This window comes from Nostoc sp. ChiVER01 (assembly GCF_034531155.1).
GTDB lineage: Bacteria > Cyanobacteriota > Cyanobacteriia > Cyanobacteriales > Nostocaceae > Nostoc.
The window spans coordinates 1-115,343 of the sequence record NZ_JAVRBS010000018.1; the positions used below are offsets into that span (position 1 = coordinate 1).

At 41.0% G+C, this 115,343-nt stretch carries 106 protein-coding genes and 4 pseudogenes (1 of these 110 running past the window's edge); 52 read left to right on the forward strand and 58 right to left on the reverse strand.

The window, feature by feature from the left end:
* Positions 1 to 438: 438 nt before the first annotated feature.
* On the reverse strand, positions 439 to 891 hold the full coding sequence (locus tag RMY00_RS22030; RefSeq protein ID WP_322649578.1) for a hypothetical protein: 453 nt from the start codon (positions 889 to 891) through the stop codon (positions 439 to 441).
* Between the two features lie 382 nt (positions 892 to 1,273).
* Between RMY00_RS22030 and RMY00_RS22035 the strand changes: the two genes are divergently transcribed.
* The gene (locus RMY00_RS22035) at positions 1,274 to 2,023 is read left to right on the forward strand and encodes an SDR family NAD(P)-dependent oxidoreductase (RefSeq protein ID WP_322649579.1); all 750 of its coding nucleotides are present in this window, start codon (positions 1,274 to 1,276) and stop codon (positions 2,021 to 2,023) included.
* Between the two features lie 13 nt (positions 2,024 to 2,036).
* On the opposite strand, the gene RMY00_RS22040 is transcribed toward RMY00_RS22035, so the two are convergent.
* Entirely contained in the window at positions 2,037 to 2,819 is a 783-nt protein-coding gene (locus RMY00_RS22040; RefSeq protein WP_322649580.1) for a hypothetical protein, read from the reverse strand.
* Positions 2,820 to 3,147: 328 nt separating this feature from the next.
* On the opposite strand from RMY00_RS22040, the gene RMY00_RS22045 reads away from it, so the two are divergent.
* Positions 3,148 to 3,822 carry a gamma-glutamylcyclotransferase gene (locus RMY00_RS22045; RefSeq protein ID WP_322649581.1) on the forward strand — a complete coding sequence of 225 codons (675 nt, stop codon included), beginning with the start codon at positions 3,148 to 3,150 and terminating at the stop codon, positions 3,820 to 3,822.
* Positions 3,823 to 3,849: 27 nt separating this feature from the next.
* On the opposite strand, the gene RMY00_RS22050 is transcribed toward RMY00_RS22045, so the two are convergent.
* Both RMY00_RS22050 and RMY00_RS22055 read right to left on the reverse strand, forming a co-directional pair.
* A complete protein-coding gene (locus RMY00_RS22050) occupies positions 3,850 to 4,689 on the reverse strand; it encodes a class I SAM-dependent methyltransferase (protein ID WP_322649582.1) in 840 nt (279 codons plus the stop codon).
* Positions 4,673 to 5,062: a CTP-dependent riboflavin kinase gene (locus tag RMY00_RS22055; protein ID WP_229494456.1), complete on the reverse strand. Its 390-nt coding sequence runs from the start codon at positions 5,060 to 5,062 to the stop codon at positions 4,673 to 4,675. The genes RMY00_RS22050 and RMY00_RS22055 overlap by 17 nt, the downstream gene beginning before the upstream one ends.
* Positions 5,063 to 5,112: 50 nt before the next feature.
* Between RMY00_RS22055 and RMY00_RS22060 the strand changes: the two are divergent.
* Positions 5,113 to 5,477: pseudogene (locus tag RMY00_RS22060) on the forward strand (four helix bundle protein).
* A gap of 157 nt (positions 5,478 to 5,634) precedes the next feature.
* On the opposite strand, the gene RMY00_RS22065 reads toward RMY00_RS22060, so the two are convergent.
* Positions 5,635 to 6,276, reverse strand: coding sequence for a TetR/AcrR family transcriptional regulator (locus RMY00_RS22065; RefSeq protein WP_322649584.1), 642 nt, complete (start codon positions 6,274 to 6,276; stop codon positions 5,635 to 5,637).
* 124 nt (positions 6,277 to 6,400) lie between these two features.
* On the reverse strand, positions 6,401 to 6,898 hold the full coding sequence (locus RMY00_RS22070; RefSeq protein WP_322649585.1) for a GNAT family N-acetyltransferase: 498 nt from the start codon (positions 6,896 to 6,898) through the stop codon (positions 6,401 to 6,403).
* 530 nt (positions 6,899 to 7,428) lie between these two features.
* Between RMY00_RS22070 and RMY00_RS22075 the strand changes: the two genes are divergently transcribed.
* Complete coding sequence (locus RMY00_RS22075) at positions 7,429 to 7,908, forward strand: beta-lactamase hydrolase domain-containing protein (protein ID WP_322649586.1); 480 nt, start codon at positions 7,429 to 7,431, stop codon at positions 7,906 to 7,908.
* A 115-nt stretch (positions 7,909 to 8,023) separates the two neighbouring features.
* Here the strand turns inward: RMY00_RS22075 and RMY00_RS22080 are convergent, their stop codons facing one another.
* Positions 8,024 to 9,238 (reverse strand): FAD-dependent oxidoreductase, encoded by a 1,215-nt coding sequence (locus RMY00_RS22080; protein ID WP_322649587.1) that lies wholly within the window; start codon positions 9,236 to 9,238, stop codon positions 8,024 to 8,026.
* Positions 9,239 to 9,462: 224 nt separating this feature from the next.
* Between RMY00_RS22080 and RMY00_RS22085 the strand changes: the two genes are divergently transcribed.
* A complete protein-coding gene (locus RMY00_RS22085; RefSeq protein ID WP_322649588.1) occupies positions 9,463 to 10,206 on the forward strand; it encodes a pentapeptide repeat-containing protein in 744 nt (247 codons plus the stop codon).
* Between the two features lie 28 nt (positions 10,207 to 10,234).
* On the opposite strand, the gene RMY00_RS22090 is transcribed toward RMY00_RS22085, so the two are convergent.
* The gene (locus tag RMY00_RS22090) at positions 10,235 to 10,474 is read right to left on the reverse strand and encodes a hypothetical protein (protein WP_322649589.1); all 240 of its coding nucleotides are present in this window, start codon (positions 10,472 to 10,474) and stop codon (positions 10,235 to 10,237) included.
* A 192-nt stretch (positions 10,475 to 10,666) separates the two neighbouring features.
* On the opposite strand from RMY00_RS22090, the gene RMY00_RS22095 reads away from it, so the two are divergent.
* From RMY00_RS22095 to RMY00_RS22145, 11 genes are all read left to right on the forward strand, one after another.
* A complete protein-coding gene (locus RMY00_RS22095) occupies positions 10,667 to 12,142 on the forward strand; it encodes a pentapeptide repeat-containing protein (RefSeq protein ID WP_322649590.1) in 1,476 nt (491 codons plus the stop codon).
* Between the two features lie 292 nt (positions 12,143 to 12,434).
* Positions 12,435 to 12,770, forward strand: coding sequence for a hypothetical protein (locus RMY00_RS22100; protein WP_322649591.1), 336 nt, complete (start codon positions 12,435 to 12,437; stop codon positions 12,768 to 12,770).
* A gap of 504 nt (positions 12,771 to 13,274) precedes the next feature.
* Positions 13,275 to 16,001 (forward strand): PAS domain S-box protein, encoded by a 2,727-nt coding sequence (locus RMY00_RS22105; RefSeq protein WP_322649592.1) that lies wholly within the window; start codon positions 13,275 to 13,277, stop codon positions 15,999 to 16,001.
* Complete coding sequence (locus tag RMY00_RS22110) at positions 15,998 to 16,474, forward strand: response regulator (RefSeq protein ID WP_322649593.1); 477 nt, start codon at positions 15,998 to 16,000, stop codon at positions 16,472 to 16,474. Before RMY00_RS22105 ends, RMY00_RS22110 begins: the two co-directional genes overlap by 4 nt.
* Entirely contained in the window at positions 16,474 to 18,456 is a 1,983-nt protein-coding gene (locus tag RMY00_RS22115; RefSeq protein ID WP_322649594.1) for a response regulator, read from the forward strand. Before RMY00_RS22110 ends, RMY00_RS22115 begins: the two co-directional genes overlap by 1 nt.
* Before the next feature lie 407 nt (positions 18,457 to 18,863).
* A complete protein-coding gene (locus RMY00_RS22120; protein WP_322649595.1) occupies positions 18,864 to 20,090 on the forward strand; it encodes a pentapeptide repeat-containing protein in 1,227 nt (408 codons plus the stop codon).
* Between the two features lie 707 nt (positions 20,091 to 20,797).
* Complete coding sequence (locus tag RMY00_RS22125; RefSeq protein ID WP_416212089.1) at positions 20,798 to 21,997, forward strand: ABC exporter membrane fusion protein; 1,200 nt, start codon at positions 20,798 to 20,800, stop codon at positions 21,995 to 21,997.
* 118 nt (positions 21,998 to 22,115) lie between these two features.
* A complete protein-coding gene (gene devC / locus RMY00_RS22130) occupies positions 22,116 to 23,288 on the forward strand; it encodes an ABC transporter permease DevC (protein WP_322649596.1) in 1,173 nt (390 codons plus the stop codon).
* 88 nt (positions 23,289 to 23,376) lie between these two features.
* Positions 23,377 to 24,075 (forward strand): DevA family ABC transporter ATP-binding protein, encoded by a 699-nt coding sequence (locus RMY00_RS22135; protein ID WP_322649597.1) that lies wholly within the window; start codon positions 23,377 to 23,379, stop codon positions 24,073 to 24,075.
* 854 nt (positions 24,076 to 24,929) lie between these two features.
* Positions 24,930 to 25,844, forward strand: coding sequence for a M23 family metallopeptidase (locus RMY00_RS22140; protein WP_322649598.1), 915 nt, complete (start codon positions 24,930 to 24,932; stop codon positions 25,842 to 25,844).
* A gap of 120 nt (positions 25,845 to 25,964) precedes the next feature.
* Positions 25,965 to 26,549, forward strand: coding sequence for a late competence development ComFB family protein (locus RMY00_RS22145; protein ID WP_322649599.1), 585 nt, complete (start codon positions 25,965 to 25,967; stop codon positions 26,547 to 26,549).
* 197 nt (positions 26,550 to 26,746) lie between these two features.
* Here RMY00_RS22145 and RMY00_RS22150 read toward each other — a convergent pair whose 3' ends face one another.
* Complete coding sequence (locus RMY00_RS22150; RefSeq protein WP_416212090.1) at positions 26,747 to 27,724, reverse strand: L,D-transpeptidase; 978 nt, start codon at positions 27,722 to 27,724, stop codon at positions 26,747 to 26,749.
* Between the two features lie 279 nt (positions 27,725 to 28,003).
* Between RMY00_RS22150 and RMY00_RS22155 the strand changes: the two genes are divergently transcribed.
* From RMY00_RS22155 to msrA (RMY00_RS22170), 4 genes are all read left to right on the forward strand, one after another.
* A complete protein-coding gene (locus RMY00_RS22155; RefSeq protein WP_322649600.1) occupies positions 28,004 to 28,144 on the forward strand; it encodes a hypothetical protein in 141 nt (46 codons plus the stop codon).
* Between the two features lie 488 nt (positions 28,145 to 28,632).
* Complete coding sequence (locus RMY00_RS22160; RefSeq protein WP_322649601.1) at positions 28,633 to 29,289, forward strand: sigma-70 family RNA polymerase sigma factor; 657 nt, start codon at positions 28,633 to 28,635, stop codon at positions 29,287 to 29,289.
* A 157-nt stretch (positions 29,290 to 29,446) separates the two neighbouring features.
* Entirely contained in the window at positions 29,447 to 30,061 is a 615-nt protein-coding gene (locus tag RMY00_RS22165; RefSeq protein ID WP_322649602.1) for a transcriptional regulator, read from the forward strand.
* Positions 30,062 to 30,576: 515 nt separating this feature from the next.
* A complete protein-coding gene (gene msrA / locus RMY00_RS22170; RefSeq protein ID WP_322649603.1) occupies positions 30,577 to 31,068 on the forward strand; it encodes a peptide-methionine (S)-S-oxide reductase MsrA in 492 nt (163 codons plus the stop codon).
* Between the two features lie 49 nt (positions 31,069 to 31,117).
* Here msrA (RMY00_RS22170) and msrA (RMY00_RS22175) read toward each other — a convergent pair whose 3' ends face one another.
* From msrA (RMY00_RS22175) to RMY00_RS22190, 4 genes are all read right to left on the reverse strand, one after another.
* The gene (msrA, locus tag RMY00_RS22175; RefSeq protein ID WP_322649604.1) at positions 31,118 to 31,795 is read right to left on the reverse strand and encodes a peptide-methionine (S)-S-oxide reductase MsrA; all 678 of its coding nucleotides are present in this window, start codon (positions 31,793 to 31,795) and stop codon (positions 31,118 to 31,120) included.
* Between the two features lie 122 nt (positions 31,796 to 31,917).
* Entirely contained in the window at positions 31,918 to 32,934 is a 1,017-nt protein-coding gene (egtD, locus tag RMY00_RS22180) for an L-histidine N(alpha)-methyltransferase (RefSeq protein ID WP_322649605.1), read from the reverse strand.
* A gap of 206 nt (positions 32,935 to 33,140) precedes the next feature.
* Complete coding sequence (locus tag RMY00_RS22185; protein WP_322649708.1) at positions 33,141 to 35,849, reverse strand: MGH1-like glycoside hydrolase domain-containing protein; 2,709 nt, start codon at positions 35,847 to 35,849, stop codon at positions 33,141 to 33,143.
* Positions 35,850 to 36,055: 206 nt separating this feature from the next.
* The gene (locus tag RMY00_RS22190) at positions 36,056 to 36,640 is read right to left on the reverse strand and encodes a TetR/AcrR family transcriptional regulator (RefSeq protein ID WP_322649606.1); all 585 of its coding nucleotides are present in this window, start codon (positions 36,638 to 36,640) and stop codon (positions 36,056 to 36,058) included.
* Positions 36,641 to 36,776: 136 nt separating this feature from the next.
* Between RMY00_RS22190 and RMY00_RS22195 the strand changes: the two genes are divergently transcribed.
* Positions 36,777 to 37,247: a GNAT family N-acetyltransferase gene (locus tag RMY00_RS22195; protein ID WP_322649607.1), complete on the forward strand. Its 471-nt coding sequence runs from the start codon at positions 36,777 to 36,779 to the stop codon at positions 37,245 to 37,247.
* Between the two features lie 159 nt (positions 37,248 to 37,406).
* Here RMY00_RS22195 and RMY00_RS22200 read toward each other — a convergent pair whose 3' ends face one another.
* From RMY00_RS22200 to RMY00_RS22225, 6 genes are all read right to left on the reverse strand, one after another.
* On the reverse strand, positions 37,407 to 38,414 hold the full coding sequence (locus RMY00_RS22200; RefSeq protein ID WP_322649709.1) for a 2Fe-2S iron-sulfur cluster-binding protein: 1,008 nt from the start codon (positions 38,412 to 38,414) through the stop codon (positions 37,407 to 37,409).
* Positions 38,415 to 38,417: 3 nt separating this feature from the next.
* Entirely contained in the window at positions 38,418 to 38,726 is a 309-nt protein-coding gene (locus RMY00_RS22205) for a hypothetical protein (RefSeq protein ID WP_322649608.1), read from the reverse strand.
* A 200-nt stretch (positions 38,727 to 38,926) separates the two neighbouring features.
* Positions 38,927 to 39,754 (reverse strand): MIP/aquaporin family protein, encoded by an 828-nt coding sequence (locus tag RMY00_RS22210; RefSeq protein ID WP_322649609.1) that lies wholly within the window; start codon positions 39,752 to 39,754, stop codon positions 38,927 to 38,929.
* A gap of 476 nt (positions 39,755 to 40,230) precedes the next feature.
* Positions 40,231 to 40,944 carry an NADPH-dependent FMN reductase gene (locus tag RMY00_RS22215; RefSeq protein WP_322649610.1) on the reverse strand — a complete coding sequence of 238 codons (714 nt, stop codon included), beginning with the start codon at positions 40,942 to 40,944 and terminating at the stop codon, positions 40,231 to 40,233.
* 12 nt (positions 40,945 to 40,956) lie between these two features.
* The gene (locus RMY00_RS22220) at positions 40,957 to 41,754 is read right to left on the reverse strand and encodes a glucose 1-dehydrogenase (protein ID WP_322649611.1); all 798 of its coding nucleotides are present in this window, start codon (positions 41,752 to 41,754) and stop codon (positions 40,957 to 40,959) included.
* A gap of 46 nt (positions 41,755 to 41,800) precedes the next feature.
* A complete protein-coding gene (locus RMY00_RS22225) occupies positions 41,801 to 42,328 on the reverse strand; it encodes a DM13 domain-containing protein (RefSeq protein ID WP_322649612.1) in 528 nt (175 codons plus the stop codon).
* Positions 42,329 to 42,746: 418 nt separating this feature from the next.
* On the opposite strand from RMY00_RS22225, the gene RMY00_RS22230 reads away from it, so the two are divergent.
* A complete protein-coding gene (locus tag RMY00_RS22230) occupies positions 42,747 to 44,024 on the forward strand; it encodes an ATP-binding protein (RefSeq protein ID WP_322649710.1) in 1,278 nt (425 codons plus the stop codon).
* A 42-nt stretch (positions 44,025 to 44,066) separates the two neighbouring features.
* Here RMY00_RS22230 and RMY00_RS22235 read toward each other — a convergent pair whose 3' ends face one another.
* The 3 genes from RMY00_RS22235 to rppA all read right to left on the reverse strand — a co-directional run bounded on the left by RMY00_RS22235 (position 44,067) and on the right by rppA (position 47,831).
* Positions 44,067 to 45,074, reverse strand: a complete 1,008-nt coding sequence (locus RMY00_RS22235) for a mechanosensitive ion channel family protein (protein ID WP_322649613.1) — start codon at positions 45,072 to 45,074, stop codon at positions 44,067 to 44,069.
* A gap of 460 nt (positions 45,075 to 45,534) precedes the next feature.
* Positions 45,535 to 46,869, reverse strand: a complete 1,335-nt coding sequence (rppB, locus tag RMY00_RS22240; RefSeq protein WP_322649614.1) for a two-component system sensor histidine kinase RppB — start codon at positions 46,867 to 46,869, stop codon at positions 45,535 to 45,537.
* A gap of 227 nt (positions 46,870 to 47,096) precedes the next feature.
* Positions 47,097 to 47,831 (reverse strand): two-component system response regulator RppA, encoded by a 735-nt coding sequence (gene rppA, locus RMY00_RS22245; RefSeq protein WP_322649615.1) that lies wholly within the window; start codon positions 47,829 to 47,831, stop codon positions 47,097 to 47,099.
* A gap of 365 nt (positions 47,832 to 48,196) precedes the next feature.
* Between rppA and RMY00_RS22250 the strand changes: the two are divergent.
* Positions 48,197 to 48,307 (forward strand): annotated as a pseudogene (locus RMY00_RS22250) (DnaJ domain-containing protein); the annotation flags it as partial.
* Here the strand turns inward: RMY00_RS22250 and RMY00_RS22255 are convergent.
* From RMY00_RS22255 to RMY00_RS22270, 4 genes are all read right to left on the reverse strand, one after another.
* Positions 48,270 to 48,443, reverse strand: coding sequence for a hypothetical protein (locus tag RMY00_RS22255; protein WP_322649712.1), 174 nt, complete (start codon positions 48,441 to 48,443; stop codon positions 48,270 to 48,272). The pseudogene RMY00_RS22250 and the gene RMY00_RS22255 overlap by 38 nt on opposite strands.
* 41 nt (positions 48,444 to 48,484) lie before the next feature.
* Positions 48,485 to 48,841, reverse strand: a complete 357-nt coding sequence (locus RMY00_RS22260) for a hypothetical protein (RefSeq protein ID WP_322649616.1) — start codon at positions 48,839 to 48,841, stop codon at positions 48,485 to 48,487.
* Between the two features lie 80 nt (positions 48,842 to 48,921).
* Complete coding sequence (locus tag RMY00_RS22265; RefSeq protein WP_322649617.1) at positions 48,922 to 49,053, reverse strand: DUF1622 domain-containing protein; 132 nt, start codon at positions 49,051 to 49,053, stop codon at positions 48,922 to 48,924.
* A gap of 14 nt (positions 49,054 to 49,067) precedes the next feature.
* Positions 49,068 to 50,642: a GMC family oxidoreductase gene (locus RMY00_RS22270; protein ID WP_322649618.1), complete on the reverse strand. Its 1,575-nt coding sequence runs from the start codon at positions 50,640 to 50,642 to the stop codon at positions 49,068 to 49,070.
* Positions 50,643 to 51,221: 579 nt separating this feature from the next.
* Between RMY00_RS22270 and RMY00_RS22275 the strand changes: the two genes are divergently transcribed.
* Together RMY00_RS22275 and RMY00_RS22280 are read left to right on the forward strand one after the other, a co-directional pair.
* The gene (locus RMY00_RS22275; RefSeq protein ID WP_322649619.1) at positions 51,222 to 52,127 is read left to right on the forward strand and encodes an SMP-30/gluconolactonase/LRE family protein; all 906 of its coding nucleotides are present in this window, start codon (positions 51,222 to 51,224) and stop codon (positions 52,125 to 52,127) included.
* Positions 52,124 to 52,687, forward strand: a complete 564-nt coding sequence (locus tag RMY00_RS22280; RefSeq protein WP_322649620.1) for a DoxX family protein — start codon at positions 52,124 to 52,126, stop codon at positions 52,685 to 52,687. The genes RMY00_RS22275 and RMY00_RS22280 overlap by 4 nt, the downstream gene beginning before the upstream one ends.
* Before the next feature lie 23 nt (positions 52,688 to 52,710).
* Here RMY00_RS22280 and RMY00_RS22285 read toward each other — a convergent pair whose 3' ends face one another.
* From RMY00_RS22285 to RMY00_RS22320, 8 genes are all read right to left on the reverse strand, one after another.
* Entirely contained in the window at positions 52,711 to 53,670 is a 960-nt protein-coding gene (locus RMY00_RS22285) for a VOC family protein (RefSeq protein ID WP_322649621.1), read from the reverse strand.
* Positions 53,671 to 53,997: 327 nt separating this feature from the next.
* Complete coding sequence (locus tag RMY00_RS22290; RefSeq protein WP_322649622.1) at positions 53,998 to 55,365, reverse strand: NAD(P)/FAD-dependent oxidoreductase; 1,368 nt, start codon at positions 55,363 to 55,365, stop codon at positions 53,998 to 54,000.
* A 53-nt stretch (positions 55,366 to 55,418) separates the two neighbouring features.
* Positions 55,419 to 55,661, reverse strand: a complete 243-nt coding sequence (locus RMY00_RS22295; protein ID WP_322649623.1) for a hypothetical protein — start codon at positions 55,659 to 55,661, stop codon at positions 55,419 to 55,421.
* A gap of 38 nt (positions 55,662 to 55,699) precedes the next feature.
* Positions 55,700 to 56,362, reverse strand: coding sequence for a cytochrome c oxidase subunit 3 (locus tag RMY00_RS22300; protein WP_416212092.1), 663 nt, complete (start codon positions 56,360 to 56,362; stop codon positions 55,700 to 55,702).
* A gap of 32 nt (positions 56,363 to 56,394) precedes the next feature.
* A complete protein-coding gene (locus RMY00_RS22305; protein WP_322649625.1) occupies positions 56,395 to 58,071 on the reverse strand; it encodes a cytochrome c oxidase subunit I in 1,677 nt (558 codons plus the stop codon).
* A complete protein-coding gene (locus RMY00_RS22310) occupies positions 58,061 to 58,975 on the reverse strand; it encodes a cytochrome c oxidase subunit II (protein WP_322649626.1) in 915 nt (304 codons plus the stop codon). The genes RMY00_RS22305 and RMY00_RS22310 overlap by 11 nt, the downstream gene beginning before the upstream one ends.
* 24 nt (positions 58,976 to 58,999) lie before the next feature.
* Positions 59,000 to 59,593, reverse strand: coding sequence for a DUF2231 domain-containing protein (locus RMY00_RS22315; RefSeq protein ID WP_322649627.1), 594 nt, complete (start codon positions 59,591 to 59,593; stop codon positions 59,000 to 59,002).
* Positions 59,590 to 60,084 carry a DUF2231 domain-containing protein gene (locus tag RMY00_RS22320; RefSeq protein WP_322649628.1) on the reverse strand — a complete coding sequence of 165 codons (495 nt, stop codon included), beginning with the start codon at positions 60,082 to 60,084 and terminating at the stop codon, positions 59,590 to 59,592. Before RMY00_RS22320 ends, RMY00_RS22315 begins: the two co-directional genes overlap by 4 nt.
* A gap of 527 nt (positions 60,085 to 60,611) precedes the next feature.
* Between RMY00_RS22320 and RMY00_RS22325 the strand changes: the two genes are divergently transcribed.
* The 5 genes from RMY00_RS22325 to RMY00_RS22345 all read left to right on the forward strand — a co-directional run bounded on the left by RMY00_RS22325 (position 60,612) and on the right by RMY00_RS22345 (position 65,585).
* On the forward strand, positions 60,612 to 61,424 hold the full coding sequence (locus RMY00_RS22325) for an SDR family oxidoreductase (RefSeq protein ID WP_322649629.1): 813 nt from the start codon (positions 60,612 to 60,614) through the stop codon (positions 61,422 to 61,424).
* A 38-nt stretch (positions 61,425 to 61,462) separates the two neighbouring features.
* The gene (locus RMY00_RS22330; RefSeq protein WP_322649630.1) at positions 61,463 to 61,600 is read left to right on the forward strand and encodes a hypothetical protein; all 138 of its coding nucleotides are present in this window, start codon (positions 61,463 to 61,465) and stop codon (positions 61,598 to 61,600) included.
* On the forward strand, positions 61,590 to 62,528 hold the full coding sequence (locus RMY00_RS22335; protein WP_322649631.1) for a cation diffusion facilitator family transporter: 939 nt from the start codon (positions 61,590 to 61,592) through the stop codon (positions 62,526 to 62,528). The genes RMY00_RS22330 and RMY00_RS22335 overlap by 11 nt, the downstream gene beginning before the upstream one ends.
* Positions 62,529 to 62,577: 49 nt before the next feature.
* Entirely contained in the window at positions 62,578 to 64,974 is a 2,397-nt protein-coding gene (locus RMY00_RS22340) for a glycoside hydrolase family 15 protein (protein ID WP_322649632.1), read from the forward strand.
* Positions 64,975 to 65,126: 152 nt separating this feature from the next.
* Positions 65,127 to 65,585: a cupin domain-containing protein gene (locus RMY00_RS22345; protein WP_322649633.1), complete on the forward strand. Its 459-nt coding sequence runs from the start codon at positions 65,127 to 65,129 to the stop codon at positions 65,583 to 65,585.
* A 201-nt stretch (positions 65,586 to 65,786) separates the two neighbouring features.
* Here the strand turns inward: RMY00_RS22345 and RMY00_RS22350 are convergent, their stop codons facing one another.
* From RMY00_RS22350 to RMY00_RS22360, 3 genes are all read right to left on the reverse strand, one after another.
* Positions 65,787 to 66,194 carry a VOC family protein gene (locus RMY00_RS22350; protein WP_322649634.1) on the reverse strand — a complete coding sequence of 136 codons (408 nt, stop codon included), beginning with the start codon at positions 66,192 to 66,194 and terminating at the stop codon, positions 65,787 to 65,789.
* Positions 66,195 to 66,267: 73 nt separating this feature from the next.
* Positions 66,268 to 66,849, reverse strand: a complete 582-nt coding sequence (locus tag RMY00_RS22355) for a VOC family protein (protein ID WP_322649635.1) — start codon at positions 66,847 to 66,849, stop codon at positions 66,268 to 66,270.
* An 18-nt stretch (positions 66,850 to 66,867) separates the two neighbouring features.
* Entirely contained in the window at positions 66,868 to 67,137 is a 270-nt protein-coding gene (locus RMY00_RS22360) for a hypothetical protein (protein WP_322649636.1), read from the reverse strand.
* Between the two features lie 187 nt (positions 67,138 to 67,324).
* On the opposite strand from RMY00_RS22360, the gene RMY00_RS22365 reads away from it, so the two are divergent.
* Positions 67,325 to 68,578, forward strand: coding sequence for an RNA polymerase sigma factor (locus RMY00_RS22365; RefSeq protein WP_322649637.1), 1,254 nt, complete (start codon positions 67,325 to 67,327; stop codon positions 68,576 to 68,578).
* A 210-nt stretch (positions 68,579 to 68,788) separates the two neighbouring features.
* Here the strand turns inward: RMY00_RS22365 and ppsA are convergent, their stop codons facing one another.
* Positions 68,789 to 71,407 (reverse strand): phosphoenolpyruvate synthase, encoded by a 2,619-nt coding sequence (gene ppsA, locus RMY00_RS22370; RefSeq protein WP_322649638.1) that lies wholly within the window; start codon positions 71,405 to 71,407, stop codon positions 68,789 to 68,791.
* A 139-nt stretch (positions 71,408 to 71,546) separates the two neighbouring features.
* Positions 71,547 to 72,110 (reverse strand): GNAT family N-acetyltransferase, encoded by a 564-nt coding sequence (locus tag RMY00_RS22375; RefSeq protein WP_322649639.1) that lies wholly within the window; start codon positions 72,108 to 72,110, stop codon positions 71,547 to 71,549.
* 362 nt (positions 72,111 to 72,472) lie between these two features.
* On the opposite strand from RMY00_RS22375, the gene RMY00_RS22380 reads away from it, so the two are divergent.
* Positions 72,473 to 74,446 carry a cytochrome-c peroxidase gene (locus RMY00_RS22380; protein ID WP_322649640.1) on the forward strand — a complete coding sequence of 658 codons (1,974 nt, stop codon included), beginning with the start codon at positions 72,473 to 72,475 and terminating at the stop codon, positions 74,444 to 74,446.
* 80 nt (positions 74,447 to 74,526) lie between these two features.
* Entirely contained in the window at positions 74,527 to 74,802 is a 276-nt protein-coding gene (locus RMY00_RS22385) for a hypothetical protein (RefSeq protein WP_322649641.1), read from the forward strand.
* On the opposite strand, the gene RMY00_RS22390 is transcribed toward RMY00_RS22385, so the two are convergent.
* Both RMY00_RS22390 and RMY00_RS22395 read right to left on the reverse strand, forming a co-directional pair.
* The gene (locus tag RMY00_RS22390) at positions 74,795 to 75,250 is read right to left on the reverse strand and encodes a VOC family protein (protein ID WP_322649642.1); all 456 of its coding nucleotides are present in this window, start codon (positions 75,248 to 75,250) and stop codon (positions 74,795 to 74,797) included. The two genes, RMY00_RS22385 and RMY00_RS22390, sit on opposite strands and share 8 nt — an antisense overlap.
* Positions 75,251 to 75,289: 39 nt before the next feature.
* Positions 75,290 to 76,309 carry a glutathione S-transferase family protein gene (locus tag RMY00_RS22395; protein ID WP_322649643.1) on the reverse strand — a complete coding sequence of 340 codons (1,020 nt, stop codon included), beginning with the start codon at positions 76,307 to 76,309 and terminating at the stop codon, positions 75,290 to 75,292.
* Positions 76,310 to 77,026: 717 nt separating this feature from the next.
* Here RMY00_RS22395 and RMY00_RS22400 point away from each other — a divergent pair.
* From RMY00_RS22400 to RMY00_RS22420, 5 genes are all read left to right on the forward strand, one after another.
* Positions 77,027 to 78,472 (forward strand): hypothetical protein, encoded by a 1,446-nt coding sequence (locus RMY00_RS22400; RefSeq protein WP_322649644.1) that lies wholly within the window; start codon positions 77,027 to 77,029, stop codon positions 78,470 to 78,472.
* A gap of 428 nt (positions 78,473 to 78,900) precedes the next feature.
* Positions 78,901 to 79,674, forward strand: coding sequence for a nucleoside phosphorylase (locus RMY00_RS22405; RefSeq protein ID WP_322649645.1), 774 nt, complete (start codon positions 78,901 to 78,903; stop codon positions 79,672 to 79,674).
* Positions 79,675 to 80,044: 370 nt separating this feature from the next.
* Complete coding sequence (locus tag RMY00_RS22410; RefSeq protein WP_322649646.1) at positions 80,045 to 80,626, forward strand: retropepsin-like aspartic protease; 582 nt, start codon at positions 80,045 to 80,047, stop codon at positions 80,624 to 80,626.
* 72 nt (positions 80,627 to 80,698) lie between these two features.
* Complete coding sequence (locus tag RMY00_RS22415) at positions 80,699 to 81,091, forward strand: carboxymuconolactone decarboxylase family protein (RefSeq protein WP_322649647.1); 393 nt, start codon at positions 80,699 to 80,701, stop codon at positions 81,089 to 81,091.
* A 167-nt stretch (positions 81,092 to 81,258) separates the two neighbouring features.
* Positions 81,259 to 82,071: an alpha/beta hydrolase gene (locus RMY00_RS22420; RefSeq protein WP_322649648.1), complete on the forward strand. Its 813-nt coding sequence runs from the start codon at positions 81,259 to 81,261 to the stop codon at positions 82,069 to 82,071.
* Positions 82,072 to 82,257: 186 nt separating this feature from the next.
* On the opposite strand, the gene RMY00_RS22425 is transcribed toward RMY00_RS22420, so the two are convergent.
* Together RMY00_RS22425 and RMY00_RS22430 are read right to left on the reverse strand one after the other, a co-directional pair.
* Positions 82,258 to 82,605 carry a hypothetical protein gene (locus tag RMY00_RS22425; protein ID WP_322649649.1) on the reverse strand — a complete coding sequence of 116 codons (348 nt, stop codon included), beginning with the start codon at positions 82,603 to 82,605 and terminating at the stop codon, positions 82,258 to 82,260.
* Between the two features lie 62 nt (positions 82,606 to 82,667).
* Positions 82,668 to 84,152 carry a CIA30 family protein gene (locus tag RMY00_RS22430; protein WP_322649650.1) on the reverse strand — a complete coding sequence of 495 codons (1,485 nt, stop codon included), beginning with the start codon at positions 84,150 to 84,152 and terminating at the stop codon, positions 82,668 to 82,670.
* Positions 84,153 to 84,403: 251 nt separating this feature from the next.
* On the opposite strand from RMY00_RS22430, the gene RMY00_RS22435 reads away from it, so the two are divergent.
* Together RMY00_RS22435 and RMY00_RS22440 are read left to right on the forward strand one after the other, a co-directional pair.
* On the forward strand, positions 84,404 to 84,913 hold the full coding sequence (locus RMY00_RS22435; RefSeq protein WP_322649651.1) for a HugZ family protein: 510 nt from the start codon (positions 84,404 to 84,406) through the stop codon (positions 84,911 to 84,913).
* A gap of 136 nt (positions 84,914 to 85,049) precedes the next feature.
* Complete coding sequence (locus RMY00_RS22440; protein ID WP_322649652.1) at positions 85,050 to 85,982, forward strand: alpha/beta hydrolase; 933 nt, start codon at positions 85,050 to 85,052, stop codon at positions 85,980 to 85,982.
* 14 nt (positions 85,983 to 85,996) lie between these two features.
* On the opposite strand, the gene RMY00_RS22445 is transcribed toward RMY00_RS22440, so the two are convergent.
* From RMY00_RS22445 to RMY00_RS22455, 3 genes are all read right to left on the reverse strand, one after another.
* On the reverse strand, positions 85,997 to 88,747 hold the full coding sequence (locus RMY00_RS22445) for a zinc-dependent metalloprotease (RefSeq protein WP_322649653.1): 2,751 nt from the start codon (positions 88,745 to 88,747) through the stop codon (positions 85,997 to 85,999).
* Between the two features lie 686 nt (positions 88,748 to 89,433).
* Positions 89,434 to 89,700 carry a hypothetical protein gene (locus RMY00_RS22450; protein ID WP_322649654.1) on the reverse strand — a complete coding sequence of 89 codons (267 nt, stop codon included), beginning with the start codon at positions 89,698 to 89,700 and terminating at the stop codon, positions 89,434 to 89,436.
* A 72-nt stretch (positions 89,701 to 89,772) separates the two neighbouring features.
* Positions 89,773 to 89,901 (reverse strand): hypothetical protein, encoded by a 129-nt coding sequence (locus RMY00_RS22455; protein WP_322649655.1) that lies wholly within the window; start codon positions 89,899 to 89,901, stop codon positions 89,773 to 89,775.
* Positions 89,902 to 90,035: 134 nt separating this feature from the next.
* On the opposite strand from RMY00_RS22455, the gene RMY00_RS22460 reads away from it, so the two are divergent.
* Positions 90,036 to 90,422 carry a hypothetical protein gene (locus RMY00_RS22460; protein WP_322649656.1) on the forward strand — a complete coding sequence of 129 codons (387 nt, stop codon included), beginning with the start codon at positions 90,036 to 90,038 and terminating at the stop codon, positions 90,420 to 90,422.
* A gap of 592 nt (positions 90,423 to 91,014) precedes the next feature.
* Here the strand turns inward: RMY00_RS22460 and RMY00_RS22465 are convergent.
* Positions 91,015 to 91,686 carry a LuxR C-terminal-related transcriptional regulator gene (locus RMY00_RS22465; protein WP_322649657.1) on the reverse strand — a complete coding sequence of 224 codons (672 nt, stop codon included), beginning with the start codon at positions 91,684 to 91,686 and terminating at the stop codon, positions 91,015 to 91,017.
* A gap of 100 nt (positions 91,687 to 91,786) precedes the next feature.
* On the opposite strand from RMY00_RS22465, the gene RMY00_RS22470 reads away from it, so the two are divergent.
* The 3 genes from RMY00_RS22470 to RMY00_RS22480 all read left to right on the forward strand — a co-directional run bounded on the left by RMY00_RS22470 (position 91,787) and on the right by RMY00_RS22480 (position 94,371).
* The gene (locus RMY00_RS22470; protein WP_109006890.1) at positions 91,787 to 92,443 is read left to right on the forward strand and encodes a DUF3386 domain-containing protein; all 657 of its coding nucleotides are present in this window, start codon (positions 91,787 to 91,789) and stop codon (positions 92,441 to 92,443) included.
* Between the two features lie 123 nt (positions 92,444 to 92,566).
* Complete coding sequence (locus RMY00_RS22475; RefSeq protein ID WP_322649658.1) at positions 92,567 to 92,728, forward strand: hypothetical protein; 162 nt, start codon at positions 92,567 to 92,569, stop codon at positions 92,726 to 92,728.
* Positions 92,729 to 93,714: 986 nt separating this feature from the next.
* Entirely contained in the window at positions 93,715 to 94,371 is a 657-nt protein-coding gene (locus tag RMY00_RS22480) for a pentapeptide repeat-containing protein (protein WP_322649659.1), read from the forward strand.
* 73 nt (positions 94,372 to 94,444) lie between these two features.
* Here the strand turns inward: RMY00_RS22480 and RMY00_RS22485 are convergent, their stop codons facing one another.
* The 3 genes from RMY00_RS22485 to fraC are packed head-to-tail and all read right to left on the reverse strand — an operon-like array spanning position 94,445 to position 96,881.
* The gene (locus RMY00_RS22485; protein WP_322649660.1) at positions 94,445 to 95,224 is read right to left on the reverse strand and encodes an ABC transporter permease; all 780 of its coding nucleotides are present in this window, start codon (positions 95,222 to 95,224) and stop codon (positions 94,445 to 94,447) included.
* Positions 95,225 to 95,259: 35 nt separating this feature from the next.
* Positions 95,260 to 96,285, reverse strand: coding sequence for a septal junction protein FraD (gene fraD, locus RMY00_RS22490; protein WP_322649661.1), 1,026 nt, complete (start codon positions 96,283 to 96,285; stop codon positions 95,260 to 95,262).
* A gap of 56 nt (positions 96,286 to 96,341) precedes the next feature.
* Complete coding sequence (gene fraC / locus RMY00_RS22495) at positions 96,342 to 96,881, reverse strand: filament integrity protein FraC (protein ID WP_322649662.1); 540 nt, start codon at positions 96,879 to 96,881, stop codon at positions 96,342 to 96,344.
* 210 nt (positions 96,882 to 97,091) lie between these two features.
* Here fraC and RMY00_RS22500 point away from each other — a divergent pair, with 210 nt between their 5' ends.
* Positions 97,092 to 98,228: a cob(I)yrinic acid a,c-diamide adenosyltransferase gene (locus RMY00_RS22500; protein WP_109006885.1), complete on the forward strand. Its 1,137-nt coding sequence runs from the start codon at positions 97,092 to 97,094 to the stop codon at positions 98,226 to 98,228.
* 44 nt (positions 98,229 to 98,272) lie between these two features.
* Here the strand turns inward: RMY00_RS22500 and RMY00_RS22505 are convergent, their stop codons facing one another.
* From RMY00_RS22505 to RMY00_RS22540, 8 genes are all read right to left on the reverse strand, one after another.
* Positions 98,273 to 99,241, reverse strand: coding sequence for a PleD family two-component system response regulator (locus RMY00_RS22505; RefSeq protein ID WP_322649663.1), 969 nt, complete (start codon positions 99,239 to 99,241; stop codon positions 98,273 to 98,275).
* Positions 99,238 to 102,603, reverse strand: a complete 3,366-nt coding sequence (locus RMY00_RS22510; protein WP_322649664.1) for a PAS domain S-box protein — start codon at positions 102,601 to 102,603, stop codon at positions 99,238 to 99,240. The genes RMY00_RS22505 and RMY00_RS22510 overlap by 4 nt, the downstream gene beginning before the upstream one ends.
* A gap of 902 nt (positions 102,604 to 103,505) precedes the next feature.
* Positions 103,506 to 103,742, reverse strand: coding sequence for a hypothetical protein (locus tag RMY00_RS22515; protein ID WP_322649665.1), 237 nt, complete (start codon positions 103,740 to 103,742; stop codon positions 103,506 to 103,508).
* Positions 103,743 to 104,202: 460 nt separating this feature from the next.
* Positions 104,203 to 104,553, reverse strand: a complete 351-nt coding sequence (locus tag RMY00_RS22520) for a hypothetical protein (RefSeq protein ID WP_322649666.1) — start codon at positions 104,551 to 104,553, stop codon at positions 104,203 to 104,205.
* 838 nt (positions 104,554 to 105,391) lie between these two features.
* A complete protein-coding gene (locus RMY00_RS22525; RefSeq protein ID WP_322649667.1) occupies positions 105,392 to 105,925 on the reverse strand; it encodes a hypothetical protein in 534 nt (177 codons plus the stop codon).
* A gap of 260 nt (positions 105,926 to 106,185) precedes the next feature.
* A complete protein-coding gene (locus RMY00_RS22530) occupies positions 106,186 to 106,389 on the reverse strand; it encodes a ChaB family protein (RefSeq protein WP_322649668.1) in 204 nt (67 codons plus the stop codon).
* 300 nt (positions 106,390 to 106,689) lie between these two features.
* Positions 106,690 to 107,853, reverse strand: coding sequence for an aldo/keto reductase (locus tag RMY00_RS22535; protein WP_322649669.1), 1,164 nt, complete (start codon positions 107,851 to 107,853; stop codon positions 106,690 to 106,692).
* Positions 107,854 to 107,921: 68 nt separating this feature from the next.
* Positions 107,922 to 108,383 carry a pyridoxamine 5'-phosphate oxidase family protein gene (locus RMY00_RS22540; RefSeq protein ID WP_322649670.1) on the reverse strand — a complete coding sequence of 154 codons (462 nt, stop codon included), beginning with the start codon at positions 108,381 to 108,383 and terminating at the stop codon, positions 107,922 to 107,924.
* A 744-nt stretch (positions 108,384 to 109,127) separates the two neighbouring features.
* Here RMY00_RS22540 and RMY00_RS22545 point away from each other — a divergent pair.
* The 7 genes and pseudogenes from RMY00_RS22545 to RMY00_RS22575 form a co-directional block, all read left to right on the forward strand.
* Positions 109,128 to 109,505 (forward strand): hypothetical protein, encoded by a 378-nt coding sequence (locus RMY00_RS22545; RefSeq protein WP_322649671.1) that lies wholly within the window; start codon positions 109,128 to 109,130, stop codon positions 109,503 to 109,505.
* 10 nt (positions 109,506 to 109,515) lie between these two features.
* Positions 109,516 to 110,205 (forward strand): annotated as a pseudogene (locus RMY00_RS22550) (caspase family protein); the annotation flags it as partial.
* 1,515 nt (positions 110,206 to 111,720) lie between these two features.
* A pseudogene (locus RMY00_RS22555) lies at positions 111,721 to 112,482 on the forward strand (hypothetical protein); the annotation flags it as partial.
* Between the two features lie 227 nt (positions 112,483 to 112,709).
* Positions 112,710 to 112,901: a bromodomain-containing protein gene (locus tag RMY00_RS22560; RefSeq protein WP_322649672.1), complete on the forward strand. Its 192-nt coding sequence runs from the start codon at positions 112,710 to 112,712 to the stop codon at positions 112,899 to 112,901.
* A 183-nt stretch (positions 112,902 to 113,084) separates the two neighbouring features.
* Complete coding sequence (locus RMY00_RS22565) at positions 113,085 to 113,636, forward strand: alpha/beta hydrolase (RefSeq protein ID WP_322649673.1); 552 nt, start codon at positions 113,085 to 113,087, stop codon at positions 113,634 to 113,636.
* 167 nt (positions 113,637 to 113,803) lie between these two features.
* The gene (locus tag RMY00_RS22570) at positions 113,804 to 114,376 is read left to right on the forward strand and encodes an HdeD family acid-resistance protein (protein ID WP_322649674.1); all 573 of its coding nucleotides are present in this window, start codon (positions 113,804 to 113,806) and stop codon (positions 114,374 to 114,376) included.
* Between the two features lie 244 nt (positions 114,377 to 114,620).
* Positions 114,621 to 115,343: the 5' end (the start) of a glycoside hydrolase family 10 protein gene (locus RMY00_RS22575; protein ID WP_322649675.1), read on the forward strand. 1,332 nt of this gene lie beyond the right edge of the window; the window shows 723 of its 2,055 coding nt (coding positions 1-723); its start codon is at positions 114,621 to 114,623; the stop codon falls past the right edge of the window.

The window sequence follows — 115,343 nt, forward strand, 5'->3', positions numbered from 1 at the left end:
ATTGGTGGTACTTGACCCATCTCTAATGTTGGCGATTGATGTTTTTCCTTGTGAATGGAAGGTTTTTGCACAAATGAATCTAATTGAACTGACCAACATACTTTGAGATTTGGCAGCTCGCGTTAATTTAGTTGTTTTTGCGTCCCACCCTCGCGCACCAAAAAAGACAAGAAGGATACTAAAACGTACTCGTCCTTCCAGACGACCCCATGTTTCTACAGCTAAAATTCTATCCCAAAAATAATACCTAAAAACAGACACCTTGAAAGGGCTAGTCGAGTGCCCCACTATTTAATAAGATGCTCACCTGCTTAGTTGATGGGAAATATCGTTTTGCCATAGCCAATGCATTTAGGCAAGGAACTTATGGAGGATCACCTGTGCATACTTGGTGTCAATTTACAAATTTAATGTGAGGTATACAGAACAGGGGTAAGTCTAGCTGTTGAACAACTGCTTTCTAGAAAATAATCTTAGCAACCCGGCAGTTCGAATACCCCAAGCACCATTAACGAATAAACCTGTTACTATTCCCGCAAGTTTCCAGCCTCCAGCAATGGGCTGACCCTTTAGTGGTGCGACCACAAACCAAGCCACTAGCGTCGGGACAATTGCACCACATACTAACGCATCTAACCAGTAGCTTTTATCATGGCGAAAACGAGGCGCGACCGCTACCCAAATCAGTCCCCAAATCCCTCCCCAGAATGCGCTTGACCAAATTTGCGGGATTCCGAATGGTTGTGTTGTCGGTGCAGTTGCATAGGGGGCACGAGGCGCGAAATTCACTGCATGTAGCAGCGCCAATACACCTTGGTAAAATAACAAAACGGACACAAAGCCTGCAATAAATGCTAATGCAAGTCGAGATAAGGCAGCTTTTTGAGCCATTGTTTATACGAAAACCTCTAGAGCTTGCTTCTTGGAGTTGTCTATGATAGTTTGCTAACTAGTATCAATACAATAAATCTATCGAATTACTGTATTTTAATCAACATTATCGTTAACGTAGTTGAACGAGTCTAGAGTTAAGAGTATCTAGGTACTCTACCAAATATATGACAAGTAGAAAAGCCAACCTTATCGATTTAGAAATCGATGCCTCTGAATTTTTCAATTCATCTAGAACATTTTTGATCAATAAAGCATTTGTTGCGATCGCTGTGAAGAGTTAGTAAGGATAGCACCCTACAAAAAGGCAGGGAAAGCAGAGGAGTCATAATTAATACCCAATACTCAATATTCTATTATCAATTACTAAGGAGTTAGATAAATGACAGGGAAATTAGAGGAAAAAGTAGCAATTATCACTGGGGCTTCAGCAGGAATTGGAGAAGCAACTGCGATCGCCTTGGCAGCTGAAGGAGCAACAGTAGTGCTGGCTGCTAGGCGTGGCGATCGCATTCAAGCATTAACACAACGTATCGAAGCTAGTGGTGGCAAGGCATTGCCCATTGTTACTGATGTGACTGACGAAACTCAGGTAAATAACTTAGTAGCAAAGGCAAATGCAAAATTGGGCAGGGTTGATATTCTTGTGAATAATGCAGGGATTGCCTTACTAGGAACCATTGAAGCAGGAAATAGCTCAGACTGGCGGCGATCCTTTGACCTCAACGTACTAGGACTGCTATATGCTACTCATGCTGTTTTGCCTCTTTTGAAGGCGCAAAAATCGGGGCATATAGTCAATATCTCCTCAGTGGCTGGTCGGACAGCGCGGGCGGGCGTTGGTGTTTATAATGCTACCAAATGGGGTGTCAATGCCCTCTCAGAAGCATTGCGCCAAGAAGTTCACAAAGACAACATCCGCGTCACTATCATCGAACCAGGTTTGGTGGATACGGAAATTGACAGCCAAATAACTGATCCTGTTGCCAAACAACGGATTGAAGAACGACGCAAGGCAATTACACCTCTGCAAAGCGAAGATGTTGCTGCTGCGATCGTTTACGCCGTTACTCAACCACCACGCGTTAATGTCAACGAAATTCTCATTCGACCAACGGGACAAGAACACTAAACAAGCATAATTATTACCTGCGTTGGCGTACTCTTAAAATTGCGCCTGAAACACCAAAAGCTAATATAGCCACGGTGTAATTTGGCTCAGGAACTCCAATAATGCTCACCCTGTTGATGGCCAAAGCCCTATTTAACTCAGAAGTGCTGAAAACGAGTCGCGAGATGTTAGCAGTTTCACTGCGAATCCCAAGAAACAATGCCGAATTATCCAATGTGACAGAAGAAGTCCCCGGTACAGAGAAAGTACCTAATAGGTTATTGGCATTATCAAAAGCTGAGACAAACGTGTTGAATTCTGGAATATCGTCTACAGCTATTTGAGTACCAGCACCGAAAACAGGCTGATCAAAGCTAATGGTCAAAGGGCCCGGATTGCCAATTGCAGGAAAACCACTTCTTGGGTTCAAGCCTGTGAAGAGTAGAAAATCACCATCAGTAAAGTTTGTCGGAATGCCTTTGGGTATAACAGAGGTTTGAAAAACAAAAGGTGGGGTAATAGCAGCATCGTCAGATTGAGGTATATTTACACCCAGAGATAGACCGCCTTCTGATACTGCTGAAAAAGAGTTAGGCAAAAAAGCCGAAGGATCGGGAGCAAAAGGATTGAACACTTTACCCAAACTCGACCAATCAATTCCGTCATTGCCTCCGAAAGCAGCACGACTAGTTACTAATGTAACTGCTTTAACTGGTAGTGGGAGAACTGCTATTAGAGTTGTAATTGCTAGTTTGGTGGCAATTGCTGGTAAATATTTGATTGAGAACTTTAATAATTGGTTTGTCATAAATGCCATCAAAGCTTACTCCTTATTTCGTAGATTGGCATTATCAAGATACTGCTGCCTATAGTTCAATACGCTTGGCTTTGTGGAAAATTGTAGATTGGGTTAAGCAAAGCGCAACCCAACAAAGTCTCGAAATGTTGGGTTACTCTGCGGGATCTTGCTACGTTCCTCAACCTAACCTACACATTTCAAGGTTTTTGGCGTTAACCCAAGCGTATTGGCCTATAGTTAGGCTTATCGTCAATCCTACGGTAAAGGGAGTTATATGTTAATTAATTTATCTTAAAGTTATAGTAAAATTACTGAAGATTTCCGAAAAAGGAAATAATCTAAAATTATGTCACTCAGTCGTAGCGACCTCGAAGCTGGAAATGAACAGACGAGGCTATTAGAAGCATCACACTCTGGAATAAAGCTAACTACCTTGAGCGAAGATGAGTTACAGCGATCGCTCGATGAAACACTACAACAGCAACCGCAAAATTCTGATATTTGGATATTTGCCTACGGTTCGCTGATTTGGAATCCTCTAATCACTTACGTCGAGCGCCGTGCTGGGATCATTTATGGTTGGCATCGGCGTTTTTGTACATGGATGATCCTGGCTCGTGGTACTCCAGAGAATCCCGGATTACTTTTAGGACTTGATCGGGGTGGTAGTTGTCGTGGCGTTATTTATCGCATTGGGGCTGCTGATGTACCATCCGAATTACTACTGATTTGGCGACGGGAGATGTTAGGTGGTGTCTACGTTGCTCGTTGGGTAAAAGTGTTTGATGGTATACAGGAATTTAAAGCGATCGCCTTTGTTGCTAATCGCCAACATCCCAGGTACGCTCATCAGATACCATTAGCAACCACTGTTAATAGTATTGCCACCGCATCTGGAAAATTGGGTTCCTGCGCTGATTATCTTATGAATACTGTTGAGGGATTGATGGCAGAAGGTATTAAAGATAGACAATTACTTTTGTTACGCAAACAAGTGTTGGCAAAACAACAAGCGCTTTAGTTAGTCGCGATCGCTTTAATTTACCGCCTATTTCCGGGCAACAGCCATGATGTGAGCGCTCATCCCCAATATAGAAGGTTCGGTTTCTAACCAACGAATCGCTTCTAAAAGGCGATCGCGCCGACCAAGCTCATTCCAGTGTTCCTCAAAGTTTTGTAGTAACCAGCCTGGCCCTTCAATCGCTAAAATCTTTTCAGAATGTAAACCCGCTTCTTTAACCTCTGCTCTGAGTTCTTCTGAATGATGAAAGAAGGTTTTTGTAAAGTAGCGAGGATGGTTGTTTGGGTTGCGGTGTTGACCATCAATCAAATCCTGTTTAACAATCTCTACAAACTCTGGATCATCTAAATGCCCCCGAAATAATCCATCTAAGGTTGAAGCAAAGCGAGAAACTCCCGCAGCAAAAACAAAACCTCCTGTTTTTAAGATGCGATGAGCTTCACGCAAAGCAATAATCCGATCTGTGCGCTCAGTCAGATGATACAAAGGCCCAAGTAACAGAACAGCATCAACGCTGTTATCCGCCCGATTCAGTTGCCGAGCGTCTCCAACTGCCAAACTAGCTAGAGGATATTCTGGTTGAGCTTGAGACAAATGTCGGGCTTGCTCTATGTGCAAAGGAACCGCATCAATAAGATGGACTTCATAGCCTTGTTGAGCAAGCCAAAAAGAATAAACACCAGCGCCACCGCCAACATCGAAAATCACTGCGGGTGGAGGTGGTAGATAGCGGCTTATAAGTTCTTGGCTTCTGACTAATTCCAGCAAACCTGCACCTTTTGATAACCGCTTTTGCTCCCGACCACTGGCATAATGGATTAACGCTTCATCTGCAAGCAAATTGTTTAATTCAGATAAATCTGACATCGTGAATCTCAACTTCAATTAAATCATTATCTTTCAGGTTATATAGCTCCCGAAGTTTAACGTCGCAAGCTATCTCAATAATTGTTTTCGGATGATCTCCGCTCTCAGTGTTATTTTTGTCTGTTCTTAAGATAAAAGCATCTCTGCCAAATATCTGACAGGGAACAATGCTAACAGAAACAGTCCCTCCATATTCTTCCTTTTCCAGGCGAATTACATTTTTCGGGAGATCGTAAGGTTGTTCTAGCTGAATATTTAAAGTTCCAGGAAAGAATTTCATTCCTGTTTTTCTTAAGTAATATTCTTGGAGTTTCTCAATCCAGTAAGAAAAGTTTCCTAAACCACTGACAACTTTACCTTTCAAGATTTTCATATAATATATTTCGTAAGGATTCAGGAGTCAGAATTCAGGAGACAGAATAAATGAGACAACCAGCCAAGACATCCAAGACTTGATAGTTTGGCAGAAAGCACATAAGTTTGTTTTATGTGTATATCAATTTACTGGTCAATTTCCTAAAACGGAAATCTATGGGCTTACCTCTCAGTTTAGACGAGCAACAATCTCTATTGCAGCAAATATAGCTGAGGGTTTTAAGAAAAAGGGAGCAGCAGATAAAGTTCGTTTTTTAAACATTGCACAAGGCTCTGTAGAGGAATGCCACTACTATCTAATTCTTTCAAAAGACCTTGACTACGGTGACACATCAGGATTAATGCTTCAACTTGAGGAGGTTAGTAAATTACTAACAGCTTATGCTAATTCCATTCTGAATTCTGACTCCTGACTCCTGACTCCTGACTCCTGAATTCTTACTATATTTCTATCTTTTTTGTAAATAAATTATTAAGTCTTAATTAATCTTAAATTGTATTCGGCGCGATCGCTAAAGTTATTGCCTCTTAAGTAGTTTTGGTCAGGAGTTACGCAGAAATAACTTACCTTCAAAAATCATGGCTTACAGCCGTATTGACAATTGAGAGCGGAGTGGCAATAATACCGCCTACAAAAATATCTACGCAGGTTTCGATATAATCCTCACAGCTATAGCTGCCTTGATTAAAATTTGCACTACGACATAGCATTCCAGCTAGTAGCATTCCTTTAAACATATCAACTGCTGGGAATAGATCAAGGTCTGCTCTAACAGTGCCTATTTTCTGACTCGATTGCAGGTAAGCTACCAGTTCTTCCCCTAAGGGCTTTGCAGCTTCTTGAATCACTTGTTTTGCTGCCTCAGGATGACGTTTTGCTTCTCCAATGAAGGTACGAATTAAGTCTTCCTGTGTCTCTAGCATAGTATTGTAAAGATGAGCATACTGTATTAAATCAATTTTTAAATCCTGCGTTAACGCTTGGGGATGTGCAAGGGCTTCTGTCTGGAGTGCCAAGGCGTTTTTGATGACTGCTCCCAAAAGTTGTTCTTTGCTAGCAAAGTGGCGAAATAAAGTCACTTCATTCACACCAGCAACACGAGCTATTTCACGGGTAGTTGCTCCTTGAACACCTAAACTAGCAAATACCTGCGAGGCGGCTTCTATCAAACGTGTACGGGTAAGAGCTGATGACCGGATGGTTTTATTCATTTATGCTAGCAAGTACTTACTTCCATAATATGTTATGTGGAAAAAGCTGTCGCAATTTGAAGAAAAATAATCTTGATACCAGCATTTTTAAAATTATTAAAAATCTTTTTATATCGGATCAAATTTATTTTGGTACAACAGCTAATACTTTACTCATTTTAGTAACTGGGACAACTATTCCACTTCTTAAATAATGAGGTGCTCTTTGGATGGCAGTAAATCCCAGCCGTAAATAAAAGCCTTCGGCATAGAGGCTAGCAGTTGTAATTACCTTATTTATACCTTGATTAGTTGCTTCATTGCAAAAATTTTGAACTAAAGCACGCCCGATCCCTTTACCTTGATATTTAGGATGGACATACAGTCCGATAAGTTCATCAACAATAAAACTAGCAAAACCTATTACAACATCTCCCTGGATCGCAACCCAAAAAGTTTCCACTTTCATCCTCTTCAAGATATTTGAACCATCAGGTTTGTCACGGTTATTGCGCCAAGCTAAAAGTTCTTTTCGGGTGTAGAAAGTTGCAGGTAGAGCTTTGATGGCAGCAATATGAATTGCACTCAGCACCCACGCATCTGTTTCTTGGGCAGGCCGAAGAGATATTTCGTTAGCGCTCATAGGTTTAGGGCTGGTATTCAGATTAGGGACTTCCAACTAAAAAAATATTCTATCGTGGTGTAGGCAGGGGGGCAGGGAGCAGTTATTGCTGGGGGAGAAAGAAAAATATGATCTGAGTAAATTGGATAATTTATTATCTGGAAGTCCCTTACATGCCTATTTTACTTTTACGTCTAAATTTTCAGAGCAAATAAATTTATTTATGGGGATTTCCCCCTGCTCCCTGCCCCTTTTCCTCTTTTTGACCGCACCCTGTAATTCAATCGATGACAACTCATAAACTATAAGTTACGGTAATTTGATACGCAAAACCTATAATAAGTTATAAACAACATTAAGTCTATCGGAAAACCGTATATTATGGATAAAGCAATAAAATAACCAGCTTCAAAATCTATATTTTGAAGTAATCAAGCAATATCTTTTGATATTTGGCTAATTTTGCGGTGCTTATTTGAATATCTTCTTAAAGCTTGCTGATTAGACTATTTACCAAGCTAGAAGCCATTAGAAATTGACAAGGAGTGAATGTGATCAACGCCATACATATTAACGAGAACTTGACAACAACAGGACAAGTTATACCAAAACAGCTTGAGCAAGCTATCCAAGAAGGTTTTAAGTCCGTTCTAAATCTGCGATCGCCAGATGAGCTAGGATTTTCTAAAGATGAGCAAAAAGTAGCGGAAGCATTGGGGCTACATTATACGAATGTTCCACTCAAGGTGGATTTAAAAAATTTAAATGAAGAGGCTATTACCAAAATCCTCAAGACACTCGAAGAAATTCCTAAACCAGCAGTGGTACATTGTGCAGCCGGGATGCGATCGACTGGAATTGCGCTCTTAAGTATCGCTATCCAGGAAGGATTAACCCCAGAAGAAACTTTGGAAAAAGCTAAGAATTTGGGTTTTGGATTCTTTGAACACGCTGGTATTAGTCCCCGGCTGAAGCAATTATTTGTGGACTACGTTAACAAACATGCAAAAGTAGCTGTGCCTACTTGCTGAAACAGCGAGTTTGATAAACCTCTCCCTACCTTGAACTGTCGTTAAAGTCTGTCCCTCTCGCCCGTCGGAGAGGGACGTTTTTGCGTAGTAAGACCTTTTTTTACTCAGGTACACGCTAACACACTTTACTCTGGCTACTTGGGAGGTTACGAAAGCGTTCCATGAAACGGCAGTCAATCCAATTTTTGTAATACCACAATAGTTTGTGAGGTGGTAAAGTAAAAGCGCCTTTAGTTGCAATAGCTCGTTCGTCTCCTGTACCAATTAAACTCAAATATTGTTTTTGGGGTCTATAGGGTTTGAGCGACTTACCTAATAAAATTCGCTGCAAATTCTCAAATAAAGGTTTACCTTGCCTAACAGCAAATACCCCAGCTTTCGGACGCGGATGATTTACCATTGTGGCAATATCACCAGCAGCAAATACTTGCGGGTGCGTTTGAGATTGTAATGTATCTTCTATCAAAATAAAACCTTTCTCATCAGTTCCTAGTCCAGCGCTTTTTAACCATTCGGGTGCGGATGCTTGTGTTACCCAGAAAATTTTATTGCACTCTACTATCAAACCAGATTCGCATTTAATCTCAAATATTTTCTTAGGTTCGCTGTAGAGTGTAGGTGCAACTTTACACACAGTTTCTCTAAGATGTAGCTTAATACCTTGCGCGGTTAAAATTTGCTGAACTTGATGGCGCACTGATGAATGGTAATTGGGCATCAGTTCTGTGCCACGCTGGAATAAATGAACTTCCAGATTTTGAATTGGTTGTTGAGTTTGACGTAAAATGCGATGTAAATGAGATTGCATCGACAGCGCCAATTCTACACCGCCAGCGCCACCACCCACGATCGCAATCCTAATTGGTTCTTGAGGATTTTTACCTACAGCTTCAACTAGTGTATACCAATGTTCCAATAGCTGCGATACTGGTTTAGCTGCGATCGCATATTCTGCTGCACCTGATACAGACAATGTGGCTGGAGTGCTGCCAATATCAATAGACAGCACATCAAAATCTACCACAAGTCCATTAGCACAAAGAATTTTGTGATTTTCTAAGTCTAGGGCAACTACTCTGTCAATATACAAATGTGCTTGAGCATAGTTCGCTAAAGGTCGCAAGTCAATATGACATTCATCATAGCTATAAAATCCGGCAATATGTCCTGGTAACATTCCAGAGTAAGCTGTATTTTTGGCTTCGGTAATCAATGTCAAACGGACACCAGGTAAAGGCTTTCTACCAAACATTTTCAGGGCAATTGTATGGCTGTGACCGCCACCAATCAGCACTAAGTCTTTAACTCTAGGCTGTAATTTTTGCTGCATTGAAGTAGTTCATAACAATACTATTTGAGTTATAAGATTTTTTTGTTGACTAGCGTATCTGGTAAAAGAAGGCTATCCTTTATAATTAGTAGTTTTTCATAAATAATTTATGGATGCTTTATGATAGGCATCAATCAAAATTATCATGTTCAGGTTGATTGATAGTGAAGAATGAAAAGTAGTGAGTACAAGTAATTTTTGAAACCTCATTTTATCACTTAGTAATGTTAACAGTAATTATTAATGCTTTTCAAAGCATAAAAAATATTTTACCAATAAATAACGGACAGCTATCGAAAATATGTCTGAGGATACATGCTTTGCAAGAAAAAGTTAACCAAACTCAACATCAGTCGCCAAAAGAAAGTTTAAGAATAGCAATTGAACAACTAGGGAATAAGACTATAGAAACCAGTCTTGCTGTAATTAATGATTTAGAGCAAATTGCCCAAAATCATGCACAGTACCACTGGATAATTATGGGCATTCTTACTACTTTTATACGAGAAAATGCTCCTTACATGCCCCAAGAGAAATTAACGAGCAACTTGTCAACAAAACTTCGTGTAGATATTCAAGCAGCTCTTACCGTTATTGCTAGAAGAGATGTAAACAAAGACCCAGAGAATGAGCAACTTGATTTGAGTCACACGGACATAAGAGGAGCAAATTTAAATAGGGCGAACTTAGAACAGACAAATCTTTATCAAGCTAATCTTGCTGGAGCTAACCTTACAGAAGCTAATCTTGCAGGAGCAATTCTCAGTGCAGCTAACCTAGAAGGTACTAACTTATATTTAGCTAATCTAGAAGGAGCAATCCTCAGTGCAGCTAGTCTAAAAGGAGCTAACCTTGAAGGGGCTAACCTTCATTGTGCAAGCTTATATCTAGCTGGACTGAATCGAGCGATTCTCAATAATGCCATACTCGATGGGGCAAACCTTAGAGAAGCTAAATTTTCTGAATAAAACCCTTTTATCAAACAGAATTCAGGAGTCAGGAGCCAGAATTCAGAATTGAATTCTGATAGCGCAGCGATAGCGAGTCTACGAGCGTCACGAAAAAGTGGATGAATAAGCGGCGTTTTTGCACCCCCTCCAAATCATAGATTTGGTGGTCAACTTTCGTAGTGGCGGGTCTGAATCCCCCACTTTCTTGTTCTGACTCCTGACTTCTGACTTCTGAATTCTTCTTCATTTCAACTAAGGCAGAAGTCAGCCCCTTTGGGGAAGTCAAAAGTTAAAAGTCAAAAGAATTGTATTCCAAGCTTCTTGCACCATTTAAAATGCTATGTACACTATGGTATATTTCATCTCATTAACTGGTTAATTGAGGGTCTTGACACCTATTATAATTTTCTGCTAAATGCTATACTATTTTTCCTCAACATCTAAGTAATAATTCTAGGTTGTAAGGAAAATCGTTACCATGTCTTCTAAAAAGACAGACACTCTTTTGAATTGGTTGATAACCATAACAGTTATATTTGGCTTCTCATTGACTGTAATTTTTTTGGCGTTGTCCAATATTAAAGAATTGTCAGTCCAGGAAAAAATTCAGTATAGAAATCAAGCATTAACAACTACTGCAATAGTTTTTTTGGCATCGGCAGTAATGTTTAATACTTATTATGCCGCAAAGCGGGCCCAAGCGATGCAGCAAAATGCGATCGCAGCTGAGAAAAACCTGGAAATTGGCATTCAAAATGCAAAAGTTAATCAAGACAGATTGATTTCAGAACGCTTTATGGGGGCAATTGCCCAGCTTGGTCATGAAAAAGTTGAAACTCGGACAGGCGCAATTTATGCATTAGAAAGAGTTGCTCAAGATTTTTCCAAAGAACACTGGACAATCATGGAAATTCTTACCGCCTTTGTGCGAGAGAATACACCTATCCAGCAAGTAAAGGTAGAGCAACAAAACCCGGAATATCAAGAAGCAGCTTACTCAGGTAAGCGTAGAGGTGGGTCGCCTCCGACACAGCAGTTGGAGCAAAATCTCCATGAAGAATTGCCAAAAATCCGCACTGATATTCAAGCAGCTTTAATTGTTATCGGCAGACGTAATTTACTCGAAGACCCAAAAGATCAAAAACTTGATTTACGGAATATTGACATTAGAAGGGCAGACCTGCTAGGAGTTAATCTGCAACAAGCAGACTTACGTGGCTCTGACCTAAGTGGCGCTGACCTGCGGGGAGCAGACTTGAGTGAGGCTGATCTAAACGGCGCTAAACTTGTGAGGTCTAATCTCTATGAAACCAAATTACTAAAAACTAGTTTTTGTGGAGCAAACCTCTGTTGGGCTAATCTCAACCGCGCTAATCTCAGTGGGGCAAACATGCGTTCAGCCAATCTCTCTGGAGCAAGTCTGCGTGTAACTAATCTGCAAGGAGCAAACCTTTATAAAGCTAACTTACAACAAGCTACCTTAAAAATGGCTGACCTCTCAGGGGCAAAGCTATTTTTAGCTAACTTGCAAGGAACAAAATTGGGTAAAGCCAATCTGTACATGACGGGTTTGATTGGCGCCAACCTATCTGGGGCTAACTTGAATGGAGCCAACCTATCTGAGGCTAACTTGAATGCAGCTAAACTCCACCAAACAGAAATCTATTTTGCTAACCTCTCAGAAGCCAGTTTAACGGAAGCTGACCTTTATCAAGCAAACCTCATCGGAGCTAACCTGTATAGGGCGACTTTTTATCAAGCTAACCTAACTCAGGCAAACCTGATGGGAGCTAACTTTTCAGAAGCTGACCTCAGTGATGTCAAACTGGAAGGGACAATTTTAACAGGGGCGAAAAACTTAGAGTTACAGCAGATTAAAAAAGCACTTGGCGATCGCACCACTCGTCTACCTGATTATATAGAAACACCGACAGATTGGCGACAATCAAGTTGATTTATCACAGCATCATTAGTTATTTGGGCGCATTCTACCGTTTTCACTTAATGCTATAGTTTTTACCAAAAGTCTCCCTAATAACTTTGGAGATGAAGAAGATGAAACCTATGTCTGATAATCAGACAGACCGAGAAATTCGTTTATAATTCTAATTTTATTTATTGGATTATTTCTTCATTAAGCGAAAAACAAGAAATAGATGAGAGTACTACCGCCCTCTATGGCTTGTAGAAGAATATAGAAGAGAACAATCTTGCCTATAGTATGAATAAATCTTGAGAGAAAAACTATGCAATCAGCTTTAAGTATCACAACCAAAGTTTTACCAGGAAACAAAATAGAAATTGAGATTCCAGAAGCTGAAATAGGCGACAGTGTTGATGTATTTGTGATATTACCAGAAAAAGCTGAAGCAAAACATCGCTCTGTACTGGACATTATAGAAGAAAGCCGTAAGAGACACCTTTCTCGAACTGCTGAAGATATAGACAGACAACTACAAGAAGAACGCTTATCATGGGGCAGCTCAACAGCAGATTCAATCGGCAAAAGGCGATCGCACAACAATCTTACCGAAGAATCTTCAACAACCGGAACATTGGAAAGCTTAAGTTTCACCCTTTGAACCTCAATGTCGAGCCTTTTTACCTCAATGTCGAGCCTTTTTACCTCAATGTTGAGCCTTTGAACCTCAACGTCGAGCCTTTGAACCTCAACGTCGAGCCTCTGAACCTCAAACGTAAGCTTTTTTAAGATAGAAGATTAGCTAGAGTGACAGCGAAATCTAGCTTACTGGTATAACCTGAGAAATATTCCCTCAGCAGGAGATAAACAATAAGACACTTGTCCTATCCTAGTCATTGCTATGGGCATAGAAAAAGGAGATGTCTGTCAAAAAGCGGCTGAAGATTTTAGATTTAATTCGGGAGCTTTGGTAAAAACTCAATTTTTCTCAGAAATAGTTTACTGCTAGATTAAAAGTTTCATTCAAAACAGTTAATAGTTGAGAAAATGGGCATACAGTGCCTTCACTGATAGCGCTAAAACGAATAAAAGATAATGTTACGGCAGATGGGTAAACCCGGCAAAAGGCTGCTAAACCAGAATTTTCCAGAAGCAGAGTAGGGTTATGGCTCATAAAGTGAGGGCATCGAAACCTAAAAACATTTTTACTGGCGATAGAGAGCAACTGCTGCAATATACTGTTGCTTTGCTATCCGTTGCCTTAGCACTGGGGGCAACTCTGCTGCTCAAAGCATATCTCACCCCAACGCCTGCGGCACTGTTTTTTGCTGCGGTGATGGTGAGTGCCTGGTATGGAGGCTTGGGGCCAGGGTTACTTACCACTGTTTTGTCTACTTTGGCAGTCAACTACTTGTTTTTCCAGCCAGTTTATTCGCTAAACATTATAAATATCAACTTTTTAGTCCCGTTGGTTGTGTTCATGCTGACAGCAGGGTTAATCAGCTTGCTCAACGAATCACGCCGCACAGCCCAACAAAAAGCTGAGGCAAGTTTGAAGTCTCTACGCGAAAGCGAGGCAAGGTTTGGTCGCTTAACAGAGTCCAATATTATCGGGGTAATTGTAGCTGATCTCAACGGCTTAATCATTGAAGCCAATGATGCTTTTCTGCAAATGCTCAATTATACACAGGAGGATCTGCGCTCTGGTAGAATTCGCTGGGGCGAGATTACTCCACCCGAATACATTGAAGTGAGTGAGCAAGCAATTGAAGAACTGAGAATTACTGGGAGTTGTCAGCCCTTTGAGCAAGAATACATCCGTAAAGATGGCTCTCAAGTTCCCGTCTTAATTGGCTTTGTCAAGCAGGGAGATAGGACAATTATTGGTTTTGTTCTTGACTTAAGCGAACGGCAAGCTGCCCTACGCGAACGCAAACAAGCAGAAGTTGCCCAAAGCATCCTGCAAATGCTCTTAGAACACGTTCCAGAGGGAATTACGATCGCTGGCGGCCCCCCTGATTTCCGAATCATTGCCAACAGCAAGCTCGCACAAGAGCTTCTGGGCAGACCTGGTGAATCCCTCGTTGGCATGACTTCTGGCGATTACGTTCAGTCCTACGGTGTATTTTTGGCTGATGGTGTAACGCGCCTCACCCTAGAACAACTACCTTTATACCGGGCTACGCGCAACGGTGAAACAATCTGCGATGAAGAATGCATCATTGAACGTCCTGATGGAACCCGGATTACAGCCAGCGCGAATGTTGTACCAGTTCGGGATTCCCAAGGTCAGATTATCGGTGCAATTAACTGTTGGCGCGATATCACCAAGCGCAAGCAGATAGAGGAGGCACTGCGGCAACGAGAAACAGAACTTCGCTTGATTACAGATACATTGCCAGTTTTGATTACTTTTGTAGATTCAGAACAACGCTACCGCTTTAATAACCGAGCATATCAAGAATGGTTTGGGCATTCAACGGCAGAAGTTTATGGAAAGCATCTTTGGGAAGTTTTAGGTGAATCTGCTTATGAAGTGCTTCGTCCTTATGTAGAACAAGTACTCGCAGGAGAGCAGGTCACTTTTGAAAGTCAAGTTCCTTATCAAGATGGTGGTACACGTTATATTAATGCTATTTACGTTCCCCAGTTTAATAAAGAGGGAACCGTAGAAGGGTATGCGGCATTGGTTACTGACATTAGTGAACAGCAAGCTGTGCTGCGCGATCGCAATCTGGTACAAGAAACGCTACGTGACAGCGAAGAGCGTTACCGAATTTTAACAGAAGTGTCGCCCCAGGCTATTTGGATGGGCGATAGCCATAGTGGTATTAATTATTGCAATCAATACTGGTTTGATTACAGTGGATTGACAATGGAGCAGACGGCTGGGTATGGCTGGATTGATATCATTCACCCTGATGACCGCGATCGCGTTTTTAAAACTTCGATGCAGGCTGTTGCTAAAGCTACAAACTACGAAGCAGAAATTCGCTTCCGTCGAGTTTCTGATGGTAGCTATCGTTGGCATCTTGTGCGGGGTTTACCATTTCGAGATGCAGCCGGACAGATTATCAAGTGGGTGGGCATCGCTAGCGACATTCACGATCGCAAAGTTGCCGAAGCCGCCCTGCAACAACTCAACGAAATGCTAGAGCAAAGGATTCAAGAGCGCACAGCCCAACTCGAAGCCGCTAACAAAGAACTAGAATCATTCTCCTATTCAGTTTCTCACGACTTGCGATCGCCGCTTCGCCACATCGCCGGATTTATAGAATTGCTTCAGAAGCGGCATAGCTCAACAAATATATTAGATGAAACAAGTCAGCGTTATTTAAGAATAATTGCAGAAACGAGCAAACAGGCAGGAATACTAATAGATGAGTTGCTCACATTTTCTCGCATGGGGCGCACCGAAATGCGCTACATCAACATCAATATGGAGCAATTAGTGGAAGAAATAAAACGCGATTTGCAAACCCAAACCCCAGGACGCACAATCAATTGGCATATAGAGTCACTGCCAGAAGTGCAAGCTGATCCTTCCATGCTACGGCTCGTCCTTCGCAACCTCATAGATAATGCCGTAAAATATTCCCAGACTCGAAACCCAACAGAAATTACTGTTGGCAGTACTGAAAATGAAAACGAAGTTGTCTTTTTTGTACAAGATAACGGCGTAGGCTTTAATATGCAATATGTTCACAAGCTATTCGGAGTATTTCAACGCCTGCATAGCGACCCAAAATTTGAAGGCACTGGTGTTGGATTGGCAAACGTACAACGCATTATTCATCGGCATAATGGTCGAGTCTGGGCAGAGTCTGTAGTTGACAATGGAGCCACCTTCTATTTTTCGCTACCTAAGTTGTCAAAGAAGGAGGGCGAATGAAAGAACTTAAGCGAATTCTGCTGATTGAAGACAGTGCCAACGATGCAGAATTAATCTTGGCCGCCTTATCGGAAAATCATCTCGCCAACGAAGTAGTAGTACTGCGTGATGGAGAGGAAGCACTAGATTATCTTTATCGCCGGGGGCTGTTTAGGTTGCGGATGGAAGGGCATCCAGTTGTGGTGCTGCTCGATTTAAAACTACCCAAAATCGATGGATTAGAAGTGCTGACAGAACTAAAATCTGACCCAATAATGCGAGTGATTCCAGTGGTAGTGCTAACTTCTTCGCGTGAGGAGCCAGACTTAGTTCGATGCTACGAGTTAGGCGTTAATGCTTATGTCGTCAAACCTCTCGATTACCATGAGTTTGCCGATGCTATCAAAGGTGTGGGACTGTTTTGGGCAGTGATTAATCAGCCCCCTGTTGGCGCTCTACCTCCAGCACCTCATCGTCAACAGGAGAAGAAATAATGAATCTACTCCGTTTCCTGCTTTTAGAAGACAGTTTGTTAGATGCAGAGCTTGTCCTAGCGATGTTAACCGAAAGCGGAATTAATTGCGAATTAATACGAGTTGAAACTGGCGCTGATTTCTTGGCTGCTTTGAAAGCAGAAACTTTTGATCTAATTCTTGCCGATTATGCCTTGCCATCTTTTGATGGAATTTCGGCTTTAGAAATTGCCCGAAATTACTGTCCACAGGTTCCTTTTATCTTTGTTTCTGCTGCACTGGGTGAAGAATTAGCGATCGAAGCTTTGAAGAATGGTGCAACCGATTATGTATTAAAGCAAGGATTAGGGCGGTTAGTTCCCTCAGTGCAACGGGCATTGCGGGAAGCTAAGGAGCGTCGGGAGCGCCAGCAAGCGGAAGAGTCGCTACAGAAGAGTGAAGCCAAGTATCGCCGAATTGTTGATACCTCTTATGAGGGAATCTGGATGATTGACTCTCAATCACGAACAGAGTTTGTGAATCAACGGCTCTGTGAGATGTTGGGCTATCCGGCAGAAGAAATACTTGGTCGTTCTATGTTTAATTTTATTGATCGCGTTGATGGGGTAGCAGCCGAAGAGAAACTGGAATGGCACAAGCAAGAAGGGAGCGATCTTAAAGAAGCTCGATTGCGCTGCAAGGATGGTTCCTACATTTGGACACTAATTTCTGCGAGAGCGATTTTGAATGAACAAAATGAGTTCTTGGGTGCGATCGCTATGTTAACTGATATCACCGATCGCAAGCGCACCGAATCAGAACGCGATCGCCTTTTGCAACTTGAGCAAAGAGCCAGAGCAGAAGCAGAAGCTGCTAACCGAATCAAAGATGAGTTTCTAGCAGTACTTTCTCATGAATTGCGATCGCCACTGAATCCGATTATCGGCTGGGCAAAACTATTGCAGAGCCGTAAATTTGATGAGATATCGCTCCAAAAAGCCCTTCAAACTATTGAACGCAATGCTAAATTACAAGCTCAACTAATTGAAGATTTACTAGATGTTTCTCGCATCCTCCAAGGCAAACTCAACCTCAGAATGATGCCAGTCAATCTGGCATTTATCATTGAATCTGCAATGGAAACAGTGCATTTGGCAGCAGAGGCAAAAACCATTCAGATTGAGACGGCGCTCGATCCGCAGGGGAAAGTTTTGGGTGATTCAGCCCGTTTACAGCAAGTCTTCTGGAATTTGTTATCGAATGCCGTCAAGTTTACAGGGACTGGAGGAAAAGTAAATGTGCGATTAGAGTGCATCGACGCTCAAGTGCAGATTACTGTCAGCGATACAGGCAAAGGTATTGATCCTGATTTTCTCCCTCATGTGTTTGACTATTTCCGTCAAGGTGACGGTACAACAACTAGAAAGTTTGGTGGGCTAGGGTTAGGTTTAGCGATCGCTCGTCACTTGGTGGAAATGCACGGTGGAACGATTTGCGCCGAAAGTCTTGGCGAAGAGCAGGGATCTATATTCACAGTTAGATTACCACGGCTCAAGGAAGCTGCAACAATCAAGGATGACACGAATCCTAATTCCTCAACAGCCGTTTCTGCCTTCTCTTCTCTGATGGGCTTACAAGTTTTGATTGTTGATGACAATGCTGATACCCGCGACTTTTTCAGTTTTGTGCTGGAACAATTTGGAGCGATCGTCACCACAGCAGCATCAGGAGATGAAGCATTACAAGCACTAACACAGTCAAAGCCAGATATCTTACTCAGCGATATTGGGATGCCAGAGATGAACGGCTATATGCTGATAAAACAGGTGCGGACTCTAGAAGCAGAAATAGGTGAAAAACAGATTCCAGCGATCGCTCTAACTGCTTATGCAAGCGAAATCAATCAGCAGCAAGCACTAAAAGCAGGTTTTCAACACTACATCGTTAAACCTGTAGCACCAGAGGAATTGCTTACGGCGATTTCTAATCTAGTACGCGACGGCAAAAATAGAGCAACCATTTAAAATCCCTAAAGAGCTTATTCCATAATACTTTTGACTTTTGAATGGGTGACTTCCGCCTTGCGGTACTAGTCCAATCTACTTAGGTGTTTGCAATCAACCTGAGTAATTAGATGAACCTCATTAATGTTAAAATTTTTAAATTATTCTTTATAGCTAAATACAAACGTTTCAATTACGTGGAATAGCTTCGCTTCGGGCACAACCATGTTATGTCTTTACCACTATCCACGGCAGTTCAGAGGATGTTTGAAAAATAACTTATCGAAGATTTTATAGATAATTTCTATGAAGTAGATTTAAGGAACTGTCAAGTAGTTACGTGTTTGTACCCTATCATAACCTTGAATATCGTCTTAAAATCAACCTAAATTTACTTCCGTAAGGAGTCAGATATGAAGGCTTATGACATGTCTCTCATAAAGACAAATGGACTCACGACTTTCTTGGTATTTTTCTCAATTATATTTATTTTCACATTAACCCTAATTTTTTCATTCTTTGAAAACATTGCAGGATTTTCAAATCAAGAAAAAATAGAATATATTAATCAAGCATTAATAGTTATTGCCATAATCATTGTAGGATTAGCATTAATTATTAATGCTTACTATACTTCCAGACTCTCTTTTGGTGAAAATCAAAGTGTGTTAACCAAACTCCTTTATAGAGCACTAGCTTGGGACAACAACATCGTAACTGACATTAAGAACACCCAAGAAACTTTAGAAGAAATTGTTCCAGAACGTTTTTCTAAAGCAATTGAACAGCTGGGAAATGAAAAAATTGAAACACGGTTTGCCGCAATTTATGCTTTAGAGCGAATTGCTAGGGATTCTCACAAAGATCATTGGACAATTATGGAAATTCTCGCTGCATTTATCCGCGAGAATGCCCCAATAAATCAGAAATATGAGGATGAGTTACAGCACTCATCAAAACTTCCTACAGATATTCAAACAGCCTTGACTGTCATTGGACGACGCGATTCACATAAAGATCCGGTAAATCAGAAACTAGATTTACGCAATACAGACCTCAGTAATGCAGACTTAACCGAAGCAAACCTCTCTAGGGCAATCCTCGTAGGATCTAACTTGCAATGGGTCAATTTTACCCGAGCAAATCTCTCAGAAGCAGACTTATCAATAACCTATCTTTGTGGATCAATCTTCTATGAAGCCAACCTACAAAAAGCAGTCCTCCCAGAAGCCAATCTTCAAGGCGTAGTCCTCAGAAAAGCCAACCTCTCAAAGGCAACCCTTTTCGATGCCAACTTGGAAGGGGCAATCCTTTGTGATGCAAAATTACAAGGAGCAATTCTTTGTGGTGCCAACTTAGAAGGAGCAATCCTTTGTGATGCCAACTTGGAAGGAGTAAATTTTGAGGATAGCAACCTTCAAGATGCCAATCTGATTGGTAGTAACTTGCAAAACGCAAAACTTGCTGGAGCCAACTTAGAAGCTGTGTTACTCAGTACAGCTAACCTGCAAAATGCTAACTTCCAAGAAGCTAACCTCTCTAGAGCAAACTTGAGCGGATGTGAAAACCTTGAATTACAACAGATTGAACAGGCACTTGGCGATCGCACCACAATTCTACCAGAAAACTTTAAAATACCCAAAAGCTGGAGGTAACAAAAAGCTAAAGTTTCAGTCAATTAAGCCTCTTGTTACAACCCGCTTACGCGGGTTTTTTTGTATAGACGCGGTTTTTACCAAACCTTTTAACTGTGGGAATCATTATGTTATTGGTAGCAAAGGGATTGTCAAATTTAAAAGACAATTCCGAAAAATAGCTTTCAGCAGCTAAATATATCATTCAAGGTTATGTAAATCTTAAATTTAAAGATATTATTTATAAATTAGAATTAATTTGTTTGTATTTTCTGACAAAAATCTAATTTAGACTGAGTTTATCTCTAATTGTTGGCGCTGTTACAACCCGCGACTTTGAAAACATTTACTATACCTGAGTACTTCAAAAAAAACAAAAGTATTTCATCAAAACATAAGTCTATTAATACTGTAGAGTAACTTGTTGTTATCCCAGCCAAATCGCAGTAAGTTGGTAAATTATCAACAATTACCATTTTTAATGAATTCGGAATCGAAAGATTAACACTGAAGAAGGCAGAACGCAGAAGGTTATTTTCACTTATAAAATTCAAACCCTTTCTGAAAAGGATTCACCAAATTTTCAATTTGGTGGGGGTTTTAAACCCAAGTTCGTAAGGTTACACAGATGGTTTGGGCAATTCCTTAGAAGGGACAAACTCCTTTTGCCTTCTGCCTTTATTGATAACTATTTAGTTTTTTCTGCGCCACTAGTTAAGAGGTAATCTATGGTGCGAAACTCAAAGCTAGGGTACAGAATGTTCCCTAAGTCTATTCTGCGTCTATCTGTTGGTATAGGTATAATTGCATTTTTATCAATTGGCACAATAAGTTTTTATATACTAAAAAACTGGCAAAATTATGCAAATTCGGAAGCACAAGTGCCAGCAACACAATTGCCACAGTTAAAAACAGTAACAGCTTTAGGGTGGATTGAACCACAGGGAAAGGTAATTAAACTTTCTGCTGCGGTGTCTACCGAAGGAAGTCGAGTAGAAAAGTTGTTAGTGAAGGAGGGGGATAGGGTAAAAGCAGGACAGGTGATTGCGATTTTGAACAGCCGCGATCGCTTGCAAGCAGAATTAGAACAGGCACAAGAACAAGTAAAAGTAGCCCAAGCAAACCTAAACCGCACCCAAGCAGGTGCTAAACCCGGTGAAATTGCCGCCCAAAAAGCTGCGATCGCTCGCACAGAAGCAGAACGCCAAGGTGATATTAATGCCCAAGCAGCGACAATTGAGCGATTCCAAGCCGAAGTGCATAACGCCCAAGCAGAAGACGAACGGTATCAGCAGCTATATCAACAGGGCGCAATTTCCGCTTCCCAACGAGATAACAAGCGTTTAAACTTGGAAACTGCTCAAAAAAGCCTGCAAGAAGCACAAGCACAGTTAAATCGGACTCAATCAACTAGCCAGCAAAAAATTAAAGAAGCCACAGCAACACTTGATGAAATTGCCGAAGTGCCAGGAGTGGATATAAAAGCTGCCCAAGCAGAAGTCAATCGTGCCATAGCAGCCATGAATCTGGCAAAAGTAAATTTCAAACAGGCCGAAGTGCGATCGCCTCAAGATGGACAGGTATTTGAGATCCATACCCATCCTGGCGAATTAATATCAAATGATGGCATTGCTGAGATCGGGCAAACCAGCCAGATGTATGTGATAGCCGAAGTCTACGAAAGCGATATCGACAAAGTGCGTTCAGGGCAGCAAGTGCGAGTATTTGGCGATTCCCTCTCCATTGAATTGCAGGGAATCGTAGATCGCAAAGGCTTACAAGTGCGACGGCAAAATGTCATTAACACAGATCCTGCTAACAATATCGATAACAGAGTAGTCGAAGTCCATATTCGACTAGATGAAGCCTCCAGCCAAAAAGCCGCCACCTTAACCAATATGCAAGTTAAGGCAGTAATTGAATTATGAATTGGGAATTGGGCATTGGGCATTGGGAATTGGGCATTAGTTTAAGTTATTCTCCATCTCCCCCTGCTCCCCCTGCTCCCCCTGCTCCCCCTGCCTACCCTGCCCTCCACTTCTTATAATGGGATTGATTAAACAACTGCGACGGCGAACCCCTCTTGGATGGCTGCAACTGAATCATGAAAAAAGCCGTCTTTTAGTAGCATTGTCAGGGATTGCCTTTGCGGATCTTCTCATGTTCATGCAACTGGGCTTTCAGACTGCACTGTATGACAGTAACACTAGACTGCATCGCAGTTTACAAGCAGACATTGTTTTAACCAGCCCCCAAGCCCGTAACTTGCCAAGCTTGTCTACATTTTCTCGGCGGCGACTTTACCAAGCAATGGATATACCAGGGGTGAAGTCAGCAGAAGCAATGTATTTCAACAACACAATCTGGAAAAATCCCCAAACACACCGTGAGACGGGGGTGTTAGTTATTGGGTTTAATCCAGATAAGCCAGCATTTAACTTACCCGATGTTAACCAGCAATTGCAGACAATCAAACTGCCAGGTGCTGTCTTGTTTGATCGTGGTGCTAGAGGAGATTATCAAAAAGCGATCGCTCAAATTGACCAAGGTAAAACCTTAACCACCGAAATAGAACGGCACACAATTACTATTAGTGGCTTATTTCAAGTCGGCGCTTCCTTTGGTTCTGACGGCAATTTGATTACCAGCGATCAAAACTTTTTGCGGCTATTTTCTGGGCGACAGTCTAGCAGTGTCAGTTTAGGTTTGATAAAGGTAAAACCAGGTTATAACCCGAAAAAGGTAGCAGCAATATTAAAAGCCTATTTAAAAGATGACGTCAAAGTCTTAACCCACGCTGAATTTATTGAATTTGAGAACAACTTCTGGAGAACAAATTCCCCTATTGGCTTTATCTTCAGCCTTGGTGTATCGATGGGCTTTGTGGTGGGCGTGATTATCGTCTATCAAGTCCTTTCTACCGATGTTAATGCCCACGTTCGGGAATATGCCACCTTTAAAGCAATGGGATATCGCAATTACTATTTGCTAGGTGTGGTACTTGAAGAATCCTTAATATTGGCAGCACTGGGCTTCTTCCCCGGATTAGGAGTTTCCTTAGCACTTTACCAACTGACTCGCAGTGCCACAAATTTGCCCATGTACATGACTGCAATTCGAGCATTGCAGGTATTAGTGCTAACTATCATTATGTGTACAATTTCCGGTGCGATCGCAACCCGCAAACTCCAAGCCGCCGATCCTGCTGATATGTTTTAAATTTGTCATTTGTCATTGGTCATTGGTCATTTGCAAAGGACAAAGGACAAATGACCAATGACAATCATCATGAGTAATCGAGCTATTTATGACTAGTCAACCCCTCATCTCTATTAAAAATCTCGACCACCATTTTGGTCAAGGCTCACTCCGTAAGCAAGTTTTATCTAACATCAACTTAGAGATTAACGCTGGTGAAATTATTATTATGACTGGGCCCTCTGGTTCTGGAAAGACTACCTTGCTGACCTTAGTAGGTGGATTACGTTCTACCCAATCTGGTAACTTGCGGGTATTAGGACGAGAACTTTGTGGTGCTAGTACTGAACAGCTAGTGCAGGCGCGACGCCGTAACGGTTATATTTTCCAATCACATAACTTGCATAGTAGTTTAACAGCACTTCAAAACGTCAAAATAGCTTTGGAATTGCATAAACATCTTGGTTTAAAAAAGATGCTAGCGAGGTCAGCCCAAATGTTAGAACAGGTAGGGTTAAGAAATCATTTGCATTACTATCCTGATCAACTGTCTGGAGGACAAAAACAACGAGTAGCGATCGCTCGTGCCTTAGTTAGTCATCCTCAAATAATCCTAGCCGATGAACCCACAGCCTCCCTTGACAGTCAATCGGGACGAGATGTAGTCAATCTCATGCAAAAACTGGCAAAAGAACAAGGCTGTACCATCTTGATGGTTACTCATGACAACCGTATCTTAGATATTGCCGATCGCATCGTTCACATGGAAGATGGCAAACTCAAGCCAAAAGTAAAACTATCAGCTTAAATTTGATAAGCCTTTATTACTCTAGCTTCTCAACTCAGAATCAGAAAATTTTAAGTAAAATCACTGTTATCTTACACTCGACACCCTAGTAGCGTTTCCTAATTACATTAGGTACATCAGAGCAAGATGCTCGCTTGCTCTACGGGTTGGGGGGAGGGGTTTTGTACCTATTCAACTGAGAACTGCTATATCAACATTAGTAATATCTGTTACTACTATATAAACAAATATTAAGATTAGATAAATTGAAAATCCTAGAAATAACTTATACCACTCATCAATAAAATCTATGATAAAGGGTGCATGTTGCCTACCCTCCTTGTGCAAATTAAATGCTCAACAGCTTACCAAAGCTAGCTTTGCCTAAATTTTTTGGGGTTATTTCTGACGCTTTATCCTTGCTCTTGCTTCACCTAATTTCGTAATTTAACTACACCAACTTTACCCTAACAGTGTAGTATGAGTGTCCAGTTGGATAAGTGTCCAGTTGATTCCAAGAATTTATTCAAGTATTATTATCTAATCGTAAAAGGTTAACAGGTTTCATTTGTTGCTTAACAAATTATACCTATAGCAAGTCACGAGAGCGTCTTTGATATAAATCTAGTTAAATTTTAAGATTATTGCCAATCTAATACACCTTGGTTATTAAAGTTAATACCAATTCCCTAAATTACAGTTACAAATCATTCTCCCTTGTCTCTTACCCCCTGCCTTTGTCTTAATCCCTAAGCCGCTGACGGATTTCCCAATCCAATACTTATGGTTTTCAACAACATCTACTTCAAACACAAAACACTAATAGAAATAAGCTAGTCTATTTTGCAACACAAGCAAGGGATTTTTGTAGCTCTATGATTATTGAGAATAGCGCTAGTAGTTTAAACAAAAAGTTGCTCGGTTTTAATGTCAAAGCAATAAATGTGTTAAAGGGAATATTTGCTGTTCTCCCTCTCACCTTGGCATTGCCTGTAGATGCTTTACAAGTAAAAGTGACTCCAACTAATCCTAAATTAGGGGATACAATCTCGGTGGAGATTAATCGAGATAATGCCGATAATAGTACAAATCCAACAGTAGCTAGTGGTAAGAATATATACCCAGCCTTTGAAATTGCCCCCAATCAGTATCGGGCTTTTGTTCCCACAACTCCACTAGAAAAAGCTGGAACTAGAACACTTCGGGTTACAGGAGATGGTCAAGTACAAAACTTGGCAGTGAATGTGCTTAATCGCAAGTTCCCCGTACAACGTATTACTTTGCCACCTGGCAAAGCCGGAGTGGATGCCACAGAGTATGAACTTAAGCGTGTGGCAGCTTTCAAGGCACTACAAACACCAGAAAAGTATTGGAATGGAGTATTTCTGAAGCCAAATGCAGGGCGGATGAGTACAAACTATGGTGTACGTCGCTACTATAATGGTACATTTGCAAAAGACTACTATCATCGTGGTCTTGACTACGCTGGTGCTGCCGGATCACCGGTAATTGCCCCAGCCTCTGGGCGAGTTGCTTTGGTAGGTAGGGTATCCCAAGGATTTCGGATACACGGTAACGTAGTTGGCATTGACCACGGTCAAGGAGTAACCAGTATTTTCATGCACCTGAGTCGTATTAACGTTAAAGAAGGTGATTTTGTCAAAGCTGGTCAACTAATTGGTGCAGTAGGTTCAACAGGTGCTGCTACGGGGCCACATTTGCACTGGGGTCTGTATGTCAACGGACAATCTGTTGATCCAACACCTTGGCGAACTAAGGTCGTTAATTAGTAGAGGCGGAATTGATAGCGTCTGTGCATAATTTGTGTTTTTTTTGCTGAGAATTAGGCAAAAGAAATTGGGTTAATACCGTCCCTACCTTGCTTGGCTAACTAAATGATGATAAGCATTATGAGCATCGAAAGAATTGTAGAACAAGCTCTCCAGGATGGTTATTTGACACCAGCAATGGAAGCAGAAGTCGGTAGAATATGTGACAACGCCTCGGAACTCTCAATTGAAGAGTATATGGCGCTAGATCGGCTGATGGGAGCGCTATTGACTGGTGAGGTAGTGGCGGTACCTCGCAAACAATTCATTAACGTTATGGAAGAATTGGTACTGACGGAAGCGATCGCCCGAGTCGCAGAAATCGAAGCTACCAGCGAAAGTTCTCTAGATGTTGGCGATATTGCTGCTTACGCCCTCAACAGGCTACCACCTTTATATGCTACTACAGAAGAAGGTGCTAACTTCCAGCGCCAAACGGCTCAGGCAGAACTGCAAGACTTGATTTCTCAGCAAATAAATGAGGCAATTGACCGTTACCTCGATCGACCCAATTTCTTCCCAGAACGGCAAGCCTTGGGTAAAAGCAGTGGAAATGAGGTTGTACGCCAAGTTAGTGCTTTACTCCAAACTTATGCACCTAACTTTGAGCAAAATGACAAGCCAAACGACCAGCCAGATGACAAACCAAAAGACAACGACTTTTAATTAATTAGGACTTACGCACTGTACAAATTAACCATAATATGGGCTACAGTTTTTGGTCGTTTTAGGCGCTTCGCATAATCCCGATTTATTTCCATATTTGCGTAGGCGTAGCCCGTCGTAGACATTGCTGGGTGCTAAACACGGCTGAAATACCCAAATTGCGTGTAGTACTTATGTACATGCGTAAGTCCTATTAATTAATCACGCACTAATACTGTTGTCCCTAAACTAACTTGCTCATATAACAATCGAACATCAGAATTACGCATTCTTAAGCAGCCGTGGGATACAGCCGTTCCCACTAGGTCAATATCCGGTGTGCCATGAAAGCCAATTTCATTCCGTCCATCTGACCAAAACCCAATCCATCTGTCTCCCAAGGGGCTATCTGTACCAGCCTTAAATACTTTGCCTGTAATCGGGTGACGCCAAATTGGATAGTGTCGCATGTGAATCACCTGAAAAGAACCTGTGGGCGTTTCCCAACCTTTCTTACCTACAGCGATTGGGTAGCTGGCTATCACCTCATCTCCTGCGTATACATAAGTCCGGCGATCGCTTAAATCAACTACTACTTGCGTCTTAGTATCTGCCAGCCTATTAGATGGTACTTGTTGGGCTGAAGCCTGAGACCATATACTTTTTGGCCAACTATCTGTAACTGAATTTTGTCTTTCTGTTTGTGCCACCAGCCGCGTCTTAGCTGGTAGTTCGGTTTCTTTCGCTACATCTTTTTTAATGATTTGGGGCTGAGTTTGGGGGACAATTGCGCCTACATTAGTTGCTTTGGCTAAATTCTTCTTAATTATTTTCGACTGAGTTGCTTTGGCTACATTCTTTTTTTTAATTACTTTCACCTTAGTTTGAGGCTTAATAGCAGAGGACTTTGGTGTAAATACCCTCTGGGCAGTTGTACCTTGGGTAGCTTCATCAATTGGCACAGATGCACCCAGTGCAATTTCCCCTAAACTAACTTGGGAAAGATTTTTGTAGACTCCTTCTGGGCGGCCTCCCTTAGGATTGGTTAGGGTAGAATCTCGCCGCATCGCAGTAGATACAGACTTATTAGACTGCCGTTCTGCCGTAGTAATGCGCCAATGGACAGCTAAAGATAAAAATGCTGTGCCAAAACAGAGCAACATTACCATCCGCCCTACAGATTCATTTCTTACCATTGCTATCGCCTATTATTTATCCCTGACATATCCAGCCGAGTAATTCGATGAGTTCATCATCCGATCATCAAAAATTTATCAATACTTATCATTTCTGTTATAAATCTGCCAACATCTCTGGGCAAACTAAGACTATGCAAATTGTTCCAGCAGCAAAACTCTAAGTGACCAACCTCATTCCTCCAAAGTTCTGGGGGTTGTAAGCCAATACTTAGACTTTCTGGTGCAACTTTTAAAATGTAGTAATCAATTCTTAGTGGTGTCGGTGGGAGAAAAATCATGTTTGAAAAACTATTCTTAGCAGTCACAATTACATTTTCCCTCAATTTCCTTTTTCAAGTTCGTGTACCAGAGCAATATAATGGTGCTATCTACGGATCACAACCAGAACAATCAGCAGCTATTCTGGTAACAAAGTGAAAAAATAAATCACTATTATAGTCACCACAGCAACCAACCTCCAGAAATTAATACCTCAACTTTAAAGGTATTAAGAAGTTAAAATTACAAAAGTTTTATCTTCATTCTTATAACCAGATTTAATTATTTTTATCAAGCGTATATACCCAGTTGCGAAAAGTACCAAAATGTGCATGTTACCGCGCTTTTATTAGTTAATGGAGCTTGGGTCAATACAGCTCAGTTAAGCTTTTTCTCTCCCCTTGCAACGCCAGCCTCCCCTGCTCAAGAACAGCCTGCCTTAACAGATAAATTTGCTTAACCTAAGCGTATTGGGTCTTGGCTAACTATGCCAGCAGTATAAGGAAAAAGTGGCCCTCTTTATTGCTATAAATGTATCCAAAATTGTTGGTCTCAGTGTTCCAGTCATAAATCCGTCACCTTAGCATGGAACTTCTGTCCCATTAGCAGGTCTAATAGATAGGGATGATTTAGAGCCAGTACGATCTATGAGTCAGTCGATCTCTGTATCCTGGTCAACGGTTGATGCAAAGTATCCAGAAGCATCAGTGCAAGTTGACAAACTCCCTAACCACGATTTAATTTTGCGCTGTCAAGCAGGACTGCGACCAGATCGTGTTGCGTTTGCAGAACTATTACGCCGCTATCAAAGTCAAGTTGATAGAGTTTTATATCACCTGGCTCCAGATTGGGCTGACAGAGCCGATTTAGCTCAAGAAGTTTGGATTCGAGTGTATCGGAATATTAACCGATTACAAGAACCCGCCAAATTTCGGGGCTGGTTAAGCCGCATTGCCACCAACTTGTTTTACGACGAGTTGCGGAAACGCAAGCGGGTTATGAGTCCTTTGTCACTGGATGCTCCGCGTTCGTTAGAGGACGGCGAGATGGATTGGGAAATCGCTGGTGATACTCCCGGCCCTGAAGAAGAACTGACAACTAGAGAATTTTACGAGCAACTGCGAGAAGCGATCGCGGATTTACCAGAGGTGTTTCGTACTACCATTGTCCTGAGAGAAATCGAAGGCATGGCTTATGAAGAAATTGCCGAAATCACTGGAGTTTCTTTAGGAACTGTCAAGTCAAGAATCGCCAGAGCTAGATCGAGGCTGCAAACTCACTTGCAGAATTATCTAGACTCCTAATTTACAGTATCTTGCCTCTGCCCAATGGCAGAATTTAAGGATTGATTAAGAATTGCACCAAAGACGTAGATCGCTTCTGCCCTGAGAAGGAAAATTGGCTAATTTCTCCAAATCTCCCACCCAGTTTACCCGTGCATGAATTGGTAATAATGTTAAGATGACTACTGATTCTCAGTTTTACGACCGTTCTCCTTTACAACTTCCTCAAGATTTGTCAGATGGAATGGCCAAGCATACCAATGAATCAACGGGTCTTATGGATATGGTGAAGCGCGATCGCTTCGAGTTATTGAGTGCTTATCTCGATGGTGAAGTCACAGCCACTGAACGCAAGCAAGTAGAAGAATGGCTAGCAAATGATGCCTCTGTTCAATGCTTGTATGCTCGACTTTTGAAGCTGCGTCAAGGCTTGCGGACTCTCCCAGTGCCCACAGCCCAACAGTCACCAGAAGTAGCAGTTGAGCAAGTATTGACACGTTTGCGCCGTCGTTCCCGTTTAAACTGGATGGCGGGAGGTGCAGCCGTTGCGGCTTGTGTAATCGGTGCAGTATCTGGTTTAGTACCTATTGGTTCGAGAGTGCCGCAACTGGCACAACGGCCACAAATAGAACCGATACAAACATCTTCAGCCTCTATAATTCCACCTTCCCCTTTGATGGTGGGGCTAAATAACCCGGTAATTGAAATTCCTAAAGCAGCAGTAGCTTCTCCAGAAAATCCAATTTATCCGGTACAGCCGCAACGGCACGACTCCAAACAAGACATAAACTAATCGCAAAATTAATAGTTCACAGATTATAACTGTACTTTGCGTTTAAACCACAGCCACTCCAGCAGCCGTCAGGTTGGAGGATGTATCTTAATTGGGTAAACTTGGTCTAAAGTCATTAAATCAACCCAAGCCCAATCCAAAGAAAGCTACTGTGGCTCATAAACCTTGATAATTTGTCGATTATAGAGATTTTCTGGTAGTTGTCTATTCGGCTGGCAATCTTCCAGCACTCTAGTTCATTTAAAGTCCTTGGGTTGGAAAAATTGAGTAAATATCCGTGAACTTGGCTATCTCCTGGCGTCATCGATGGGTAGGCCATTGCCAAAGCAAATAATTTGCCTTGTACAAAAGGTCTTTTAAAATTAACTACTTTGCCAGCACAGTATCTGTAGAAGTATAAAAAAATTGTACATTTTTAAGTGCTAGCTTAACTTGATGCTGGGCGAGTGTCAGCTTATTTAACTGACACAAGTTTAGCCTTGTGTTCTAGCTCTATTCAAAGAGTTATCAAAGATATGCAAAACGCTAATCTACAAAAAGCGACATTTGGAGCAGGCTGTTTCTGGGGAGTTGAAGCAGCATTTCGTCAAATAAAAGGAGTAACTTGTACAGCAGTTGGTTACAGTGGCGGACACTTTGAAAATCCAACCTACGAAGATGTCTGTAGAGGCAAAACTGGACACGCTGAGGCAGTGCAAGTGGAATACAATCCGGCAATAGTATCTTATGATCAACTGCTAAATGTGTTTTGGAATAAGCACAATCCCACAGCATCAAACCACCAGGAGCTAGATGTTGGTTATCAATATCGGTCAGTGATATTTTTCCACACTCCAGAGCAGGAATTATTAGCAAGAGCCTCCAAAAAGCAGCTTGAAAATAGTTCTCGTTATCACAAAAATCCAATTGTGACGGAGATTGTAGCTGCATCACAATTCTATAGAGCAGAAGAGTATCATCAGCAATATCTGGAGAAGCATGGACGAGCATCTTACAAGATAGGCTAATCTTTCACCGGATTGAAGGGGATTTAAAAGCCGAATGCTATAAATCTCCTTACTTGCTATACATATCGGGGAAGTTTTCTTGAAGTTTAGCCAGCTTCGGCAAGTCATTCACTACCACATAGCGATCGCTCGGATGATGCACTATATAATTCTGATGGTATGCCGCAGCCTGATAAAAAGCTTTCAAAGGATCTAATTCTGTCACAATCGGCTTGTCGAAGATTCGTGATTTGTTGAGTTGAGCGATATATTTTTGTGCAGCCTGTTTTTGCTCATCGTTAGCAAAAAAGATCGCTGAACGATATTGCCTACCTGAGTCTGGGCCTTGTCGATTTAACTCTGTTGGGTCATGCGCTACCAAAAAGTAGACTTTTAAAAGCTGATTATATGATATTTTTGATGGATCGTAGGTGATTTTCACTGATTCAGCGTGATTGGTTGATCCAGCACTAACAATTGCATAGTCTGCGGTTCTTGCATCACCCCCAGAAAAGCCAGAAACGACATCAGAAACACCTAATAGATGCTCAAAAACTGCTTCCATTCCCCAGTAGCACCCACCAGCGAAAACCGCTACTTGCTTTCCCTGCGGTGCAACAGTCGAAATATCAGTGGCGGGAGCAGAAAGCATCACACGAGATGCACCGTATAAAAGTACAAAAGTCAGCGAAATGATGGACAAGTTGCGTAATAACTGACGGGAGAGAGTAAAGTTATAAGTTGACATGAGGTTGTGAACTCCTTTATTTAATAGACAAAGAACCGAGTTTATTCAGCTATTTTGTCATTAGATAGCAATCTTCAAAACCAACTCGGCGATTAAAACTTTGGACAGAAGTATTTTTCTGCTTATAGATATTCATGAATGGTAGGCTGACGTTGGCATAATATTAAGCCGAACCAACCTTGAGAATCTGACCAGATTTGTAATGGCTGGAGTGCATGATTCTCTAAAACAGAAACTAAAGTTGGTAGATGAAACTTGCGAGATATTTCGGTACGAATTGTTTCTTTAGACTGGAGAGAAACCTGATAATCCAAAGTTTTTAGGACTGCGGTTTGATTTTTGAGACTTCGTAGATGCATTTCAATTTGGTGAGCTACTGGGTTGTAGAAAGCCCAATGTTCAAATTGGTTGACTTCAAAATTACCTTGAAAGCGTCGATTGAGATGATGCAAAATATTTAAATTAAAAGCTACTGTTATGGATTGGGAATCATTATAAGCTGCCTCAATAATTTCTATTGGCTTTTGCAAATCCACCCCAAATAAAAAGAATTCTCCAGGTTTCAATGCTCTTTGAATTTGCATGAGAAAGTTGCTGCATTCTTGCTCATTTAAATTTCCTAGCGTACTTCCCAAAAAAATCAACATTCGATTCTCAAATTCAGCAGGTGGAAGTTGTGCTAATGCTTGTTCGTAAGTTCCTGCCAAACCGCAAAGTTTTAATTTCGGATACTGATGAAGTAAATCCAAGGCAGTGGTTTGAAGAATTCCGGCACTAACATCAATGGGAAAATATTGCAGTTCTTGTTGAAATTGACTATACGCATCTAACAATAGGCGAGTTTTGCGAGAACTACCACTACCTAGTTCTATCAAGGTACATAAACCTGTCATTTGGGCGATTTTTAGGGCAGATGTTTCTAAAATTGCTTGCTCGGTGCGAGTTGGATAGTATTCTGGCAGTTCACAAATTTGCTCAAATAGTTCTGATCCTTGGTCATCGTATAAGTAACGGCATGGTAAGGTTTTAGGTTGATTGCTTAGTCCTTGAATAATATCTGTGTCTTCCTGAATTGATAGCTGAGACGAATGTAAATTAATCCAGCGAAAGCGAGAATCTTCTTTTTGTTGAATCCTCAATTTATTGCTCTCCTTGAGTTATTTTTGCATTAAGATATAACGATTCCCATTCAAATGCAGTACGACGTTAAATTGCAAGGTGTAGAGGCAATTCATGAATTGCCCCTACGAGTGTGCCTCACTCAATGAAAATCGCTATATAGAAAAGCTTGAGATACAGACTTATAGCCCGATCTCCTGTTATGAAAGCAGTGACTTAGGCGGATTTATGCTATAGCGATCGCCTTTTTATCCTGCTCAATTTTTGGTTCTTGATGTTGTGCTTCATATTCACCAAATTGCTGAATAAGTTGAGCAACTAATCCTGTCCATCCAGTTTGATGACTAGCGCCAATTCCGGCTCCGTTATCACCATGAAAATACTCATGGAATAAAATCAAATTTTGCCAGTGTGGGTCATTTTGAAACTTCTGTATCCCACCATATACAGGACGTTGACCAGAGGAATTTTGCAAGAAAATTCTAGTTAACCTTTGAGACAATTCACATGAAACTTCCCAAAGTGTCATTATCTTACCGGAACCTGTGGGACATTCCACCTTGAAATCATCGCCCAGGTAATAATAGAATTTTTGCAGAGATTCAATTAATAAGAAATTCACCGGGAACCAAATAGGGCCGCGCCAGTTAGAATTACCACCAAATAAACCACTGCTAGATTCAGCAGGTTCATAATCTACACGAAATTGTGAACCATTGACATCAAAAGTATAGGGATGTTCAGCATGAAATCTGGAAACTGCGCGAATACCATAAGGACTAAAAAACTCACTTTCATCGAGCATTTTTTGTAGAATACTTCTTAATTTATCCCGTGAAACAATTGCTAATAATCTTCTAGCACCAATTCCTTTTGTTTCCATACAAGCTACATTTTGCCGCAAGTCAGGACGATTTTGGATAAACCATTCCAGCCGTTTCTTAAAGCCAGGAAGCATCTTTAACGTTTCTGGTTCAATGCTTTCAATCGCAAATAGGGGGATTAATCCCACCATTGACCGGACTTTTAAGGTAATCTGCCGTTCATGTAAATGTAGAACATCGTAGTAAAATCCATCTGGTTCATTCCATAAACTGGCTTCCATTGCGCCAATTTTATTCATAGCATCGGCTATGTAGAGAAAATGCTCAAAAAATTTGGTGGCAATGTCTTCATAAACAGGATTAGTCTTGGCTAATTCTAGAGCGATCGCTAACATATTTAAACAGTACATTCCCATCCAACTAGTACCATCAGATTGGTCAATATGTCCACCTGTAGGCAGGGCTGCACTACGGTCAAATACGCCAATATTATCTAATCCTAAAAACCCTCCTTGAAAGACGTTATTACCCTCAGCATCCTTACGATTTACCCACCAGGTAAAATTGAGCATCAGCTTTTGAAAAACCCGTTCTAAAAACTGTCTGTCTGTTCGCCCGTAAATCTTTTGCTCAATCTTATAAATGCGCCAAGTTGCCCAAGCATGAACAGGGGGATTAACATCACCAAATGCCCACTCATAAGCAGGGATTTGCCCATTAGGATGCATGTACCATTCCCGTGTGAGAACATCCAATTGGTATTTAGCAAAATCTGGGTCAATCATTGCCAAAGGAATAGTATGGAATGCTAAATCCCAAGCCGCAAACCAGGGATATTCCCACTTATCAGGCATAGAGAGAATATCTTCATTGTAGAGATGGAACCATTCTTGATTTCTACCATTTTGCCGTTCTGCTGGGGGTGTTGGTGTGTTGCGATCGCCTTTCAACCAATTCTCTACAATATAGTGATAAAATTGCTTACTCCACAGCATCCCAGCAAATGCTTGTCGTTGCACATTTCGCATATCTTCACTTAGAGGATATGGAGTAATACGTTGATAAAATTCCTCAGCTTCTTGTTGTCGCTGACTAAAAATTGCTTCAAAATCATTACCAAATGCTTCAACTAAATTTGGTGCATTACTAAGCCGCAATTTTATAATTTTAGTTTCACCTGCTCCAACTGTTAAGACATAATTAGCAGATGCTTTTGTCCCACTTTTCTCGGGATTAACTGCTGATTTTTGACCATTTACGATGTAGTCATTAATGCCATCTTTCACATAATCGGAGGTATTGGGAGAATCAAATAATCGCTGATAATTTGTCTCGTTGTCTGTAAAGAGAACCTCTGTTGCTTCCTGACAATATAACCACCTATTTCCTAAACTTGGGTGAGACGCTTCAATGATATTGAAGCTACGATCTGATTTAATCTCTTTTAAAGTCGGTTTATCTGCATCTCCATTCCAACACCAAGTATTGCGAAACCAAATGGTAGGTAACAGGTGTAATGTCTTAGCTTCTGTACCTTGGTTGACTACTTTAATTTGGATGAGAATATCTTCAGCAGAATGCTTGGCATACTCCACAAAAACATCAAAATAGCGATTATCATCAAATACGCCTGTATCTAGTAGTTCAAATTCTGGCTCTTGACGATTTCGGCGTTGATTTTCTGCAACTAATTGGGAGTAGGGAAAAGCGGTTTGAGGATATTTATACAGCGCTTTCATATAGGAATGTGTGGGGGTGCTGTCTAAATAAAAGTAATATTCCTTAACATCTTCACCGTGATTACCTTCACTACCAGTTAGACCAAAAATTCTTTCTTTGAGAATAGAATCTTCACCATTCCAAAGAGCGATCGCAAAACAAAGCCGTTGATGATTATCAGAAATACCAAAAATCCCATCTTCACCCCAACGGTAAGCGCGAGAACGGGCTTGATCGTGGGTGAAATAGTCCCAGGCTGTACCATTGGGGCTGTAGTCTTCGCGTACTGTTCCCCACTGGCGATCGCTTAAATATGGCCCCCATTTGCGCCAATGGGCTATCTGATTTTGGGCTTCTGCTAATCTGATTTCTTCTTGGGTTGGAGTTGTCATCATCTCACCCTCTGCATATCTGCACTTTATTTTAATTAATTTGCTATATTGAGTGTCACGTTTTTATCAAAGATGGAGCTGATATTTTGATTAAAGTTTGCTAGGTGAATTGATAAATAAAAATCTAGGATAAACTCAGGAAAAATTTATATTAATTTTTATTATCAAAATCAATGATCGTTTCGATATCATCTGTTCGTCGGTGTTCAAGATGATGTCAGTAAAGCATTGATATGTCGCCGCACGAGATATTTTTGTTGATCTGCGGAGAATTGCTCAGGACAAATAACAACACTAGTGCCAATGCCATCCACTAGGGCGATGAGTGCATTGGCTTCGAGGGTTAAATCAAGATCGGCTCGAATTAGCAAGGCTTTTTGTAAGTCAGCTAATTCTTGACAAATAATCTGCCGTAAAAAGTCATAGCGTTTTCGGTGTTCCTGAACAAGGCGATCGCGCCCGATAGAATAGCCCAAAAATGCCACCCAAACCTTCCAATCAGCTTTGTCAATGTCCTCCAGAGGTAGAGCCACAAAAATCATCTGTGCTAGTCTGTCAATTCCTTGTTGCCCCTCGGCACAGGTTTTCATTTCCTCTAGGACGTTTTCAAACACCTGTTCCAGAGCAAATAGGGTGAGTTCTTCTTTATCTCGGAAGTAATGGGTAACAACCCCGGTTGAAGAGCCAAGTTCTTGCGCGATCGCCCGCATACTGGCACGATCCAATCCTTCACGGACAATCACCTGCCATGCTGCTTTAGTGACTTCAATACGGCGATCGTCATAACTCATAGCTCTCCTCGGTTTACAGCAACATGAAACAAGTATCTTGACATTTTATCACAACAGTTGTTATGGTTTAAAACTACATAACAACTGTTGTGATATTTACTCCAGAGGCTAACCTGTTTTACACATGGAGTTTGCGATGATTCGACCGACCATACCCGATGACACAACCGCACTGATTGCCTTAGCAGACGCAAGCGGACTGTTCCAACCGAACCAACTTGAGGAGCTTGGCGAAATGCTATCTGAGTACTTCAATTGTAGCAGCGACAGTAATCGCTTTTGGATTACCGACGACGACAACGGGGCGGTGGGGGTTGCTTACTGTGAGATGGAACGGATGACTGATGAGACATGGAATCTACAGTTGATTGCGATCCGACCCGACCGCCAAGGACAAGGACGTGGTGCGACCCTGCTACGCTACGTTGAGCAAACATTGATGGCACGCGGCGGGCGTGTGCTGCTAGTCGAAACGTCGGGTACGCCGGACTTCGAGCGCACGCGAGCTTTCTACCGCAAGTGCGGTTATGAGGAGGAAGCACGGATACGCGACTTCTATCAAGCGGGCGCTGACAAAATTGTTTACCGCAAGGCCCTGTCTGCTTAGGAGCAGTAAGCTTCTGAAAGTTCCAAAGTACTTCACGGGAAAGTCCTAAGTTGACTGAGATAACTTGCACAATTTTATATCTTCTTTAATAAAATTTTGTACCGATATTAAGCCTGATAGATAATATGCTTAATATTACTTGATTATCAGAGAAATTTATTAAATATCCAACACCAATTTTGCCGTTCCAGGTTGAGAAATACAAATCAACACCGAACCTTTATCAGTTGTTGCAGTTGGTTCTTCTTGGTAAGCAACTACACCTTCGCGGATTTTACACATACAAGTACCGCAAACACCTACACGACAACTAAAAGGTGGATTAATATCGTTGGCTTCGGCAAATTCTAGGATCGTGCCATCACTAGGTTGCCATGTCAAAGTTTTGCCAGATTTAGCAAAGACAATCTCTGCAAATGTCTCATCTTCAGTTGCGATCGCAGTTTGTTTCTCAGACACACTTTTCATCGGTTTACCAAAAGATTCAAAGAATACTCTACTATCAGGTACTCCCGATTCCTTCAACCCTTGCATAATGGACTGCATAAAAGATGGAGAACCACACAAAAAATACTCAGCTTCTTGTCTTACTAACTCTTGAATCAAAGCAGCATCAACATAACCAACACTATGGTATTTACCTCTATCTTCAGGTGTAGGACGACTATAGCGAAAATGCACATTCAGATTATGATTTTGTCGAGAAATTTCCCTCACTTCATCTCGAAAAGCATGGAATTTACCATCTCTAGCACCATGTACAAACCAAATAGGACGAGTAGGATTGAGAAGAGTACAAGCTTTAGCCATACTAATCATCGGCGTAATTCCCACACCATTGCTAATCAAGACTGCGGGGATAGACTTCTGCACATCTAAAACAAATTTACCGTTTGGTGGTTTTGCTAAAATTACTGAACCTTCTTGAATGCGATCGTGCATAAAATTAGATGCTATACCGGGCATAACATCTAATCCGTTCGGTGCAGGTTCCCGCTTAATTGAGAGACGATAGTATTCACGGTTTTCAGGATAATCTGAAAGTGAGTAAGTACGAATTACAGGCTTATCCTGTCCAGGTATATCAAGTTTGATAGTTAAAAACTGGCCTGGTTGAAAGTTAGGAATTTCCTTTTTGTCTTCAGGTTGTAAATAGAAAGAGGTAATTTCTTAGCTCTCCTTCACCTTACGAACAACAACAAAATTTCGCCAATCTTGCCAAGCATAACTATCTGATGCTGTGAGGTCTGGAGTAGATTTGTTTCCACTTGCTTTGCTTGTATAAACTAAGCCAAATACTGCACCACTAGCTACTCCAAACAGTGAGGAACAGACACCAAATTGATAGGCAGATTTAGCTTTGGCATTGGTTACTCCAATTACAACAGCAGCAGATAAGGTAATTACTGAAGCAACTGTAGCTGCTGCGGCTATACTTCTGACTAATGGATTCTTAATTCTTCCCAGACTTTCTAGCATCGCTGTTTCCTGTCTAATATTTTTAGTGATGTTGGGCTATACCTGCGAAGATTCAGCAGGTAAAGGAATAATTTCAAGACCATACCTCGGAGCCGCAGCCAAAACTTTTTCAAAGTAAGAAGAAGCTTGTCCTGATTGCTGTAATACTCCTTAAAAATTAACTGTCATGGTGATTTCCTCGTTATCATTTACTGCATTGATTAGGGATTAGGTAACTTGTCGCTTAACAACCATCTTTTATCTACTTCTGGGTGACGATAGCCACAGCGAAAGATACAGCGTTTGTTGTTGTGGTGATGGAGTTTAGCGCATCTTACAGCCCTTTTTCCTTTCAGCCTGATATAAAGTTCGGCTGCCAATAGCATCCCTAAAAGTGGTGCGGTGAAATAAACCCAAATGGCTGTCCAATTGTGAGATGGAATTGCTGATGCTAGGGTACGGGCTGGGTTCATGCTCGTACCTGACAATGGTGCTTCTACTGTGATATAAGTTGCAATCATTACTCCTGCAAATATGCCTGTAAATGGTGCTAGTTTGGGGGTATTGGATGCGAACAAAATCATCAGCATTACTCCAAAAGAAATCACCAGTTCAGCCAAAAATGCCACACCTGCACCACCCGCACCAGGAATTGTGACAATATAATTTATAGATGGATTGGTAACTGCATCTCTAAATATCACCACAGCAAACAGCAATCCTAGTAATCCACCTATAAAGTGAGCCAGAATGTAAAAAATAACATCCCACGGTTGAATTTTGCCGAGACGAAAGAAGGTGAAGGTGACAACCGGATTGAGATGTGCGCCTGATTGTTTACCCCAAGGAGAATAAATAATACAAATAGCAATTAATCCCATCGCCACGCCAATGATAAACCGTCGTAAAAGTGGATCGGAAATTGCTTGTGGAATTGGTGAAGCTGGATGTTGTAACAAGGTAGTCACCATCACCGCAGAAATCAGAAATATCCCCAGTCCCGCAGCTTCCATTAAATATTCTGGATAATGTTTCCGTAGTGTCTGCATTATAATAATTCGTAATTCGTAATTCGTAATTCGTAATTACTATTGCTCTCAATAGTTCCAAGGTAGTAGTGGCGTGTCAAGGCTAAAATGTTGCAAAAAAACTGTAGGTTGGGTTTCGTTCCTCAACCCAACACTCCGATCAATGTTGGGTAACGCTAAAGCTCAACCCAACCTACGTCTAACGCACTATTTTAGTCTAGACACGCCAGTAGGGTGCGTTATGGATATTAGTCCTAACGTGCTGAAAATCTTGGATTGTGCATAAGAGAGTGACATAATTACAAAACTTTATTTATTAATTTTCCTGGTTTTCCAGGGGCTAGAACATCAATTCAGTATTCAGAGTTATCACGAAAAAGCTCGGTTTCTTTGGGTTGTAACAAGGAAAATTTGATTTTAAAAAGCATAAAAATTGGATGTCTCAGTCTCGTTTTTTATTACTGAATCGGTGTTCTAGAAGAAAGCAAAATTGCAACTTAAGTAATTGGGGTAGCTTCCACTTCACCAGTCTGGGCATTACGACTTACTTGCAGGACGGTATCCATTGCATCTGCACCCATCCGAGCAGCTATTTCCGGACAGGGTTTACTGGCATGGGTGTTACCTTGGATATTATCTTTTTTCTCCAAACTGATTTCTTGTCGCCCATATTTCAGCACAGTTGACATCCAAACTAATTCGTCCATAAACCTTTCCATACGGCGAATGTATGTTGGTTTGTCAATCAAATTACCCGACTCATCAAATAGTTTTTGAACGTTGCTAAAGTTGAGGTCATAGAAAATAGTCATTAGCCCCAACTCCCGCATCACAGGTAAGAGGTTTTGGATTACCCTTGTACCACCAAAGGGGCCTGCGGAAACACCGCACAGTCCAACGGCTTTATGAATGTATTCTTTAAGGCAGGTGTCAAGTATGTGTTTGAGTAAACCCGGATAACCGTGGTTATATTCTGGTACAACGATAATTAATCCATCTGCCCGTTCCATTGTTGCAGAAAATTGAGGGTCTTTGAGTGGTTCACCTGCATCATCATTAGCGATCGCTATATTTCTAATATCGATCAGTTCGGTTTCTAAGCGATCGTGTGCTGCAACCTGCTCAACGATAAATTTAGCAACGTGTTCACTCTGGCGACCTTGACGAGAAGTACCAAGGATAACTGGAATAAATAAGGATGAATCTGACATAGTTTTTTCTCCCTACTGTTCTTGATAGTTCCAAAGTAGTCCACCATCCACAAAGAACGTGCTACCTGTAATGTAGTCAGCATCATCAGAAGCCAGAAACGCCACTAAAGAAGCAACATCCTGTGGTTGACCCAAGCGACCAAGCGGAATATTTTTTAATAGTGCACCCAACTTTTCTGGGTCATTCAACAGCTTAGTATTAATCGGAGTTTCTATTGCTCCTGGCGCAACATTATTAATCGTGATCCCCAAAGCACCCAACTCAACAGCTAAGTTACGAGCGAGCATTTTCATTCCGCCTTTGCTAGCACAGTAAGCTGTGAAATTAGGAAATGGCAGTTCTTCATGCACCGAACTAATATTAATAATTTTTCCAGTTCGTTTAGTTTCAATCAGGTGTTGTACAAAAGCTTGAGTGGCAAAGAAAACACCTTTTAAATTGACATTCATTACAGCGTCGTAATCTGCTTCTGTGACATCCCAAAATGGTGCGTGTTTTTCAATGCCAGCATTATTTACCAAAATATCTAGCTTGCCGAAATGGTTAATACTTTCTGCAATCAGTTGGCGTACTTCATCAATACTACCCAAATCTGCTTGAACTGTATAACCATGCGATTTTGGACACTGAGCTATATGACAATTACCACCAATCGCTTCCACCTTTGCTAAAGTATCCTCTGCTCCTTCTGGGTGAGAACGATAGTTAATTACCACATTCGCCCCTGCTTGAGCTAGACCGAGAACAATTCCCTGTCCAATTCCTTGACTACTCCCAGTTACTAGGGCAACTTTTCCTTCTAGTTTCATAAACTTTCTCCTAGTGATTGATTTTTAAGTTGTTGATTAATATTTACTAACTCAAACTAGCAGCGCCAAAAGTAGCATTAAACTTGCGACACCAGATAGCGATGGATTTATAATCTGCTAAATTAATGTTTTGAGGAATGGAATATGTTTGAGCGCCGCTATATTTTTGCAACGGAGCTATGATAAAATAATCTCCGTTTTTTAAAGGATACGATGGTGGCTTAGTTAAATTAATCACGTTATCTGAACGATGCAAAATTACTACTAAATCTGGCCCTGATTCAGAAGTTTTAAATGACTCATCAAGCTCTAGAAATGATTTGCCGTCTTTAGTGGTAATACTAGCTTTTCCTTGAGTTTTTTGTTCTCCAGAAACAAATGTGCCTGACTTCATAACAGTTGAATTTGGAGATTGTGCTGACTTGCCTAACGGTTTCGCCTGAGTTGAAGACATGGGAACAGAGGCATTCACAGCTATAGGACTTTCATTAGCCTGGTTCTTTGAGACTTCGGGGACACAGCCAACCATGACCAAAGAAGACAAACCCAGTATTAATAAATGTCTTAATTTCATAATTTAAATTCCTCAATGCCTCAATCAGCAATATAGCTGTTGGCTTGAACTTTAAACTGATTATTGCTTAAATAATTTATCTACGAATTATGAATAGATAAGGATTGATATCTAAAAAACTGATATTTCCCTTAGAAACTTCTTACAGATTTCTCAGCAAAATTTAAATTTTTAATTTACGGTTATAAATGTAAAAAAAGATACAATAATTGTTGGTAGCCTGATGTTTGCTTGCTATTTGTCGTATAAATTTACATTTATTTAAGTAAAAATTCATACTTTTTCTGCATAATTAGCACATTTATCTAGTAAAATTTCCCCATCAAAATTATTAGAATATCCAGAGTTAATACCTGAAAAATCCAATATTTAATATTTGATTTTTTCACTATTTTGCTAAATTATGCAACAAGCATCCATGAGCAAAGCCGATGATGAAGAAATGTTGTTGCAACAGCCTTGGCAGCGCGAGCGGCAGATAATAGCACGTTTGTCCTCTTTGAACTATCGCACTGGTGAAATAGGTAGCTATTTACACAACATTGCCTGTGGAATCAGCGAACTGATTGCAGTTGATTGGACGGTTGTTACCTTTTGCCAAGAGGGGTTTGAAACTATTCTAGCGAGTAGTCTGGAAATGTCCGAAGATACACCTCGTGTTTATGCACTGCATGGTAGATTGATTGGTAAAGTTATGCAAGTTGGGCGCACATTAGCTGTTGAGGATGCTGTGGCTAATCCAGAATATGGTAAACCTGCGCCAGGTTATCGAGCATATTTAGGGATACCTTTGCAAACTACTGAAGGTCAAGTCTTCGGTACTGTTTGCTCTTTTCATCGGCAAGCGAGGGAATTTACCAAAGAAGAAATTCAAATTGTGGAATTGTTCGCTGAACGTGCTGCTACTGCCATCGATCATTACCATCTTTACCAGCAGCAGTGCCAATTCAATCATATCCTGGAGACTGAGGTAGAAAAACGCACCGCAGAACTACAAGCAGCCCAAGCCAAGCTTTTAGAACAGGAACGGCTAGCAGCTATTGGTGAATTTGCGGCGATGATTGTGCATGAAATTCGCAATCCACTAACAACAATGATTATGGGATTGAAGTATTTTAAGAAAACTATTTTGACTGAAGCGGCTCTTGAACGATTATCGCTGGCACTTAGTGAGGCTAGTCGGCTAGAAAATCTGCTGAGTGAAATTTTGCTTTATGCCAAACCTCAGGTATTGCAACTGTGTGAATTGGATGTGAATGAATTTATTTGTGAATTACTGATGCCAATGTGTGAGATGCCAGAAGCACTCTCACGGCAAATCGAATTTATTCCAGCGCTACCTACAGTCAAAATCTTAGCAGATAAAGATAAGTTAAAACAAGTGTTTATTAATATTGTCCGCAATGCTTGTGAGGCAGTCTCAGCCGGAGATGCGATCAAATGGGAAGTGGATAATTCGTCTCCTGATAAAATCTGCATTAATGTCTGCAATGGTGGTGAGCCAATTCCTTTAGAAGTTTTATCAAAGCTAACGCAGCCGTTCTTTTCCACAAAACCAAGCGGTACTGGGTTGGGGCTTGCTATTAGCAAACGTATCGTCAATGCTCATGGTGGAGAATTATCTATTGAATCTGACATCATGACAGGTACTAAGGTAAGTATTCAATTACCTGTGGTTGGTCTTGGGAGCCTTTAAACGGATAGCATTTTTGACGGATCGAGCAAATACCTAAAAAGTTTACAATCTTGTTAAGTTGCGATCGCTCTTACCATTGTCATCTTCTGAGGAGCGCTCTTGAGTAAGTAACTTGAGTGAATCTCCCATGCGGCGAGGTTTTGGTATTTTGCCTTTACCGGATGGCCAACCTTCACGCTGACGGGAGCGATCGCCATCTGTCTCTTCTGTCTGGTCATGGAATAAAATTTGCTGTGTGGGAAAGGGTAAATCGATACCGTTTTCAACTAACGTTTTCTTAATTGTAGATAGCACCTTGTCCCGTGAGGCAAGGTCGTCTGCACGTCGTGGCGGGTTGATCCACCAACGAACGCGGATATTAACGGTGCTTTCGGCAAGTTCCATGAGCAGCACATCAGGAGCAGGATCTTTCAGTACTTCCGGCACACTATGCAATGCTTCAAGCATTAACTTTTTGGCTCGGTCTATATCATCGCCATAACCAATACCGACATCATACTGTAGTCGGCGATTTTCAAAGGCAGTGTTTACAGTTACCGAATTAGTGAACAATTCTGAGTTAGGAATGACAATGCGACGACCATCGTAAGTTCTAATTGTTGTCGCTCGTGTCTGAATATTTTCTACAGTTCCCTCAAAATCTTTAAAAACTATTTGGTCATTAATTTGGAACGGCTCTGTCAAAAGAATCAGAATCCCAGCTAAGAAATTTTGCAGAATGTCACGAAATGCAAAGCCGATCGCTACGCCGCTAATCCCCAGTAGTTGTATCAAATCTCCGGCTCGGAATGTGGGTATTACAATCGACAAAGCAACAAATAGCCCGATTAACAATATTGTACCTTGCGCCAAGCGTCCCAGTACTAGTCCTAGATTCCGAGCTTGGTGGCGATCGCGAGTTAATCGTTTAACTACTCTCTTAATTTCTCTAGCCACCGCGAAGAAGATTGCAAAGACAATCAATGCCAGCACGATATTCGGCAGTAGGACAATGAATCCGTTAATCATTCCCTGGACTCTGTCCCAGAGTGCGGATATATCTGCATTCATGATCTTATCTTGCTTAATTAGTTAACGTTAATAAGCGTATAAAAAGATTTTGATATTTAACTCCACCTTTAGTTAGTTTTTCCTATCTATAAATAGAATGAAAAATTTATCTTAGGGTAAAATAACAGGATTTTAGATATTAGACATAAGAGTGAAAATGAATGTATAGAGGTAGCAGTGTTACCTCTATATAAAAGTTGAGAATAACACATATTTAAATTCGGTCAATATCAATTTTATTTGTGAGGAAAATCTGATTTTTCTCCTCTGACCTCTTGCACCTGACTGACTTCAAAAAGTAAGAAAAAACTTAAGCCCCCTAAAGCGATTGCGAATATTATTTATCAAAACTTCTCTAAATCAAATGATTTTATATTTGATATTTTAAACAAATATTTTAGCATAGAATATCGTTATCAAGATAAATAATGCATTAGATAGCAACATTTACTTCTAGAAATCACGATGAAAGAGGAAGTCGAACTGTAAATGTACTACCTAGCCCAGGTTGACTTTGAACGTGAATATTGCCTTTATGCGCTCTGGCGATCGCGATTGCGATGGCTAATCCTAAACCCGAACCGCCAGAGGTGCGAGAGCGATCGCGATCTACTCGGTAGAAGCGATCAAAAATTCGCTCTTGATGTTCAACAGCAATACCAATTCCTGTATCTTCAACTTTAATCATGGCGTAAAGCTCAATTTTTTCTAAAAAAACTGTGACTTTTCCACCGCTAGATGTAGCTTGAATGGCATTAGCAATTAAGTTGGAAATTAAGCGATAAAGCTGTTCTTCATTTCCCATCACATACAGTTTTTCTGAGACTTGCACCTGTTTAGAGAGATTTACTTTAGTTTCTACTGCCAAAAATGCTAATTCTTCTGTTAAATCGCTAATTAAATCATTTAAACAGCAAGACTGATATTCTCCTGCTAGTTCTTTTTGATCTATCCTGGTTAATAGCAATAAATCTCCAACTAGTTGTGATAGTCGCCGATTTTGGCGTTTGAGTACATCTAAAATTCCCCCATTGGATTTTGGTTCTTGCTGTAATTTGATAGCAGCTTCAATAGTAGAGTACATTGCTGCTAAAGGTGTGCGAAACTCATGGGCGGCATCAGCAGTAAATTGTTGCATTTGTTGGTAGGAAAGATATACAGGTTGCATTGCCCTTCCTGCCAACCACCAACTAGACAAACCAACGAAAATCATCGAAATTGGCAATCCCAACACCAAAGCTAATCTTAAATAAATCAGATGTTGGTCTAAATCAGTAATACTACGCGCCACTTGTAAATAACCCGAAACCTGGTTTTGAGTATATAAAGGTAAAGTAATTTCGCGGTATCGAGTGCCAGAGGAATCTGTTAATATTTGCCAATGCTCTACTGCTGAGTTAATCGGAAAATTGTCAAATTCCATGCCTCCACTAGCAAAAAGTTTTCCTGAGCGATCCAATAATCGTATATAGTAATTAACTGAATTCGCCGCCTCTGCAATTGATTTTTTAATGGATGTTCTTTTGGGCAAACAACTGGTCTGACCTACACATAATTCTAAAGAAAACTCTTTATTCAGGCGTTGTAATTGTCCGGGTTGTTGCCAAGCCGGTTCAATACTTTTATGGAGTGCATTTGCGACTGATTGCAATCCCTGGTCTATGGTTTCATAGTAGGCATGGGCAACCACACTATAAACCCCCAAACTAGATAGTCCTAAAATACCGCCCATGACGAGGGTATACCAAGCTGCTAGGCGCAACCGAGTCTGGTGAAAGATGGGATTGCGTTCCATATTTCTATAATCTTGGTAAAAGTGTCATTTCCAATTCGCAATTTCTAATTCGCAATTCGCAATTATTACCCCCTAACTAAAGTTAGAGGCTTGGATCTTGATACTACGTATTTTGATTTTTACATAATTAAAATTAGGGGCAATGATCTTGAAGGATGAATCAATTATTTAATTACATCCGCAATTGCGAATTGCGAATTGTTCGGTCGTTGTCGAGTTAGCAGAAATTATATGCCTATTTCCGCAGCCGGAATATTCATACGATAGCCCACACCATAAACAGTTTCAATTAAAGATTCGTTCTCTTCTTCTCCTAATTTGCGTCTCAATAAGCGAATTTGTGCGGCTACAACATTACTAACTGGTTCTGTACCAATTTCCCAAAGCTGATTAATAATTTGGTCGCGGCTGACAATTTGGTTAGGATGTCTCATGAAATATTCTAACAATTGAAATTCCTTAACAGTTAAAGAAAATACTTGCTTTTGGGCGTCACTATACTGGCGAGTAAGTTCATGAGTGCTGTAATTGAGTGTCAGACAGCCTACTTGTAAGCGGCGAGGTTGGACTTGAGGTGTAAGGGTTGCTCCTACGTAAGAGGCTCGCCTTTGTAATGCCCGCAATCTTGCCAGCAGTTCTGCCATATCAAAGGGTTTAACTAAGTAATCATCTGCACCGCTATCTAAACCAATAATCTTTTCTTCCATCCGGTCTTTAGCCGTTAGCATTAATACAGGTAGAATTAATTGGCGCGATCGCAACCATTTACACAACTCTATGCCCGATACTCCAGGCAGCATCCAATCAAAAATCGCAAGTGTGTACTCAGTCCAGCCAGTTTCTAAATATTGCCATGCCTGAGTACCATCTAGAAACCAGTCAACTATATACGCCTCATGGATCAGGACTTGTTTGATTGCTGCACCTAAATCTGCTTCATCCTCAACTAATATCAGCCGCATAGTCAAGTCGCTTCGCTCCAATTAAAAATTAAAAATTATTAATTAAAAATTGCAATCAGTGTTAGCTCTATACCCCAAATTAATTAAAAATTATTATTATTTTTAATTAAAAAAAGGTCAATTCAATGCTAAAAGCCTTCTTTCAATATGCTTTCACAAGAAAGTGAAATAATTATGAAATTTAGATTCTACTTAAGACTGATGTTTGCATAGTTTTTAAATCCATAAAAAAATGATATTTTAATGAAATCTTTCTCCTTATCAAGGCTTTGTTGGGTTTCGCTGCCGCTCAACCCAAGCGTATTAACTTATCACTGGTAAAAGGCGTTTAAAGTGCAGAATAGTCGGATTATGAGAGTTTAATCATGCCAACTTCAACTGATTTCAAAGATTATTACAACATTTTGGGAGTTTATAAAACTGCAACTCCTGACGATATTAAGCGAGCTTACCGCAAACTTGCTCGCAAATATCACCTGCGGCGATCGCAGTAGTAGCGGCAATGATTTCTTGTGAGAAATGACTGAACAAAGCATAGCCTAGAAGTGCAGCAATACCAGAAATGATGGCAATTCCTCCCCAGAAACCCGCTTTTAACCAGAGTGGAAACATGATTAATTCGTAATTCGTAATTCGTAATTAAAATTATTGGCTTAGGTGGCTTGCATTTCTCCACCTTGGGGTTTTGATAGGGCTTGTAATTCTTCCCAACTATAGTGACTAGGTAGTTCAATTGGTTTGTGATCTGCTCCTAATCCTAAGCCTACTGTTGGTTGGAGTTCTTCAATGAATTGCTCGGTGTATCCTACCAGTTCATTGGCTGCAACTCCAAGTGCGATCGCACCTGCAATGCCACCAATTGCAGCACCAACCTTACCACCAATTGAGCGGCCTAGTGCGGCTCCGGCAATTCCGCCTCCGGCTGCTCCCAATCCTGTTGCAATAGGATTAGTATTTGGGGGCGTTTGATTTTCATTTTCTCGGTTAGAAGTAGAGTGTTCTTCGTTCATAATCTGTTTCTCCTTGAAACTATAATCAGCATGAAACTACTTCTGGCTCAGGTGTACCAGAAGCCACAGAGCAAAGCGTTCTAGTCCAACCAACGCTCTAAGAAATAATTCAGCAAGGTTCGCAGCAAAACGATCGCTCCTAAATTCAAAATATCCTGGCGGGTGGGTGCTACTGCTGTCCGTAAAATATCGCTGGCGACAGTAAATTCCAACCTTCAGCTATGCGTTAGAGAAGCGTTGCTGCAAGCAGATCGCCAACACGCAAAGCATTTGCCATAATCGTGAGCGTAGGGTTAACTCCCGAATTTGACGGAAAGAAACTACTGTCTACAACATAAAGATTCTCGACATCATGAGTACGGCAATTGAGATCCAGTACTGAGGTTTTAGGATCTGTGCCAAATCGACAACTACCGCATTGATGAGCAACTGCTTGTTCTGGTATATGAGTGCGGGGATAAATACTAAATGGCAAGACGTGTTTAGCAGAACCAGGGATTGACTTGAGTACAGATGTCCATCGGTGAATTAAGCGATCGCTTGCTTCAATATTATTCAGTGTATAGTCAACATGAATCTTGTCGCCCACTACCCGAATCCGATTATTTGGATCTGGTAAATCCTCTGTTTGCAACCACCAGCCAACTGATCGCTCGGCCAGCAAATGGCGCTCAAAATGAGGAATCAGCTTGACAAATGGAGCCATTAGTGGGGGTGCTTCTCCGGGAATCATATCAGCTAGGACATTACCTGTATTCTGAATCATGCCCATCGGATAAGGAAAATCTGGCTCTCCCCAGTAAAAATCGTTGACAGCGATCGTTTTTTGAAAGTTGGCGTGATTCACCTCTAGATGTATGGAAACTATAGCCGTTTCCAGTTGTTTCATGAAATTCCGTCCCACCTGATCGGAACTATTTGCTAATCCGTTGGGATGTTTGTCATTAGCAGAGCGTAACAGCAAAGCAGCTGAGTTGACAGAACCACAGGCAACAACCACAATATCGCTTGTGAACCAATGTTGCTCTCCTGCAATTTCAGTTTCTACCTTCGTCACTTCTCGCCCCGACTCACTGGTATGTAGCCGCAAGACTTTGGTGTTAGTTAAGAGAGTAACATTGGTATACTTTTCACGAGTCGGACGAATGGCGTTGACATCAGCATCGGCTTTTGCTTGTACCAGACAGGGATATCCGTCAAAGGTATCGCAGCGAATGCAGGGGCTATTTAGGCGATCGCTTTCATTGAGCTTTAATCCTAGTGGTAAATGAAATGGGTAGTAACCCAGTTCCCGAATGCCATCAGCAAGAGACTGCATATCTGGCTCATGACTCACTGGCGGATAAGGATATGGTTCGCTGCGAGGTGGTTCTGTGGGGTCTTCTCCTTCCTGTCCATGCACGTCATATAGCTTTTCTGCTTGGGTGTAGTATGACTCAAAGTCTTGATACTTCAAAGGCCATTCTGGAGAAATTCCTTCTTTATGAATTACCTTTTCAAAATCTCGCTCCCGGAATCTAATTAGGGCTGCACCGTAGAGTTTGGTATTGCCACCAACCCAATAGCCTGTTTGGGGACGAAAGGCTTTACCTTCCTTGTTATACCATTGCTCATCAGTATGGTAACGATGTTTTTGATAGACTTCCTCTGGATTCCAGTTTGCTTTTTCTCTCGGTAAAAAGTCGCCTCTTTCCAATACTAGAATTTTTTTACCTGTGGGTGCAAGGCGGTGGGCTAATGTACCTCCACCAGCTCCTGTACCGATAATAATGATGTCGTAATGTTCTGTGATGCTAGTCATAATTGATAATTAGTAATTTCATATTAATTACGGTTTAATTTATTTGATGCCACAAACTAATTTGGCAATATTTTAAATTAATTTATAAGTTTTATCAAAATTTAAATAGCTCTAAAGACAGATTCTTATGCTTAGACTAAAGCTTTAACTAAAATATTGCTTCTCTCTAATGGATTAATATTTATTTATGTCTAAAGACAGGTTATTATTTCATTTTAATTTCATTTTTTGTTTCTATTGTGTGAATTAGCCATATAATCTCTTTACAAAAAGAGTAAATAAATTTTGTCTGGCATTTTTAATGAATCTATTAATTCGATTGTGTTAAAAAATATTTAATTTTGAAATAAAATAGTCTTTTGATGCAATTTTCTATATATGGTTCCATGTTAATGGAAAACAATAAAGTAAGAATTAGGTTTATAATAATTCAATGTTGGATTGAGAAACTGATGGAAATAGCTAAAAATTTTACACCCATTTTGTTGTACGATATTCAATATACATGTACAGAATTTTAATATTATTTTAGACTTGCTATTTATCGTCAGTAGCCAAGTTAAATAACAGGAGATTTCTATGCCTGAAGCTATTGAAATTTATGACGATCGCCTGCGTGCTATTGTACGCCCAGGAGCCTCACTTCAAAAGCTTGCCAACGGTGCAGTCCATAGCGAGGGGCCTGTTTACTTCCACGAAGATGACAGTGTTGTATGGAGTGATGCTCATGGCAATCGCCTGTTGCGGTGGAGTCCCACTGACAATGTGACTGTCCTACGAGATCCATCTGATTACCAAAGTGGTAATTACCGAGACTTAGAGGGTCGTCTGGTTGCCTGTTCCTCTGGTTTGCGTGCTATTATCCGACGCGAAAACAATGGTGAATGGAAGGTTTTAGTCGATCGCTACCAAGGCAAACGCCTGAACAGTCCAAATGATTTAGTAGTCAAAAGCGATGGTACAATTTGGTTCACCGATCCGCCTTATGGGATTACCGAGCCAAACCAAGGTTATGGCGGCGAACAAGAACAACCCGGAAGTTACGTATATCGCTTTGACCCGTCAACAGGTGAGATTTATCCTGTAGTAACAGACATGGTGCGCCCGAATGGGTTGGCTTTCAGTCCAGATGAAAGCATACTGTATGTTTCAGATACAGCTGCGTTTAATATTCCTGGGGGGCCTCACCATATTCGTGTCTATGAGGTTATGGCCGATCGCTATGTAAAGAATGGGCGTGTATTTGCAGTCATTGAGCCAGGACAACCGGATGGACTGCGGGTTGACGAACATGGCAATGTTTTTACTAGTTCTCAAGATAGCGTGCAGATATACGCCCCCGACGGAACTCGCTTAGGAAAAATTTTTGTACCGGAGACATCAGCTAACCTGACTTTCGGTGGTAAGGAAAGCGATCGCTTATTTATCACAGCCGGTCATTCGTTATATGTTATCGACCTTAATACCCGTGGTGTACAACTATGATTTATCAATTTGGGTTGGGTGTAGCGTTAAGCGGAGCTATTCCGGAGGAACTCGCTTTTTTACTAGCTGCATTTGATTTCCCATTAAGTCCACACTTGTTAAGTTCACTTTCTCCTGTGTATCCTAACGGATTCCCAGGATTGGCACTTTTATTTCTCAGAGTTAGCGTTGGCTGGTTGTTTATATTACACGGCTATCCCAAAATAACGCATCTTCGACGGTGGGCTGAGTCTCTAAAAATGCCTATCTTTCTTTGCTTTTTATCAGCTGCATCGATGTTAGGTGGCGGAATTTTTCTGATTATTGGATTCCTCACCCTCTTAGCAACTTTGCCCATTCTCTGCTCAATGATTTTTGCGATATATTTGCACATCACTGGAAGTAAGCCTTTTGTAGCCCAAGATCCATACTTAATTCCTCAAGATCAGTATCAAGGTGCTTTAGGACAAGGTGAACCCCCAAGTTGGGAAAAGGCTTTTATGTATTGCGTTATGCTGATTGCGATCGCAGTTTTAGGCCCTGGTGCTTATTCGCTTGATGCTTCGATTTTTGGACGATAAAAGGCTTTTAACTTTCAATTGACTTATTCCACAATCAGCATGACTCCGTGTCCGTCAGGATCTTTAACTAAACAACCTTGGCGGTAAGGACTTGTACTATCTGCAAACTGCACAATCCGCGACGATACAAACTGAACTCCGTTACGCCGTAGCTTATCCACTAACTGCTCAAGATTATTTACAACTAGCTCAATTTGGATATGTGCAATATCGCAACTTTTCCAGTCACTCGGTATAGGGCGGCCTTTCCCAGGCACAATATAATCTAACAGTTCAATTCCCACACCACCTTGAACAGGTCGCAGTGCTGTAATTTTGACTTCGGCTCCTGGTAAATTATCTAAGCGAGATTGAGTTGCACGCCAGTTGAGACTGCGGCTATCAATTTGCATTCCCAGGAGGTCGCAGTAAAAGTGTAGACTCTGCTCGGTATTGGAAATAGCAATTGCACTATGATCAATTCCTAAAAATAAGCGATGACTATTTTGATGCCATTTATCTTTTCCTTTATCAGGCGGAAACCAAATTAACTCTAAATCATGACCATCAGGCTCTTTAAACTTAAAAGCGCGGACACCACCAGACGCTTTATTCTCAGGTGGTATAGTCTGGGGAGCAACTGAAATTGGTTCAATGGGAAATGAACGCAAGTGAGCATAAGCACGATCCATATCACTCACTACAATTGCCAAATGTTGAAACCACAGGTCATTACTTTGTGAATCGCTGGGGATGGGTTTACCCTGAATATTAAGATACTCCATCAACTCGATAAGTTCATCACCTAATCGTAAAGTGACAATGCGAATTTTTGCTCCAGGTACGCCTTCTAAATCGCTGTAATCCTCTCCTTCAACAGTAATGTCAGAAATTAGTTCAAAAGCAAGTGCTTGTATATAAAAATCCAAAGAGCGATCGCAGTTTGTTACTGTTAAACCAATAGCTCTAATTTTTTGTACTTGTACATCGGTTTGACTAGACATACTTAACAGCCTTTGTACTTACAATTAACGTTCTGTTAAAGGAGATTATGTCAAAGGGTGAAGAAGGCAGCTATGCTGAGGGCAGAGGGCTTTATGGTGCAATACAGTCTGGGCTACCCTTCGGGAACGCTTCGCGAACAGACCCAGACTGATTGCGAACCACCAAATCTTCTCCTGTCGGAGACGCTGCGCGAACGATTTTGGTGGGGGACTTAAACCCTTGCTCCCTTTGGTCGCAGGCTCTTGACAGGAAGCAGAATTCCCTTCTGCCTTCTGCCTCCTGCCCTCTGCCTTTCTTGTTAAAAACTTGTTCCCACTCTCTATTCCTTATCTACTTTTCTCCTCGTCTCCCAATATTTTTAATAATTTTCTGGCAGCTAAAACACCTAAAAATCCTGCACCAACTACTTCCACTGCTTGCACGACTTTTTTACCTACATCATGAGGGTCAAGGTGTTGATGGAAAACCTCTTCATCCACCCATTCTGTTGTTGCTTTAAAGTCATGAATTGGTGTTGGTAATAGTGTTAAATAAGTGCCTTGACGGATTAAATGCCCTGATTCGCCTGCAACTTCAAAAACATTGAAAATGTTAGCAGCAGCATCATTTAACCCTAATTTTAAGAGAGTTCCTCGGATGTTAACCTTAACAGGTTTGAGTTCTTCTCCTAGAGCGATCGCTTTCAAATTCTGGGCAATATTAGCTCCTTGTTGATAAGCAACTTGGGCTGTAGGTGGTAGTGAACTACCCTGAACTGCTGCACAATCACCGCCTGCAAAAACTTCTGGAAAGTCGAGCAGTCGCATAGTAGGAGTGACTAGGGGACGGTTATGATGATCCCGATGTTCTTTGGGAATTGGTAAGTCTTGAATCAGTGGATGAATAGAAGTACCAGCAGTCCAAATTGTGGTATATGTTGGCAGTATGTTAACTTGATTGTTGCTCTTATATTCAATTGTGTTAGGGTGAATAGCAGTGGCTTCTGCTCCCGTCAGAATTTCAATTGGTATAGTGCGTTTTTGTAATTCTTTCTCCGCAATTGGGCGTAGTGGATCGTTAATATCGCCATCAAGGATTTTTTGACCATGATTAAGCAATACTACCCGAATTTCACTTGAATTGCCTCCTAAAGCACTATACCAATGTGGTAGAAGATCCGCTAAAGTAGCTGCCATTTCTACACCACTTGCACCACCACCAACTATGACTGCTGTTAATAGTTTTCGGCGTTGTTCTACATCTTCCGTTTGGATAGCTTTTTGCAAACAGTCACGTAAATGATGGTCAAGAGCGATCGCATCTGCTTGCGTCCAAAAAGGAAAGGCATTTTCTCTAGCACCTTCAACTTGATGATAGCCAGTAACACTGCCCAAAGCTAATACTAAGTTGCTGTAATTATAGGAGTTTCCAGAAGCTAATTTAACTTCCCGTTCATGCAAGTCTATTGATTGCACTGTATCTTGCACAAAGATGACACCACTACCTTTAAGTAGTTCCGAAAAACGCGGGACTACCTGAAAGCTATCCATTTCGCCATCGAAATATTCATATAGTAGCGGCTTAAAGCAAAAACGCTCATCTTTATCAATCAAGATAACAGAACGAGGATAATGTTCGTGAGCTAAATGTAAGGCTGTAAATAGTCCGGTAAAACCACCGCCGATAATCACAGTTTGATAAACTGGATTGTTCATAAAATCCCTCGCAAATCTTGTTAAATTAGAATGTTTTATTAATGGAAGTATTGCTAGATAAAAAACAAAGCTATCACAATAGCACTGAGGAATAAAGCAAAGGCAATAGCATATTCGACTCTGCGACTAAAAAATCCTACAGCAGCAATTAGAGCGATCGCTAGCCCAATAATGCCAGCATATTGCTCTTTTTGTAATCCGCGTGCAATTAGTGGATCTTGAACTGGTGCTGGAGTTCCCTGTACTGCTTTTGGTGCGAGTTCTGAAGCTGGTATATCTTGCAAGTATAAATTCATCAAATTACTCCTTAAATAACTGTGGTTTCTGAATGTTTTTATGTTCGCCAAAGGTAGAGAAGTGAGAATAGAAAGACCCAAACTACATCAACAAAGTGCCAAAAAAGGGTAGTCGCACTTGTCCCGAAGTGAGTTTTATTATAGTTGCCTGGGATGAATGAACGAATCAGCATAATTATCTGAAGCACAACACCAGCCAAAACGTGTAGACCGTGGAAACCTGTTAGTAAGTAAAATGTCGAACCAACTAACCCTGTAGTAATCTTGAAGTCGAGACCTTTCCACTCAATTAGCAGACCAACTAAGAAGTAACTCCCCATTGCGATCGTTATTAACCATAGCCAACGGAATTTATTGAGTTGATTATGTTTGAGGGCATTTTCTGCTGGTTGAATAACAAAGCTGCTAGAAAGCAATACTATCGTATTAATAACCACAAGTGTAGACAATTCCGGCCCCGAAATACCGGGCGGTAGCCAGTTTTTAGTAGTCAGTCGTAGAGCTACATAAGTAAAGATAAAACTCAAAAAAATGATACTTTCTGACAGCAGGAATACCGTAAAGCCGAACATTCCTTTACCATGATGATCTTCATGGCTACCGCCACCACTTGGTAAGAAGCGCTGTAACCAATTGGGCAAGCGTCGCCGCCACAAATCAAAACGGATTGGACTTTCATCTATATGAGTGCGACGCATAATTCGTAATTCGTAATTAAAATTGGTCTAATTTCTTACTCAATGTTGTTAGAATTTTCGATTACTGAGTACTTTGGATTGCCGTAGTCATAAGGAGGTCTGGTTACAGTTGGAATCTCTTCAAAGTTATCTCGTGGAGGTGGTGAAGAGGTTGTCCATTCCAATCCAGTAGCGTGCCAAGGATTGTCAACTGCTCGCGGCCCGTAAAGCCAAGAGCCTACTATGTTAGCAATAAAAGGCAGTGTGGATGCTCCTAGTAAGAATGATGCCAAGCTAGCGATGACGTTCCATCCTTGATATTGCGGATCGTAGGAAGAAACTCGGCGTAGCATTCCTTGTAAACCTAATGGGTGCATAGAGAAGAAGGTAATATTGGCAGGAATAAAGGTCAGCCAAAAATGTAACTTGCCCCAACCTTCAGCATACATTCTTCCAGTTATTTTGGGAAACCAGTAGTAAATTGCCGCGAAGATTGCCATTGTGATCGTATTAAAAACGATGTAATGGAAGTGTCCCACAACAAAGTAAGTGTTATTAACGTGGATATCAAAGGGCGTAGCAGCAAGCATTACACCAGTAACACCGCCAAAAATAAACATGGCTGCACCTCCCATCGCAAACAGCATTGGTGTCTCTAGATGTAGCTTGCTTCTCCAGATGGTGGCTGTCCAAGCGAAGGCTTTAATACCCGTGGGTATGGCAACTAACATTGAGGTAGCCATGAAGGTCATCCGCATCCAACCGGGGGTGGCACTGGTGAACATGTGATGTACCCAAACGAAAATGCTGATTAAAGCAATACCCAAGGTGGCGATCGCAACTGACCGATAACCAAATAACGGATTGCGAGAAAATGCAGGCAGAACCTCCGCAAAAATACCGAAGGCTGGTAGTGCCATGATATAAACTGCTGGGTGAGAGTAGAACCAAAATAGATGTTGATAAATAATCGGATCGCCATTCCCATCCGGTTTAAAGAACTGTGTACCAATGGATAGGTCAAGCAACAGTAGTATCAATGCAGCTGTCAAGGCAGGTAAATTAATCAGTTGCAATAACTGGGCACTAAAAACTGACCAAACAAACACAGGCATCCGAAAAAATGTCATTCCTGGAGCCCGCATCCAAAAGATGGTTGTCACAAAGTTGACAGCCCCCATGATTGAAGAGATACCTATTAACACTAGGCTAACTATCCAAATAAATTCACCATTAATCAGTTCACCACCTGGAATTTGTAAACTAATTGGCGGATAAGACCACCAGCCAGATTGTGCAGTGCCGTTTGGGAGGAAGAAGCTAGATAATAGTAAAAGACCTGCGGGTGGCAAAATCCAAAAAGAGATGGCGTTGAGCAAGGGAAAAGACATATCCCGCGCTCCAATCATAAGTGGCACTAAGTAATTAGAAAGCCCTGCATTGAAGGGAATAATCCACAGGAAAATCATGATTGTCCCGTGCATGGTGAACAAACCATTATAAAGCGGGCGATCGACCAAATTTGATTCTGGGGTGAGTAACTCAGCCCGAATCAGCATCGCCAACAGCCCGCCAATCAGGAAAAACATGAAGGTCATCACCATGTACTGAATTCCAATCACCTTATGATCGGTGTTGAAACTAAAATATTCCCGCCAATTATTACCCTCTTGGTTCTGATAATTTTCTGATTCTCGATCCCCGGTAATATCTTGACTAAAATCATGTGTCATTATTTAGCTTCCTTTTATTGGCAATACCAGGTTGAGCAGGTGTGACGGTGTACCAGCCGCTATTAAACAATGTTTTTGGTGGTTGGATATTTTCGGCAACCGCCTGATTTACTGGAGTTTGTTCGCTATTAGCAGTTTGCGTGAGCCACTGATTGTATTGATCAAGGGATTCAACGTATACATCCGTTTCCATTAAGGCAAAGTAAGTACCGCTAAATTGAGAATCTTTCAGCCGATATTTGCCTGCACGAATAGGTGTTAGCACAATATCAATGTTGCGCCCTGGAATAATATCCTGCTTTAAGCGAAACTCAGGGACGTAAAAACCGTGGATTACATCCTGCGCTTGCAGATTTAAGCGAGTGCTACGATTGATCGGCAAATGCAGTTGATTGCTTGTAACATTATTTGGATAACGAAAAGACCAATCCCACTGCTTAACGAGAACATCAATAGTTTCAGATGCAGGTTTAGGGACATCGCTGATGGTTGCGGCGGAGGCAGATTCTATGGGTGTATGTAAATGCACGATTTCGGTTAGACCTAAAATATTTAACTGCTGATAAATATTGAAGCTTTGGAAAGCAATCCACACTACCAACAAAGTTGGGGTTGCTGTCCACAATATTTCTAACCTCGCATCACCTCTAGAGGGGTGTCCCTCGGTGTAGTCTTCTGGGGGGGCGCGATGGAATGCGATCGCATAAACCATAACGCCAACCAGCCCAAGCAAGATAAATGCTCCAATTGAGACTAAGAAGCTAAACAAATCATCTACTCGTTGTGCTTCTGCTGTAGCTTGCGGAGGCATCCAAGAAAACGCCTGTTGCCCAATCCACCGACTGACAACGAGCAACACTGCTACATAAACCGCTATTAATACATATTCAAAAACACTAAACATAAAATTCAATAAATTCTCGTTTAATTATTTGTTGTAAACATTTTTAAAAATGGTATTAGCAGCAGTAACATGAATCCCAAATTCTTCTCCCAATTGCGCCCCCAATGTTCCGTGGACGAATAATATGCCTAGCATCGCAATCCCTGCTAACAAGTAACTCCACTGCACTTGTCTAGAAGCATCCTGACGCCAGCGATAGCGTTGTAAACCTCTCCATACAGTCATGGCGACAATGATCCCCAACAGCAAAACGCCACCCAAACCATGTAAAAGCATCGTCCAACCAGGACTCAACCCCCAAGCACTCTTTTGATCGACTGGTGGATTTGCCAAAAGTAGCTCAAAAAAACCAGCCGCAACCGTAAAAAATGTAATTGCTGCTGCTGCTATGAGGTTGTACCAGCCGACATCAAAAAAGCTAGAACGGATAGTAGCCAATCCCAAAAATTTGAAAATTGGTTTTTCTAAAGAAAACAGCACTCCTGCTATATCAAAAAGAATGGCAATAATAAATAAACCAAGGGTTAGATGTACTAACTGCGGATGTATAGGAATCTCATAAGGTAATCCGTTAGCGCCCAACCGTAATCTCAACTGCTCAATCAGTTGCGGGTTCATGGTGAAACTCCCTGTTTCATGGCTTGAACTACAGGCTCAACGTGCAATCCATACACCCAAAACAGTTTACTCCCCAAATACACTTGCAAAAACACTAGGCAGACTAACAATGTTGCAGCCCCCAAGTAAGCAGGTGGTACTTTTCGGGGATTGCGGTTGCGAATCACAAAACGCCAAGCTGCGATCGCCGCAACAATCGCCGCCAGTGACCAACCCAAGACGGTATGATAATTCAGTGTTGACTGGGCTGCTTTCTGGGCTTGTGCTAGTCCTGCTTCAAATTGACCAAAGATAATTGCAATGAAAATTGCGATCGCTGCAACAAACATATTCCAGAAACTCACCTCAAACAAACGCGTGTTGCGGGTGAAATAGCCTAGAACATCACAGAAGAAAGAAAAAAACACCATCGCAATCACAAAGTGAACGATAATTGGGTGCAAAGGATCGGGGTATGGTAAATTCTGGCTATTAAGAGGTAAGGCAGACATCGCTTGTTCCTTGGGGTATCAGGATCGGTGATTACTAAAGAAATCCATTGAATTTTATCATCAATAATCATACACGCCTAAAAATATCCATCTCTACAAGATTAATCAATCACTTTAGTAAATGGTTACTTGTCATTAATCAAACTCTTGTATAAATAAATTAATATCAAAAAATTTAAATTATATAAAATCTATCTCCCACCTAAGAAAGACATGCAACTGACTTCATCCTTTAAAGATTTCATCCAATAATGAAATCGTGATGAAATTTTTATAGTTCTTTCGGTAGAGATATTTATTATTCCAATGGCTAGAAGCGTTAATTGTTGCAAACCTCTAAAGTAATGCCAGAATCACAAAAATAACTGTCAAAAATTAAACACATAAGCAAAACGTGTAATTGGTATAAAAATTTCATTTCAATGTAGAACAGCTTGCTTCAATTTGGATTCAATCATAAGTTTTCAATATCAGCTATCCTCAAACTTTACAAATGAAAATATATAGCAAAAATTCTGAAAAGTATTATGAGTTATTCTCCTTATCTGCTTAAAGGTCAAAAAGCACTTGTGACAGGTGCTAGTTCTGGAATTGGTGAAGCGATCGCTCGCTATTTGGCTGCGTCAGGTGCAGCAGTAGCTATCAACTACCGTTCTGAAGCTGAATCAGCCCAAAAAATTGTTGATGATATCAAAGCTGCTAATGGTGAAGCTTTTGCCATACAAGCCGATGTCAGCAAAGAAGACCAAGTAAAGGCAATGTTCAGCCAAACCCTTAAACAATTTGGCACTATTGATATTTTAGTAAGTAATGCAGGCATTCAAAAAGACTCAGCATTTATAGATATGACTCTCGATCAATGGAATGCAGTGATTGGGATAAATCTAACGGGACAATTCTTATGTGCTAGGGAAGCTGCAAAGGAATTTTTGCGGCGAGGTGTGAAGCCTGATATTTCATGTGCGGCAGGTAAGATTATTTGTATGAGTTCCGTACATCAGGTAATTCCTTGGGCTGGTCATGTTAATTATGCTACGAGTAAGGGTGGTATTAATATGATGATGCAAAGTATTGCCCAAGAACTTGCTCCTCACAAAATTCGGGTTAATAGTATTGCTCCTGGTGCAATCAAAACCCCAATTAATAAATCAGCTTGGGATACCCCAGAAGCAGAGGCAAATTTACTAAAACTAATTCCAGCGAAACGTGTGGGAGATGTAGAAGACATCGCCAAAGCAGCAGTTTGGTTGGCTTCTGATGACTCTGATTATGTCAACGGTACAACGCTATTTGTAGATGGTGGAATGACTTTGTATCCAGGTTTTACAGACAATGGTTAAGATAATTCGTAATTCGTATTTAAGTTTTGTAACTGGGATTGAAAAATAACCAGAAAACTTTTTGTACTATTTTAGGACTCAAAGCTGATGCTGCAAAACAACAGTTGAAAGTACAGCCAAATCTACCAGATTTTTTAACCGATTTAGAAGCTAATATTTACAATCATGGCAAATGATTCATCTAATAAAACTATATACGCGGCGATGGGGGCTAACTTAGCGATCGCTATTACTAAATTTATCGCCGCCTCCATTACTGGTAGTTCCGCCATGATATCTGAAGGGATTCATTCGGTGGTAGATACTGGCGATCAATTAGTACTTTTGCTGGGAATTCAAAGAAGCCAAAAGCCAGCAAACGATCGCCATCCCTTTGGTTACGGTCTAGAACTTTATTTCTGGACTTTTATCGTTGCTATCCTCATCTTTGCCCTTGGCGGCGGGATGTCAATTTATGAAGGAATTACTCATTTAATTCATCCCAGCCCTTTAGAAGACCCAACATGGAATTATATTGTGTTAAGTTTAGCAATATTATTTGAAGGTTATTCTTGGACTGTAGCTTTAAAAGAGTTTTTGCCGACTAAGGGTAAACAAAATTTTTGGCAAGCAATCAAAAATAGTAAAGATCCTACAGTAATTACAATATTATTTGAGGATACTGCCGCAATTTTAGGTTTATTCGTTGCCTTAATCGGAATATTTTTAGGACATCTATTTAATAATGTTTATTTTGACGGTATCGCTTCAATTATTATTGGCATTATCTTAGCTATAGTCGCAGTAGTACTAGCAAGAGAAAGTAAAGGATTGTTAGTTGGTGAAAGCGCCGATCCTCAAACTATAGCTAATATCCGTTCTTTGTCAAAAACAGAACCAGGAGTGAAAGAGGTTATCCGAGTGCTAACAATGCAACTTGCTCCCAAAGAAGTATTACTCAACTTAGAAATTCAATTTTCTCACAATCTTACAGGTGAGGAAATAGCCTTAACTGTAGAAAGTTTAGAAGCAAAAATTAGCCAAAAGCATCCTGAGATAAAACAAATTTTTATTGAAGCTAAATCATTAACTGCATCTCGCAAATATTCTCAAAATTCTCAATAATTTTTTAATCAAACAAATATTAACCACAGCACTGAACTGGACAAAAATTATGGTAAAAATTCTTAGTCAAGGACAGGCTTTTGGCTCACCTGGTATCGAGCCTCGATGGACTCATGCTAATAAAGATGGAGTAGGAACAGCTTACTCTACCTCTAGTAACATTTGGTTTACTATCTGGAATGGTATTATTACCGAAGTCTACCATCCCACAGTAGATAAACCACAAGTTCGGGATTTACAGTATCTAATTTCTGATGGAAAAAGCTTTTTTCACGAAGAGAAACGCCATCTCGAATTAAAAGTTGAACCGATGTGGACTCATGGTTTAGGATATCGCATCACTAATTCCGATCCCCAAGGGCGTTATGCTGTAATCAAAGAAGTAATTGCTGACCCGCATTTATCCTGTATTTTACAACATACAAAGTTAACTGGAGATAGCGATTTTATTTCCCAACTCCAGTTATACGTTTTGTGTGCGCCGCATCTGGAAGTTGGAGGTATAGGTAATAATGGTTACGCTGTACAAGTTGCTGGACATCGAATTATCACAGCCGAGAAACAAGGAACATGGCTGGCGTTGGGTGCAACAATTCCCTTAACTCGTCTTTCTTGTGGCTACGTTGGTGAAAGTGATGGTTGGACAGATTTAGCTGATAATTTTCAGATGGATTGGGAGTTTGATAGTGCTGTAGATGGCAACCTTGCTTTAACTGGAGAACTAAATTTAGATAGTACTAAAGAGTTTACTTTAGGCTTGGCATTTGGGACAAATCTGCATAATGCAATTTCTACACTGTTTCAATCACTCAATATTCCTTTTGAAAAGCAAAAGCAGCAATATGACGAACAGTGGAAGCGATCGCGCAACGGCATCCACTCATTAGAAAATAGTTCTTATGATCAAGGTAAGTTGTATCACAACAGCATTAGTCTGTTGTTAGCACATGAAGACAAAACCTATCCAGGTGCATTAATTGCATCTCTAGCTATCCCTTGGGGTGAAGCCAAAGACGACCAAGATCAAGGAGGATATCACCTTGTCTGGACACGGGATATGGTTAGCAGTGTATCAGGTTTGGTGGCTGCTGGGGAAACAGATACAGCAGTGCGATCGCTAATTTATCTGGTCACTAGTCAGCAGGAAGATGGCGGTTTTCCCCAAAATTTCTGGGTTGATGGTAAACCTTATTGGACAGGTATTCAGCTTGACGAGGTGGCATTTCCCATTCTGTTAGCATGGCTATTGCACCAGCAAAAAACTTGTTTAAATTTTGATATTTATCCGATGATTTTGCGAGCGGCTGGTTATTTAATTCGTCACGGACCAGCTACCCAACAAGAACGCTGGGAAGAAAATAGTGGTTATTCACCATCAACATTAGCATCTAACATTGCCGCCTTAATTTGTGCTGCTCAATTTGTTCGTGAACGTGGAGATGAAGCAACAGCAGAGTTTATAGAAGAATATGCTGATTTTTTAGAATCTCATATCGAAGCTTGGACAGTTACTACTGAAGGAACTTTAGTTCCTGGCATCAAACGCCATTACATTCGGATTACTCCTACAGATATAAATAATCCTCAACCCAACGAAAATCCTAACCAAGGAACTCTTTTTATTAGCAGTCAACCACTTGGTGAACCATCAGAATTTCCTGCGAAGGAAATTGTTGATGCTGGGTTTTTACAATTAGTACGCTATGGAATTCGCAAACCTGATGACCCGATTATTGTTGATTCTGTCAAAGTAATTGACGCAGTTTTAAAAGTTGATACACCTGCTGGGCCTTGTTGGCATCGTTACAACCACGACGGTTACGGCCAGCAAGAAGACGGCAGTCCTTATACTAGTTATGGTAAGGGACGCGCTTGGCCTCTCTTAACAGGAGAACGGGGACATTATGAATTAGCTGTTGGCGGCGATGTCAAAACATATATCAAGGCGATGGAAGGATTCGCATCAGATACTTGCTTACTACCCGAACAGGTTTGGGATGAAACAGATAAACCTGAAAACCATCTCTATTTAGGAAAACCAACAGGTTCCGCCATGCCTTTAATGTGGGCGCACGCAGAGTATATCAAGCTGCTACGGTCAAATAATGATGGACAGGTATTTGATTTGATTCCAGAGGTGGCAAATCGATATCTAGGTGAAAGACGAAAGTGTAAATCATTTGAAATATGGAAGTTTAACCGACAAATAGACAAAGTTAAAAAAGGTTATACATTGCGAATTCACGCTTTAGCATCTTTTCAGTTGTACTGGTCAGATGATAATTGGCAAACCGTAAAAAATACACCTGCTACTTCTACAAAATTAGGAGTGAATTTTGTAGATATCTCTATTTCTGATAATCAGCAACAGCCAATCAACTTTACCTTTTTCTGGATTGAAAGCAGTAAGTGGGAAGGACATAATTATATAGTTAGAATTTCGTAATTCCTAATTAATTAGGAATTACCAAAAACCCTCTAAAACTCTCATTTCTCCGTGACCTATGCGCCCTCTGTGGTTCGTTTTCTGTTACTCGTGCGTAAGTACTATTTATAATTCGCCTTTCAATACATTTAGGATCAAAAAGAGCCATTATTATGCAAAATAACTCATCACCCAAACCAACAATTGAATACTGGCACGTCTGGACTGATAGAAACGGTGTAAGTCACCAATCTCGTTGTCAAATTGAAGACTTCATGGAAAAAGGCATAGCCCCCGATACCTCACCACAGTGGCTTTCTAATTTGAAGCAGTCTGGTGCTACAATCACCTTTACTGTGCTACCTGTAGGATGGGTTGGTAACTGGCATGAGAACCCTAAACCACAGTGGATCATCCCTCTATCGGGACGTTGGTTTGTGGAGACTATGGACGGACAGCGAGTAGAGATGGGCCCTGGCGAAATTTCATTTGGAGAAGATCAGGGTACGAAAGCGGACGCGCAAGGTAATAAGGGTCACTTATCTGGAACAGTAGGCGATGCGCCAGCTGTTCTGATAATGGTACAGCTTGAAGAGACTCCGACTATAGAGCAATCCTGCCGTTTTAAGTAACTCGAAACTTGGGTTAGTAGCGATCGCTCCTAACCATCATCTTATTAAAAAGTTTGCTGTTGCTTCTAGTTTCTTCACCTGACATCGCTATCCAAAATTTATATCCTTCTAGAGGGTGTGAAAGTAGACTAAGTGGATGGTGTGAAAAAGTTGAATTTAGTGCAGACCAGTTTAAGAATTAATTCCTCAAACATCGCATTTTCAACCTTGATTTATTGCGCTTGGCTCCATGTAGATAATTTCCCAAATATGGCCATCTAAGTCAGCAAATCCATGTCCATACATAAAACCGTGATCTTGCGGTTCATTATAGATTGTTCCACCGGCGGCTACAGCAAGGCGAACCATTTCATCGACTTGTTCTCGGCTATCAGAAGATAAACACACAAGAACTTCTGTGCTTTTTGTGGCATCACAAATTTCTTTGGGAGTAAACGTTTTAAACTTTTCATGCGTTAAAAGCATGACAAAGATACTTTCAGACACAATCATGCAGGTGGCAGTTTCGTCAGTGAATTGAGGATTAAACTCAAAGCCGAGTTGAGTAAAGAACTTGATCGATTGATTGAGGTTTTTGACTGGCAGGTTAACGAAAATTTGAGTACTCATGGATTCATCCTTTTGAATTTTGCACAGTGAAAGATCAGCGAAAAAGTTCGTAAGCACCTTTGGTAATAAGAAGTCAAGCCGCCTGTTCGCAGTTGACCATCCAGGGAATACCGAATTGATCAACCAACATGCCAAAGCGGACAGACCAGAAGGTTTGCTCGATCGGCATCTTCACTTTTCCGTTTTCTGCCAAGGCATGAAAGATACATTCTGCTTTTTCTGGCTCGTCAACGCTGATTTGCACGTAGAAGCCTTGGGGTGTTTCAAAATATCCAGGTGGGCTATCAGACCCCATCAAGAGGCGATCGCCCAAATCGAGGCAGACATGCATAATTTTGTCATGCCATTGAGCGGGCACATCTTCTGCTGAGGGTGCATCTTTGTGGGTCAGCATCATGACGATTTTGCCGCCCAGACATTGCTCATAAAACTTGAATGCTGCTTCACAGTTGCCGTTGAACATGAGATAAGGATTAATTTTCATGAAGGCTCCTAAGATAAATTCAGTAGATTGGGCTATACGTCTAGTAGTCTGCCAAGGAAACTTTGCGTTGTGGTCAGCAGAGGAGCGGAGGGGCAGAGGGGCAGGGGGGAAAGACTTACTGCAATTGTTCTCCCCTGCTCCCTTGCTCCCTTGCTTACCTCCACGTAGCAATTTTGGGTTGGTACACTACTAGCGTGAGGACAGCTTGAGATGTTTGCGGCTCGAAGGGGACGGAACAATGTTCATGCACAACCTGCCATTTACCTTGTTGCCTAGAGATTTACCATCACGCACTCGGATGCTGGTTGCAGTCGCTACAGGGTGAAGCGGGGCAGTGGCTAGATATTGCCCTTTTGAATTGAGTTGCTGTGCCAGTTGCGCGGATTTCACATAACAGTCTTCCCGCTCGGTTTGGCTCATGGCATTTTCTTCCAGGTAAATCAGCAGTACATATTTCATTGAATTGCCTCCGTTGTTTCCCTTTGTAATTAAGTCGAACGACAATTGCTTAAATCGACACCTCTAGTAAAATTTTTTTATCTTTTAGATACAATCAAGCTTTAACTGTGTTCTTTCCTTTTGTGAGTAAGTCGAACGGCAATTGCTTAAATCGACACCTCTGGTAAAATTTTTTCTGACGTCAGCTATGACTTCAAACGCACAATCAGATGTAACAATCGCGATCGCCTCCATTTATCGCACCGAGTGGGGTCGGATTGTTGCCACGCTCATCCAGCTGGTTGGGGATTTCGATGTGGCTGAAGAGGCGGCACAGGAAGCTTTTATCGCTGCCGTGAATCAGTGGCAATCCACGGGTATTCCCGATCTCCCCCGCGCGTGGATTATTAAAACAGCTCGATATAAAGCCATTGATCGCCTCCGCCGCCGGACGCGGCTAACAGAAAAATTAGAATGGTACAGTGCATCAGGGTTAATCCCAACAAGCCAGGAGCCTACCTACGACACCGATGAAATTCCAGACGAGCGACTGCGGCTGATCTTTACTTGTTGTCATCCCGCACTGTCCATCGAGGCGCAGGTTGCTTTGACACTGCGGATGCTGGGCGGACTTGAGACAGAAGAAATTGCACGGGCGTTTCTAGTGCCCACAGCAACGATGGCGCAACGGCTGGTGCGTGCCAAGCGCAAGATTCGGGATGCAGGTATTCCCTATAAAGTGCCAGATACGAACGATCTGTCTGTGCGGGTAGATGCAGTCCTGACAACGATCTATCTCATTTTCAACGAGGGCTACGCGGCGACTAGGGGCGAGACGATGGTCAGGGCTGACCTCTGCACAGAAGCGATTCGGCTGGGTCGCCTAGTGAGGACGTTGATGGCACCACAACCGCCCTCAGAAGTCACTGCCCTGGTTGCGCTGATGTTGCTGCACGACTCTCGGCGCGATGCCCGTTTGGATGAGGCGGGCGATCTGGTGTTGCTCGAAGATCAGGATCGTCGTACCTGGAACCAACAGCAGATTTCTGAGGCATTGCCGCTCGTTGAAGAAGCACTGCGAGGCGAGATTGGTTCGTTTGCAGTGCAAGCAGCGATCGCAGCACTACATTGTCAGGCAGCACAGGCACAAGAAACAGACTGGTTGCAAATTGTCCACCTCTACGATTTGCTCGAGGGCTTGCAGCCTTCGCCGATTGTTTCACTCAACCGCGCGGTGGCAATCTCAATGCTAGACAGTCCTCAGGCCGCGCTTGGACTCGTCGATGGGCTTGCCCCTCAACTTAATGACTACCATCTATTTCACGCCACCCGTGCCGATCTGCTGCGCCGTATCGGAGCCTCCCAAGAAGCCGCACAGAGCTACGCGATCGCGCTCGTTCTCGTCACTAATGATAGCGAACGCCGCTTTTTAGAGCGTCGGTTGCGCTCAGTTCAGCCCTAAGTCCAGCATCGCCGGACGTGCAAAAAATTATTAGATTATAGAATAAGGTAGCTGCTTGTGTGGAGCGGTAAGCATTTGCACAACTAGTATGAGTGAAAATGTGTCGGATGAATCGTTCAGCACCGAGCGGCTTGAATGAATTGTTAGGCTACCATCTTAACAGAAAGATTAATCCTCAATATTTAAAATCCAATGAAAGTAATTTTCGCTTTAATATAGGATTTCTACATAGCCTTCCGTTCCATTAACCCGGATTCTCTGTCCGTCATCGATCAGCTTGGTAGCATTCTCCACTCCAACAACTGCTGGTAAGCCATATTCACGCGCGATAACTGCTCCATGAGTCATCAGTCCACCAACTTCGGTGACTAGACCTTTTATGGATACAAACAATGGTGTCCAGCTAGGGTCAGTAAAGGAGGTGACTAATATATCTCCATCTTCTAGCTCGGCATCTTCCATGTTTAAGATGACATGCGCTCGTCCCTCTATAACTCCGGAGGAAACAGCCAGACCTATAATAGCTTCGGCAGGGAGATTTTCTCGTTTGTACCGACCTGTAATGATTTCGCCATCAGACGTGATCACACGAGGGGGAGTTAGTTTTTCAAATAATTTGTACTCGTCTTTTCTTTCGCTGATAATCTGGTAATCAAGTTTATTTGTGAGTATGACTTCGCGAAGTTCTTCAAAAGTGAGATAATATATATCTTCTTTTTCATGAATAACGCCCGCTTGTACGAGTTGTTCGGCTTCTTTGAGTAAAGCTTTCTTATAAACGAAGTAGCGATTAACTATGCCGTATTTTGGATATTCACGATAACCGATGAAATTCCGAATTAGGTTAATCATTCGTTTTGTCTGTTTGGCCTTTTGTTCACCATCCGGTAATTGCTTCAATCGATCTAATAACTCTTGTTCTTTTTTCAAAGCTGACTGTCGCCCTTGCTCAAATTTGCGATCGCCAGCACCAGGCTCAAAGTTTTTGATATTACTGAGAATTATGGGGACAAGCGTCATTGGTTTTTCGCTCCAACGAGGTCTTGTAATATCGATCTCACCGGCACATCGCATTCCGTATTTGTTGAGGTAACCATAGATAGCGTCCCTAGCTGACTGTCCACCCTCAAACTGAATCAGTTCATCCAGAAAGTTGTCATCTTTTACCTGTTGTAAATAATCAATTATTTCAGGATAAAGACGAATCACATCCGCAACATCCAATAGTTCCAGTCCCATTTCGGAAGTAATATTGTTGGGTACAGATTGAGAAAGCTTGTCTGCTACGTTTTTTTCATCTAACCACTCCTGCATTTTTTCATTGAGCCATGATGAAGCATTCATAGCAGTCATAATTACACCAAAACTTTGTGGATTAGACAAGCTCTTCTTTAATTGCTGGATATCTTCCAGGATAAAATCAATCAGATCCGCTCCTGATTTCGTCTGGATATTCTGTTTTAACTCGTCTATCGAGGTTTGACTACGCCCAATCAAATCGGGAACAATCGCCGGATCGTATTCGGTCAGCGTTTGAAAATCCAAAGACGATGCACCCTTATTGCTGTTACCGGAACTTTGTTCTTGCTTGTTATCTGGTAACAATTTTATGAAATCTCCCCGATCTAGTATGGTCATCAGTGCGTCCCTTATGAGCGGATCGGATTTTCCCAAAACATCTACCAGAATTGTTCTTCTCACAGGTGAAGCCAAATCATGGGTGATATCAACAAACAACCTTCCACCAGCTTGATACATAGGGCGAGCAGCTGTTAACTGGAATAAAGACAATCCCAATGGTTTGATTGGGTCAGTCATCATTTGTTGATGACCGACAGATACATAGACGTGATTTTCTTCATCATTCGCTTCAGGAATGGGATATAAAGTCGTAATGGGGCGACTCTGGACAATATGAAATGTGTCATTCACCAAACACCATTCGATGTCCTGGGGGCAGCCGAAATGTTTTTCAATCTTTCTACCGATGCGCTCAAGCTGTACAATCTGCTCGTCTGTCAGTGCTTGCCTATTCTGCCTCTGTTGCTCAATCTCCTGTTCTTTCGTACCGCCATCTTTTAAGGCGTAAATAGCCAGTTTCTTGGTGGATATCTTTTTATCGATAACTTTACCGTTACACACTTTATAGATATCAGCATTCACCAGACCACAGACCAAGGCTTCTCCAAGTCCGAAGCTAGCATCAATGGATAACACCTTCCTATTAGAAGTGACGGGATCGGCAGTAAACAAAATTCCTGCCACCTGCGGAAAGACCATCTTGTGAACAACCACAGATAGGTGGACTTTACGGTGGTCGAAGCCGTATAATTGGCGGTAAATTACTGCCCTCTCGGTAAATAGCGATGCCCAGCACTTGCTGATATGCTGATAGATTGCCTCTTTACCGATAATGTTCAAATACGTATCCTGCTGACCTGCAAAAGAGGCTGTCGGTAAATCCTCAGCAGTTGCGCTGGATCGTACTGCATAGGCATTTTTTTCTCCAAGCCTAGAGAGGAGGCGGGCGATCTCTTCATTAATATCTTGAGGAATGTTTATCCCTTCAATGAAAGAGCGAATCTCACCGCTAAGTTCACCGATTTTTTTTCGGTCTTCCACCTTAAGAAGCAATAACCGATCGAGTAATTCGTTAATCGACGACGTTTCCCCAATGATTCTTTTAAAAGCTTCAGTAGAAATACAAAAGCCATCCGGTACGTAGATTCCTTCAATCCTGGTAAGTTCCCCCAGGTTCGCGCCTTTACCCCCGACAAGTTTGAGTTTTGTTTTATCAATATCTTGAAAACAAAGCACAAATGAACTCATCAGTTTCGCTCCTTTGGCAATTATACTTTGGTAATTTTGACTGCATCGAGAAGAGGCAGAGGGGCAGGGTGCGGGGGGCAGAGGGGAAAAATTCTTCTCCCCTGCTCCCTGCTCCCCTGCCTCTTTTGACTAGCTGCCGTTACGGCGATGCGATCGCGTCTTCAGGATGCCAATCTGCTCGGTTCAGGCAATAAACAAAACAGTCATCGTTGCTAAACCTTCGTGGTTCAACAAATTGAAAGCCAAGACGTTCATAGAAGCGGTGAGCGCGAGTATTGCTGGCAAGTGGATCGATGAGGACAGTCGTCACACGCGGGTCGGCAAAACATCGAGCTAGGGCAAGCTGCATCATTTTTGTGCCGTAGCCTTTGCCCAAATCTGTTTCTTCCCCAATCCAGATATCAATGGCACGAAGATCCGGTGCAACATCGCCCCAATAACGGCTTTCCTCACGCGCTGGATCGATAATTTGGACAAATCCAATGGGACGACCCTTGATCTGGGCAATTAGTTGCTCTCTCCAGTCAGGATTGCGACTCAGTTCTACCTCCCAATACCAATCATCGTTGGGATCTGAGGCAATGACATGAGGTTGTTGATCCCAGTGTTGCAGCAGGTTCAAGTCAGCAGACGTGGCAGGGCGTAGATTAATCATTAGTACACAAGCCTCGTCCGCTTGCGATCGCCCATAAATGGTTGCCATATTTTTTATAAACTTTTGTAAACAATTAGCTGGTTCTGCATAAAACTTGTGTGCCCAATGTAAGTTATACGGGTACTTGCTTGACGAGCATTAATTGAGATTTACTTGATCTGGCATTACGTAACCATTGTGGGATGTTTCGGTGTTATTTAATGACAAAACTCATGGGAATTATACCAATAATAAGCTTAGTAACCTTTATTACTGGCTTATCAATTTACTTCCTACTGACCTCAAGAGGTCGAATTTTGCTCAAATCTTTGATGAGAAAAATAAACTGCCAATGGTGGAGGCTTAACTTTGGCAAGCTTAACCAACTAGGAACAAGATTTTCCAAGACTATAGCAATTGCTGTAATTATTATGGTAGCAGTAATCGCTGGAAATAGTGTATCCGCGCAGGTTACGGGGTCGTCTTCAGTTTCGCTCAAGAGCGTATCAGTTCCAGAACCTGACAATCTTGGAGAATTTGTAAAAAATAAAGCAGCTGCAATCAAGTTAGGAAAGACTCTTTTTTGGGATATACAAGTTGGGAGCGACGGAGTGACCTCCTGTGCTACTTGCCACTTCCATGCTGGAGCCGACAATAGATCCATAAATCAGATTGCTCCTGGGCTTTTGCGAATTAACCCTGACCGTACAGAGAATCCAGATATAATTTTTAATATAGGCGGTGCGCCAAACTACCAGCTAAGAAAAGAAGATTTTCCCTTTCACAAGCTGTCAAATCCAAATGATTCTGCGACTGTGGTATCTGACAGTAACGATGTTAGCTCCTCTCAAGGAGTCGCAAATACAAAATTTCTTGGTGTTATACCTGGTAGCTCAAGAGACCTAGAAACAAGTGAGCCAGATCCAGTATTTAAAGTGGCAGGTATCAATGTGCGCCGCGTCCAGCCGCGTAATACGCCAACCGTAATTAATGCAGCATTCAACTTCCGTAACTTCTGGGATGGAAGGGCACAAGATATCTTTAATGGGGTGAATCCCTTCGGTTTAAGAGACCCTAACGCCTCTGTAGCGAAAGCAGAAAACCCAAATCAGCTTAAATTTGTCAAAGTCAGCCTGAATAATTCGTCTTTGGCTTCCCAGGCGGTCGGCCCGCCACTCAGTTCCTTCGAGTCGTCTGCTGATGGTCGCACTTTTCAAGAAATTGGTAATAAGTTTGGTCAAATTGACCTCAGCAAATTTATATTTGTCAACAACTCGCTAGGTTCGCTGGAAAATATTCTGTCAATCGGGGGTACAAAGCTCCCCAGAGTCTTGGGACAAAAGTTGTCTGGACTGACACCACTAGGCAAACAGATTGTGCATCCACAAGACAGCGTTTTAGGTGCAGACAGTGGATATCCTCAACCCGGACTCAAGGATATAACCTACGAGGATCTGATTAAAGATGCCTTTAAACCAGAGTGGTGGAACTCTAATCAACTCATCCAAGTTGATGCTGAAGGTAAACGGACTTTTGTCAATAGCGCTGATAACTCTTCCCAAACCAATGAGTACAGGCTGTTAGATTATAACTTCTCGCTATTCTTTGGGCTTGCAATTCAGTTGTACGAGTCTACACTTATTGCCAACGATACGCCCTACGATCGCTTCTTAGAAGGAAACACCACCGCCTTCACCGTGCAGCAGCAACGAGGCAAACAACTATTCGAGGGGAAAGCTGCCTGCATCTTCTGCCATAGTGGGTTGGAACTCACCAGCGCCTCGGTTAGCAGTGTCAAGAACCAAAGACTTAGAGCCACTACCACCACTCCCAGAACCGTTTCGGACAAAGGTTACTTCAATATTGGTGTTAGACCCACCCTAGAAGACATCAGTCTTGGTGGTCAAGATCCATTTGGTAATCCGCTTTCGGAGTCGCGGGTCGCTGCTTTGGGTAAATTCTCACTACTTCTTGGTTCAAGCCCCAATGTTACAGTTAGTTCCAATGACACAGTAGTTGCAGACGGAGAGTTTAAGGTTCCTGGACTACGCAATATAGAACTCACAGCTCCTTACTTCCACAATGGTGGCTATTTGACTTTGCCACAAGTGGTGGACTTCTATAATCGTGGTGGAGATTTCCGCCAAGACGGGGTTCTCCGCCCATTGGGATTAAGCGAAACTGAAAAAGATGACTTGGTGGCTTTCCTGAAAGGACTCACTGATGAGCGAGTTGTCTCTGAGAAAGCGCCCTTTGACCACCCGCAACTGTTCGTTCCTAATGGACATTTAGGTAACTCTATGTTTGTTGCCAATGATGGTACTGGCAAAGCTGCCGATAACCTACTAGAAATTCCTGCGGTTGGTAAGAATGGTGGTAAAGGTACTCCAAATTTCCTAAACTAACTAGCAATTTGAGTTTATCGCTTTAGATATCAAAGCAGGGGGAGATAAGTGAAAAAAATAACTTCCTTGTCCCCCTGATATTGACATACTTACAAACTGACGCTAATTTACTATCAAAAATTGAAGCAGCTTTAATTGCTTGGTTTCGACCTCTGCTTAATAATTTAATTTCAAAACAACCTTGCATAATTGCTGAAGGTACACGAATTCAAATCAGACTGAAACAATTCAGAGAATCCAGAAGCTTGCAGCAGAATGAACTAGCAAGACGACTTGAAATATCGTTGGCTAATGTTCAAAAACTGAAATATGGCTTTGCCATTGTATTTGGTGGAGATTTTTATCCTATTAGTTGACAGTCTTTACATAATATGGTCGCGGTTGGTGAAAACCCTGAAGTGAAGCATCGACAATGAGGCAAACTTCGATATGCATACCATCAGGATCAGAAAATGACAAGTTAAGTACTGGGCCAAGGTCGGCAATCGTGCCATCACTCACACCCCGGTCTATGAGTTTGCGGCGGATAATCTGGAATGCTGATTCTGTTGAGGCATTCAAAGCTAAATGGTCGATGTGTCCTCGTTCAAACATATCCGGCAATCCAGAGCTATGGACATTATCAGGCATCTCTGCTGCGTGAAGCATGCACTGTGAGCCAGCCCGTAGAAGTGCGTGACGAAAGGCTGGGGTCGTCTCTTGAAAGATTACTGGTATCTCGAATACATCAGTATAGAAGTCGATAAAGCGGTCGATATCTGCTGTTACTACTGCAACATGGTGGATACCTGATACAAGATTCATGGCGTTACTCCAGTTAAATTGTGCAATTTGCTTTTATGGCTATGATTGTGAAGCAGCGATCGCAACGGGAGCCTTAGCGAAGCGATGTCTACGACGGGCTACGCCTACGCGATCGTGCGGTTGCTCAAAATCAATGCTCGGCCCCTTCGGCACAATTCGATTTGGATTAATATCAGTCATACTCATGTAATAGCTGCGCTTAGTATAGTCTAGGTTGCAAGTCGCTTTGAACTCAGGACACTGATATAGGTCTAATAGATAATTCCAGAGATTTGGGTAGTCGATAATTCGCCGCAGATTGCACTTAAAGTGACCGTAATATACTGAGTCGAAGCGATACAGAGTTACAAACATACAAATATCGGCTTCAGTCATTTGAACACCACATAAATAGCGTTGCTTGCTCAGAACGGTTTCCCAATGATCTAAACTTTCAAAGAGTTCAGTTACTGCATTTTCGTATGCTACTTGCTCCCTGGCAAAACCAGAGCGATATACACCAGCATTAATTGGCAGATAAATTGCATCGATTGTTTGATCAATCTGCTGTTGAAGCTCGCGTGGGTATAAGTCTATTTTCTGTGTTGCCAATTCCCCAAACTCTACGTCAAACATCCGCATGATTTCACGAGATTCGTTATTGACGATTGTTTGAGTTTGCTTATCCCACAACACCGGAACAGTGACTCTTCCTGTATATTTGGGATTGGCTTTCAGATAAATATCTTGCAAATATTGAGTGTGATTCACCCAGTCAGGAATAGCTCCCGGTGCAGAAGTAAACATCCATCCCAAGTCGCTCATAATCGGATCGACGATAGAGATTGAGATTGCATCATTCAAACCTTTGAGTTCTCGCATAATTAAGGTGCGATGCGCCCACGGACACGATAAAGAAACGTAGAGGTGATAGCGTCCTGCTTCTGCCTTAAACCCGCTAGAACCATCGGCGGTTACACGATGGCGAAACGTTGTCGGCGTCTCATTGAAATTACTGCTCTTATCTGATTTATTTTTATCGGTTATCCATTTGCCTTGGATCATCATTCCTGACGCCATAATTCTCTCCTAACACGCTTGGTGTCTGGAAACTACAAAATATATGCTTTTGAACTTGTGAGGATTACTTCAGCATTAAGTCTTTCCTTTTCTGAAGAATGTTAATTTCTTAAAAATTCTTTATAAAACCCATTTGACATCTAAGGAGGTGCAGCAAGCCTTTTAAGCATCAACCGAATAAAACAAAGATTTACCTTGGCAGTAGTTGTCTTCTAAGGTTCTCTCTTTGCACAAATAAACGTAAGGATTTAGGTAAAGACGTATTGACAAGTGTGACATCTGAGGCGGAATATCACAATTATAGAAAAAGACCTGCCTTTGAAATTAGAGCGTGAAACTCTTCTCTAGTTGGCTCTAGAACAACTTGTAGATATTATTGCCGAGCAGGCGATCGCTACAGAGATAAACTCCAGAATTTTAAAACTAGAACAAGAACTAGAGAAACTCAAGGTCAAGTTCTGGGAATAATAGCAATGCCACTTGTGAAGCTGGTTAGACCTAGAATAACCGCACCTATGTCTAGCGACAAACAGCTTTGCGTCTACACAATAAGTACCCTTGAGTGTACTATTCACTGCCCAATCGTATATTCCATGCTAAGAATAATGTGGATATAAGCAGTAAGTAAGCAGAACAAAGTGATTGACTATCTTGGCCAATTCCCTCAAACCAATTCATAGATATACCGATAAACTTTAGAAAATAATTGGAGATACAATGGTTTCTGATAAAAATATAACTGATAATGATTGGAATTTAAATGAAAGTAGGACACTTATTCAGGCACTTATAAAGGATTTTTATAAAAACAATTTCAATAGTTTTGCAGATCCAATTAAGCAAGAAGGTTTAGTAGCAGCAGGAAAAGAAATATCTCAAATCATTATATTGTTTAATAGACTTCAAAAGCTCATTAATAGAAATACACCGCAAAATATTTGGTGGGACAAAATACCGAGAATAGTTATACCTGACAATAGAGATAAAATTCAAAGGGAACTGACCGAACTCTCGAAAGCTTTAATATTTGCAATAGAAGCTCTGCGTGAATCATCATCTAATATAAATATTGCTCAGGCTATTAGATTTGATGTTGAACAAATTGTTTGCAAATATGAACATCCTCTTACAGGATTTATCATCAACCCATTTTTATCAATCCACCGTTCACCATCAACAACGACTAAAGTAATTTTTGGACTTATAACTGCCGTTTTTATATATGGAGGAATTACTACTTCTTCTCTTGCAGGGCTTTGGATTTTTTCAGAAGTTGTTAATTATTATAATAACAATAATTATAATACCAACAAGAAGGCATTACAAAATGAAATTAAAGAGATCCAGAGATATACAGATAACCGGGTAGAGGCAATCCAAAACAAAGCGGAACAACAAAACCAATCAGAAAATACAAATTCTACTCTTGATAATGATGTTAATAAATTGAAACAAAGTAAAGAAGAAATTAAAGAATTAACTATAATATCACAAAAAAATACTGAATTTAAAAGTTCAGAGCTAACAACACTAAATAATAATCTTGCTGAATTAAATACACAATATAGCAAAAGGCAATCTGTAAATGAGAAATTTAACGAATTTCTTCTCCAGCTAAGTTTAGCTATCGCGGCAGGAACATTAGGTAGTATTATCAGTATTTTAATCAGAATTGAAGAATTTCAGAATAAGAAATATTCTGATCCACTAACTCCTTTCCTTGTTGGTGCTTTTAAACCAATGATTGGAGGAGCATTTTCTGTTTTATTTTTAGCCTTGATTAACTCTGGAATAATATTAATGTTTATTAACCCAAGTGTATTTAAGCTCAATCCAACTACCAATCAACAATCATCTCAAGATCAACAAAGGTCTTTTATTTTTGTAATCGCATTCGTTGTTGGCTTTAGTGAAAGGCTGGCCAAGGATTTTATCGGCAAAGCAGAAGAAATAGCAAGTGGTAATCGAGATAACCTTGAATATCAACCAGTTAATAATGAATTAGTAACCGATGTACATAGTTTAAATACGTTGCCAAATAAACTAGCTGTTAGTAGTTTAAAAAATAGTGCGATCGCTTCCAATATATCCCTAACTGAACTAGATAGTATTGATTCGATAAATGGTGGAGATGATTTAAACCCAAGCAAAGGCGATCGCTAATTTAAACTGTAGTAATCCTAAATTATTTGTGAAAAATTAGATCCCCGACAACTTTTACGAAGTCGGGGATCTGAACACCGCGAATTTTCACAAATAGACATCTCCAGAAATTAAATATGCGTTACCCAAAACCCTTGTAAAGACGTAGCAATGCTACGTCTCTATATTCTTTTTCGGAGATGTCTAATAGGTTCAGGATTGGCGATAACAGGCAAACTCCATTGAAAAAGTAACCATACCAGAAGTAAGCGATGTCTGACGACAAGCCGCTTCGCGTCTACGCAATTCTGTAGAATACCCAAACATCTTAATTGCATAGTTGCGGCTGAAAGACAACTTCAGATATGGGAAGGAGGAGATTTGCTTTAAGAAAATAAAAGTCACCCTAGCATAGTATTGTGTTAGGGCGATCGCTAATTTTTCACTCTATGCCGAATAAACGCTTCTATCACATTGGCTTTGAACTAGACGATTTAGGTTCATCGCCTCCCAGCATTGCTCTATTATCGGGCGACCCGGAGCGATCGCGTCTAATTGCCCAAACTTATTTACAAAATGTACGCGTGTTGTCAGAAAATCGCGGACTCAATAGCTATGTAGGATACTTACCTAATGGTCGCCCTATCTTATCAGCTACTAGTGGTATGGGTGCGCCTTCATTAAGTATTGTGGTCAATGAGTTAATCCAAGTAGGAATCCGGCAAATTATTCGCATTGGAACTTGTGGTAGCATTCAACCTTATATAGCAGTCGGTAGCGTTGTTATTAGCAGTGCAGCATTGTGTCGCCAAGGTGCAGCAAATGATATTGCACCTGTGGAGTATCCAGCCGCAGCCGATCCTTTTCTCACAGTCGCTTTAGTTAAAGCCGCACGAGAATTAAAGGTTGAATATTACATAGGAATTACGGCATCAGTTGATACTTTTTACGAAGGACAAGAACGTACTGATTCAGCGAATCCAAATTTAATGCGATCGCTGCACGGTATTACAGAAGAATATCGGCGATTAAATATCTTAAATTATGAGATGGAATGCGGCACATTATTCAAAATGGCAGGAGTGTATAATTTTGCTGCTGCTGCTATTTGTGGTGTAGTTGCTGGGCGTACTGTTAGTGAAAATATCATCTTAGAACAAAAGGATATTGCTGTTACAAATGCGATCGCAACTGCTGTACATGCAGCAGAAACCCTTGAATAATCACAAATTTATCTTCCTAGTCTGCTAGATTTAATATGTTTTAAGTAGTTTTATCATGTCTTTACCTAATCTTTAATTTATCAATCAGTAATTATAGATATTATGTATTGAGTAAAATGCAATTTTATCTACTGGAGGCATTTAGATAAACAAAAAAAGACTGGATAACTTAAAACTATAAAAATTGTGTAATTAACATCGACAATAGTTGTAACAAAAACAACAGTATTTATTGAAAACTTCGTTGTAATCATGGAGTATCAGAATTTGCTTACTCTTAACACTATGGATTTATAGCACCAATTTTTTGTAGATATTATGATGAATTAAGCTATCAAAAGATATCAGCATAATTGGAGAAAAATATAACATGAAGAATGCTTGGAGGCGTTGGATTAAAACCGTTAACCTAACTGCGATGTCTACGACGGTCTACGCCTACGCACTAATGCCGACGCTGATATTTTTAGCATTCTCTCATCAGGCAACAGCTGACGATCCAGGAGCATGTTACATGATAACCTCTTCTGGTAAAACCGTTGAATTGGGAAGGCTTTGTGGCAATATACCCGTAGCTTCAGAGAACAGAGTTTTTCGAGTCCCAATCAAACGCCGCTTTGGTGGAACTCCTGTGATTGATGTCACCTTCAATAATAAAAAAACCTTTGAAATGATTGTAGATACAGGTTCTAGTGAAACTATTATCACTCAAGGGATGGCGAATACACTTGAACTCCAGCCTACAGGGACAATGCAAGCCCAAATTGCTGATGGTAGCCAAGTAGAATTTCTAACCAGTAAGCTAAAATCTATTGCAGTAGGTGGAGTTACAACCAATAATCTTCGGGTGGCGATCGCACCAAAAGCAAGCATTGGCTTACTAGGCCACGATTTCTTTGGCAGCTATGATATCAAGATTCTAGAAAAAGAGGTCGAATTTCATCATCGCTAATGTCCGTAGCTAAAAACGTAGTATCCTACATTTTGGTATCTATAAAAGGACGGGGAATAACCCAAATTTTCGATGACTAAGCTGATTGAATACGAAGAAGCCAGCGACGAAGTACGTGCAGTATATGACGACATCCGCGCTACACGCCAGAATGACTATATCAATAACTTTTGGAAAGCTATAGCCAATCATCCCCCTACTTTGCAACGAACTTGGCAAGCGGTAAAGGAAGTTATGACTGGCCCTGGTGAGATTGATCCATTAATGCGCGAACTAATTTACATCGCCGTGAGTGCGACGAATGGCTGTGACTATTGCATCGCCTCGCACACAGCAGGGGCGCGGGCCAAGGGCATGAATGATACCATGTTCGCGGAACTAATGGCGATCGCAGCCACTGCCAACATGACCAATCGCCTCGCCAACGGCTATCAAATTCCGGTGGACGAGCGATTTAAGACATAGGAGTGTAGCCTTATCTATCCCTGCTTAGGAACTTCCAACTAAAAAAATATTCTATCGTGGTGTAGGCAGGGGGGCAGGGAGCAGTTCTTGCTGGGGGAGAAAGAAAATATGATCTGAGTAAATTGGATAATTTATTTTCTGGAAGTCCCTTAAGAGAATTATTTACTATGCCCAAAGTTCAGATTAACGGGATTGATTTGTTCTACGACATTAAGGGAAAGGGTGAGCCTTTGCTATTAATAGCTGGCTTCCTTTGCGATCATGCCTATTGGTCTCTGATTATGCCATCGCTGGTTTCGCAGTATCAAGTCATTCGCTTAGACAACCGAGGTATGGGGCGGAGTTCTGCTCCCGAAAACCCTTATAGTCTGAAGCAGATGGCTAATGACATTGCAGCATTGCTCGATCATATTGCGATCAATAAGGTGCATGTAGCAGGTCATTCAATGGGTGGTCAGATAGCCCAAGAGTTAGTGTTAGCACATCCTGAAAAGGTAGAAAGTCTAATGCTACTTTCATCATTGGCTAAGGGTGATGGATTATTTAACAGCATCATCGAGACTTGGGGTGACCTCTGCAAAAATGTAGACTTGAAACTTTATGAAAAAGTTGTATTACCTTGGATATTTACAGATACGTTCTATTCGATTCCTGGGATGATCGAAGGTTTGATTGAATTTGCAATCAGATATCCTTTCCCACCTGCGGCTCATTCACTCTATCATCACAGCCGAGCCATGCTTGACTTTGACACAATAGATCGCCTTCAACAAATTCATTGTCCTACTCTAGTTCTAGTTGGTAAACAAGACATTCTCACCCCGCTAAAGTTTTCCCAACAACTTACTCAAGGCATTCCTAACGCTGAACTTTTAGTCCTCAACGGTGGGGGTCATGGCTTCTTAATTGAATCGCCGGATGCTGTGGTTTCAGCTATGCTTAACTTCCTGGGGAAGTTGAAACCAGCTTATACGAATTAATAAAATTGGTTCTACAGTTCCCTTTATGGCTTGTCGTTACGCACATTTTTGTAACAGTCGAAGTGTCGTGTTTACCAGATATCCTGCCTTGGAATTTATTCCGAGGTGGGAATAGTAACAAAGCTCAAGATTTAAAAATGCTGGTATTGACAAAGTATTAAAGGCAGAGTTTCATTTTTGAAATACTCAGCGACTTTCTAATTTAGAAACTCGTGTCTCTAATTTGTTAACTTGTTGCTTCAATTCAACCACCAAAGTTGCCAGCCGATCAAACATCGGATCTTGTTGTGATAAGTTCCTTCTGGAACCAGTTGACTGGCGTGGGGTAAGTGTTGTTCTTGGCGATGAAGACTGGCCACTTCGACCGAGTTGAGACTCGATCTGGTTTAATCGTGACTCGACACGATTTAAGTCTGCTTCCAGGTTGTAGATGCGAGACTCTACTTGCTGAGATGAAGCAGTGTTTCCAAATAATCCACCCCAGAGAATTGTTGCTAAAATCCCGGCAAATATTAGCACTTGGATTTTTTTCATAACAGTCTATTTAGACAGAATATATTGGAATGGCTACGAGTATAAATCTGTAGTCATTTTCCTTATTTATCCTTTACTAAATCAGAAAATAACTTCTGCCAATCGATAGAGTTAACAGTATTATCTGCCTGTTTCACTTCAAACGTGACATTAGAAGCTTTTCCTAGTTTTAAAGCTTGCACACAAAGTTCTGCCACATCCTCACGGCTGATTTTGCCCTTAATATTATCACCTTGCTCGAATATTAACTCCTTACCTCCTGCTTCTTCAGTTAAGGCACAAGGTCTAACAATCGTATAAGGAATTCCGCTTTCTCTTAAACTATCTTCTCCCTTCAACTTCCAAGTTAAAATTCCTCCTAATTGGTCATTTAATTTCACTGCTGGCGGTTCTTCATCTAAATTAATGCCAGGGCGACCGGGACGAGTCACGCCTGCTGAACTGACGAGGATAAATTGTGGTAAAGTTGCACCGCCGTAAGCTTTTATTGATTCCAACTGTAAAGCAAAACCACCAGGAGAAAATTTTGGATTCAAAGCACCATCATATTCAAATTTGCTCAACATTAGTTGGAATGAACAAACTCTATTCTGCTCAATTGGTGGCGCATCTTTGACAACTTTTGCCCGAAAGACGGGAATCAAATCTGCAAAGGGAATGTGAACATCTATCCAGGTATCAGCTACGGTATCGAAAGAATAGCTGTAGCCAATACCATCCCATTTTGTATCTGTCCGTAGGAATATTTTATAACGCTGGCCGTCACCTTTGACGCGCAATTTCACACCTTCGCAATCAGATAAATTGAAGGGTGGATCAAAATTCTTGGTTCTGATAGAAGCAAATCCGCCAGAGTTAGCGGTGGAGACATTACCAGCAAATAAAGCTGTATTTTCTAGTAATTGGATATTACTGGCACTTACGCCACCCATGACAACATCATCCAGCGCCCCCCAGTAATCTTTTAATTCTGCTGATGGCTTGGTGAAATCAAATATCGGTTTTTCGCTTGCTTGAGGTAGATATTTTGCAGCCGCTTGGACTAAGTTTTTAACACCTTGATATTCTACATTTTCTGGTGTGTCGCCAACAATTTCTGGTTGGTAAAATTTAACACCTTGATAATATTTAGCTCTATCTGCTGTGTCTCCCTCAACTGGTTGCACGCGCACTGCTGTGCAACAAACTACAGCTTGGATATCAGCCATAACTAAAGAAGTTAAAGTTTCTGGTTGAGTAATATCCGCAACTACTAAGTCTATATCATTACCAATAATTGACCTGGCTCTGTCAATGTCTCGAACTAGGGCGCGAACTTTATAACCTTGTTGGAGCGATCGCTCTACCACTCGTTTACCTACACCGCCTGTTGCACCTGCTACTAATATTACACCCACATTTCTTCCTCCATTGGGTCTATTTTGACTATCCTTAGGACGGCCTTGAATTAACTGCTGTACCCAGTTAAGGAAAGGAATTACCTCAAAGTAAGTCAGGGTTTCAATAAACCTGCCTAAATCCCATTGAGAACGATTTTTGTCAGTCATATTTGCGTCCTCATAACTTTCTTCAGTTTAGCCCAATGTTTGTTTCTCCAAATCCTCCGGTACTCAGAGCTTGGATAATACTCAATTGCTTTAATTGGGGAAAAGGGTACAGGAGATAACTATAACCTGTAACCTATTCCCTTAAACCAAATCTTTGGCATTATATGCGACACAGAATAGCCCGTCGTAGACATCGCTCAATCACGTTAGGATACTTAATGAGGTGTTCCTAATCAAACGGTAATTTACTTATGAGCCAACTTGAAGACATTCAAGCTGAGTATGAAAAGTTTCCAGAAGAATTGGAGAGTGTAATTATTAGCACCGTGAGCGCACAGGCAATACCCAATGCTAGTTATGCTCCCTTTGTAATAGATGATTCTAAAAACATCTACATTTACGTCAGTGGTCTTTCAACTCATACCAAAAATCTCTATGAAAATCCTCATGTTAGTGTCTTGTTTATCGAGGATGAAGCCAAGAGTAATCTAATTTTTGCCCGTCGTCGTTTAAATTTTGATTGTAGGGCAAATTTGATAGAGCGTGAAACTGATAAGTGGAATCAAATTGTTGAGCAATTTCAAGCGCGATTTGGTCAAATTATCGAGGTTTTGCGCGGCTTATCTGACTTTCGGATTTTCCAGCTAACACCAAGTGAAGGTCGTTTTGTAGTTGGTTTTGGGGCAGCCTATCACATCAGTGGTGATAATCTAAATGAACTTGTTCAGATCACAGGAGATAGTAATCAAAAGCAAGGATGAATTGTATGCAAATTAAATATGAAATAGCTGAAAAGACAAAAAGTTTACTTACTTCGATATTTCTCGGTAAGCTTAACTTTATACCTTATAATTTTGCCTTCGGGTAAAGTGCCATTAAACTATACTTTTTAATTTTATGCTTCAGTTTCAACCTCCTGGCTTTGGACATAAACTTATCCATACATCCTTGGGGGCAATGGTTTACTATACCCAAACGAATGCACCTTGGCCTTTCGCTGATACTGAAGATTTACCTCCACTACTGTTTCTCCATAACTTTGGTGGTGGAGCGTCTGCCTATGAATGGTCTAAAGTTTATCCGGCTTTTGCCTATAATTACCATATTTTAGCTCCTGATTTAATCGGCTGGGGAGAATCGGCTCATCCAGTCCGGGATTATAAAATTAGGGATTATCTCAGCACGATCGCAGAGTTTATCATTGAAACTTGTCGTCAACCAGTGACAGTAGTAGCCTCGTCTCTAACAGCCGCGTTTGCTATTCGCCTAGCTATTGTTCAACCCAATTTATTCAAAGCATTGTATTTGGTGTCCCCTTCTGGATTTGATGATTTTGGGCAGGGTGCTGGACGCAGACTTCCGCTTTCGGTAATCAATGCGCCTCTGTTGGACAATTTTATTTATATGCTTGGTGCTGAAAATGAAATTGCAGTCCGAAATTTTTTACAAAGTTTTCTGTTTGCCAAATCACAACGAGTATCTCAAGAAATGGTGGAGGCTTATTTAACCTCCGCACAACAGTCTAATGCCAAGTTTGCCGCTTTGTCATTTTTGCGGGGCGATCTTTACTTTGATCTGAGTTTATATATTAAACAACTGACAATTCCCACAATCATTTTTTGGGGAGAAAAGGCACAATTTACCAGCATCAAACTAGGACGACGCTTGGCAAATTTAAATCCAAGTGCAATTCAAGATTTTTATGCGATCGCAGATACAGGAATATTACCTCATTTGGAAACACCAGAAGTTTTCATTGGTTTATTGCAAAAGTATCTTGGGGGAGTGGGGATTAGGGGAGGCAGGGGAAGAATAACTAATGACAAATGACAAATGACAAATGACTACTTAGAAATTAACTGTGCATTTAATGCTTTAGCGATACGATCGCCAGAAGCTTCTAAGTGAGCTAGGGTGTAAATATCAAGGCTTTCACTAAGTTGTTTGAGTCTGACATTAATGGCTTTTTGCAGTTGGCGCAATTCATACCAAGCCAGTGTTCGACCATCTTCTGGTGTATCATTAGTATCCAACATCATCTCTAGTAAAATATTCAGATATTCTCGTTGCAATGAACGGCGGATGCTAGAAATTGGCTTTGGTTCTCCTGGGGTTAAAACTTCTGTCCAAATGCCTGTTTGCAAGGTGTCGAACAGTTCCGGGATGGAAAGCGCTTCTCCAGGGGGAGTTTTTAATTCTATGTCTTGTAAACGATTCAGGCGATCACTGTCTAATAGCGATCGCAGTACCGCACTTTGGAAACCCAGAATGCGATCGTGAATTGGATAATCAAGGCGGTTGTTAGGTACAGAATTACCCCAGTGTTCCCAGCGCGATGGTGCTAGTTGATTTAACAATTGTGGTGAAAAACTAAAAGCATTCTCAGCAAACACATACTCTTGTAACTTTGTCAATGCTTGACGTTGTTTTAAAAGTGAAACTGGTACAAATGTCCAAGAAGTATCATCGCTAGCATGGAGACGCCGAAACGATTGTCCACCAATGTATTTAGAAAGTAAGGTGGCGTTGCGAAAATAATATTTAAGAACTCTATTAAATGAGACGCGCAGATTACTATAACTTTCGCCTTTCGATAGATAACCTTTGTCAAGGCGCTGCCACATAAAACGGGCATTATCCATTTGCCACTGCGAATAAAGTAGCACATTACTACTCATGTCCCAGACATTTGCCAAAGGATTAATGTCCCAGATATCTTCATCAGTTGCATAAGATAATTCTGGTTGAGGCGACACTAAAGCAATCTGCTCCAAAAAAGTTTTTTCTGATTCTGGAATGATTCCTTCAAGTGTTACTGATGGGCTTCTTTTATAACCATACTCAATTGCCCATTCGTCGTAGGGCCCAACAACTCCTGGGAAATAGTCGCCTTGTTGTATTCCTTGTGGTGCTATATTCACGGGTAGATAGTCCATCACCGAACCTACTAAACCTTTAGTTCGAGTGATTTCAGTATTATTTAATTCTTCGGGCGCTAACATAGTGCTGCCGTGAAAGTTGTGGCGCAAACCGAGAGTATGCCCGACTTCGTGAGCAATCAGAGAACGCAAATATTGATGCACATACTTTTTCATGTTTTCACTACTAGGTGTAGTGTTTGGCAAAATTGACAATGCCAATGCCCCCATTGCGGCTTGGTCTGAAGACTCCATGCTATAGCAGAAGTCATTGTCTACTAAATGTTGTTCAGGAAAAGCTTTAAAACCTTTCGAGAATGTTGCAGATAAATTACCTGGACATGGGTTTTTGCCCAGTTGAGAAAAGTGTCCATCCGTAAAAGATGAATTTGCTTCCATCAGTGCGTGATATTCTTGCTGAATTGAACGCACCATATTGGCATCCACAATAATATCTGCATCCAATATTTCCCCGGTAAGTGGGTTAACGCGCACTGGGCCTTTGGCAAAACCTGCATCTAAAGAATTGAACCAGCGAATAGTGTTGTAATGTACATCTGCGGGTTGCCAATCAGCATCATCTGGCATTTGCTGCACTTCAATAGCATTTTGAAATCCAGCTTTTTCAAATGCTTTGTTCCACATTAAAACACCTTCACGAATCGCATCGCGGTACTCTAGCGGCACAGCATTTTCAATCCAAAACACAATAGGCTTTTTGGGTGGAGATAAAGGGGCGTTAGGATCTGATGGCTCTAGATGCCAACGATTGATGTAGCGGATAAATGATTCGTGAGCATTATTATTAGATAAATTTTGGAAAGCAGTAATAAAATATCCCACTCTGTCATCTGCAAGTCTAGGAATATAACCAGTGTTTTCTCTAAGCTGAGAAAAACTGTAGTGTACCTTCAGAGTAAGTGCCCTGCTATCGGGTACTGTGACTAAATTTGCTCCTTCTGGTGATGAAAAACCGTAAATCGAATCAATTTCTACATTTTCTGCAAAGCTATTAACATTACCTAAATAAGACTTTCTTGTATCCAAGTAATAATCAGCCTGCAAAGAGGATTTTAATAAGGTAGTCAAGCCGGGAAAATCCTGCATGAGCAGTTCATCTAGGCTGATGAGAATATTTTTACCGCCTGGTTTAATAGTGTGTATTTCGAGTGAATAAAGAACTGAGTCGCTAAATGAACGAGCAAGCGATCGCTGTTCTGGTCTAGTTTCTGCGCGGAATTTAACATTACGAACCACAAAGTGCAATCTATTCTTTACTCGTTGGAAGTAGAATAAAAAATCAGATAGAGGTAATCCACTATAAATTCCCTTTTCCCCGACGCCAGATTCCAATGTGACTATAGCTAGATAGTCTTTATTTAGCTGTTCTGGTTTAATTTCTAAGTAAATTTTGCCCGAATCGCCACTGCAATAAAGTGTGAAGAGTCCCTCTAGTTTATCTATTCTTTTGACAATCTCATTAAATTGGCAAAAATCCTCTTTTTTACTCTTAGTAAGATTATTGTCAGCACTTGCTAAATTTTCAATAGTCGGGAGTGCATTTAATTGTTGCACATCTATATTTGAAAGTGGGTTTGCTCCTGCGTAATCACTTGATAGGAGCAAGTTATACATTAATATTATACAGATTGCGAATTTCCTAATCCAGTATTTCATCCTTTGGCTTTCCACCTGAACCAGTTCTCGTATTGAGGAAAAAATGTGGATTAATTTGCCGTCTCTAAACCCTTCAATATCTAAGGATTACGGTATAAATCCACTCATTGAGACAAAATGTCTCTAGCCTAAAAGTCGTCTTACTATTTATTGTTATTAGTAGCTATTTATTTTTATGCATCAAGTATCTGTTTCTTAAGATAGATAATTTATCTAACCAAAGATACATGTTTTATTTAACTTATATCTGTATTAAAGACCAAATGTAGCATTAAAAATGTATTTAGTGCTACATTTGCCAGCATAAGTAATCTCAAGCATCATTTATAAACAGAAAGAGAGACTCCTGAGAAAGCTGTTATTGAGCATTAAAAAGCTTTTTTGGGTGAATTGCGGAAGTCTATGCTAATCCCAACCGCTTTCTCACATCCTTAGAGGATGTTTGAAAAGTGGTATCTTGTGCTTTTAATCACATTTTTACCCCCCTTAATCCCCCCTTATAAAGGGGGGAAACAAGAAAAATCTGGTTCCCTCACGCCACATGCTTCAAGTCGGGCATTGCCCGCCCAACGCAGTGGCTCCCCTTTATAAGGGGAGGGTTAGGGTGGGGTAAAAAATATGTGATACATGAATCATGACTTTTTAAACATCCTCTTAATTAGTTCTTCTCAATGGTCTTCAAAGCGCTAGCCCAACAGAAAATCAGCTTTCTTGCCTAGTTCTCGCCCTTTTGTCGCTATGCTTTTCCATCCAATTCTTTTTTGACTAGGCTTTATACCCTGCAACTTTAGTTTTCTTCCTTCTGCCTTCTGCCTCCTGCCTTCTGCCTTTCTTTGTAATACATGAAAAATATCGTGAGTGACTAAATATCGCCAAGCAAATAGATTATGACCCAAGTTTTCTGAGTTTTTGTAAGTGATAATCGCTTGGGGTTGTTGTAGCTTTTTGAACATAATGATTTTCTTTAGTAGATTAAAAAAATGGGAGCATCCCAATGCAAGTAAATTTACCAAAATCGTTACAATTCAATTGCGAATGAAGCGTAAAGTCAACGGCATAGCTTTGCTTAACGCGCTAGCTTTTCTAAAAGTTGTAAAATGAAGCGATCGCCAAATAGAGATGTTGCGATCGCTTTGTTTCTGACCAATTAGCATCAAACAAATTACCTCTTCCCAAAGAAAGATTTAAAATATATTTATTTTTTATAACTAAAATATGCCTTTTGCTAGAAGAATAATTACCCTTATACAATTAATCTTTATTTGTAGTCAAAAAAAAGCTAATTGGCATGATAAATTTGATTTCTAAGACGATTGCTAACATCAGTTCCTTACTTAAAGGGCTTCAGGTAAAATCTTTTTTGGCTGTTGTCGTAGTTGGTTTTCTAGTGCTGACCACGAATGTTAGTGATGGGCCAAATGACAAAGGCTTAAAGGAAAGAGTTCGCCAACAGGTAGAGCAAAATGATGCTGAAAGACCCAAAACAGTAGGGCAGTGGTTTAAGGATGCTCGTGAAACCGAAGATTCTCCTGGTGAACGACTTCAGAAGATTGGGCAACAGTCAGGAGAAGCCTTTAAAGAGTTTGGAGGCGGATACGTAAAGGGCGCTAAAGAAACTGCTAGTGATGTAGGCGACAGTGCCGCAGAGGCAGCCAAAGATGTAGTTGGACGCTAAATGCGTTAGATATTGTATTGGCAGCAAGTACTAATAACTTTTGGCCAATAAAAGAGTAATAATAGGGGCGCTGGTGTCTAATCACCGAATTTTAATACTTGGGTAACGCGCTTACCCGTGCTGATGATAGATTGTAGCGTTTCTCAATTGCATAAAATATAGTCCTTTAGTAGGGGTGTACAGCTATCTGTGCGCCCCTACTGCATGTTGCATTTAAACAATAGTAATTTTGAGAAGTGATGCAAAATAGCCCATCGTAGACATTGCCTGCACTGTACAATTCAGAATCCAACATTGGAAGAAAACAGGTTAAAGATGCAATCGTCACCGCCCGTCTTATATCCCAATACGGTTCAGTTAAGGCTAAAACTCTTTGTCAAACTCAATTTTTTTAACGTAGACGCTTCTCTACGAGACGCTACGCGAACGGCTTGCCGCAGGCTACCGCCAAGGACGCCAAGGACGCAGAGAGAAGAAAGAAATGCTTAACTGAACTATATTGTCTTATATCCCGACGCTAAACGGAGTACCGTTATCGCGCAGGAATTACGACGAAATAGTTAAACCTCTGCACCTTCAAGTCAAAGAGATGTCACGAAACTTGTATGTCTTGTAACTTTGCCACCATTTCTGCACGCGCCGAAACCTTCAACTTACGAAACATCCTCTTCAAAGCTTGTTTAACGGAATTTTGTGTAATCCAAAGTTTTTCCCCAATTTCTGCGTTCGTTAACCCCTGTGCTACTAACTCGGCAATTTCTAACTCACGCGCTGTTAAAGGATTTACTAAAAGGGAATGAGATATTTTTGGTTCTGTCCGTAGAGTTGCCATTTTTGCTGATAAATGAATGCATAAGGCACTCAAATCAGCTAAATCGTTGCCATTAAAAGCAGGATTTCCCTTGTCACGAGCTAAGTTAAGCGTTCCTACAAGACGGCCATTACAAACAATTGGCCCAGTCATTACGTGTTCGTGATCGGAACGCGAGCAAAAATGCTTCCAGTCTCCTGGCGATAATAATAATTGTTCATGGGCGGGAGCGTGACGCTCAACCACGTAGCGTCCGACTGGATTGCTTTCTAAGCATACTGCCGGAATGCCCTGAACATCGATTTGCGCCGTTGGTTGCTCATCTAGGAAATAAATGCCCCAATTTTGCACACCAAAATGCTCACCAATTTTATCCGTGAGAGCTAGCCTTAATTCTTGCTCATTTTGGACATTGGCGATCGCATCAAATACGACGTGAAGAGAATTAACCATAAGTGTACCCAGTTGGGGACTATCCAAGCCTCAACAATTACTTCTATGCTAATACCAAGGAAACTAAAACGCTAATTACAGTAGCGACTAGGAGAAGCACATGACAGTTACACAACTCTCTGCTCAGGAACTTTTCCGGGCTGCTTATGAGAACCGTTACACTTGGGACAAGAATTTCCCTGGTTATACCGCAAATATTACCTTTAAGCATGATGATAAAGTGTTTACGGGCAAAGTAATCATCAACGCCAATCTCAAAGCCGAAGTTTTGGATGTAGATGACGAGTCGGCCCAGAAAGCAATTCATGGTCAAGCATGGGAGATAGCAATTCACCGCATCCGCCGCAGCTTTGAAGACACTCACAGCGCCAATACGTTTAGCTATGGCAAAACTGACGAAACTGGTGCGGTTGAGCTTTTAATTGGTGGTAAGGCTGAGGGCGATAAATACAAAGTCCGCAATAATGAAGTATGCCATGTTCACCGTTTAATTCACGGTACTTATGTCACAATTGACACCTTCAGCAGTCACGACACTGGCGAAGGCTACCTATCCCACCGCTATGACTCTGTGTACCATGACCCCAAGACTGGGGAACAAAAGGGCGGTAGAAGCGAATTTACCGATGAATATGAAAAAGTTGGTGACTATTTTATTCTAAATCGTCGGGAGATTCGCACCGAGACAGCAGGACAAGTTTCTATTCAAGAATTTATCTTCTCTGATATTAAGTTGTTGGAACCTGTTGCTGCTTAAGATGTATTTTGTAATCTAAAAATCAGCGTAGGCACAGCCTACGCTTTTTTTTTGATTGTCAATTCCAAATTTCGCAGACAGCATACCTTGAGAGTATAGACAACGCCAAAAGAATTTTTCAAAATGATATTTGCAAAATTACGCTCTGATGCTGCTGATGTAAGCTTTACCACAGATTCAAATAGAAAACAGATTCAGAACCCTGTGACAGGCGATCGCATGAAGATTCTTCGCTCAATTCATGATACCAATGGAGAATATGTAAAATTTTATTCAGAAAGCTAATACATTATCAAGTTTATAATCAATCTTGCTTGAAACCACAACCCAAACATCGCATACAAACAAAAAAAGCCCCTAAAACGGAGATTATCTCAAATAGTAATTGAAATGACAAAGGAGCCAGAGCAAATCCCCAAACCAGAACAATTGTCCCAACTACCATAGCCGCAATGCGATGAATTTCCTCCTTAGTCCTCAAAGCAAAGAAAAAAGTCGCTAACCCAATTAATAACAAGACTAAGCTAATCATAAAGAAATTTATTAATTATAAGTGAAAGTGAATCATGCAAAACTACAATGCTGGCAAAGATTGCAGATGCCAATTATCTAAAATTTAGCATATAAAGATTTTACAGCCTAGCCTACGTTCAGAGATATTTGTGATTAAATATCAATACGGTTCAGTTTCCAGCGATATAGAAAGCACTAATCTCCTAACCTTGTAAATAGTAAAAAATTCATTTTGGATGATTTAATTTGCAATTTTTATTACAACATTTGTTTGACTGGCATTAAATATTAATGTTTGTTTAATTTAAAGTTAAATCAATGGTGAGTCCCGGTTTACTGTTGTTTGTAGAATCTCTGGGCGTGGTTTTGGGTTCCAATATTGGTACAACTAGTAGCGATATCTACAATGGGCTATGCCTATGCCGTACATTAGTAACGGCTAATTCCTAATCCCTGATGAAAAAACCAAAATCGGTAGACCTAAAAAGTGTAGGTGGGGTGCTGACAGAAGTAATGGTAATTTTGAGTTATTCTCACCGACCTAATTGATTCTACTTGACTTATCAATGTTTCCTGACCTATGTCAGCATTTTTTGTTTTAAAAACCAGTTAAAAAGCGCATTTTCAGGCTTCTAGCGATTTTTTGGGAATTTATCTCTGATTATTTACTCAACTGATCTCCATTTGCGGTGTACTCTCAATATACGGTAACTATCACACTCAACCTTTGAGATAAATTACACCCAGAGGTGAATACCATGAATAATTATGCTACTCAACAGGAATTTATATTAAGTCAAATCACAAATAAATATTTTCAGCGCCGAGATTTCAGTGGATGTGACTTGCGTGGAATCGACCTGAAAGGAATTGATTTAAGTGGTGTTAATTTCATAGGAGCGGATTTACGTGATGCAAATTTATGTGGTTGTGTTCTCACTCGTGCTAATTTAAGTGGCGCAAACATGATGCAAGCTAGCCTGCGCGAAGCTAATTTGTATGAAGCATCTTTGTGCGAAGCTAATTTGATTAATGCTGATTTAACACGAACAAATTTGTGCGGAACTTTCTTATGGCGAGCAAAATTCATAGGTAGTAATCTTTGGGGTGCTTCTTTATGTGATGTGGATTTGAGAGAAGCAGACTTAAGTGAAGCCAAATTAATTGAAGCATCACTGATTGAAGCTAATTTAGTTAGAGCAAATCTCACAGGAGCAAAGTTATGTGGAGCAAAATTACTAGAAGCTAATTTAACTGAGGCTAACTTAACTGGTGCAGACCTGACATGGGCAAATTTAACTAAGACAAACTTGAATAAGGCAAACCTTTGGGAGACAAACCTGATTTATGCCAAACTCCGGGATACTATTATGCCTGATGGGACAATTGAGCAACCTCAGATATTGATTTATTAGTCATTAGTCATTAGTCATTGGTTATTTATCATTAGTTAGGAAAGAAGTTTTTGTTCGCCCCAATGCCCTATGACTAAAACTCACGTTGTGAGAAAATAAAAATAGCGATCGCTAACAACATAGCACTATAAAGTAAGCCATAACCAGCATTTGTAATCAATGCAGTTGTGTCAGGTAGGGCTTGCAGACCATAAACGGCATCGTTTTTTAAATTTAATCGAGATAAATCTGGTAAGATGAGAAACAAACCCTGAGTTAAACGTTCTATACCAGGGTTATGGCTCAGGCGACCAAGTTGTACTAAATCTTGAGTAATATTTCCGATTAAATATACCGCAAAGGTTAAAACAGTCGCCAGTAAAGAAGCAGTGAAAACACCAAAGGTAATAGCTACAGCCGTGATTAATGACAACTGCAATAATAAAAAAATTGCAGCGATTAGAATGCTCACGGTTGGATGAGGAATGCTACCAAATTGCAGAAATACTAGATAAATTACTGTCATTGTGGCGACAAGCACAGCTAATACTGCGGATAAACCCAAGTATTTGCCGACAATAATTTCGCTGCAACTGACAGGTTTAGCAATTAATACCAAAATAGTGCGTTTTTCAATTTCTTTATTAATCAGTCCCGTACCAATAAATATCGTCACAATTAACCCGATGGCATTCATTGCCGCCATCCCAAAGTCTAAAAAGATTTTGTCTTCAGTCGTTGCTGCAAATTCAGGAAGGACACGGAAAGCAATGGCGATTATCAGCGCATAAAAACCAATAATAAATAGGATGCGATCGCGTACCACTTCCTGAAACACATTCTTTGCCAATACAAAAATTCTGTTAATACTCATTTGTTATTAGTCATTAGTCATTGATTCTTGTTCCCCTACTCCTCCCCAGCTTGCGGAGGTGGTGATCCAGCAAAAAGTTTACTGCCGCGATCGCATTCAATTTCTGCAACTGTAATCTTATTGTCTGAATTGCTAGTTGCTGCAACTGGTTCAATGCGACAAGATTTTTTCAAGTAATAACCCCTTGGGTTAGAACTCGGGCCCATCCAAATACTTAATAAATCTAATATATATCCAGATTTAGTATTAGCTACGCGCGGTTCAACACGCCATAGTTCCTTCTCTTCATATTTACCCAAGTTCTTTTGAATTACTCCCCTACCCAAAGTTACTACCCGAGGTTCGACATCTTTTTTCGGTATCAGCCATTTCTCTACTTCTGACCAAGGTCTTTTAGCTATTTCTTCTATTACTAGTGGTTGAAGTTTTTCTAAAATTATAGCGCCGTTTCTTGGAATTTTTAGGCGTCTTTCCGTACTGACAAGAACGGTACTACCTTTAAAAGTATCTGCCTGCAAACTAGGATATTGTTGAAACCAATTATTCATCACAAAGTGAAACTGAATCCAGCAACTTAGCAGCATACTACTAGCAACTAAAATTATGATTCTTTGGCGATCTTGTGGTTTAGGAATTCTAGCTTTGGCATCGGTATCATTTCCTTCAATAAATTCTGGGATAGCTGTAATTAGTGCTGAGATTGTTGGCCAAAAAACGATTGTTCTTGGTGTAATGACATCCCGTTGATCTCCAAATGCAAAAACACTCACCAAAAATCCTGTGATCACTGCCCCGACTGGCATAAAAGTACCAGGAACCCTCAAAGGATCTTCAGTTGTATACCAAGCTGTGCCAGCAATTAAAAATAACCAACCGAAAAAGGCAATTATATCTTTTATATAACCTATAGCAAAATATGAAACTATCCAAGAAAAAATACTCAAATAAATAAATGTTTGCCAAGAATAAGCTTTCGGTGGAACTAATACCTTTCTAATTCCTGCATAAAGCCCTTCAGCAAATTTAAAAACCCCAAATACATCTTTAAGTAACGTATTCATATTCTTCCTTCCACTTGATTAATCATTAATCTTACTTTGAATAAAGTAAATTTTTGCTACTTTGAGCGAAAGAATAAAATAATTGTTATAACACTATAACTTAGAGAATTCGCAATTAATGTAGTAATCACTAAATTAGTATTTTGTAATTTAGCAGTGCTAAAAGTACGCCATCGTCGCCGTTGGTATGTTTGAGGTTCCTCTTCTTTCTTAGCAACTGGTTCACTCAATGATAGTAGTAATACCCTTAAAATGAAAAACTTCATTATAAAAGTAGCAAAGAAAATTATACAAGCAGTTAAAATTATTAAGCTTTGTGTATTTGCTGATTTAAAATTATTAAAAAACATATAGCTAATTAATTCTGATTTTAGATGTATCGGCAACATTGGTTCAGCTACAAAAAATATGACCCAACCAATTACACTAGAAAACAAATTCATAGAAATAGCATAAAAAGTGCTAGTTTTTTTGTCAAATTTTAGTCGATTATGCAAAACATAGGCTTCGATGGGGATAGCAATCAGTACAAATAAAAGGTCAAACAGAATTCCACCAATAGGAAAAATGCTGGGAAGCATCCAATTTTCAGGCATAAATGGTCAAGGGTAAGAGTTAACTGTAGAGAGTATAACTGGGATAGTGAGGGTGATGGTGGAAATTATCTGATTGTTTTTGTTTGGTGTGCCAATATTATATTGTCGTTATTTATACATTATACGGATGCATGAGAGGAGCAGTTTCTCTACCTAAGATTACAAGACGTTAGGTAAGATTAAAGACTGCCACTTATAGCTTTTCGAGAAATGACAAGGAACGGTATTGGTATTCGCACAGCGCAAGTGCGTCAAGAACGGCTCGTCGGTCAAATTCACGTCTACGATGGCTTGGGTAAAGGTAAGTCCCAAGCAGCTTTGGGGGTGGTTTTGCGCTCTATTGGCTTGGGGATCAATACGCCTAGCAATTCTAACCGCGTTTTATTGCTGCGGTTTTTGAAAGGGCCTGAACGTGATTATGATGAAGATGGGGCGATCGCAGCTTTGCAACGTGGGTTTCCTCATTTAATTGACCAGGTTCGCACTGGGAGAGCCGAATTTTTTGGTCATGAAGAAATTACCACTTTTGACCGAGATGAAGCGATGCGGGGTTGGGATGTAGCTAAAGGCGCGATCGCTAGTGGTTTATATTCAGTTGTTGTCTTGGATGAGATTAACCCGGTTCTGGATTTGGGTTTGCTACCAGTAGATGAAGTGGTACGGACATTAAAATCTAAACCCCAAGAGTTGGAAATCATCGCCACCGGACGCGCCGCACCGCAAAAGTTGCTTGATATTGCAGATTTGCACTCAGAAATGAAACCTCATCACCACCCAACAGCTAAAGCTCTCTTTCTTGAAGGAATTGAAATTTATACTGGTGCTGGTAAAGGCAAGTCTACTAGTGCTTTGGGCAAAGCCTTACAAGCCATTGGTAGGGGAATCAATCATCCAGGGTCTACTCGTGTGTTGATTATGCAGTGGCTTAAAGGTGGTAGTGGCTACACAGAAGACGCTGCGATCGCTGCCTTACAGCAGTCATATCCAGAAGTGGTGGATCATCAGCGCTGCGGTGGAGATGCGATCGTCTGGCGAAATTCCCGGCAAGAATTAGATTATGTAGAAGCCGAAAGAGGTTGGGAAATCGCTAAAGTTGCGATCGCCTCTGGATTGTATAAAACTATTATTCTTGATGAACTCAATCCCACTGTTGATTTAGAATTACTCCCCGTTGAACCGATTGTGCAAGCTTTACTCCGCAAACCCCGCGATACCGAAATTATAATCACTGGTCGCTGCCAAAATCCACCTGCCTACTTCGACTTGGCTAGCGTCCACTCAGAGGTTTATTGCCACAAACACTATGCCAATCAAGGTGTAGAGCTTAAACGAGGGGTAGATTTTTAAATTGGGCATTGGGCATTGGGCTAATAGCTGAGTTTTGAGGCGCACTAGCAGGAATTTTTACTTTTGGGTAGTTGAATATTTTGCACAAAGCGATCGCGTCCTGCTGCCTTTGCTTGATACAATGCCCAATCTGCGGCGGAAATCATTTCTTCTATATCAGAATCTGGCTGAGGAATTTCTGTCGTAAACCCAGCACTTAGGGTAACATAAGGACTAACTTGGGAATTTTTATGAGGAATTGCTAGTGTTCGGACAGCATCACAAATGTTTTCGGCAACACGAGTTGCCCCCTCAGCGTCTGTGTTAGGTAAAATCACAGCAAATTCTTCCCCGCCATAACGGGCAACTAAATCTCCGGGACGTTTAATAATATCTTTGAGCGCTTTAGCAATTTCTTGAAGACAGTGATCGCCTACCCGATGACCATAAGTATCGTTATATAATTTGAAGAAATCAACATCGCAAAGAATCAGCGAAAGGGGGCATTTATCCCGTTTCATGCGCTGCCACTCTTGGTTAAAATACTCTTCAAACCGTCGGCGGTTAGCGACTTGAGTTAATCCATCGATAGCAGCTAATCGTTGCAATTCCATATTAACAGCTTCTAGTTTTTGCTGTAACTGAGATTGCTCAATTAAGCGTTTTACTCGTTGTCGCAAAACTGCCCAGTGGATCGGTTTAGTAACATAATCCATTGCCCCCACAGCAAATGCCCGGTCAACTGAGACTTGATCTTCAAGCCCTGTAACCATTAAAACTGGAGTGTACTTGCTATAACCAAAATTTTGTAACTGAGTGCAACACTCGAAACCATCCATATCTGGCATCATGGCATCAAGAAGTACTATATCAGGATGCAATTGCTTAAAAACTTTTATTGCCTCTATGCCATTTTGAGCTTCCGCGATTTGATAGCCTTCCCGCTCTAAGAAATGCCGCAGTATCAGGCGGATAAAAGGTTCATCATCAACAATTAGAACTAAAGATTGGCTTTCTTGAGCATCAGCTTTCATGGTACATCCTTTGCAAGTTCTTGTTCTAAGGCAGCTTTAACTTGTTCATATTCTTGATATAGTTGTGAGATTAATTCTAGGCTGTTTTCTAATTTACTGCTGTATCCCTGTGCTTCTAACACCTTGCAAAGCTGTGACAGAGCGATCGCTCCAATAGAAGCACTGCTAGATTTAAGTTGGTGGGCTGTGTTGAATAGAGTCTGGGCATCCTGAGTTGTGATAGATGTGCTGATATCTCGGACCAATCTCGGTGTCTCTGTAAGATAACACTCAATCAGTTCAACAAATGCCACACGATCTCCTCGGAGCATATTCTGCAAAGATTGGAGAATTTTGGCATCAAGTTTGGCAATTTTTGATGTTTGGTTTTGCTCTAATTGTAGGATATTTTGCGAAGGTTGTAATTCTAAGCACATCACCTTACCTTGTTTTCCTCTGGAAGTGAATTCAGACCTTCTTTGGGGTGGGCATTTGCTAAGTGCCTCAGCTAACTCTTGAAGCTGAATGGGTTTGCTAATGTAGTCATCCATACCAGCAGCAAGACAGACTTCGCGATCGCCCCGCATTGCATTGGCAGTTATCGCAATGATATGGGGACGAAAACCTACTCCCCATTCTTGACAGATTCTTCGAGTTGCTTCTAAGCCATCCATTTTGGGCATGTGGACATCCATCAACACTAGGTCATAGAGCTGTTTTTGCAAAGCCTTTAGCACTTCTAACCCATTAGTTACGACATCCGCCACATAACCAATTTTCTGGAGCATCAGTAAAGTAACTTTCTGATTGACAATCGTATCTTCTGCCAAAAGAATTCGCAATGGCAGTCGATGGGCATTTAGCCGATCAACTAAGGGAAAGTGAGAAATACTGGCTAGCTGCACTGGCGAACTGCTTAATTTAGCTTGTTCTAACACAGGAGCCACTTTCGTACTAATAGTGAAGTAGAATGTTGAACCTTGGGAAATTCCACCTTTCCATAGAGGTTTAGGATTTCCACCGACAAACCCTTGACTTTCCACCCAAAGAGTGCCGCCCATCATCTGACTGAGCCGCTTACTTATGGCCAGTCCCAATCCTGTGCCGCCATAGCGTCGAGTCATGGAGACATCAGCCTGAGTGAAGGGTTGAAATAACCGCCCTATCTTTTCTGGTGCAATACCAATACCTGTATCTTTGATAGCAAATTGAATTTCGTATAGAAGTTGCGGCTCTCCAGCAGGTATAGGGGACTGGGAAAAAGCTTCTTGATTCAAATCCCCATTACTCCTTATCCTCAATCCCCCATCCCCAGTCCCCAGATCAACAGAGAGTAGCACTTCTCCATTTTCAGTAAATTTAATGGCATTGTTAAGAAGATTCATCAAGACTTGGCGCAGACGTGTCATATCGCCAATGATCTGAGTAGGAACTTGCGGCTCGATTAGGTAAACTAGTTCGATATCCTTTTGGGCAGCTTTATGAGCTAATAGGGAAATAGCCTGCTCTACACAAGCTCTCAAATCAAAAGGCTGTTCTTCTAATTCCAGTTTGCCCGACTCAATTTTGGAGAAATCTAGAATGTCGTTGATAATGGTGAGTAAAGCATCTCCGCTACTGTGAACTGTTTCCACCAAGTCTTGCTGTTCAGGCGTGAGATCAGTATCTAGCAATAGATCAGTCATGCCAATAACAGCATTCATTGGAGTCCGAATTTCGTGACTCATCATCGCCAAAAACTCACTTTTTGCCCGATTTGCGGCTTCTGCTTGACATTTTGCCTGCTCTAAGGCAAAGTTTTTCAAGCTAAGTTCTTCACGTTGGCGGGTTTCTTGTTCCAGTAAGTGAGCCTGTGCTAAAGCAATACCTAGTTGAGCCGCCACTGCTTCTAGTAATTCGATTTCGTCTTGTGTCCACTGGCGAAAATAGCTGTACTGATGTAAGCCGATCGCACCATTAGCTTCTCCTTGATAGGAGGTGCGAATTGACAGCATAGACTTCAGCCCAATTTGTCGGCAGATAGGTTCAACCGTCTGGAGTAAAGGATCAAGGTACACATTGGGAGAAGCGATCGCTATTTCTTGTGCCATCATCAGCTCGGCATGAGGATTATTGGTCATGGGAATTTCCAATTTCAACATGGAGCAATGGCCAGGGAGTGTACTATACTCTGCTACTAGGGGAATTTGGGGTGTGGAGTCGCTAATGAAAGAATGGATCAGACAGCGTTCAACTCCAAATGCTTTGCCAATTTGGGTAGCAGCCGTCTCGAATATTTTTCTGCTATCAAGACTTTGACGAATTTCTTGAGTAATTTGTTCAAGTAGTAGAGTTCGATGCAATTGCCGTTCCAGATTGGCTTCGGCAAGCTTGCGTAAACTAATATCTGTCTGAATTCCAATAAAGTGGCTTAACTTACCATTTTCGTCATGAATGGGAGAAATACTCAATTCATTCCAGAATAAAGTGCCATCTTTGCGATAGTTGCGGAGAACAACTTTGCAACTTGTTCCAAATTGAATAGATAAGCGCAGTTCATTGAGTGCTGGTTGCTGGTTATCTATGCGTTGCAAAAATCGGCAGTTTTGCCCAATCACATCATTAGTACTGTAGCCTGTTATTTGCTCAAAAGCTGGGTTGACGTAAATAACTGGATGATGGGCGAGTCTAGCATCGGCAATGATAATTCCATTACTGGTAGCAGCAAGTGCCCTCTCCCTTAGCCTCAAGGTTTCTTCAACCAGTTTTAAATCAGTAATGTCAAACATAAACCCCCTTAGCATAGTAGGACTTCCTGCTTCCTCAACTACGCTAACAACATCTCGCAGCCAAACAACTCGCCCATCGGCTGCTAACATCCGGTATTCTAATTCGTGATTTTTGCACCTAGCAGTTGCTTCTTGGCAAAAACGAACAGACTTTTCTAAGTCATCTGGATGTAAATGATTGAGCCAAAAATTTTCTTCGTACCACTCTGCGAGCGGATAATTTAGCAAGTCTACCGCTTGCGGCCCAACGTAAATAAATCGCCAAGTTTTCAAGTCTAATTCCCAAGGGATGACTTTGACAGTTTCCAGCAACTGCCGCAAACGATTTTCGCTGGTGCGGAGGGAAATTTCTATCTGTTTATGTTCTAAAATTTTGTAAGTTAAATCCTGATTTTCTGCTTTTATCTGCTGGTTATTTGCTTGTAAAGTCAAAGCAAAATAGATTGATAATGTCAGCGCAACAATAACTAATAACCATACAATCAATAGAAAAAGCCTCTGCCAGAGTAGGACTATATAAATTGAAAATAATATTCCTAGCAACAACGCTAAAAATTTTCGTTTACGGAAAAAGTTCACAGCTTTTAACCAGTTATATCGGTGCTGTTTGACCACTTATTAACCCTCCAGCACTTTCAGGGTTTATTGCACTAGCTTTTACTTTTAATTAATTTTAAATATCAATAGCAATGGGGCAATTACGGAACTTATTTCTAAGTTAAATGTTTATATAATATTGTCAAAAACTTTAATAATTTATGGCTATAATTATCGTTTTTTTAATAGCATCAAATTTTCTATACTAGTACAGTTCGGCAGAAATAAATCTACCCTTCAGGTGACGCTTACAGGCTCGCTCTAAGCGAAGCCATGCCGAAGGCTTTACGCTGCGCTAACGGCAGTTCTATTACAACCAGAAAGTCCAAAATTAAAGCCTTTTAAATTTTAAGAGCTAATTGCTTCTCCCAAAGGGAGACGCTGTGCATAGCTTGCTTCCCCGGAGGGTTACAAGGCTTTTAATTAGCGCAACGCACTGGCTCCTTTTCGCTTCTAGCTTGCGGTACTAGGCTTTTGTCTGAGACGCGATGGTGTACCCGCCCTTTCTGGTGGCGATCGCTAATGTGCCACTGACGCGAACAAACTTAAAATTATACCAATTCAATTAATGATTGCAACACATCCTTGGGTAAAGACGCGATGAATCGCGTCTCTACAAATGGTCTATTTGTCCCATTCTTTTTTCAAATTGGTATTACTTGCTTACTAACATTCTACGCATAAAGGCTTACTCGCTCGGAAACTTGGGTTTGAAAACGTAAAATACAAAGATTGATATGCTTGTTGACAACATCCAGAATTTTTAAGTGAAGCGTGAATTTGAATCTGGAGTTGTAAGCGATGTCTTTGATGGACTACGCCTAGACATTTTTAAGTTTTATCGAGGAAGGCAGAGGGCAGTTCTAGCTTACAGAAAACTGCCCTCTTTCAAGATAGGTTTATTGCCTATACTTAATACCTTAAATCACAGCTTCTTGGCGTTGACAATCAAAAACAACCATGTAAGAAGCATTTGGTTTTTCCTGGGGGAGATGCCGCATATAGCCTTCGGCATCAGAACGGCTGCGGAAGCGAGCAACAATCTCCCGTTGCGTATTAGGAAGTAGACGAGCGATCGCCCAAGAATTGAGGCGTTCTTTATAGGCAATAGCTTGATTGTCTGATTTAGAAGCTTGATAATCCGTATTTTCTGGCATAATTATGTTAACCGTATGAAGTTTAATGAAGGGCGTTAATTAGTTTCTAGGTAGGAATGCACTAACGCTTTTTTTTAATGCTGCTGCCACCTTGTTATTCGATTATTAAAAAATTGTCAACACTGAGCGCTATATTTTAGACTACTGAAGTTGAAATTTTCAAATAGCAATGAATCACAAAACCTTAATTTGCAATTGTTTCCAGGGTACAACAATGCTCAAGCAGAAAGTTGGATAAATATTGGATTTGTATGATTTGTATGCATACACGTAAGTAATATCTGTATCAGTGTTAAAATTAACGCAAACGTCTTAAAAAATACTATTAAAAAGTTTATATCTCAAAGTTCTCAAAGCACTTGAAAACGAAAACAACAGGAAAAAGCGTGCATTCTGATTAAAGGCGGAGCAAAAGTTACTCCACCTCTGAATTCTTTTGCAATTTTACCTATTTCTTCCTTCACCACTCCTTATCTAGTAGGGATTCAAATTCAGCTTGTAAGGCGCTGATATCCGCCAATCTTGCGACGAGTAAATTATCTTTACCTGCATCAGTTAAACGTACTTTCCAATAACGAATGCTGTCTGAGTTATTCAACCAAAACTGAATCACGGTATCTACCACTTGATCCAGATTCCAATCTCGCTTTGTTGGAACTGATTCCACTGATTCTAGAAACGTATCTAGTGTACAGGTACGCATTCCCAAGTATTCTACGCCTTGGCTAGGTGGTTTTTGTCCATTTTGCTGTTGCTGATTAAAAAACTGCAAAAGTGGAGATACTCCGACAATATCAAAAGTGTATTTCATGTTAGCACTCCCAATTTTAAATTACTTGCAGTAAAGCTTTAGTTTTTTAACATAATGTCTAAGAAGTAACTAAAGCATCTAGAAAGAGTATAGTTTATATCTACTATATTAGAAGCATTAAATCTTAGCCAGAAATTAGCACTTACAAGCCTTGAGTGCTAATTTGTTTTAATAGTTTGATTGAATATTAAAGAGTTTCAGTAATTAATAAAGAGGTGTATATAAGAATAGTAAATTATTTTTGAAAAAACTTAATTAGTTTTATAGTGGCGTGCCAAGTCTAAAATGTTGCAAAAAAATTGTAGGTTGGAGAGCCACTGCGTTGGGCAGCTCTGCCGACTTGTTCGCCTTTAGCGTTCCGTAGGTAGCCCAACATTCAATACGGTTCGGATAAGCAGGGGAAGCAGGGAAGGCAGGGGAGGTAAAGAGTTTATGAAAAGCTATTCTTTCCCCCCCTGCTGCTCTACTCCCCCTGCTCCCACTGCCTGCCCAAACGAGTAAATTTCTTAACCGAACGGTATTGGCCCAACATTTTCTTTCTCTTTGTTGGGTTTCGCGTTGCTCAACTCAATTTACATCTAATGCACTATTTTAGGCGTTACAGAATTAAAGTATGAATGTGGATTTAGAGACGTAGCACTGCTACGTCTCTACAAGGATTTTGGTATTATGCAAAATCATTTATCATACATGGAATCAGCAACGCCCTATTTTAAGCTTGACATGGTACTACGTGGACTTCAAAAACCAAATCGAAGTTTTATATATGTCGTTAGACATAGCTCGGCATTGAACCCGATGTAGATTAGCTTTTTTAGAAAGTTGACGCTCCCACCCCTTAATTCTTCACAAGTTTGTTCTTTCGTGAATAATCTGTATAGCCTTGAATATTTTCTGGTTCAAATTGACCCAGTACACGCGTAGCTTCGCGTATTAAATCCTCATTTCCGGTAACTGCAATTAAGTATTTGCCTGCATTGAGACGGTTACGATAAGGTAAAGCATCGCCACTGCTAGCTGTTAACCCGACACTTCGACCGATTAAACCAGCGCCCAAAACACCGCCTATACCTCCTAAGATACCAGCAAGAAATTCATTGCCAAATCGAGCAAACTGGGGAAATATTTCAACTTCTGTGAAATGGTTGAAGGCATAACCTGCAACAAATCCAAAGGTTACAAGCCCCCCCAAGAGCCGATTTGATTGTTTACGGGCTTGCTTGTCGGGATCAATTAGTCCAAATTCATCAGCGCTTAAATAACCATCGCCCAAAATATTGACTTGTGAAGTTGGCAAGCCTGCTTTTTCCAGAGCAGAGTATGCGGCTTCTGCTTGTATTCGATCTGGTAAAACTGCAACAAGATAATTCATAAGACCTCACTTAATAAAGTTTTTTGTGCAGTAATAAAACTGCTCAATACAATCTGATATCAATTTGAAAATGATTTCGACAGATGAAGGTCTAAAAACAATTATCAGTAATATCATATCCCGCTAATTAGTTAAAGTTATCACATCTGTGCAAAAATAGGAAAACCCTTTTTTCCTCTTGCTCCTACGGTGTTAATGATAAGTCTTTATAGCGGATATGATATAATTATTTGCGAATCTACAATGCAAAATGGTATGAGCTATTCTGGTTTTTTGTGCCATTGTCCATCGTTACCTTTTTCGTAATCGCGTTTCACAGCGCTCCAAGCAACACGAAAGGCACTTTCTTCTTCACCATATTCTTCTTGAGCATTGTTAAATGCAGCTCGAAAAATTTCTTGGGCGTGCTTGGGTAAATTTTCTTTGACTGAATCAGGTAAGTCTGCAATATGTTGGTAAGGCATAAATTTCGTTTTCTTACTTGATGGAATAAATTCTATGAATTTACTGAAAAAGGTAGTGAAAGCTTTGATTTTCCGTAGGAGCAATTCTTAAATTGTCCTTAAATTTCATAGTTGATGTGTAAGTCCTAATTCAATCTCACTTTTTGACAAAAATTTTTAAGTTTTTGGCTTTAACTTGCCCAGACAAGCCAAAGTTACTAATTAATTATTTGATATATCAGACATAATATACCTCTTAATTAAATAGGGGAAAGGGTGCAGAGCCAGAGGAATTTTCCCCCTGCTCCCTGCTCTCTCACCTCATGTCTGCACTTGACTCTGAGGTGGAAAGCCATGTTGGATTCTGCCTTCATCAGCATCAAACTGTTTGGAAGTTTTGAAGAGTTCAAAACGCCCATCGGCAGCATATTGGACGCAACGATCGCGCAATGCTTGCATTTCTTTTGCCTGCATCGGTTGAAAACCACGCGCGATCGCTAAATTTTGTCGCAGTACTTCTACAGAATCAATACCACTGACAAGTGTAGCGATCGGTAAACTCATGGCGTAACGGATAGCTTCTTGGGGAGTCACTACACCTTTTTTTACTGCATCACCATTTCCACTGAGACTTTTCATGCCAATAGCGGCAATTCCCCGTTTGTTGAGTTCTGGTAACACCTGCCTCTCAAAACTGCGGAAGCTGGCATCAAAACAATTAAGCGGCATTTGCACTGTATCAAAAGGGTAGTTATAAGAGAGCATTTTTAGATGAATAGCGGGGTCTTTGTGACCCGTAAAGCCAACGAACCTAACTTTACCTTCTTTTTTCGCCTGAGCCAGAGCTTCAATTGCCCCGTTGGCACGAAAAATCATTTCTGGATCGTTGTAGTAAACAACTTCGTGGATTTGCCACAAGTCGAGGTGATCGGTTTTGAGACGACGCAGAGATTCTTCAAGTTGCTGCATTGCCACTTTGCGATCGCGTCCGTGGGTGCAAACCTTCGTCATCAAAAAAACCTTGTCTCGTCGCCCTTGCAACGCCTCTCCCATCCACTCTTCACTACGATGCTTGTTATACTCCCAAGCGTTATCCATGAAGGTGATACCATTGTCAATAGCTTCGTGAGCAATGCGAATCGCCTCTTCCTTACTCTTTGCTTGCCCTAAAGTTGCACCTCCCAAAGCGATCGCCGACACTTTCACCCCTGTTTTCCCCAGTGGACGGAGAGGAATTTCACCTGTGTTTGTGCTGTTGGTTGGAGTTGCAGATAACGCTGGAACCTCTGCCGCTTCTACTTCAGGATTGGCATTGAGAATGTGGTCAGCAAAAATTGCCCCTGCACCTGCACCAATAAAGCCTATTCCTTTTAAAAAATGTCGCCGCTTTACCTCTAAAGGTAGATGTTTTTGGACACCTTCATCATTACCTTCTCTTACCATTGATTTATCGTAATTAAAAATACTTTTGTCAATTTCACCCATTACATATTTGTAAATAATTCGTAATTGAATCCTTAACTACAAATTACGAATTACGAATTACGAATTAGTTACAGGCGTGATGATGTCAAAAAACTAATTGTTTGTGGTTTGAAACTCGAGGTACTATCCCAATAATTAACCTGGCTAATATTCACCTTAAGCAAAGCAATATCGGGTTCGTCCAGTCCTTTAGGAAACCAAGTTTGAAGTTCCGGCTTCCATAGCTCTCGCATCTTGTTGCGGTCTTTTACGAGTTCGGCTGAACCTGAGATAGAAACGTATCGCTGCTGTTCGGGTGACGAAAAACTAATATTTACCTGTTCATAGTGTTCAATCTCAGTCACCTTATGGGAACCAGCATAAGTAAAGAACCAGAGTGTGGGTTCAGAGTTAATCTCACCACTTTTTGACATAGGGTAACTATGCAAACTGCCATCATCATCGACTGTGGTAAACATACCATAATCAATATTTTTGATTAGTTCGTGCAGCTTTTGAATCTGTTGTTCGCGGTCTGTAGAAGTTGCCATTGTTTGTATTCTTTCCTCTATTTGCTTTTCCTTGACTGTAATTTTTGATTACAATCAGGTTTGATGCTGGCAAAGTTATTTTTTAGTATTAACCTTTTTTGTTTAAATTGCGTGAGCCTACAGATGGAATTATCCTAACATTATGTTTTTTAGTTATATCTATAGAGATATTGGTTGATGGTGATTATTATGTACATGTACAGCTTTTGGACATAGAAATATGAATGGTGTGCTTATTTCTTTAGACATAAATTTTATTCCAATCAAGAAATTATCTAATTTTGTGGAGTGGATATCTTGTCCGCCTTTAGCTACGGGTGCTCGCGTCGCCCACCCAGGCTTTTTTATAAAGCAATTAGCGTTTTTGATAAAGTAATCAGGAAATATACGTGACGATTAAAAATCACGGTTGCATATAGCTTGTATCCCGTAGAGAAGGGTACATCGCTTTTTGAATGAAAATATAAAACCAAACAAATTCTGCAAGTGTAGAATTATTCTATATGACACAGCAATAGCGATCGCTCTCATATCGCAAAATTAGCAAAGGAAATAAAATCTAACCTAGCTAGCTGTGGTCAGGAATAGTATCTATTTTTACTTTGCAGTACTCTTTCTATTCATAGCCCGCTATGCATCTTGGCAAAATTTGTATTTACGACAATCTAGGCTGGAATTATTACTAGTTGGATTGTATAAGATCCTTGTAATAATTTAAGCATTAACCACAATTAAAGGTTGAGAATGGCAAATACATCCAACGTCCAGATTACCATCGCCCTCCAAGAGCCTGATTTAGATGATGAACAACTGCAAGCCGAAACACAGAGACTATTGCAACAGATGCTACAACTGGATGAAGTGGAAGATGCTAGTCTTTTCCGTGAAGCAGAAGCACCAGCAGACAGCAAATCACTTACAGGGCTGGCTGTAGGTTGGCTAACAGCGCAGGTGAATGCCAAGAATATTAAAGCATTGATGGGATTTTTAGGCGATCGCCTTGGCAGCAAAACCATTGAACTAGAAATCGAGGCTAATGGCAAGAAACTGAAAGTCAAAGCCAGCAGTCGGCAAGAGTTAGAAGCAGCAATTGAAGCAGCACAGAAATTTGTAGCAGGGTAAAGAATCACAGATGGTTAAGGTAGCGTTGCTGATTGGGGTGAGTGAGTATGAGCCTGGGTTGAACCCGCTACCTGCTGCTGTAAAAGATGTTGAAGCGATGCAGCAAGTGCTGTTACACCCAGAAATGGGTGGCTTTGCCGAGGCAGATATTATGGTGCTAAAAAATCCCCAGCGCCAAGATATGGAGGAAGCTATCGAAAATCTATTTGCCCATCGTCAAAAAGATGATTTGTTAGTTCTCTTTTTCTCCGGTCATGGCATTAAAGATGATACTGGTAGACTTTTTTTAGCAACCCGCACTACACGTAAAACTCCAAGAGGAGATTTAATTCGCTCATCGGCAGTAGCAGCCAGTGTTGTCCATGAAAGCATGAGTCACAGCCGTTCTAAGCGGCAAGTTGTCATTTTGGATAGTTGCTTTAGTGGTGCTTTTGCTGAAGGTTTATCAGCCAAGGACGACGGTACTATAAATATCCGTGAGCAATTAGGCGGTGAGGGACGGGCTGTTCTCACATCATCTAGTTCAACTCAATATTCCTTTGAGCAACAGGGGTCAGACCTCTCAATTTATACCCGTTATTTGATAGAGGGAATTACAACAGGCGCAGCAGACTTAGATGAAGATGGCGTTGTCTCCATTGACGAGTTGCATGAGTATGCCAGCCGAAAAGTTAGAGAAATACAGCCGACGATGAGGCCCGAAATCTACACAAGTAGAGAAGGCTTTAAGATTCGACTTACAAAAGTTCCCCAAGGCGATCCTAAACAAAAGTATCGCAAAGAAGTGGCGCGATACAGTAAGCGTGGCGAAGTTACTTTTGTGGGTCGGAAGATTTTGGATGCGCTTATAAGCCGCTTAGGACTATCCAAGGTGGAAGCAACAGCAATTGAAGATGAGATGTTAGCAGTTGTTCGTCAGGAATTTCGAGAAAAGTTACAGCAATATGAGCGGGATTTTAGTGAGGCACTCCAGCAGCAAGTAGCTCTCAGTGAAGATGATCTCAATATGCTACGACAGAATCTTCAGCAAATTTTGGGGCTGAGGAATGAGGATACAATGCCAATAGAGGCACAAGTTAAGGCAAGAATTGAAGCATATAAGCAAAACCTGCAATACTATGAACAGGGATTAGCTGAGGCAATGCAACGAGAATATCCTCTTAGTCAAGCTGCTCGCGATCAGTTGCAGATTATGCAACGGGTATGGGAACTCAGTGATAAAGATATAGCTTCACTTGAAAGTCGCGTCACTGCTGAGATAGAAGCATATCAGCAAAAGTTGCAGCAGTATGAACAGGTATTTACTACAGCAACACAACAGCAGTATCCTGTTGGTACAGCAAAGCGTTATGAACTGCTACAAGAACAGCAAAACTTAAATTTAAAAGATGAAGATATTGCTCCAATTGAAGCTCGAATTACGGCTAAGGTTGAAGCTTCTCTACAAAAATTACAGCAGTATAAACAAGCATTTATAAAAGCAACACAGCAGCAATATCCCTTGAGTGCAACCCAGCGTAATCAACTCAGGAATGAGCAGCAAATGTTAGGTCTCAAAAATGAAGAGACTGCTCCGATTGAAGCTCGAATTACTGTTGAAATTGAAGCATATCTACAAAAGTTACAACAGTATGAACAGGCATTTACTAGAGCTACACAGCAGCAGTATCCCTTGAGTGCAATGGAGCGTAATCAACTCAGGCATGAACAGCAAACGTTAGGTCTCAAAGATGAAAATATTGCTCCGATTGAAGCTCGAATTACTGTTGAAATTGAAGCATATCTACAAAAGTTACAACAGTATGAACAAGCGCTAATTCAAACGATTCTGCATGAGTATCCGTTTAGTGAGGAGATTCGTGAGGAATTAAAGCGATATCAGCAGGTTTTGGAACTTGGAGATGAAGAAGTAGGACGAATTGAAGAAAAAGTTGTTAGACAAAGAGAGACAGATCAACTTCAAGCTAAACTTGAGTTATCCCATAAATTAAATCAGCAGCTAGTTCAAAAGTCAGATGCTCAGATGCTGGAACAGCAACAACCCATAGCAGTAACTTCTGTATCAGGAACTACCTACTTCAAAAATAAGTCCTTTATAGGTATTGCGGCAATTGTTTTATCTGGGTTAGTTGGATTTCCCACATTATATATTATAAATTATTTTCGCCAGGATCATTCGACAATAACCAAGCCCAATGCTCCTGTAGCAAAATCATCTATTCCCACACCTAATATATCCCCAAAATTAGCTACTCCCACACCTACTACATCCCCTGCGGTTAAAGATTTGGATGCACTTTTAAATACAGTTCCAGAAATTACTGATCCATCACAGTTGCGTGCATTGAATCGTCAAGTTTATAACCAAATTCATCCAGCTTGGAATAATCGTTCAGGATTGCAACAGGATTTGATCTATCGTTTGGGTGTAGCTGCGGATGGAGCGATCGTTGCTTATAAAGCGGTGAATAAAGAGGCAAATATAGAAGTAGGTCAAACTCCTCTGCCTAGCGTACTTATTTATAATACAGCTACCCGCCCTTCCATTTCTAAAGAACCGATCGCCCAATTTCGAGTAGTATTTAATACAAAAGGTTTGCTTAAAGTTAGCCCTTGGCGGGGATATGCTAGGACGCCAGAGGTAGTAGGTGCAAAAATTACTGACCCTAATATAGTCAAAGGTTTAAACCAAAAGCTTTATAACACAGTTCGCCAAAGCTGGAGTGGCACTCCTACCTTTACACGAGATTTGAAATATCGGGTAGCAGTCAACAAAGATGGTGTAATTGCTGACTATGAACCACTTAATCAAGTCGCCTTTGACTATTTCCGCGAAACACCTCTTCCTAAAATGTTCAACGCTGTCTACGGTTCCAATGTAGCAGCTCCCAACGATAAAAAACCTCTCGCCCACTTCCAAGTGATATTTAAGCCTAGCAGCACGCTGGAAGTTACGCCTTGGCAGGGATATCAATAAGAAGATACTTTACTCTATAATTTAATTTATTAAGCGATCGCCACTCGATTTGTCTCAGCGTGGTATCTATCAAGTCCTGCTCAATAGAGTATTCTCACTCAAAAATTCTGTTAAATTTGTACCCTCTGAATGAGCCTCTTCAACCTATAGCAGGAGTATTATGTTCGATTAAGCCCCTAATATGAACAACTAGGTAATCAAATCGCAGTATATCTGCTTTTCAAATTATGGACTTGAAGTACAAGTGGAAAAATGGCTATAAACCAAGCCGAGATGAAGCGGCAAAAGATCCTCATTTGTTAGATGAGAGTCAGTTCGAGAACGAACAAGACCGAAAGCTAGCTGAAGAATCTGCAAGGAAGCATTTAGGTATACCTGCACCAACCTTAGACGAAGATAAGTCAATACTACCTCATTAGCTTCGCTTAAGGAAAAGGCTTAATAACACCATTTCCAAAAATCTTTCCAACGAAGAAATTGCCTGTAGGGACGTATAACTGTACGTCCCTAACATCTATCTGTAGCAGGAATTTCGTGAAATAATATAACGCTTAGGCATTTTATGCCTATGTACACTTCCCACCATTATCAAGTTAGACAAAATGCAGATTTATCAACTTTTAAACCGATTAAACAGTAAAAAATTCACTAAGTTACTTACTCAAACAGTAGCTTTAGGATTAGGTGCTATTGTTCTCCTCTCAAGTGCTAATGCTAATGCTGCCGAGCAAGTTGTTTTGAAGTATGGTACTTTTCAGGGGCAAATATCTGTTCAAGAATTAACTCAGTTTACAGAAACTGGCAAGACTACCCCGACGTTAAGGGCTTATTTACAGGCGGCGCAGCAAGATCCCACAGTAGCTCGTAAAGCACTTAAAACCCCAATAAAAGCCGATACTACGTTTTTAAATAACTTACTCTCTAGCTGGGCAGGGCCAGTTTTAGTTAGCCAAATTGGTGAAGTAGTTCACCCTCCCGCAGGACAACTAAACCAGGAGGCACTGCGAAGTGCTTTAAGTACATCTATTCAACAAAATGGAGAAGTTACACTACTTGGAGCCATTCAAAATTATCCAGATACTTCTGTTGAACTTGAAGGAGATCGTCTCATCGCTGTTTATGAACGCCTAAGCAATCTTGCAGAACTTTTATGAGGGTTACATCATCAAATGATTGGCTTAGTGTCTCAATAGTCGTGAATTTTAGTAGCGATGGCAATGAAGTTAATACTGATGAGTCTATCTTAGGGTTCATACCTTGTTACCTAGAAATTCCCTAACCTAAATGTAGAGTTTAGTCTAAGAATAGGAAACAGATTTGTATGACAGCCGATGTTTCTAGAGATATTAAGAAGAATGTTAATGGGTCACTTATAAGTGGTGTTATTCTGAGTATTTTAGGGGTTATTGCGATCGCGGCGCCTAGTCTATCGACCTTATTTGCTGAGACTTGGATTGCGGTAATTTTGATTTTCGCCGGATTTACAAAATTAGTTTATGCCACTCAAACCCGCCATCAAGGAGGTTTTCTTTGGAAACTTTTATTGAGCGGACTTTATATTGCAACCGGCATAATGCTGTTTGTTTATCCTTCTACAGGTATTCTCACACTAACTCTATTGCTTGGCAGCTTTTTACTGGCTGAAGGTACATTCGAGTTAATTCTGGCATTTAAGTTACGTCCCCAAGAGAACTGGACGTGGATACTAGGTGATGGGATTATTACATTGGTCTTAGGCGCAATGATTTGGTTCCAGTGGCCATTTAATGCGCCCTGGCTTCTTGGCACACTAGTTGGTGTTAGCATTATTTTCACTGGCGTTTCACGCGTAATGCTGTCATTGAATGCACGTTCTACCTTGAATTCTACTAATGAAGCTGCAAATCCTACTTAGTAGATGAGGAATGGGGAATGAGGGAGCAGGAGAGCTAGCGGAGCAGAGGGGATAAGGGGACAAGGTGACAAAAGTTTAGAGCTTCCAACAAGTCTTTCCCCTTGTCCCCAATTCTCAAGAGTCCCCAAGTCCTCTTTCCCATGCCCCATGCCCAAGTTTATAAGACATTGCAGCAGCGATCGCTCTGATATTGCTAAATTAGCTAAGGAAATCAAAATCCAGGCCAGCTAGCTGCTTTTCAACAATGGTATCTATTGCTACTCCCTTCTCGGATATTCAAAACCATTGGGCACGTTTATTTATTACAGCCTTAGCCCAACGTGGTATTGTCAATGGGTTGCCTAACGGCACTTATCGCCCCGATAACTCTGTTACCCGCGCTGAATTTGCCGCTATTATCGCCAAGGCATTTGGGACAGTTTCAAAGAAACGGCAGTATGTCCCCTTTGTTGATGTACCCACTAATTATTGGGCCACCGCCGCCATTCAAGCAGCTTACGAAAAAGCATTTCTTAGCGGGTTTCCTGATAAAACTTTCCGTTCAGCTAACCGAATTACTAGGGTAGAAGTTTTAGTTTCTTTGGTAGGAGGCTTAGAAATTGCCACCAAAGTAAAATCTGACCTCCTCTCACAACTCCCACAAATTTATCAAGATTCTGTTCAGATTCCTGAGTATGGTAGAAATCAGGTAGCTATTGCCACCAGCGCAGGATTGGTTGTTAGTTTCCCAAATATCAAATTACTCAATCCTAATCTTGCAGCCACCCGTGCAGATGTGGCAGTGATTATTTATCAAGCTTTAGTGTATTTAGGTCAGGCAGAAAAAATTGCCTCTAGTTACCTAGTGCAGCCGCCAGCGCCAACACCAATACCCATACCGACACCAACGCCAATACCCACACCTATCGGTAGCGTTAGGGTAAGTCATAGCCGGGAATTTCGGGGAGCGTGGGTAGCATGTGTGTGG

Bases quoted from the DNA above. Each gene is read 5' to 3' on its own strand.
- RMY00_RS22030 (WP_322649578.1), bottom strand. From the start codon at position 891: ATGGCTCAAAAAGCTGCCTTATCTCGACTTGCATTAGCATTTATTGCA.
- RMY00_RS22035 (WP_322649579.1), top strand. From the start codon at position 1,274: ATGACAGGGAAATTAGAGGAAAAAGTAGCAATTATCACTGGGGCTTCA.
- RMY00_RS22040 (WP_322649580.1), bottom strand. From the start codon at position 2,819: ATGGCATTTATGACAAACCAATTATTAAAGTTCTCAATCAAATATTTA.
- RMY00_RS22045 (WP_322649581.1), top strand. From the start codon at position 3,148: ATGTCACTCAGTCGTAGCGACCTCGAAGCTGGAAATGAACAGACGAGG.
- RMY00_RS22050 (WP_322649582.1), bottom strand. From the start codon at position 4,689: ATGTCAGATTTATCTGAATTAAACAATTTGCTTGCAGATGAAGCGTTA.
- RMY00_RS22055 (WP_229494456.1), bottom strand. From the start codon at position 5,062: ATGAAAATCTTGAAAGGTAAAGTTGTCAGTGGTTTAGGAAACTTTTCT.
- RMY00_RS22065 (WP_322649584.1), bottom strand. From the start codon at position 6,276: ATGAATAAAACCATCCGGTCATCAGCTCTTACCCGTACACGTTTGATA.
- RMY00_RS22070 (WP_322649585.1), bottom strand. From the start codon at position 6,898: ATGAGCGCTAACGAAATATCTCTTCGGCCTGCCCAAGAAACAGATGCG.
- RMY00_RS22080 (WP_322649587.1), bottom strand. From the start codon at position 9,238: ATGCAGCAAAAATTACAGCCTAGAGTTAAAGACTTAGTGCTGATTGGT.
- RMY00_RS22085 (WP_322649588.1), top strand. From the start codon at position 9,463: ATGTTAACAGTAATTATTAATGCTTTTCAAAGCATAAAAAATATTTTA.
- RMY00_RS22095 (WP_322649590.1), top strand. From the start codon at position 10,667: ATGTCTTCTAAAAAGACAGACACTCTTTTGAATTGGTTGATAACCATA.
- RMY00_RS22100 (WP_322649591.1), top strand. From the start codon at position 12,435: ATGCAATCAGCTTTAAGTATCACAACCAAAGTTTTACCAGGAAACAAA.
- RMY00_RS22105 (WP_322649592.1), top strand. From the start codon at position 13,275: ATGGCTCATAAAGTGAGGGCATCGAAACCTAAAAACATTTTTACTGGC.
- RMY00_RS22110 (WP_322649593.1), top strand. From the start codon at position 15,998: ATGAAAGAACTTAAGCGAATTCTGCTGATTGAAGACAGTGCCAACGAT.
- RMY00_RS22115 (WP_322649594.1), top strand. From the start codon at position 16,474: ATGAATCTACTCCGTTTCCTGCTTTTAGAAGACAGTTTGTTAGATGCA.
- RMY00_RS22120 (WP_322649595.1), top strand. From the start codon at position 18,864: ATGTCTCTCATAAAGACAAATGGACTCACGACTTTCTTGGTATTTTTC.
- RMY00_RS22125 (WP_416212089.1), top strand. From the start codon at position 20,798: ATGGTGCGAAACTCAAAGCTAGGGTACAGAATGTTCCCTAAGTCTATT.
- devC (WP_322649596.1), top strand. From the start codon at position 22,116: ATGGGATTGATTAAACAACTGCGACGGCGAACCCCTCTTGGATGGCTG.
- RMY00_RS22135 (WP_322649597.1), top strand. From the start codon at position 23,377: ATGACTAGTCAACCCCTCATCTCTATTAAAAATCTCGACCACCATTTT.
- RMY00_RS22140 (WP_322649598.1), top strand. From the start codon at position 24,930: ATGATTATTGAGAATAGCGCTAGTAGTTTAAACAAAAAGTTGCTCGGT.
- RMY00_RS22145 (WP_322649599.1), top strand. From the start codon at position 25,965: ATGAGCATCGAAAGAATTGTAGAACAAGCTCTCCAGGATGGTTATTTG.
- RMY00_RS22150 (WP_416212090.1), bottom strand. From the start codon at position 27,724: ATGGTAAGAAATGAATCTGTAGGGCGGATGGTAATGTTGCTCTGTTTT.
- RMY00_RS22155 (WP_322649600.1), top strand. From the start codon at position 28,004: ATGTTTGAAAAACTATTCTTAGCAGTCACAATTACATTTTCCCTCAAT.
- RMY00_RS22160 (WP_322649601.1), top strand. From the start codon at position 28,633: ATGAGTCAGTCGATCTCTGTATCCTGGTCAACGGTTGATGCAAAGTAT.
- RMY00_RS22165 (WP_322649602.1), top strand. From the start codon at position 29,447: ATGACTACTGATTCTCAGTTTTACGACCGTTCTCCTTTACAACTTCCT.
- msrA (WP_322649603.1), top strand. From the start codon at position 30,577: ATGCAAAACGCTAATCTACAAAAAGCGACATTTGGAGCAGGCTGTTTC.
- msrA (WP_322649604.1), bottom strand. From the start codon at position 31,795: ATGTCAACTTATAACTTTACTCTCTCCCGTCAGTTATTACGCAACTTG.
- RMY00_RS22185 (WP_322649708.1), bottom strand. From the start codon at position 35,849: ATGACAACTCCAACCCAAGAAGAAATCAGATTAGCAGAAGCCCAAAAT.
- RMY00_RS22190 (WP_322649606.1), bottom strand. From the start codon at position 36,640: ATGAGTTATGACGATCGCCGTATTGAAGTCACTAAAGCAGCATGGCAG.
- RMY00_RS22195 (WP_322649607.1), top strand. From the start codon at position 36,777: ATGATTCGACCGACCATACCCGATGACACAACCGCACTGATTGCCTTA.
- RMY00_RS22205 (WP_322649608.1), bottom strand. From the start codon at position 38,726: ATGCTAGAAAGTCTGGGAAGAATTAAGAATCCATTAGTCAGAAGTATA.
- RMY00_RS22210 (WP_322649609.1), bottom strand. From the start codon at position 39,754: ATGCAGACACTACGGAAACATTATCCAGAATATTTAATGGAAGCTGCG.
- RMY00_RS22215 (WP_322649610.1), bottom strand. From the start codon at position 40,944: ATGTCAGATTCATCCTTATTTATTCCAGTTATCCTTGGTACTTCTCGT.
- RMY00_RS22220 (WP_322649611.1), bottom strand. From the start codon at position 41,754: ATGAAACTAGAAGGAAAAGTTGCCCTAGTAACTGGGAGTAGTCAAGGA.
- RMY00_RS22225 (WP_322649612.1), bottom strand. From the start codon at position 42,328: ATGAAATTAAGACATTTATTAATACTGGGTTTGTCTTCTTTGGTCATG.
- RMY00_RS22230 (WP_322649710.1), top strand. From the start codon at position 42,747: ATGAGCAAAGCCGATGATGAAGAAATGTTGTTGCAACAGCCTTGGCAG.
- RMY00_RS22235 (WP_322649613.1), bottom strand. From the start codon at position 45,074: ATGAATGCAGATATATCCGCACTCTGGGACAGAGTCCAGGGAATGATT.
- rppB (WP_322649614.1), bottom strand. From the start codon at position 46,869: ATGGAACGCAATCCCATCTTTCACCAGACTCGGTTGCGCCTAGCAGCT.
- rppA (WP_322649615.1), bottom strand. From the start codon at position 47,831: ATGCGGCTGATATTAGTTGAGGATGAAGCAGATTTAGGTGCAGCAATC.
- RMY00_RS22255 (WP_322649712.1), bottom strand. From the start codon at position 48,443: ATGTTTCCACTCTGGTTAAAAGCGGGTTTCTGGGGAGGAATTGCCATC.
- RMY00_RS22260 (WP_322649616.1), bottom strand. From the start codon at position 48,841: ATGAACGAAGAACACTCTACTTCTAACCGAGAAAATGAAAATCAAACG.
- RMY00_RS22270 (WP_322649618.1), bottom strand. From the start codon at position 50,642: ATGACTAGCATCACAGAACATTACGACATCATTATTATCGGTACAGGA.
- RMY00_RS22275 (WP_322649619.1), top strand. From the start codon at position 51,222: ATGCCTGAAGCTATTGAAATTTATGACGATCGCCTGCGTGCTATTGTA.
- RMY00_RS22280 (WP_322649620.1), top strand. From the start codon at position 52,124: ATGATTTATCAATTTGGGTTGGGTGTAGCGTTAAGCGGAGCTATTCCG.
- RMY00_RS22285 (WP_322649621.1), bottom strand. From the start codon at position 53,670: ATGTCTAGTCAAACCGATGTACAAGTACAAAAAATTAGAGCTATTGGT.
- RMY00_RS22290 (WP_322649622.1), bottom strand. From the start codon at position 55,365: ATGAACAATCCAGTTTATCAAACTGTGATTATCGGCGGTGGTTTTACC.
- RMY00_RS22295 (WP_322649623.1), bottom strand. From the start codon at position 55,661: ATGAATTTATACTTGCAAGATATACCAGCTTCAGAACTCGCACCAAAA.
- RMY00_RS22305 (WP_322649625.1), bottom strand. From the start codon at position 58,071: ATGACACATGATTTTAGTCAAGATATTACCGGGGATCGAGAATCAGAA.
- RMY00_RS22310 (WP_322649626.1), bottom strand. From the start codon at position 58,975: ATGTTTAGTGTTTTTGAATATGTATTAATAGCGGTTTATGTAGCAGTG.
- RMY00_RS22315 (WP_322649627.1), bottom strand. From the start codon at position 59,593: ATGAACCCGCAACTGATTGAGCAGTTGAGATTACGGTTGGGCGCTAAC.
- RMY00_RS22320 (WP_322649628.1), bottom strand. From the start codon at position 60,084: ATGTCTGCCTTACCTCTTAATAGCCAGAATTTACCATACCCCGATCCT.
- RMY00_RS22325 (WP_322649629.1), top strand. From the start codon at position 60,612: ATGAGTTATTCTCCTTATCTGCTTAAAGGTCAAAAAGCACTTGTGACA.
- RMY00_RS22335 (WP_322649631.1), top strand. From the start codon at position 61,590: ATGGCAAATGATTCATCTAATAAAACTATATACGCGGCGATGGGGGCT.
- RMY00_RS22340 (WP_322649632.1), top strand. From the start codon at position 62,578: ATGGTAAAAATTCTTAGTCAAGGACAGGCTTTTGGCTCACCTGGTATC.
- RMY00_RS22345 (WP_322649633.1), top strand. From the start codon at position 65,127: ATGCAAAATAACTCATCACCCAAACCAACAATTGAATACTGGCACGTC.
- RMY00_RS22350 (WP_322649634.1), bottom strand. From the start codon at position 66,194: ATGAGTACTCAAATTTTCGTTAACCTGCCAGTCAAAAACCTCAATCAA.
- RMY00_RS22360 (WP_322649636.1), bottom strand. From the start codon at position 67,137: ATGAAATATGTACTGCTGATTTACCTGGAAGAAAATGCCATGAGCCAA.
- RMY00_RS22365 (WP_322649637.1), top strand. From the start codon at position 67,325: ATGACTTCAAACGCACAATCAGATGTAACAATCGCGATCGCCTCCATT.
- ppsA (WP_322649638.1), bottom strand. From the start codon at position 71,407: ATGAGTTCATTTGTGCTTTGTTTTCAAGATATTGATAAAACAAAACTC.
- RMY00_RS22375 (WP_322649639.1), bottom strand. From the start codon at position 72,110: ATGGCAACCATTTATGGGCGATCGCAAGCGGACGAGGCTTGTGTACTA.
- RMY00_RS22380 (WP_322649640.1), top strand. From the start codon at position 72,473: ATGGTAGCAGTAATCGCTGGAAATAGTGTATCCGCGCAGGTTACGGGG.
- RMY00_RS22390 (WP_322649642.1), bottom strand. From the start codon at position 75,250: ATGAATCTTGTATCAGGTATCCACCATGTTGCAGTAGTAACAGCAGAT.
- RMY00_RS22395 (WP_322649643.1), bottom strand. From the start codon at position 76,309: ATGGCGTCAGGAATGATGATCCAAGGCAAATGGATAACCGATAAAAAT.
- RMY00_RS22400 (WP_322649644.1), top strand. From the start codon at position 77,027: ATGGTTTCTGATAAAAATATAACTGATAATGATTGGAATTTAAATGAA.
- RMY00_RS22405 (WP_322649645.1), top strand. From the start codon at position 78,901: ATGCCGAATAAACGCTTCTATCACATTGGCTTTGAACTAGACGATTTA.
- RMY00_RS22410 (WP_322649646.1), top strand. From the start codon at position 80,045: ATGAAGAATGCTTGGAGGCGTTGGATTAAAACCGTTAACCTAACTGCG.
- RMY00_RS22415 (WP_322649647.1), top strand. From the start codon at position 80,699: ATGACTAAGCTGATTGAATACGAAGAAGCCAGCGACGAAGTACGTGCA.
- RMY00_RS22420 (WP_322649648.1), top strand. From the start codon at position 81,259: ATGCCCAAAGTTCAGATTAACGGGATTGATTTGTTCTACGACATTAAG.
- RMY00_RS22425 (WP_322649649.1), bottom strand. From the start codon at position 82,605: ATGAAAAAAATCCAAGTGCTAATATTTGCCGGGATTTTAGCAACAATT.
- RMY00_RS22430 (WP_322649650.1), bottom strand. From the start codon at position 84,152: ATGACTGACAAAAATCGTTCTCAATGGGATTTAGGCAGGTTTATTGAA.
- RMY00_RS22435 (WP_322649651.1), top strand. From the start codon at position 84,404: ATGAGCCAACTTGAAGACATTCAAGCTGAGTATGAAAAGTTTCCAGAA.
- RMY00_RS22440 (WP_322649652.1), top strand. From the start codon at position 85,050: ATGCTTCAGTTTCAACCTCCTGGCTTTGGACATAAACTTATCCATACA.
- RMY00_RS22445 (WP_322649653.1), bottom strand. From the start codon at position 88,747: ATGAAATACTGGATTAGGAAATTCGCAATCTGTATAATATTAATGTAT.
- RMY00_RS22450 (WP_322649654.1), bottom strand. From the start codon at position 89,700: ATGTTCAAAAAGCTACAACAACCCCAAGCGATTATCACTTACAAAAAC.
- RMY00_RS22455 (WP_322649655.1), bottom strand. From the start codon at position 89,901: ATGCTAATTGGTCAGAAACAAAGCGATCGCAACATCTCTATTTGGCGA.
- RMY00_RS22460 (WP_322649656.1), top strand. From the start codon at position 90,036: ATGATAAATTTGATTTCTAAGACGATTGCTAACATCAGTTCCTTACTT.
- RMY00_RS22465 (WP_322649657.1), bottom strand. From the start codon at position 91,686: ATGGTTAATTCTCTTCACGTCGTATTTGATGCGATCGCCAATGTCCAA.
- RMY00_RS22470 (WP_109006890.1), top strand. From the start codon at position 91,787: ATGACAGTTACACAACTCTCTGCTCAGGAACTTTTCCGGGCTGCTTAT.
- RMY00_RS22475 (WP_322649658.1), top strand. From the start codon at position 92,567: ATGATATTTGCAAAATTACGCTCTGATGCTGCTGATGTAAGCTTTACC.
- RMY00_RS22480 (WP_322649659.1), top strand. From the start codon at position 93,715: ATGAATAATTATGCTACTCAACAGGAATTTATATTAAGTCAAATCACA.
- RMY00_RS22485 (WP_322649660.1), bottom strand. From the start codon at position 95,224: ATGAGTATTAACAGAATTTTTGTATTGGCAAAGAATGTGTTTCAGGAA.
- fraD (WP_322649661.1), bottom strand. From the start codon at position 96,285: ATGAATACGTTACTTAAAGATGTATTTGGGGTTTTTAAATTTGCTGAA.
- fraC (WP_322649662.1), bottom strand. From the start codon at position 96,881: ATGCCTGAAAATTGGATGCTTCCCAGCATTTTTCCTATTGGTGGAATT.
- RMY00_RS22500 (WP_109006885.1), top strand. From the start codon at position 97,092: ATGACAAGGAACGGTATTGGTATTCGCACAGCGCAAGTGCGTCAAGAA.
- RMY00_RS22505 (WP_322649663.1), bottom strand. From the start codon at position 99,241: ATGAAAGCTGATGCTCAAGAAAGCCAATCTTTAGTTCTAATTGTTGAT.
- RMY00_RS22515 (WP_322649665.1), bottom strand. From the start codon at position 103,742: ATGCCAGAAAATACGGATTATCAAGCTTCTAAATCAGACAATCAAGCT.
- RMY00_RS22520 (WP_322649666.1), bottom strand. From the start codon at position 104,553: ATGAAATACACTTTTGATATTGTCGGAGTATCTCCACTTTTGCAGTTT.
- RMY00_RS22525 (WP_322649667.1), bottom strand. From the start codon at position 105,925: ATGAATTATCTTGTTGCAGTTTTACCAGATCGAATACAAGCAGAAGCC.
- RMY00_RS22530 (WP_322649668.1), bottom strand. From the start codon at position 106,389: ATGCCTTACCAACATATTGCAGACTTACCTGATTCAGTCAAAGAAAAT.
- RMY00_RS22535 (WP_322649669.1), bottom strand. From the start codon at position 107,853: ATGGGTGAAATTGACAAAAGTATTTTTAATTACGATAAATCAATGGTA.
- RMY00_RS22540 (WP_322649670.1), bottom strand. From the start codon at position 108,383: ATGGCAACTTCTACAGACCGCGAACAACAGATTCAAAAGCTGCACGAA.
- RMY00_RS22545 (WP_322649671.1), top strand. From the start codon at position 109,128: ATGGCAAATACATCCAACGTCCAGATTACCATCGCCCTCCAAGAGCCT.
- RMY00_RS22560 (WP_322649672.1), top strand. From the start codon at position 112,710: ATGGACTTGAAGTACAAGTGGAAAAATGGCTATAAACCAAGCCGAGAT.
- RMY00_RS22565 (WP_322649673.1), top strand. From the start codon at position 113,085: ATGCAGATTTATCAACTTTTAAACCGATTAAACAGTAAAAAATTCACT.
- RMY00_RS22570 (WP_322649674.1), top strand. From the start codon at position 113,804: ATGACAGCCGATGTTTCTAGAGATATTAAGAAGAATGTTAATGGGTCA.